Origin of the sequence: Roseibium sp. (assembly GCF_039982295.1) — a bacterium.
Classification (GTDB): domain Bacteria; phylum Pseudomonadota; class Alphaproteobacteria; order Rhizobiales; family Stappiaceae; genus Roseibium.
Genome location: NZ_JBDWYP010000003.1, coordinates 1 through 115,343, shown reverse-complemented (window position 1 = coordinate 115,343; position 115,343 = coordinate 1). Strand labels below are relative to the sequence as shown.

107 protein-coding genes are annotated in these 115,343 nt (G+C 57.6%); 40 read left to right on the top strand and 67 right to left on the bottom strand.

The genetic code is table 11. The features are described 5' to 3' along the window. The first annotated feature begins 87 nt into the window (after positions 1–87). The 7 genes from motA to ABJZ52_RS00615 all read left to right on the top strand — a co-directional run bounded on the left by motA (position 88) and on the right by ABJZ52_RS00615 (position 5,559). A complete protein-coding gene (gene motA / locus ABJZ52_RS00645; protein ID WP_192109476.1) occupies positions 88–990 on the top strand; it encodes a flagellar motor stator protein MotA in 903 nt (300 codons plus the stop codon). Between the two features lie 4 nt (positions 991–994). Then, on the top strand, positions 995–1,948 hold the full coding sequence (locus tag ABJZ52_RS00640) for a FliM/FliN family flagellar motor switch protein (RefSeq protein ID WP_192109475.1): 954 nt from the start codon (positions 995–997) through the stop codon (positions 1,946–1,948). Further along, entirely contained in the window at positions 1,929–2,513 is a 585-nt protein-coding gene (locus tag ABJZ52_RS00635; RefSeq protein WP_348187286.1) for a hypothetical protein, read from the top strand. The genes ABJZ52_RS00640 and ABJZ52_RS00635 overlap by 20 nt, the downstream gene beginning before the upstream one ends. A gap of 131 nt (positions 2,514–2,644) precedes the next feature. After that, positions 2,645–2,920, top strand: a complete 276-nt coding sequence (gene fliN, locus ABJZ52_RS00630; protein ID WP_209004141.1) for a flagellar motor switch protein FliN — start codon at positions 2,645–2,647, stop codon at positions 2,918–2,920. Between the two features lie 15 nt (positions 2,921–2,935). Then, entirely contained in the window at positions 2,936–3,970 is a 1,035-nt protein-coding gene (locus tag ABJZ52_RS00625) for a flagellar motor switch protein FliG (protein ID WP_348187284.1), read from the top strand. A gap of 37 nt (positions 3,971–4,007) precedes the next feature. Further along, a complete protein-coding gene (gene flhB, locus ABJZ52_RS00620) occupies positions 4,008–5,084 on the top strand; it encodes a flagellar biosynthesis protein FlhB (RefSeq protein ID WP_348187282.1) in 1,077 nt (358 codons plus the stop codon). A 25-nt stretch (positions 5,085–5,109) separates the two neighbouring features. After that, positions 5,110–5,559: a hypothetical protein gene (locus tag ABJZ52_RS00615; RefSeq protein ID WP_348187280.1), complete on the top strand. Its 450-nt coding sequence runs from the start codon at positions 5,110–5,112 to the stop codon at positions 5,557–5,559. Positions 5,560–5,709: 150 nt separating this feature from the next. Here ABJZ52_RS00615 and ABJZ52_RS00610 read toward each other — a convergent pair whose 3' ends face one another. The 30 genes from ABJZ52_RS00610 to flgB all read right to left on the bottom strand — a co-directional run bounded on the left by ABJZ52_RS00610 (position 5,710) and on the right by flgB (position 29,932). Next, complete coding sequence (locus ABJZ52_RS00610; protein ID WP_348187278.1) at positions 5,710–6,168, bottom strand: hypothetical protein; 459 nt, start codon at positions 6,166–6,168, stop codon at positions 5,710–5,712. Further along, complete coding sequence (locus ABJZ52_RS00605) at positions 6,161–6,574, bottom strand: hypothetical protein (RefSeq protein WP_348187276.1); 414 nt, start codon at positions 6,572–6,574, stop codon at positions 6,161–6,163. The genes ABJZ52_RS00610 and ABJZ52_RS00605 overlap by 8 nt, the downstream gene beginning before the upstream one ends. After that, the gene (locus ABJZ52_RS00600; protein ID WP_348187274.1) at positions 6,571–6,996 is read right to left on the bottom strand and encodes a rod-binding protein; all 426 of its coding nucleotides are present in this window, start codon (positions 6,994–6,996) and stop codon (positions 6,571–6,573) included. Before ABJZ52_RS00600 ends, ABJZ52_RS00605 begins: the two co-directional genes overlap by 4 nt. A gap of 78 nt (positions 6,997–7,074) precedes the next feature. Further along, positions 7,075–7,503, bottom strand: a complete 429-nt coding sequence (locus ABJZ52_RS00595) for a flagellar biosynthesis protein R (protein ID WP_348187272.1) — start codon at positions 7,501–7,503, stop codon at positions 7,075–7,077. A gap of 4 nt (positions 7,504–7,507) precedes the next feature. Continuing rightward, on the bottom strand, positions 7,508–8,281 hold the full coding sequence (gene fliR / locus ABJZ52_RS00590; protein ID WP_348187270.1) for a flagellar biosynthesis protein FliR: 774 nt from the start codon (positions 8,279–8,281) through the stop codon (positions 7,508–7,510). Then, entirely contained in the window at positions 8,281–10,371 is a 2,091-nt protein-coding gene (flhA, locus tag ABJZ52_RS00585; protein WP_348187268.1) for a flagellar biosynthesis protein FlhA, read from the bottom strand. Before flhA ends, fliR begins: the two co-directional genes overlap by 1 nt. A gap of 90 nt (positions 10,372–10,461) precedes the next feature. Continuing rightward, positions 10,462–10,728: a flagellar biosynthetic protein FliQ gene (locus ABJZ52_RS00580; RefSeq protein ID WP_153772079.1), complete on the bottom strand. Its 267-nt coding sequence runs from the start codon at positions 10,726–10,728 to the stop codon at positions 10,462–10,464. Between the two features lie 3 nt (positions 10,729–10,731). Next, on the bottom strand, positions 10,732–11,130 hold the full coding sequence (flgD, locus tag ABJZ52_RS00575; protein WP_348187266.1) for a flagellar hook assembly protein FlgD: 399 nt from the start codon (positions 11,128–11,130) through the stop codon (positions 10,732–10,734). A gap of 13 nt (positions 11,131–11,143) precedes the next feature. Then, positions 11,144–11,566 carry a flagellar biosynthesis repressor FlbT gene (flbT, locus tag ABJZ52_RS00570; protein ID WP_348187264.1) on the bottom strand — a complete coding sequence of 141 codons (423 nt, stop codon included), beginning with the start codon at positions 11,564–11,566 and terminating at the stop codon, positions 11,144–11,146. After that, complete coding sequence (gene flaF / locus ABJZ52_RS00565) at positions 11,563–11,922, bottom strand: flagellar biosynthesis regulator FlaF (protein ID WP_348187262.1); 360 nt, start codon at positions 11,920–11,922, stop codon at positions 11,563–11,565. The genes flbT and flaF overlap by 4 nt, the downstream gene beginning before the upstream one ends. A 55-nt stretch (positions 11,923–11,977) precedes the next feature. After that, complete coding sequence (locus ABJZ52_RS00560; protein ID WP_348187260.1) at positions 11,978–13,024, bottom strand: flagellar hook-associated family protein; 1,047 nt, start codon at positions 13,022–13,024, stop codon at positions 11,978–11,980. A gap of 5 nt (positions 13,025–13,029) precedes the next feature. Then, entirely contained in the window at positions 13,030–14,520 is a 1,491-nt protein-coding gene (gene flgK, locus ABJZ52_RS00555) for a flagellar hook-associated protein FlgK (RefSeq protein WP_348187258.1), read from the bottom strand. A gap of 28 nt (positions 14,521–14,548) precedes the next feature. Next, a complete protein-coding gene (locus ABJZ52_RS00550) occupies positions 14,549–15,823 on the bottom strand; it encodes a flagellar hook protein FlgE (protein WP_348187256.1) in 1,275 nt (424 codons plus the stop codon). A gap of 161 nt (positions 15,824–15,984) precedes the next feature. Next, the gene (locus ABJZ52_RS00545; protein WP_348207987.1) at positions 15,985–16,560 is read right to left on the bottom strand and encodes a transglycosylase SLT domain-containing protein; all 576 of its coding nucleotides are present in this window, start codon (positions 16,558–16,560) and stop codon (positions 15,985–15,987) included. Then, on the bottom strand, positions 16,514–17,773 hold the full coding sequence (locus ABJZ52_RS00540; protein ID WP_348200065.1) for a flagellar hook-length control protein FliK: 1,260 nt from the start codon (positions 17,771–17,773) through the stop codon (positions 16,514–16,516). Before ABJZ52_RS00540 ends, ABJZ52_RS00545 begins: the two co-directional genes overlap by 47 nt. Before the next feature lie 4 nt (positions 17,774–17,777). Beyond that, positions 17,778–18,986, bottom strand: a complete 1,209-nt coding sequence (locus ABJZ52_RS00535) for a chemotaxis protein (RefSeq protein WP_348184429.1) — start codon at positions 18,984–18,986, stop codon at positions 17,778–17,780. Continuing rightward, the gene (locus ABJZ52_RS00530) at positions 18,986–20,293 is read right to left on the bottom strand and encodes a MotB family protein (RefSeq protein ID WP_348184428.1); all 1,308 of its coding nucleotides are present in this window, start codon (positions 20,291–20,293) and stop codon (positions 18,986–18,988) included. The genes ABJZ52_RS00535 and ABJZ52_RS00530 overlap by 1 nt, the downstream gene beginning before the upstream one ends. Beyond that, positions 20,290–20,919, bottom strand: a complete 630-nt coding sequence (locus ABJZ52_RS00525; RefSeq protein WP_348184427.1) for a hypothetical protein — start codon at positions 20,917–20,919, stop codon at positions 20,290–20,292. The genes ABJZ52_RS00530 and ABJZ52_RS00525 overlap by 4 nt, the downstream gene beginning before the upstream one ends. After that, positions 20,919–22,568, bottom strand: a complete 1,650-nt coding sequence (gene fliF / locus ABJZ52_RS00520; RefSeq protein ID WP_348184426.1) for a flagellar basal-body MS-ring/collar protein FliF — start codon at positions 22,566–22,568, stop codon at positions 20,919–20,921. Before fliF ends, ABJZ52_RS00525 begins: the two co-directional genes overlap by 1 nt. 147 nt (positions 22,569–22,715) lie before the next feature. Next, the gene (locus ABJZ52_RS00515) at positions 22,716–23,633 is read right to left on the bottom strand and encodes a flagellin (protein ID WP_348184425.1); all 918 of its coding nucleotides are present in this window, start codon (positions 23,631–23,633) and stop codon (positions 22,716–22,718) included. Between the two features lie 166 nt (positions 23,634–23,799). Further along, positions 23,800–24,540 carry a flagellar type III secretion system pore protein FliP gene (fliP, locus tag ABJZ52_RS00510; protein ID WP_348184424.1) on the bottom strand — a complete coding sequence of 247 codons (741 nt, stop codon included), beginning with the start codon at positions 24,538–24,540 and terminating at the stop codon, positions 23,800–23,802. Further along, on the bottom strand, positions 24,540–25,046 hold the full coding sequence (locus ABJZ52_RS00505) for a flagellar basal body-associated FliL family protein (RefSeq protein ID WP_348184423.1): 507 nt from the start codon (positions 25,044–25,046) through the stop codon (positions 24,540–24,542). Before ABJZ52_RS00505 ends, fliP begins: the two co-directional genes overlap by 1 nt. 18 nt (positions 25,047–25,064) lie before the next feature. Next, positions 25,065–25,769 (bottom strand): flagellar basal body L-ring protein FlgH, encoded by a 705-nt coding sequence (gene flgH, locus ABJZ52_RS00500; protein WP_348184422.1) that lies wholly within the window; start codon positions 25,767–25,769, stop codon positions 25,065–25,067. Next, positions 25,769–26,305 carry a MotE family protein gene (locus ABJZ52_RS00495; RefSeq protein WP_348184421.1) on the bottom strand — a complete coding sequence of 179 codons (537 nt, stop codon included), beginning with the start codon at positions 26,303–26,305 and terminating at the stop codon, positions 25,769–25,771. Before ABJZ52_RS00495 ends, flgH begins: the two co-directional genes overlap by 1 nt. A gap of 76 nt (positions 26,306–26,381) precedes the next feature. Then, the gene (gene flgI / locus ABJZ52_RS00490) at positions 26,382–27,482 is read right to left on the bottom strand and encodes a flagellar basal body P-ring protein FlgI (protein WP_348184420.1); all 1,101 of its coding nucleotides are present in this window, start codon (positions 27,480–27,482) and stop codon (positions 26,382–26,384) included. A 4-nt stretch (positions 27,483–27,486) separates the two neighbouring features. Further along, the gene (flgA, locus tag ABJZ52_RS00485; protein WP_348184419.1) at positions 27,487–27,951 is read right to left on the bottom strand and encodes a flagellar basal body P-ring formation chaperone FlgA; all 465 of its coding nucleotides are present in this window, start codon (positions 27,949–27,951) and stop codon (positions 27,487–27,489) included. A 21-nt stretch (positions 27,952–27,972) separates the two neighbouring features. Further along, positions 27,973–28,761, bottom strand: a complete 789-nt coding sequence (flgG, locus tag ABJZ52_RS00480; protein WP_348184418.1) for a flagellar basal-body rod protein FlgG — start codon at positions 28,759–28,761, stop codon at positions 27,973–27,975. A gap of 37 nt (positions 28,762–28,798) precedes the next feature. Continuing rightward, entirely contained in the window at positions 28,799–29,131 is a 333-nt protein-coding gene (locus tag ABJZ52_RS00475) for a flagellar hook-basal body complex protein FliE (protein WP_192109446.1), read from the bottom strand. 4 nt (positions 29,132–29,135) lie between these two features. Beyond that, positions 29,136–29,552, bottom strand: a complete 417-nt coding sequence (flgC, locus tag ABJZ52_RS00470) for a flagellar basal body rod protein FlgC (RefSeq protein ID WP_348184417.1) — start codon at positions 29,550–29,552, stop codon at positions 29,136–29,138. Between the two features lie 2 nt (positions 29,553–29,554). Then, positions 29,555–29,932, bottom strand: a complete 378-nt coding sequence (flgB, locus tag ABJZ52_RS00465; protein ID WP_348184416.1) for a flagellar basal body rod protein FlgB — start codon at positions 29,930–29,932, stop codon at positions 29,555–29,557. 254 nt (positions 29,933–30,186) lie between these two features. On the opposite strand from flgB, the gene ABJZ52_RS00460 reads away from it, so the two are divergent. Genes ABJZ52_RS00460 through ABJZ52_RS00450 form a run of 3 tightly spaced genes read left to right on the top strand, consistent with a single transcriptional unit; the run spans position 30,187 to position 35,104 of the window. Then, positions 30,187–31,179 (top strand): HlyD family efflux transporter periplasmic adaptor subunit, encoded by a 993-nt coding sequence (locus tag ABJZ52_RS00460; RefSeq protein ID WP_348184415.1) that lies wholly within the window; start codon positions 30,187–30,189, stop codon positions 31,177–31,179. Between the two features lie 27 nt (positions 31,180–31,206). Beyond that, on the top strand, positions 31,207–33,978 hold the full coding sequence (gene rbbA, locus ABJZ52_RS00455; RefSeq protein WP_348184414.1) for a ribosome-associated ATPase/putative transporter RbbA: 2,772 nt from the start codon (positions 31,207–31,209) through the stop codon (positions 33,976–33,978). Between the two features lies 1 nt (position 33,979). Further along, the gene (locus ABJZ52_RS00450; protein ID WP_348184413.1) at positions 33,980–35,104 is read left to right on the top strand and encodes an ABC transporter permease; all 1,125 of its coding nucleotides are present in this window, start codon (positions 33,980–33,982) and stop codon (positions 35,102–35,104) included. Between the two features lie 36 nt (positions 35,105–35,140). On the opposite strand, the gene ABJZ52_RS00445 is transcribed toward ABJZ52_RS00450, so the two are convergent. From ABJZ52_RS00445 to ABJZ52_RS00410, 8 genes are all read right to left on the bottom strand, one after another. Beyond that, a complete protein-coding gene (locus ABJZ52_RS00445) occupies positions 35,141–35,911 on the bottom strand; it encodes an ABC transporter ATP-binding protein (RefSeq protein ID WP_348184433.1) in 771 nt (256 codons plus the stop codon). Between the two features lie 31 nt (positions 35,912–35,942). Then, a complete protein-coding gene (locus tag ABJZ52_RS00440) occupies positions 35,943–36,809 on the bottom strand; it encodes an ABC transporter ATP-binding protein (protein WP_348184412.1) in 867 nt (288 codons plus the stop codon). 10 nt (positions 36,810–36,819) lie between these two features. Further along, positions 36,820–37,743 (bottom strand): ABC transporter permease, encoded by a 924-nt coding sequence (locus ABJZ52_RS00435; RefSeq protein ID WP_348184411.1) that lies wholly within the window; start codon positions 37,741–37,743, stop codon positions 36,820–36,822. A 1-nt stretch (position 37,744) separates the two neighbouring features. Next, positions 37,745–38,812 carry an ABC transporter permease gene (locus ABJZ52_RS00430; protein ID WP_348184410.1) on the bottom strand — a complete coding sequence of 356 codons (1,068 nt, stop codon included), beginning with the start codon at positions 38,810–38,812 and terminating at the stop codon, positions 37,745–37,747. A 16-nt stretch (positions 38,813–38,828) separates the two neighbouring features. Further along, the gene (locus tag ABJZ52_RS00425) at positions 38,829–40,439 is read right to left on the bottom strand and encodes an ABC transporter substrate-binding protein (protein WP_348184409.1); all 1,611 of its coding nucleotides are present in this window, start codon (positions 40,437–40,439) and stop codon (positions 38,829–38,831) included. A gap of 401 nt (positions 40,440–40,840) precedes the next feature. After that, on the bottom strand, positions 40,841–41,851 hold the full coding sequence (locus ABJZ52_RS00420; protein ID WP_348184408.1) for an NAD-dependent epimerase/dehydratase family protein: 1,011 nt from the start codon (positions 41,849–41,851) through the stop codon (positions 40,841–40,843). A gap of 121 nt (positions 41,852–41,972) precedes the next feature. Further along, the gene (locus ABJZ52_RS00415) at positions 41,973–42,881 is read right to left on the bottom strand and encodes a sugar kinase (protein ID WP_348184407.1); all 909 of its coding nucleotides are present in this window, start codon (positions 42,879–42,881) and stop codon (positions 41,973–41,975) included. Next, positions 42,878–43,582 (bottom strand): GntR family transcriptional regulator, encoded by a 705-nt coding sequence (locus tag ABJZ52_RS00410; RefSeq protein WP_348184406.1) that lies wholly within the window; start codon positions 43,580–43,582, stop codon positions 42,878–42,880. Before ABJZ52_RS00410 ends, ABJZ52_RS00415 begins: the two co-directional genes overlap by 4 nt. A gap of 97 nt (positions 43,583–43,679) precedes the next feature. On the opposite strand from ABJZ52_RS00410, the gene uxaC reads away from it, so the two are divergent. The 18 genes from uxaC to ABJZ52_RS00320 all read left to right on the top strand — a co-directional run bounded on the left by uxaC (position 43,680) and on the right by ABJZ52_RS00320 (position 67,251). After that, positions 43,680–45,086 (top strand): glucuronate isomerase, encoded by a 1,407-nt coding sequence (gene uxaC / locus ABJZ52_RS00405; protein WP_348184405.1) that lies wholly within the window; start codon positions 43,680–43,682, stop codon positions 45,084–45,086. Positions 45,087–45,203: 117 nt separating this feature from the next. Next, a complete protein-coding gene (locus ABJZ52_RS00400) occupies positions 45,204–45,521 on the top strand; it encodes a cupin domain-containing protein (protein WP_348184404.1) in 318 nt (105 codons plus the stop codon). Between the two features lie 24 nt (positions 45,522–45,545). After that, positions 45,546–46,370 carry a 5-dehydro-4-deoxy-D-glucuronate isomerase gene (kduI, locus tag ABJZ52_RS00395; RefSeq protein WP_348184403.1) on the top strand — a complete coding sequence of 275 codons (825 nt, stop codon included), beginning with the start codon at positions 45,546–45,548 and terminating at the stop codon, positions 46,368–46,370. Beyond that, positions 46,367–47,095, top strand: coding sequence for a 2-dehydro-3-deoxy-D-gluconate 5-dehydrogenase KduD (gene kduD, locus ABJZ52_RS00390; RefSeq protein WP_348184402.1), 729 nt, complete (start codon positions 46,367–46,369; stop codon positions 47,093–47,095). The genes kduI and kduD overlap by 4 nt, the downstream gene beginning before the upstream one ends. After that, a complete protein-coding gene (locus ABJZ52_RS00385; RefSeq protein WP_348184401.1) occupies positions 47,085–48,530 on the top strand; it encodes a mannitol dehydrogenase family protein in 1,446 nt (481 codons plus the stop codon). The genes kduD and ABJZ52_RS00385 overlap by 11 nt, the downstream gene beginning before the upstream one ends. Positions 48,531–48,926: 396 nt before the next feature. Next, positions 48,927–49,883, top strand: a complete 957-nt coding sequence (locus tag ABJZ52_RS00380; RefSeq protein WP_348184431.1) for a BMP family protein — start codon at positions 48,927–48,929, stop codon at positions 49,881–49,883. A 102-nt stretch (positions 49,884–49,985) separates the two neighbouring features. Next, positions 49,986–51,533 carry an ABC transporter ATP-binding protein gene (locus ABJZ52_RS00375; RefSeq protein ID WP_348184400.1) on the top strand — a complete coding sequence of 516 codons (1,548 nt, stop codon included), beginning with the start codon at positions 49,986–49,988 and terminating at the stop codon, positions 51,531–51,533. Further along, positions 51,530–52,612 carry an ABC transporter permease gene (locus ABJZ52_RS00370; RefSeq protein ID WP_348184399.1) on the top strand — a complete coding sequence of 361 codons (1,083 nt, stop codon included), beginning with the start codon at positions 51,530–51,532 and terminating at the stop codon, positions 52,610–52,612. Before ABJZ52_RS00375 ends, ABJZ52_RS00370 begins: the two co-directional genes overlap by 4 nt. Next, on the top strand, positions 52,609–53,553 hold the full coding sequence (locus tag ABJZ52_RS00365; RefSeq protein WP_348184398.1) for an ABC transporter permease: 945 nt from the start codon (positions 52,609–52,611) through the stop codon (positions 53,551–53,553). The genes ABJZ52_RS00370 and ABJZ52_RS00365 overlap by 4 nt, the downstream gene beginning before the upstream one ends. Before the next feature lie 33 nt (positions 53,554–53,586). Beyond that, positions 53,587–54,873, top strand: a complete 1,287-nt coding sequence (locus ABJZ52_RS00360) for an amidohydrolase family protein (protein ID WP_348184397.1) — start codon at positions 53,587–53,589, stop codon at positions 54,871–54,873. 324 nt (positions 54,874–55,197) lie between these two features. Next, positions 55,198–56,403: an MFS transporter gene (locus tag ABJZ52_RS00355; RefSeq protein ID WP_348184396.1), complete on the top strand. Its 1,206-nt coding sequence runs from the start codon at positions 55,198–55,200 to the stop codon at positions 56,401–56,403. Then, positions 56,400–57,755, top strand: coding sequence for a SidA/IucD/PvdA family monooxygenase (locus ABJZ52_RS00350; RefSeq protein ID WP_348184395.1), 1,356 nt, complete (start codon positions 56,400–56,402; stop codon positions 57,753–57,755). Before ABJZ52_RS00355 ends, ABJZ52_RS00350 begins: the two co-directional genes overlap by 4 nt. A 26-nt stretch (positions 57,756–57,781) precedes the next feature. Continuing rightward, the gene (locus ABJZ52_RS00345) at positions 57,782–59,590 is read left to right on the top strand and encodes an IucA/IucC family protein (protein ID WP_348184394.1); all 1,809 of its coding nucleotides are present in this window, start codon (positions 57,782–57,784) and stop codon (positions 59,588–59,590) included. After that, positions 59,587–60,642 (top strand): GNAT family N-acetyltransferase, encoded by a 1,056-nt coding sequence (locus ABJZ52_RS00340; protein WP_348184393.1) that lies wholly within the window; start codon positions 59,587–59,589, stop codon positions 60,640–60,642. The genes ABJZ52_RS00345 and ABJZ52_RS00340 overlap by 4 nt, the downstream gene beginning before the upstream one ends. Continuing rightward, entirely contained in the window at positions 60,639–62,423 is a 1,785-nt protein-coding gene (locus tag ABJZ52_RS00335) for an IucA/IucC family protein (RefSeq protein WP_348184392.1), read from the top strand. Before ABJZ52_RS00340 ends, ABJZ52_RS00335 begins: the two co-directional genes overlap by 4 nt. Before the next feature lie 321 nt (positions 62,424–62,744). Next, positions 62,745–64,784, top strand: coding sequence for a TonB-dependent receptor (locus tag ABJZ52_RS00330; RefSeq protein ID WP_348184391.1), 2,040 nt, complete (start codon positions 62,745–62,747; stop codon positions 64,782–64,784). 86 nt (positions 64,785–64,870) lie between these two features. Then, positions 64,871–66,175: an MFS transporter gene (locus ABJZ52_RS00325; protein ID WP_348184390.1), complete on the top strand. Its 1,305-nt coding sequence runs from the start codon at positions 64,871–64,873 to the stop codon at positions 66,173–66,175. After that, positions 66,172–67,251, top strand: a complete 1,080-nt coding sequence (locus tag ABJZ52_RS00320; RefSeq protein ID WP_348184389.1) for a siderophore-interacting protein — start codon at positions 66,172–66,174, stop codon at positions 67,249–67,251. The genes ABJZ52_RS00325 and ABJZ52_RS00320 overlap by 4 nt, the downstream gene beginning before the upstream one ends. 10 nt (positions 67,252–67,261) lie before the next feature. On the opposite strand, the gene ABJZ52_RS00315 is transcribed toward ABJZ52_RS00320, so the two are convergent. The 6 genes from ABJZ52_RS00315 to ABJZ52_RS00290 form a co-directional block, all read right to left on the bottom strand. After that, positions 67,262–67,543 (bottom strand): DUF2160 domain-containing protein, encoded by a 282-nt coding sequence (locus ABJZ52_RS00315; protein WP_348184388.1) that lies wholly within the window; start codon positions 67,541–67,543, stop codon positions 67,262–67,264. Between the two features lie 13 nt (positions 67,544–67,556). After that, positions 67,557–68,357 (bottom strand): carbohydrate ABC transporter permease, encoded by an 801-nt coding sequence (locus ABJZ52_RS00310; RefSeq protein ID WP_153772029.1) that lies wholly within the window; start codon positions 68,355–68,357, stop codon positions 67,557–67,559. Continuing rightward, entirely contained in the window at positions 68,357–69,220 is an 864-nt protein-coding gene (locus ABJZ52_RS00305) for a sugar ABC transporter permease (RefSeq protein WP_153772028.1), read from the bottom strand. The genes ABJZ52_RS00310 and ABJZ52_RS00305 overlap by 1 nt, the downstream gene beginning before the upstream one ends. A gap of 10 nt (positions 69,221–69,230) precedes the next feature. Then, positions 69,231–70,295, bottom strand: a complete 1,065-nt coding sequence (locus ABJZ52_RS00300) for an ABC transporter ATP-binding protein (RefSeq protein ID WP_348184387.1) — start codon at positions 70,293–70,295, stop codon at positions 69,231–69,233. 33 nt (positions 70,296–70,328) lie between these two features. Continuing rightward, positions 70,329–71,396: an ABC transporter ATP-binding protein gene (locus tag ABJZ52_RS00295; RefSeq protein WP_348184386.1), complete on the bottom strand. Its 1,068-nt coding sequence runs from the start codon at positions 71,394–71,396 to the stop codon at positions 70,329–70,331. Between the two features lie 90 nt (positions 71,397–71,486). Next, positions 71,487–73,223, bottom strand: a complete 1,737-nt coding sequence (locus ABJZ52_RS00290) for an ABC transporter substrate-binding protein (RefSeq protein WP_348184385.1) — start codon at positions 73,221–73,223, stop codon at positions 71,487–71,489. Between the two features lie 367 nt (positions 73,224–73,590). Here ABJZ52_RS00290 and fhuF point away from each other — a divergent pair, with 367 nt between their 5' ends. Further along, entirely contained in the window at positions 73,591–74,496 is a 906-nt protein-coding gene (gene fhuF / locus ABJZ52_RS00285) for a siderophore-iron reductase FhuF (protein WP_348184384.1), read from the top strand. A gap of 11 nt (positions 74,497–74,507) precedes the next feature. Here fhuF and ABJZ52_RS00280 read toward each other — a convergent pair whose 3' ends face one another. From ABJZ52_RS00280 to ABJZ52_RS00240, 9 genes are all read right to left on the bottom strand, one after another. After that, the gene (locus ABJZ52_RS00280) at positions 74,508–75,329 is read right to left on the bottom strand and encodes a carbohydrate ABC transporter permease (RefSeq protein ID WP_348184383.1); all 822 of its coding nucleotides are present in this window, start codon (positions 75,327–75,329) and stop codon (positions 74,508–74,510) included. Continuing rightward, positions 75,326–76,210 carry a sugar ABC transporter permease gene (locus ABJZ52_RS00275; RefSeq protein WP_348184382.1) on the bottom strand — a complete coding sequence of 295 codons (885 nt, stop codon included), beginning with the start codon at positions 76,208–76,210 and terminating at the stop codon, positions 75,326–75,328. The genes ABJZ52_RS00280 and ABJZ52_RS00275 overlap by 4 nt, the downstream gene beginning before the upstream one ends. A gap of 69 nt (positions 76,211–76,279) precedes the next feature. After that, positions 76,280–77,563 (bottom strand): ABC transporter substrate-binding protein, encoded by a 1,284-nt coding sequence (locus ABJZ52_RS00270; RefSeq protein ID WP_348184381.1) that lies wholly within the window; start codon positions 77,561–77,563, stop codon positions 76,280–76,282. A gap of 63 nt (positions 77,564–77,626) precedes the next feature. After that, the gene (locus tag ABJZ52_RS00265) at positions 77,627–78,706 is read right to left on the bottom strand and encodes an ABC transporter ATP-binding protein (protein WP_348184380.1); all 1,080 of its coding nucleotides are present in this window, start codon (positions 78,704–78,706) and stop codon (positions 77,627–77,629) included. After that, complete coding sequence (locus ABJZ52_RS00260) at positions 78,706–79,494, bottom strand: DeoR/GlpR family DNA-binding transcription regulator (RefSeq protein ID WP_348184379.1); 789 nt, start codon at positions 79,492–79,494, stop codon at positions 78,706–78,708. Before ABJZ52_RS00260 ends, ABJZ52_RS00265 begins: the two co-directional genes overlap by 1 nt. Before the next feature lie 427 nt (positions 79,495–79,921). After that, the gene (ugpC, locus tag ABJZ52_RS00255) at positions 79,922–81,013 is read right to left on the bottom strand and encodes a sn-glycerol-3-phosphate ABC transporter ATP-binding protein UgpC (protein WP_348200027.1); all 1,092 of its coding nucleotides are present in this window, start codon (positions 81,011–81,013) and stop codon (positions 79,922–79,924) included. Between the two features lie 45 nt (positions 81,014–81,058). Then, on the bottom strand, positions 81,059–82,192 hold the full coding sequence (locus tag ABJZ52_RS00250; RefSeq protein WP_348185053.1) for a carbohydrate ABC transporter permease: 1,134 nt from the start codon (positions 82,190–82,192) through the stop codon (positions 81,059–81,061). 10 nt (positions 82,193–82,202) lie between these two features. After that, positions 82,203–83,192, bottom strand: coding sequence for a sugar ABC transporter permease (locus ABJZ52_RS00245; RefSeq protein ID WP_348185055.1), 990 nt, complete (start codon positions 83,190–83,192; stop codon positions 82,203–82,205). Positions 83,193–83,267: 75 nt separating this feature from the next. Beyond that, positions 83,268–84,626, bottom strand: a complete 1,359-nt coding sequence (locus ABJZ52_RS00240) for an ABC transporter substrate-binding protein (RefSeq protein WP_348185057.1) — start codon at positions 84,624–84,626, stop codon at positions 83,268–83,270. 233 nt (positions 84,627–84,859) lie between these two features. On the opposite strand from ABJZ52_RS00240, the gene ABJZ52_RS00235 reads away from it, so the two are divergent. Beyond that, a complete protein-coding gene (locus tag ABJZ52_RS00235; protein WP_348185059.1) occupies positions 84,860–85,882 on the top strand; it encodes a substrate-binding domain-containing protein in 1,023 nt (340 codons plus the stop codon). 52 nt (positions 85,883–85,934) lie between these two features. Here the strand turns inward: ABJZ52_RS00235 and fumC are convergent, their stop codons facing one another. Both fumC and ABJZ52_RS00225 read right to left on the bottom strand, forming a co-directional pair. Beyond that, entirely contained in the window at positions 85,935–87,320 is a 1,386-nt protein-coding gene (gene fumC, locus ABJZ52_RS00230; RefSeq protein WP_348185061.1) for a class II fumarate hydratase, read from the bottom strand. Between the two features lie 185 nt (positions 87,321–87,505). Beyond that, complete coding sequence (locus tag ABJZ52_RS00225) at positions 87,506–88,177, bottom strand: GntR family transcriptional regulator (protein WP_348185063.1); 672 nt, start codon at positions 88,175–88,177, stop codon at positions 87,506–87,508. A gap of 447 nt (positions 88,178–88,624) precedes the next feature. Between ABJZ52_RS00225 and ABJZ52_RS00220 the strand changes: the two genes are divergently transcribed. After that, positions 88,625–90,724, top strand: a complete 2,100-nt coding sequence (locus tag ABJZ52_RS00220) for an EAL domain-containing protein (protein ID WP_348185065.1) — start codon at positions 88,625–88,627, stop codon at positions 90,722–90,724. Positions 90,725–90,802: 78 nt separating this feature from the next. Here ABJZ52_RS00220 and ABJZ52_RS00215 read toward each other — a convergent pair whose 3' ends face one another. From ABJZ52_RS00215 to ABJZ52_RS00205, 3 genes are all read right to left on the bottom strand, one after another. Continuing rightward, on the bottom strand, positions 90,803–91,834 hold the full coding sequence (locus ABJZ52_RS00215) for a glycine betaine/L-proline ABC transporter ATP-binding protein (protein ID WP_348185067.1): 1,032 nt from the start codon (positions 91,832–91,834) through the stop codon (positions 90,803–90,805). Beyond that, positions 91,827–92,711: a proline/glycine betaine ABC transporter permease gene (locus ABJZ52_RS00210; protein ID WP_348185069.1), complete on the bottom strand. Its 885-nt coding sequence runs from the start codon at positions 92,709–92,711 to the stop codon at positions 91,827–91,829. Before ABJZ52_RS00210 ends, ABJZ52_RS00215 begins: the two co-directional genes overlap by 8 nt. Before the next feature lie 94 nt (positions 92,712–92,805). Then, on the bottom strand, positions 92,806–93,801 hold the full coding sequence (locus tag ABJZ52_RS00205; protein ID WP_348185071.1) for an ABC transporter substrate-binding protein: 996 nt from the start codon (positions 93,799–93,801) through the stop codon (positions 92,806–92,808). A 672-nt stretch (positions 93,802–94,473) separates the two neighbouring features. Here ABJZ52_RS00205 and ABJZ52_RS00200 point away from each other — a divergent pair. The 3 genes from ABJZ52_RS00200 (at position 94,474) to ABJZ52_RS00190 (ending at position 96,775) form a co-directional block, all read left to right on the top strand. Then, positions 94,474–94,887, top strand: coding sequence for a VOC family protein (locus ABJZ52_RS00200; RefSeq protein WP_348185073.1), 414 nt, complete (start codon positions 94,474–94,476; stop codon positions 94,885–94,887). Further along, the gene (locus ABJZ52_RS00195; RefSeq protein ID WP_348185075.1) at positions 94,884–95,846 is read left to right on the top strand and encodes a glyoxylate/hydroxypyruvate reductase A; all 963 of its coding nucleotides are present in this window, start codon (positions 94,884–94,886) and stop codon (positions 95,844–95,846) included. Before ABJZ52_RS00200 ends, ABJZ52_RS00195 begins: the two co-directional genes overlap by 4 nt. A gap of 110 nt (positions 95,847–95,956) precedes the next feature. Further along, positions 95,957–96,775, top strand: coding sequence for a sugar phosphate isomerase/epimerase family protein (locus tag ABJZ52_RS00190; RefSeq protein ID WP_348185077.1), 819 nt, complete (start codon positions 95,957–95,959; stop codon positions 96,773–96,775). Between the two features lie 79 nt (positions 96,776–96,854). Here ABJZ52_RS00190 and ABJZ52_RS00185 read toward each other — a convergent pair whose 3' ends face one another. Next, complete coding sequence (locus tag ABJZ52_RS00185) at positions 96,855–97,817, bottom strand: MYG1 family protein (RefSeq protein ID WP_348185079.1); 963 nt, start codon at positions 97,815–97,817, stop codon at positions 96,855–96,857. Positions 97,818–98,090: 273 nt separating this feature from the next. After that, positions 98,091–99,524, bottom strand: a complete 1,434-nt coding sequence (gene gndA, locus ABJZ52_RS00180) for an NADP-dependent phosphogluconate dehydrogenase (RefSeq protein WP_348185081.1) — start codon at positions 99,522–99,524, stop codon at positions 98,091–98,093. Between the two features lie 348 nt (positions 99,525–99,872). Here gndA and ABJZ52_RS00175 point away from each other — a divergent pair, with 348 nt between their 5' ends. Beyond that, a complete protein-coding gene (locus ABJZ52_RS00175; protein ID WP_348185105.1) occupies positions 99,873–100,826 on the top strand; it encodes an ABC transporter substrate-binding protein in 954 nt (317 codons plus the stop codon). A 179-nt stretch (positions 100,827–101,005) separates the two neighbouring features. Then, on the top strand, positions 101,006–102,706 hold the full coding sequence (locus tag ABJZ52_RS00170; protein WP_348185083.1) for an iron ABC transporter permease: 1,701 nt from the start codon (positions 101,006–101,008) through the stop codon (positions 102,704–102,706). A 7-nt stretch (positions 102,707–102,713) separates the two neighbouring features. Here the strand turns inward: ABJZ52_RS00170 and ABJZ52_RS00165 are convergent, their stop codons facing one another. After that, on the bottom strand, positions 102,714–103,760 hold the full coding sequence (locus ABJZ52_RS00165; RefSeq protein ID WP_348185085.1) for an ABC transporter ATP-binding protein: 1,047 nt from the start codon (positions 103,758–103,760) through the stop codon (positions 102,714–102,716). A 72-nt stretch (positions 103,761–103,832) separates the two neighbouring features. Beyond that, the gene (locus tag ABJZ52_RS00160) at positions 103,833–104,744 is read right to left on the bottom strand and encodes a LysR family transcriptional regulator (protein ID WP_348185087.1); all 912 of its coding nucleotides are present in this window, start codon (positions 104,742–104,744) and stop codon (positions 103,833–103,835) included. A gap of 158 nt (positions 104,745–104,902) precedes the next feature. On the opposite strand from ABJZ52_RS00160, the gene ABJZ52_RS00155 reads away from it, so the two are divergent. Then, positions 104,903–105,028 (top strand): hypothetical protein, encoded by a 126-nt coding sequence (locus ABJZ52_RS00155; RefSeq protein WP_274611774.1) that lies wholly within the window; start codon positions 104,903–104,905, stop codon positions 105,026–105,028. A gap of 6 nt (positions 105,029–105,034) precedes the next feature. Here ABJZ52_RS00155 and ABJZ52_RS00150 read toward each other — a convergent pair whose 3' ends face one another. The 3 genes from ABJZ52_RS00150 to ABJZ52_RS00140 form a co-directional block, all read right to left on the bottom strand. Continuing rightward, the gene (locus ABJZ52_RS00150) at positions 105,035–105,868 is read right to left on the bottom strand and encodes a PhnD/SsuA/transferrin family substrate-binding protein (RefSeq protein WP_348185089.1); all 834 of its coding nucleotides are present in this window, start codon (positions 105,866–105,868) and stop codon (positions 105,035–105,037) included. A 4-nt stretch (positions 105,869–105,872) separates the two neighbouring features. Next, entirely contained in the window at positions 105,873–106,805 is a 933-nt protein-coding gene (locus tag ABJZ52_RS00145) for a fatty acid desaturase (RefSeq protein ID WP_348185091.1), read from the bottom strand. Between the two features lie 248 nt (positions 106,806–107,053). Beyond that, on the bottom strand, positions 107,054–109,510 hold the full coding sequence (locus tag ABJZ52_RS00140; protein WP_348185093.1) for a Tex family protein: 2,457 nt from the start codon (positions 109,508–109,510) through the stop codon (positions 107,054–107,056). A 221-nt stretch (positions 109,511–109,731) separates the two neighbouring features. Between ABJZ52_RS00140 and ABJZ52_RS00135 the strand changes: the two genes are divergently transcribed. From ABJZ52_RS00135 to ABJZ52_RS00125, 3 genes are all read left to right on the top strand, one after another. Then, positions 109,732–110,817 (top strand): hypothetical protein, encoded by a 1,086-nt coding sequence (locus ABJZ52_RS00135; protein WP_348185095.1) that lies wholly within the window; start codon positions 109,732–109,734, stop codon positions 110,815–110,817. Positions 110,818–110,927: 110 nt separating this feature from the next. Next, complete coding sequence (locus tag ABJZ52_RS00130) at positions 110,928–111,872, top strand: glutathione S-transferase family protein (protein ID WP_348208333.1); 945 nt, start codon at positions 110,928–110,930, stop codon at positions 111,870–111,872. A gap of 247 nt (positions 111,873–112,119) precedes the next feature. Further along, complete coding sequence (locus ABJZ52_RS00125) at positions 112,120–112,908, top strand: methyltransferase domain-containing protein (protein ID WP_348185099.1); 789 nt, start codon at positions 112,120–112,122, stop codon at positions 112,906–112,908. An 81-nt stretch (positions 112,909–112,989) separates the two neighbouring features. On the opposite strand, the gene ABJZ52_RS00120 is transcribed toward ABJZ52_RS00125, so the two are convergent. Together ABJZ52_RS00120 and ABJZ52_RS00115 are read right to left on the bottom strand one after the other, a co-directional pair. Next, a complete protein-coding gene (locus tag ABJZ52_RS00120) occupies positions 112,990–113,349 on the bottom strand; it encodes a VOC family protein (RefSeq protein WP_348185101.1) in 360 nt (119 codons plus the stop codon). A gap of 145 nt (positions 113,350–113,494) precedes the next feature. After that, entirely contained in the window at positions 113,495–114,616 is a 1,122-nt protein-coding gene (locus ABJZ52_RS00115) for an ATP-dependent RecD-like DNA helicase (protein WP_348185103.1), read from the bottom strand. Positions 114,617–115,343: the final 727 nt, after the last annotated feature.

Genomic DNA, 115,343 nt, shown 5'->3' with positions numbered 1-115,343 from the left:
CTCACATCGACAAGAAAGCTTCAGGCAAGTCTCGCCACCTAGCTTCGCCTCATCGAATTCAGACACGCACCAAATGGGGGCTGCCAGGTGACTATCGTTCTCGGCCTGATTATCGCAGGCGTTTCTCTTCTCGGCGGGTTTGCCGCACTCGGCGGCAAGGTTTCCGTTCTATGGCAGCCTTGGGAAGTTGTGATCATTGTTGGCGTCGCCATTGGCACCTTCGTTGTCGCCAACCCTCTCAAGGCCATCGTCGACACGCTGACCGCAAGCAGCGATGCACTCCGAAATGCAGTGCCCCGCAAGCGTGACTACCTCGACGTCCTCGCACTGCTTTACGGTTTGATGCGGGAGCTGCGCGCCAAAGGCCGCAATGAGATCGAGCCTCATATCGAGGATCCTCAGAACTCATCGATCTTCCAGAACTTTCCTGCAGTCCTGGGCAATCAGAAACTGACGACATTCGTCTGCGACTATTTCCGCCTGATCATTGTGGGCAACGCTCGTGCCCACGAGATTGAGGCACTCGTTGATGAAGAGCTTCACACGATCCATCGGGATCAGATGAAGCCTTATCATGCCCTTTCGTCCATGGCTGAAGCGCTTCCCGCGATCGGCATCGTTGCCGCCGTACTCGGCGTCATCAAGGCGATGGGTGCGATCGATCAGTCACCTCAGCTGCTTGGCTCTCTGATCGGAGCCGCCCTGGTTGGAACCTTCCTGGGCATTTTCCTCTCCTATGCGCTGGTCGGACCGGTCGCTGCCAAAATCAAGGCTGTGCGCGAGGCCCGTCTGCGCCCCTACATCGTGGTCAAGCAAACACTGCTGGCGTTTATCAACGGCGCCGCTCCGCAGATCGCACTGGAGCATGGTCGCAAGACCATCTCGGAATACGACCGGCCCACAATTGACGAAGTCGAAAGCGAGACAATGAACACAAGCGCACCGGCTGCGGACAACGTTTCGGAAATGCGTCAGAAGGGAGCTGCGTAACCTGATGATGGACGCCGCAACGACCGCCCCCGCCCCTGGCTCCGAACGGGCAATGATCACCGACCGGCTGCTAGATGCCGCTGGTATTTCCGTCGACCGCCTGCCGATGCTTCCGGTTGTCTTTGACCGCATGGCTCGCGTCCTCGCAGATGCAATGCGTCAGAAGTCGGCTTCTCCGTCCTACGTGTCGGTCAGCTGTGTTGAGAACGACCGGATCGGCGACGTCCTGGACGAGTTTGAATCCAACGCTTTGGTCGCAGTGCTCTATTCACCCGAATGGGATGCCCGCGTCCTCGTTGGCTTCGACCGCGATTTCATTTTCACCATGGTCGATGTCCTATTTGGCGCGGACGGCACCGAGCCGCCGATTGATGAGGAACGATCCTTTTCAAATATTGAAACGAGGATCGCCCGGACAGTCTTCGAGGTTGCCGCCAAGGCCCTTGAAGATTCCTTTGAACCAATTGCGAAGACCAAACTGAAGCTCGAGCGGATCGAAAGCCGCATGGATTTCGCAGTCGTTGGACGCAGAAACAACCCCGCGGTCGTCGCGCGGTTGCTGCTTCAGGCCATAGGCCGGGGTGGTGAAGTCTTCGTCGTCATGCCGCATGCAACATTGAACCCGCTGCGCCAACGCCTTTCGCAAGTTCTCGCTGGCGAAATGTCGACCCGCGACAAGCAGTGGACGCAGCACTTCCACAATGAAATTCAGCGCACCGAGGTGAAGCTCGAGGCAATTCTGGAAGAACGGGAAATGAGCCTTGGCGACATCAGCAGTCTCCGGGTCGGTCAAACGATCGAGCTTCAGGCCACCGCACACAGTCCTGTGACGCTCTCCTGCAATCAGCAACCGGTTTTCAACTGTCAGCTAGGCCAACTCAACGGGTCTTACACGCTGCAGATCGAAGACCTGATCCATGAAGAAAAGGATCTGATCGATGATCTCCGCTCTAGTTGACGGCGTTCTGCTACTCGCACTCGCCGTAACCACCTTCAAGATGGTTCACATGTACCGCGAGCTGAAACGGCTTGGTTCCTATCACAACGAGTACCAGCGCATTTTTGATCAGACCGCGTTGGCGCTCGACGGGATTGAAGTGTCAATTCAGGAACTCAATGTGCGCGGTGCTCAAGTTCTCAACGCGCTCGGCTCTCGCATGGATGATGCGCGTGAGCTCATCGCCGAGATTGACGGTTTGACGCGAGAAGCAAAGCGTCAGCAATCGGTGTTGAAATCCGAACTGAAAGAGCTCTCTAAAGAAACAGCTCTTCGGGAAAAAGCTGCGCGACTTGATCCGTCACTCCACGACGACCTCGACCTGTTCCAGGCGCCATCGGCTCCAGCCGAAGTCCTGGAAGACAGCCCTGGCAGCAATCGCAAGAACAGGTTTCTCAAAGACCGGCCCGTCGAAACGACTTCCTCGGAACAGCCTGGGCCCACGCCCACGCGCATCCACCGTATCGACAACACCTTGGGCAGTCCCTTTCGCTCGATTTCCATGCATCAGAAGGATGAACTGTGATGAACAACGACGACACAATTATCGACCACGTACCTCAGGATGCCGAACCAAAGGTCAACCCGGCAAGTGCTGCGACATTCGCCAAGGTCGAGAGCCCTGACAACGGCGATAAGGATCATGGCGCAGACCTTATGGGTGACGACCGCAATCTGGATACGATCCTCGGCATTCCGGTCAACATTCAGGTCGTTCTCGGTTCAGCAACGATGCTGGTCTCGAACCTGCTCAAGCTTGGTCGAGGCGCTGTTATTCCGCTCAACCACCGCGTCGGCGAGCCCATCGACATTGTCGTCAATGGCCGCGTGATTGCCCGCGGTGAAGTCGTGGTTGTTGAAGATGACAACTCGCGCTTTGGCGTTTCCCTGACCGAAATCATCAGCGCCCAGACCGGGGCTTTGGAAGCTTGAGGGTAATCCCCCGACATGAATGCGACCGTACAAATGACGACGAACCTGCCGGCAAAACCTCTCAACGGGGTGGAGAAGGTCGCAGCACTGCTGCTGTCACTCGGCAAGACGAACTCTGCGAAGTTGCTGCAACACTTCGATCAGGAGGAAATCCGCCTGATCACCGTGACGGCAGCGCAGCTCGGCAGCGTGCCGTCGGCGGAAATCGACAAGCTTGCTGATGAATTCATCAAGCAGTTCTCTGATGGCGCGAACCTTTATGGTTCCGCTGGAGAAGTCGAGAAAATGCTCGAGGGCGTTCTGCCGGAAGAGCAGCTCGCCGACATCATGTCCGACGTTCTGGGCAACTCCAATCGATCGATCTGGGATCGGTTGGCCACAGTCTCGGAAACCGTGTTTGCGAATTACCTCCTAAAGGAACATCCGCAAACCGCAGCTCTGATCCTGACCAAGATCAAACCCAGCGCAGCCGCAAAGGTTCTCGGCCAAATCAACCCTCAACTCAGAAATCAACTTGTGCGCCGCATGCTGTCGATCAAGGCCGTCGTGCCGGAAATCATGCGGGAAATCGAGAAAACCATGCATGAAGACTTCATGCTCAATCTCTCGGGCACCCTGGAGGCAGATTCCTACGCGAGAATGGCGGACATCCTCAACAAGATGGACCGCGATCACATGGAGGATGCCCTCGAGAACCTCAACGACGTTCGGCCGAAGACCGCCGAATTGTTGAAAGGCCTCCTCTTCACCTTCGACGACATCGTCAACCTCAATGCACGCACAAGGATGGCGATCTTCGACCAGATTCCGACAGACCGGATTGTCATGGCACTCAAGGGCACCGATGCGACGTTCCGGGAGGTCATCCTGTCCTCGCTGACCTCGCGTGCACGTCGCATTGCCGAGCATGAACTTGCCGGCGGTGAACCCGCAGCACAGAGAGATGTGCTGGAAGCCCGCAGCGCGATCACCAACCTGGCGCTCGAAATGGCGAGCCGTGGTGAGGTCGAGCTCAATCCGAAGCAAGACGAAGGCGCGTTCTTCAACTAGATCGGCCGCACAGCCGATCTATTAGCCGGATAAATATATGTCTGACGATCAGGATAAAGATTCAAAAACAGAGGAGCCGACCGAGAAAAAAATCCAGGACGCGATCGAGAAGGGCAACACACCAACTTCCAAGGAAGCCCCGGTCTTCGCATCTTTCCTGGCGATCTTGCTTATAGGAAGTTTTGTTCTTTCCTCCAGCGTCTCGAGCCTTGCGGCCCAACTGATGCAGATGATCGACAAGGCCGGAGGTTACAAACTAGGAATTGGCGCTGATGCACTTCTCTTGTCCCACGCGATCTCGTTGGAGGTCGGGCGTTTTCTTGCGCCGATTGTCGCAGTCATTGCTCTTGCCGGCCTCACCTCTGCATTTATGCAGAACAAGCCGCAGCTGGTGCTGCACCGGATCAAGCCAGACGGATCACGGCTCTCCCCGATCAAAGGCTGGAACCGTATATTCGGCGCACAAGGTTTCGTCGAGTTTCTCAAAGCGGTCTTCAAGTTTTCGACTGTCAGCGTTGTTGCGTTTCTGCAATTCCAGGCAAGCCAGTCAGGTCTGGTGAGCGCCATGTTCAGCGATCCCAGCACGCTCCCCGAACTGATCTTGCAGATCTCGATGAAGCTCGTCTCCGGCGTTTGCATCGTGACAATTGTGCTTGTGGCCGTGGACATCGCCTGGTCCAGAAGTCATTGGCGCAAGAACCTGCGCATGAGCAAGCAGGACATAAAAGACGAGCATAAACAGGCCGAGGGTGACCCGATCGTCAAGGCGCGTCAGCGATCTCTCGCCAGGGATCGCGCCCGTAACCGCATGATGTCTGCCGTTCCGGAGGCAACCTTGGTCGTGGCCAACCCGACGCACTTTGCCGTTGCGCTTCGATATGAAAGCGACACCATGGCCGCTCCTGTCGTTGTCGCGAAAGGACAGGATCTCATCGCACTCAAGATCCGGCAGATCGCTGAGGAAAATGAGATACCTGTGATTGAAGATCGAGAGCTTGCAAGGTCGCTTTTCGCAAGTGCCGAAATAGATCGTATGATTCCAGCCCAGTTTTATAGGGTGGTTGCAGAAATCATCTGTTATGTGTACTCACGCCGGGTCGACGCTGTTGTATAACTTGGCGTATCACGAGAGTGAAAGTATGCAGGGATCATCAGAAGATCGCGGTGAGCCGCTAAATTCGGAAAACGCTGACCGCATCCGGAAAGAGGCGATTGCCGTTGCGCTTGCGCCGTTCACCGCTGAAATGAAGCTGGTGGACGTGATCGATCTCGTTGCCTACGTTCGAACCGAAAAACATGCCAATATCTCCGACTTGATCAAGTCGTCTGCGGAGCTGTTCTTCAAGGAAGGCACCATACGCTACGGTATGGGTGCGAACGTCGAGCTTGACTGGGATACGAAACCCACCATCGGCCTGGACCTGGAGTTCTTCAACATGGGTGTATGGGTCTACCTGACCCTCATTCTGAGCTCCCCGGACAATGCCCTTAATGTGGCATATATCGAGTTCACCGGCTCTAGCCCAGATGATGAAGAAGAAGACAATACGCAGCGCCTTCTGACTGCTCTTCAGGACTCTCGGCTCTGAAAGAACGCTTCCACCAGGCGCCGAATGTCTGCTCCTCGGCATTACCGGTTTTGAAAACAGATCAAACGAACCGGACAAAAAAGACCGCGAAGGATGCGATCCCTCCGCGGTCAAATAGTATGCGACAGCTCATGAATCCACTGGGTGGCGTCAGTGCGTGATCACGACATCCTTGTCGAAGTAATTGAACTCCTCCACCAGCACGTCCTGAATCACATCAGATCCGATCCTCTGGTTCGCAATATCTTTTAGATGGCTCGTCAGTGCGTCCAGGTCGTAGCGCTCGAGCCTTTTGAAGTCGAGCGCCTCGTCCGCGTAGATGCGGCGGAAAGCTTCATCAATGAGGAACGGATGTGGCGGTACCGGAAGCTCCCTCAACGCATCAGCGTCAGCGGTAAAGACGAGCTTGGCAACCACATAGCCCTGCAATGCTCCGTCGGACAGGATCGGCACATTGACAGGGCGTATTGTCTCGTAATCCAGACCACCAAGACCGGCCGTCTCCCCCTCGGAAGCGGCCATCTTGTCGTTCATCCAGTAAACGGTGGCATAACTCGACCCCAATGCGGCAATTGGCATCCAGAGGCCGACAACAAGCATCTTAATCATGCGCAACACCTGGAGATAATCGGCTGTAGGTCCCGTCGGAATCTGCTTCGAGCATCGATCTTGCCAGAAGTTCGGTGATCTCCTTCATCGCCTTCATGTGATGAGACAGGAGTTCCATGTTTTCAGAAAGATCCTGTTTCAGTTCCTGCAAGAGATCCGTCACCTCCTGATCGTGCAGAACCGTAGGCAGAGATGCACGCGCACGAGCAAGATCCAGCAAGGCCTGGCTCTTGCGATGTTCGAACGTTCTCAAGCTTCTGTTCTCGCCATTTCGCAGCGCCTGTGTTTCAGCCCGAACGGCCGAAATCGAGCGTTTGATAGCTGTCGTAAACGCGGCGAATGCAGCCTGTGGCAGAACAGCAGCGGAAGGAGGAGCGGCAGGCTCCAGGGCTTGATCAGACGTCATGCGTTGTCCTTGAGTGTAGTGCTGAGAAGGTGTGCGATACCGACACCGCCACTGGCGGCGATCTGATTGCCGACTTGTTCAGCCAGCATCGATTTCCAGATCTCGCCGGTCGCGCCCTCACCAAACACTTGGCCGGCGTCATCGGGCAGCATCGTTTCCACAAACTGATGCAGGACCAGAGCCTCGAATTTCTCGGCAGGCGACTGAGATGCAGATCGGACGACGCTGGAGGTATCTCGTGTCGACGATGTTGATGCAAAACTCGGGAACTGACCCGGTCCCATCGCCTCGGCGAAGGACAGTCCTCCCGCTCCCGATGATCGTGACAAACGGCTGAGCTTTGTCGTGGCCTCCCTGAGTTCAAGGGGATCCGCGGCCCGAGACACCTCGAGTATGAGGTCTGAGGGTGGAGAGATAGCCATTAGAGAAAACTCCAACTGCATGTTTGAAGGAACTTGAGCGAGGACACCGCGGCCAAGAACTCGACCTGCAACCGCTCGCTAGCCTTTGAAATCTATGCTCCGCAACTTGCGGGAAGCTTGTGTTCGCCGCCCAAGCTGCTGCGACAAGAGTTCGGACAGCCGGTTGTCTTCCTCGACCCTTCGATCGGAAGCGCGCATCCGCGCCAGACGTTGCTCGATGACTTGCAGCATCATGCGCTGGCGCGTGTATTCGCATTCGACCTTCGCCCGCGCAACGGTCAACTCCCCCTGCTCCTCGGCGATCGTTTTCAGCCGCTGAGCAGCATTCCGAATAAACCGTTCCTGCTGTGCCAGATCGCCCTTCGCCAAGGCATCAAGAACCCTTTCTTCGCGCTCAACCAGTTCTTCTGCCTGTGCGTCCAGTTTTTGAAGCAGCCAGGAAGACAGAAGACACAGCTGCTGCTGCAGTTTCAGCATCCGAGCAATTTCGTGAGTATTTTTTTTCATCAGGTCAGCCCAGTTGTAGCCAGGTAAAATAACCGTCCAGGAAAAGCGTGATGGCTTCAGCCGAGACGAGGAAGAGGAGATACATGCCGCCCGCAATGACGAAGGGCATGGAGATGAAGTAGACGGGGATCTGGGGAGTGAGCTTGTTGACCATCCCGATCGCGAGGTTGACGACGATCGTGTAGACGACGAAGGGACTACAGATGCGCAGGGCCAGCACAAAGGTGGCAGAAAGCTGATCCGCGAAACGCTCCAGACCAGAGACGACATCAATTTCGCCGCCAGGCGGCAACGTCTCATAGGAAGCAGCAAGCCCCTTGAGCACCTCCCAGTGCTGATTGGTGATAAAGATCATCGCCGTCGCGGTCAGTGTCATCAAACTGGCCAACGGAGGCAGCGCCTCGCTGCCCTCGATCGACATTCCCGGCATGTTTGACAGCCCGATCGCCATGGAAACCAGGGTCGCCAGTGTCTCCATGGCAACGAAGAAAATGCGCCCGAGAAAGCCGATCAGAAAGCCCGTGAAGAGCTCACTGACAATAAGCCCACCGACGGTCACGAGAGATTGGTCAGGCAAGGCAGCCTGCATGGTCGGCAGCAACATGGGCGAGAGCGCAAGCGTGACAGACAAGGCGATGAACAGCCGGATCCGCATTGCGACCCTGTCGCTTGAGAACCCTGGAATGATCATCAAACACGCACCTATCCTGCAGAACAGCAGGAAGGTCGCCAACAAAACCGTGGTTCCGAAGCTGCCAAGCAGCGCCCCGGCCAGCATCAGGAAACGCTGCCGAGGGCATGAACGTCAACGCCTCGAGCAATCTCCAGATGGGAAAGAACAGGAAGCGTCGGGAACATGCGCTCCACGATCATGCGGACATAGGGACGTGCATCTGGCGCCGCAACAACAGCAAAACGCTTGCCATCATTCATGTGCTTCTTCACGGCCTCGGACATCTGAGAGCCAAATTCTTCCACCAGCTGAGGCTCGATATCGAACTCGGTAACCTCACCCTTTGCGTCTCGCTTCAGGCTCTGATGGAACACCAGATCCCAGCGGTTGCCGAGCCGGAGAATGTTGAGCGGCCCGCCCTCGGCAAGGTCGCCACATATCTGCTGAGCGACACGCATGCGCACATGCTCGACTACCTGTTCGGATCGTCTGACATGCGGCACGATTTCCGCCACGGCTTCAAGGATCAGATGAAGGTTGCGGATCGAGACCCTTTCCGCCAGCAGAAGCTTGAGAACTGCCTGCAGGCCTGAATAGGAGGTATGTGCAGGACAGATGTCGTCAAGCAGCTTGCGGTACTCCGGATCCAGTCGATCGAAGAGGTTGCGCATGTCTTTGTAGGAGAGCAACTGCGGCAGGTTGTTACGAATGACTTCGCTGAGATGGGTTAGGATAACCGTGTTGTTTTCCGCGGGCGTCAAGCCGCCCCTGACGATTTCTTCACGATAGGCCGCTGGCACCCAGAAGGCCGGCATGCCAAACGCCGGTTCCCGGGTCGGGTCGCCAGGAACAGGGAGCTTCTCGTCATTTGAAGAAATCACGAGAAGCTCACCCACCTTCAGCTGCTGCATGACGACGACAGTGCCATGGATCTTGATCTGGTAGCTTTTGGGATCAAGCGTCAAACTGTCGGTCACCCGAATATCGGGAACGACAAATCCGTATTGCTCGGCAAACTTTCTCCGCATCTTTCCGACGCGCCGCGACAGCTCGCCATGCTTTGCAAGCAACTGGCCGGCAACCTGCTTGCCAAGGCAAAGTTCGATCTCGGCGGTCTTGAGAGACTCCTTGACCGATTCCCGGGACTCTTCTTTTTTGATAGCGGCAGCCGCCGCCGCTTTCTCTTCTTCCACAAGCTTGCGGGCCGCCAGACGCTTGGGGATTGCATATCCGGTGAAGCCCATCACAGCGGCAAGCATGGCAAAGGGCAAAAACGGCAGGCCAGGCATAATGGCAAAGATAGCCATCAAGATACCCGCCACGAAGAGCGCACGAGGATAGCCGCCCAATTGCCCCAGAACGGCTTTGTCCGTCGTTCCGCGCGTGCCCCCTTTGGACACAAGCAGACCTGCTGCAAGTGAGACGACAAGTGCGGGAATTTGGGAGACCAGACCGTCGCCAACCGATAGCTTGGTGAAAACGTCGGCGGCATCGCCTGGGCTCATGTCATAGCGCGTTATGCCGATAATCATTCCGCCAAGAATATTGACCGCAGTAATGATCAGACCCGCAATCGCATCGCCGCGAACGAACTTGGACGCACCATCCATCGCGCCGAAGAATGAACTTTCTTCTTCAAGCTCACTGCGCCGACGCTGGGCTTCCTTGTCATTGATGAGGCCGGCCGACAAATCGGCGTCAATGGCCATTTGCTTGCCCGGGATCGAGTCGAGTGTGAAGCGCGCGCCAACCTCGGCGATACGTGTTGCACCCTTGGTGATCACCAGAAAATTGACGGTGATCAGGATCGCAAACACGATCAGGCCGATCACAAAATCCCCACTCATCACGAACTGGGAAAAGCCGTTGATCACGTAGCCGGCGGCATCCAGACCTTCATGGCCATCAGCGAGGATAACGCGGGTGGTTGCAATATTGAGCGACAGCCGCAGCATCGTCGCAATCAAAAGCACCGTCGGGAAGGAAGAAAACTCGAGCGGCTTGCCGATCCACAGTGCCACCATCAGGATCAGCACTGAAAGAGCGATGGAAAATGCCAAGCCAACATCGATCAGAAACGTCGGAATTGGAAGAAACAGAACCGCCAGGATCATGACGATTCCGATTGCAAAGCCGACATCGCGTCGACTTTCTGATGAGGTAGAGGCGGGCGAAGACAGGGCGGTGTCGGACATCTATTCTCTCGGTGAGCCTGGAACTTTCGAGAGAATGCAAGTCGAAGCTTGCGCGAGCATGGAGCGCGGTGTCCAGTTCAGCAAACTGCCCTAAAAACCATTCTCGATCCGGCCGTAAACCAGCACGGTCAAATAGTGGATCTGGCCTCCAATGAACGGCCCCGCAACGACAATCATCACCAGGATCGCCAGAATCTTGGGAATGAAGGTCAAGGTGACTTCCTGAACCTGCGTCAGCGCCTGAAGCAGTGCAATGCCGATCCCGACCACCATTGCAGGAATGATGGCCGGGGCGGAGCCGACAATAATCGTCCAGATTGCCGCCCTGACCATATCAAGTGCATCGATTTCATTCATGGCTCAGGAAATCTTCACGCCACCGCCGAGAAGAATGCCCTCGCCCGTATCGAGACCAAGCACGGTGCCGTCATCGTAGATCTCGACCGACTCGACCGTTCCCGTCGTGCCATTCGCATCGGTGACAGTACGCCCGAGAAGATCATCAACCTGGCCGAAAGACATATTGGCCAGCAGGGTTTCCAGCTTTGAATTTGTCTCGATGGCCTGCTCAACCTGCGAGAAGCTCGCCAGCTGGGCCAGCTGCTCGGAAGAATCCACTGGGTCTGTCGGATCCTGATTTTGCATCTGCGCCATCATCAACTGCAAAAAGGCCTCATAGTCGACAGTCAGCTGTTCCTGCGCAGAACTTGCGGCCGACGTGGTAGTGGTCGTGGTCGCACTTACGGCATCAACACTCATGAATTCATCCTTCTCAAACCGCTGCAAGGATTCTTGCGGCAACTTTTCTGTTGTGTGTGGGGGACATCAGATCGTCTTCGATCGGATAGAGGTTTCTTACGAGTTTCATTGCCTCGAACCAGCGGCCATCGCCGGCGAGTGCGGCAACTTCATCCAGACCGTCGAGAACCTCCTCATCCGAAAACCCTCGACGAACAGACAGAAGCACCATTTCAAAGAGATCTCTCATCATCGGCGCCGAAGTCGGATCCATCACCATGGACTGGAGAATGAAATAGATCTGACGCAACGGGGTTGTCGCTTCATTCTGTTGCAGGATGTGTCCTTCGAGCAAAAAGACCGCATCGTTCATCAACTCAAGCTGTGTCTTGCGTTCGGCGCGGATCACCGCACCATTGAGAAAGAGCCTTTCTCCTGCCTTTAGGCCAATCTTCATGAGGAAGCTCCTTGAAGGCTGTCGCGGATGATTGAGTTGATCTGGATAAGTCCGTCGAAGGTCTGCACCTCGTTCTTGCGAATTTTCTCGATTTCCTTCAGCACCCAGATTCCGACTGAAATAAGATCCGCACGCAAGGCCGTCGGCAGTGCGTTCGCATCATCACTCAAGCTTTCCATGAAGTAGGTCCAAAGACGGCGGGTGTTGAAGATCGCCTCTACTGCCTCACGAGATTGAGTGCCCTTTTCGCGTGCGACTTCCAGCATGCCGATCACGATATCCATCGCCTCGGCCTCGTTCATTCGGTCGTCAGAGCAGATCTCATCCATCGTCTCGGCATAGGACAGATTGTACATGGCGCCTCTCTTGGTTTCCTGTCATTGCAATGCGGCTTCACACCGCTTGAAAATCTCAGAGGTAGTTGATGATGCTCAGCTGCTGGATCCTGGCGCTGATCGCGTAGGTCGTTTCAAGCTGCGTGATCGCAGTATTCAATCGGACCGAGGTCTCTTCGAGATCGACATTCTCGAGTGCATTGACGCGTTCATTGAGAATGTCGGTTTGGATCGAGAGACGGCCGCTGGCTTGAGAGACACGCTCCTGTGCAACGCCAATCTCGCCCTGCAGGCTGGTCACGCTGGCAATCGCTGATCCCAGCATGCTGATCGCCTTATCAACCACCGTCTTGAAGACTTCGGAATCGAGGTTCACGTTCCCCAGGTCGGACATCATCGTATAGACTTGGGCCAATTCGCGGAAAGCATCTTCATTCGCACTGACGGACGTACTCAGAACCTCACTGGTCGAAATCCGGCTCTCGACTTCCAGGTCTGAGGCCGTTGACCAATTGGTTCCCCACGCCGGATCGGCGAACATGTTCGCAAAGTTGCCGGTCAGGTAAGTGTCCATCTGAGCAACGGTGATACCGGCAACTGCCGGGTCGTCTTGGGCGAAACCAAATTCTGCGAGAAAAGCTGCGTCGGCAGCCACTTTGTTGGACGACGCAACATCGGTGTAATCGGCAACCGGAACCTCATCCGTATTGAGGCCCGCAAACAGGTAACTACCATTCAACTGGGTATTGAGACGCGAGATCAGCAATTGCATGCCGCCCTCGGCCTCGGCCTGCGTGACCGACGCGGCTCCATCGCTATCGCGCACTGCAACGAGCGAAGCTAGAAACTCCTCGGAATTGGTTCTGATATCGCTCAAGGCAGCCTGGCTGATATCAAGCCGCGACGCCGTCAGTGCATTCGTGTCAATGATGGAATGCAGATAGTAGAACTCAGAGCGAAGGGTCACCGCCTCGCCTGTACGGCTGCCAAGATCAAGACCGACGTCTGCCTTGCGGCCGGACGACAGCTCGATCTGGAGCGTATTCACGGTATTCGCCTGCTTCATCATCTGAGTCCGGGCAGAGTCAGACATCGAAATGGTAGAGATATAGGTGGTTTTCATCGCACTTAACTCGCACTGGCCAGGAGATCGTCGAGCATATTGTCGACTGCGGAAATCAGTTTGGCGGCTGCGGCATAGGCCCGCTCGATATCAAGGAGAAGCGTCATCTCCTCATCGATGTTGACACCCGTAGTGTTCGCGAGGCTTTCCGCTGTGCGGCTGACAATGACAGATTGGACTTCCAGATCGCTGGTGGCGCTCTGCCGGTTGCTCTCAAGCCAGCCAACGGACGAGCTCGCAAATCCGGTCAGCGTATCGGTCGGATCGAGTTCCACGCCGGCATCGAAGACCCGAGGCTCATCAAGCGCATCAAGAAAATCCTGATAGCGTCCGGTATATCCGGCGAGATCGGTCGGGTTGTAGTCATAGTCCGGGTCGAGCGGGTCGGAGATACCTCCATCGCGGAGGAGGTCCAGATTGCCGCCCTGATCCGGATCGGCGTTAGCGTTGATCTGGATATCAGCCGCGAGCCCGGAAGACAGAGTGCTTGTCGCCGGCACGGCTGGAGCACCAGACCATGTAAAGAGGCCTGCTTGATCCGATCCGGCGCCACCGCTTTGGTCGGCCTCGGCGAAGCTTTCGATGAGGCCGCGCGCGATTTCGTCCAGCTGGCTTTGATAGGTTGGGGCAATCTCATCACGCAGTTCGGTCAAGCCATACAATCGACCGCTCGTGGTCGGCATGATCGCGTCAACGCCGGCCACCGGCACACCATCGACATAAACCGAATTGCCCGTTGTTGTGGCGAAGAATGTATTGGTCGGCTCGAAGCTGACCTCGCGCGCCGTCGTTTCAAAAAGAGTTACACCACCATCTGTGTAGACCACGACATCCCCATCCGTGCGGGTCAGCGTGGTGATGCCGATTTCCTCAGAGAGCGCCAGCAGAACCTGATCTCGCGAGTCCAGGGCATCTGTGATGTCATTCCCACTCTGGTTGCCGCGAACAATGATCGTATTCAGGTCCTCAAGCTGGCCAAGCAATTCGTTGATACTGTCGACTGAGTCCGCAATGTCGGCGTCCGCATCGGCCCGAACGTCCTGCACCGCCTCGGAAGATTCGTTCAACGACGTCACCAGGTCGCTCGCAGTCGAAAGGAGGTCCTGGGCCAGGATGGTGTCATTAGGGTCGGCGGCCGCATTCTGCAGTGCCGTCTTAAGGTCTCCAAGAAGCGCCGAAGGCGACATCTCCAACTCTGTGTCGCCAATCGTTTCGGCCAGTACTTCGAGCCCCTCCAGGATTGCCTCTTGAGACGTTCCAACAGCGGTAGACTGAAGCAGGGATGCGTATAGAGCATCGTCGGTCACCCGACCGATGCCCTCGACTTGAAGGCCACTTGTCTGACCGCTTTCAGAGATAACGGTGCTGAGTAAAACGGACTTGCGGGAATATCCTGCATCTTGCGCGCCGGCGATGTTGCGCGACACCGTAGATGTTTCGGTCTGCCGGGCGGCAAGCGCCGACTGTGCGACCTGAAGGGCGACTGAGAGGCTCATTTTTCAACTGCTCTGTTAGAACGGAACACTAGCGAACAAGGTTGACCAGCTCTTCGAGGAGGTCCGAGCCCGCCTTGAAGACTTTGGAGTTGGCCGTGTAGCTGCGCTGGGATTCGATCATGGAGGTCAGTTCTGAGGCGAGATCGACATTCGACCCCTCAAGTGCACCGACTGCCAGATCGCCAAGACCACCCTCACCGGGGAAACCGACGCGAACATCACCACTTTCAGTCGAAACCTGATAGATGTTGCCTGAAAGCGGCGTCAGCTTGTCAGGACTTGCCACATCCGCCAGCGGGATTTGATAGATCGCGCGGCGGTCGCCGTTTGCATAGATCGCATAAAGAACACCGTCGTCGTCAAACTCGACGGAGTCCACCGCGCTCGGCGCGTTCCCGTTGGCCTCTACCTCGGTTACGGTGAAATCGGCAGCCAGATAGGTGGAACCGGACAGATCGATATCGAATGTGCCGCCATTGGGTACAGTGATATTGATGTCGGTCGGACTTGCACCCGTCAGCTCGCCTGTCGTCATGTCAAACGTCAGGGTCTGCGTCGACAGTGCAGCTGAGCCATACGGGAACCCGCCACCTGCGGCCGCATCTTCAGAATTGAAGATCGCGACTTCCCATTCACTGTCCGCAGCCGTCTCGGTCGTCTTGCTGTAGTAGACATCAAGGGTCAGTTCGTTGCCAAGGTTGTCGTAAACGACCACTGAGGTCTTGGCCGAATAGGTCGACGTCGCAACGTTGGCCGAAGGAAGATCCGCCGGGGCCACGATCGTTGCGCTCTCTGGCACGTTGGTCCAGAGTTTCGCACTGTCGGTCGCGGTCGCATCAAGCTGGTTCTGCGAGATATTGACCGACTCAAGACCGCCGAGGCCGTTGGCAATGGTTGTCGGCGTGGCACCATCGGCGATGGGGTACCCCTGAAGGTAATAGCCTGCGGTGTTGAGAAGATAGCCTTCCCCGTCGGGAACGAAGGAACCAGCCCGGGTCAGAACCGGTGTGCCATCACCATCGGCAACAACAAAGAAACCGTTCCCATCAATGCCAAGGTCAAGCTTCGAGGTCGTAAAGCTCATCGAGCCCTGATCCGAGATCGAATAGACCGTGTGCGCTTGAACACCACCGGAGTTATAACTGCCGCTGCTCTGCGCCAGGACCATGGAAGAGAACTCAGACTCGGCCTTCTTGTAGCCAGTCGTATTTGAGTTCGCGATGTTGTCAGCCACCGTTCCCAGCTTGCTCGACTGAGCATTCATGCCAGAAACACCTGTGCGCATTACGCCATAAAGACCCATGGATCGTCTCCCGTATCCGAATTTCCTGGAGACAATTCAACAACGGCAAACTTGCGTGAGGCTGTAAACGAGAGCCACATCAAAAATATTTTAAACTATAGATTTTATTATAATTTTAGATATCAGAGAAAAATCCGAAATATACCGAAAAGAAGACTTTTCTAGCGGCAGAAATTTCGTGATTTTTCAGTCCACTGACCGAAACCAGAAGCAACCATATTAGTTATAACGCGGCAAACGTATCTCTTCTGGGCAGGGTTGTTGTTTGGCCCAGCGTGATATCTTGCGACCGCCATTGTCCAGGAGCCTTGCCGTTTTCGCAAATCATTTAAAAACCGGGCGGCATATTGCACGTTGGCTCGTGGTTCCAACATGTGCTCGACCGACCGAAACTCATCACCATGATAGTAGTGATTGATCTGCATGCAGCCGACATCAATCAGCTTTTTACCGCTCTTGCGAGCCTGACGAAAGTCCTTCAGCGCAGCAGCGGCGCTCGGTGGAAATTTCGACTTGCCTTCAATGTTCAGAGCAAACGGATAGAGCGAATTGCGCCGTCCCGTTTCCGTCAGTCCCACGGCATAGAGAACCCCAAGCGGCACTTTGTAGGTGCGCGCCGCAGAAATCATTTCGCTTTCACAAACGTTCTGGACTTCCGCGTGAAGCGGATCGATGCCAGGAAGTGAAAGGCTAGAGATAAATGTCGCCGTTGCGACGGTCAGAAGCATCGTCTTCATCACGCACACCTCCTGAATTTGGATCTATAGGAACAGCTTCGCCATCTCCCGAAGAAGAACCAGACGACCGTTGTTCATTTTCACTGTCGCGACCCGAGGCACCATCAAATGCTTGGCCACCTGAGGAAGGTTCACCCTGATTGCTGCCCCCGGCCTGCTGGCTCGGCTGCGGTGAAGTGACAGGCCGATCATCTGCAGCTGCCTGGATCGTGATGGCGTCGGGCTTGTAACCTGTCGCGCGCAGCATCTGATCGAGCATCTGCCGATCCTGTTTCAAAAGCTCTGCAGTTTGCGGATTGCTTGTCTTCACCGTCACTTCAACGCTTTCGCCAACAAGGCGAAGCGACACTTTGACGGTTCCAAGCTCGATCGGTGTCAGCTGAATGTCCAGGGTCTTCAAAACCGGGCCTTCAGTCTTGACCGCAGCCGCCCGTGCACCGATGCCGCCAGCTTCTGCCGCCTCCCCCAGGCTGAAGATCAAACGTTCACCGACTTGCTGTATCGGCGAGAGCCGTTGCGTCGGCGCGAAATGCGTTTCCTGGCGCAGAATCTTCACTGAACCGGCAGGTAAGGAAGCTCCCTCGGCGCCACTCTTGCCGGTATTGCTGATCCGTTCTGCAAGCCCTTCGACGGCTCCCTTGTTCGCAGCGGCCTCCTCTGGAACGGCAAATTGCGAAAACAGCCGGTCAGCGTTCTGAGACTTCGGCGCGTTTGAGCTCGACGGCATCGCTACCGTCGAGGCAGCATTGGCAACGGCTGAAGCAGCTCCCGATACCGCTGCGCCAGTATGAGGTCTTTGGCCAGTATTGGACTGACCTGGTGGTGTCATCGCCGTTGCAGACGGCTCGCTACCTTGTCGTGGAACCGCAAGAGATTCCCGCGTATTTGGCGCAACTGAACCGATCACCTTGGCGAGATCATTCGCGAAGGACTGCGCTGCAGTTCCGGCTTCTTGTGCCGTTGCGCCATCAACGGAGTGTGTGGCCACCAAAACATCCTCCGGCGAAAGGTTGCCAGCGTCTGCCGCTCCTGTGTCAGACGAAGCAGCGTGTTGGCTGGCCATACCACCGCCGTTCTTCATCGACTGCAAGAGGTCGAGAAAAGCATTGTCACCATCACCGCTCTTGGCGTCATTGCCTTCCGGCTCCTGTCGGCCCTCAGGCTTCGCCGTAGACTTCAAGTTCTGGATCAACATAGCTGTTCCGATGGTCATGACTTCAGCTCCCAATCTTCGCCAGCAGTTCATCGGTTGATGAAATCAGGTCGTCAGCACGGCTCATCACCGGCAGAACCCACCTCTCATCTGACGGCGGCGCCATCTTCTCATAGACGCTGAACTCGCCGATGATGCCTTCAGGCGGGGCGGGCCAGCTGCGAACCGAATTCAGCACACGATACACCGCTGCCATTAGATCTTTTTCTTCACGCGAGAGATCGTTCTCATCGATCGACCAAAGCAGATTGCGGGTCTGTTTGATGTCCTCAAGCTCGACCAATGCGCCGGCACGATAGAGTTTGAACAGTGCTTCTTCGTGCGATCCAGACATTGCCAAGGACATGGCTCTATCCGTGGCTTTTTCGACGATGTCCCTCTGCCCGCTAAGAACAGCGGTACGGGCCAGGCGCAAATACAAAGACCGCCGCGTGTCCTCGTCGAACTCCGCCAGAAGGCTCTCCAAAAGGGCAAACTTGCCTTCGCTCTCGCCGAAACCGAGACTGTCGAGCGCAAGCGAGAACCGACGCTGGAAATCTCCTGCGTAGATGGATCCTCTGAATCGGCGCAAATAGCGAAGGGAAAGAGACTGAAACCGTTCAATGTCACCGAGCTTGCCAGCGACGAAAACCTCGCGCCGAAGTGCAGCCTCCTCGATCAAGGTGCCTGGCATGAGGAGACGCGCGACCGAAAGGAACTCCATGGCCTCGGCCGGTTGCTCCTTGACCAAGACGGCTGCCTTGATGAGGGCAACGTGACCACCCAGCGCAGATGGCAGATCCATCGGATCAATGTCGCCAAGATGCACCACGACATCCTCTTCGCGCCCTTCGACATAGGCCAAGGCCCCTTCCATCAATGCGGCGTCGACCGCAGGCTGGGGATCAAAAGCCCTCAAGCGATAGACGATCTTTGGATGTCCTCCGCTTAACACGTGAACAATGGCAGCCCGTGCGTTGCGCGGCTCTTGCCAGGTCTCCGCGGGCAAACCTTGAAAATACTCATCCATTTCAAGCAGCAAGGCCCGCTGCGTCTTCAAGGCGTGACTGTTGCCTTCAGCGACCTTGGCCTGGAGGGACTGAAGCGTGCGTACCATCTCATATGGTTGTTTTGGCATAGGTTCGCTGGCGTGCCCCATCGCCGGAAACAGCAAGGCGAGCAAAACCGCGAGCACGATTGCAAAACTGAGCGCATGGCATTGGCTGGAGTGCATCAGTCTGTCTCCCTGATCAGGATTTCAACGCGCCTGTTTGCGGCGGCTTTAGGGGCGGCAGGTAACTTGAGATCACGGTCCGCATATCCTTCCACCCGCTCGAAGCGCGAAGTCGAGACACCACCGCGTGCCAGCATGTAGAGCGCCATATGGGCTCGTGCCGACGAGAGCCGCCAGTTGTCATATGCCTTCGTGCGGTAGGGTCGCGCGTCCGTATGCCCCTTGATGACGATCGCACCATCTGCACCTGCCAGTTCCTTGCCGATACGGCCTAGGAGAGCTACCAGCTCCGGACGCGGTTCCGCAGAACCTATGGCAAACATGCCAAATGCCTGGTCATCCGTGAGGGAGATCAGAAGGCCTTCATCAGACCGCGAGACACTGACGTGGTCCACTGTTGCTCCAAGACCGGACTCTGCGGCCTGGTCAAGAACAGCCTCCACACGCGACGCAACGGCCGTCATGCTGTCCTCAAGCGCCTCTTCGGAAATTTCATACAGTTCATTCGTTTCGCCCGCGGCAACAAACTCGGTCTCTTCAAACTCGCCTTCACCACCGTCGAAGTGGGCGAGAATCTCCGGGACAGAACCCTCGTCGATTTCGATCGCGGAGTTGTCGTGGCGCTGCCGATCAAATGACGGGTCAGCTGCCGGCGTCGGCGTCAACCCACCGATCACACGCGGCTGTGTCGATTGCTCGCCCCCGGTCCGCTCCGAACCGAGATCCCGGTTCGGCAGGAACTGCCAATAGAGCGGATCGAACGGATCCCGAAAGGCATCTCCGCCCTGGGCACCTGCTTCCCGCGCCTGCCCTGCTCCGATGGCAGTGGGCATATCCACATCACCAAGATCGACTGCCACCGTTTGAGCAAGCGTATCGAGAACCGCATACGGATCATTGAAAAGCCGTTCTTCCGAATGGCTCGCAGCAAACCGTCCTGCCGAGACTTCGGCACCCTGTGCCCCGTTAGCCTCGGAACCACCTTCCGGGGCTCCGCCCGCACCAAGGTCGCCCTCCGGCTGATCCGCTCCATTTTCATTCGTGTCCCCCGCCACATTCGGGTCATTCAGACCTTTCTGGTTGGGAGCTGTAGAGGCGAGCTTCACCGGATTGAAGTACTGTGCAACGCCACGTCTGACGCTGTCGTCGGTGACATTGATCAGCCACATCACCAGAAAGAAAGCCATCATCGCCGTCATAAAATCGGCATAGGCAATCTTCCATACCCCGTGCTGTCCACCCTCTTCTTCCCAGGCAGCTTTCCGGCGGACGATGACGATTTCATTTGGCTGGTTATCTGGCGTCATTTTTCGGTTGCTCCTGCCTCTGAGATCATGGACAGCCAATTCGACAGCTGGCTTTCGACAAGCGTGTCGTTCAGCACCACTCGCAGATCGCCGGTCGCTGCTTCTTCCGTTTCGATGCGCGAGGCCTCTGGTCCAAGCTGTTCGACGAGCCGTTCAAGCAAGGAAGCGGGACCTTGCACCTTTATGCGCAGCGCCTGCTCACGATCCCAAAGGTTCTTAAGAGTGCTGGCAAATGAGCCCACCACGATCTCGCTCAGGCGCTCTTCGACCAGAGGTCCAAGCAGACTTGCTAGGGACGCAGCCAGGCGCTGTTCGAGGCCGACGAACTCCTTTTGAAGCCCTTCGGCCATCATCTCGGCATAGTGTCGATCGGTCGTATCGCGAAGCTCTTGAAGCTGCGCCTGATGCTCTTCTTGCAACGCCTTGAGCTGCGTTGCGATGCTTTCTTCGGCAAGCCGCGTTCCCTCATCAAGCCCGCGTCGATAGGCCGTTTCCGTGAGGTCTTCCTGACCGGTGTTTTCCGGCTCTGGGGCATGCACCACATCAACGAGCATGGCCGATGCATTCTCGAAGGACTTAAGCGAGGCTTCGGAAATGACGGGAATATGAGCTGCGATCGACGTCATCACGCGTTCTCCCCGTCATAAAGCCACTGGCGAAGGATCGCAGCTGACTGCTCTTCGTTGTACTCGAGCAAGGACTCTAGCTTCTTGAGCGGAGACTGGTTCATCTTGCTGGTCAGATCCTGCAGCATGTCGGAGTGATCCGGCGGCACCAGGTAGGCCTGCTCGGCATATTCGCCTGTTGCGGTCTGCTCTTCACCCTCGGCCGGAAGCATCGCAAGCTCTGCAATCTCCGTTTCCGATTTGGTGATTTGCGGGACCAAAACAGCGACTGCGGGACGCAAGCCAAACCAGACCACCAGCGCCGCGACTGCGAGGATAGCGACGGCATTGATGATGTTGCCGGACTGCCGCAGAAGATATTCGGAAACCGAAAGCGGTGGGATTGGCTCGAGATCGCGGCCTCCATTGACGAAGTCAACTAGTGAGACTTTCACATGGTCGCCGCGCGCATCGTCGACACCGGCCGAGGATGCCGCCAACTCGCTGATTTCTATAAGCTGTGCCTGCACCTGTTCTTCTGTCGGATCGCCTCCGAGCGAAGCATGTAGCCTTGCGCGATCTACAAGGACGGCGATCGAAAGGCGTTCAACCTTGTAGCCATCCTGCGAGGTCTCGATCCGTTTGGAGGAGATCTCGTAGTTGACGGTCTCCTCACGGCGCTGGTTTTCCTCGGAGGATCGCTCGCCATTGTCGGCATCGACCGTTTCCTCCGGAAGGTTCTGTTCCACCGTCGTCGGCGCTTCGACGCTGGAGTTCTGAGCGTTCTCGCTTTCGCGAACCGAACGCACCGAGCGCTCGGTGCGCGAATCCGGATCGAAAATCGTTTCAGCGATGTGCCGGCGATCCATATTCAAATCGGCGGCAACGCTGACCTCGAAATTCTCAAGGCCAAGATAGGGCGTGAGCGTCTTTCGAATGCTCTCCTGGATACGGTTGCTAACTGCGGTTTCCAGACTGGCCAGCTGGCCTGCCGACGCCTTCGCGGGGTCCTGCCCAGCCGCAAGGATACCGCCGGATGTGTCGAGGACCGTCACCTTGTCAGCTTTCATCCCAGGCACGCCAGCGGCAACCAAGTGGCGAATGGCGTCCGCAGTGCGTATGTCGTCGGGTATATCAGACCGGATTACCACGGAAGCGGATGGCGGTTGCTGATCACGCCGAAAGGAGCCTTTTTCCGGAAGCACGATGTGAACCCGCGCGGCGCGGACGCCCTGCATCAGCTGAATCGTACGGGCAAGCTCGCCTTCAAGCGCACGAACTCTGGTCACTTCCTGCATGAAGGACGTCAGTCCGAGCGATCCCAGCTCATCGAAGAGTTCGTAGCCGGCATCTGCACCACGTGGCAGGCCTTTTTCGGCAAGCAACATACGCGCTTTGGCCGTGGATCCATGGTTGACCATGACCGCCGTACCATCGGAACTGACATCATAATCGATGCCGGCATCCTGCAGGGCTGATCCGATACGGGTCACGTCCTCGCCCTCAAGACCGGTATAAAGCACCGCCTGTTCGGGTCGGCTGAGGTAATAGGCACCGACCCCGACCGTCAGGATCGTCGCCAGCCCGATAAGCGCAAGCGCCATCAGCCGCTTGGCGCCGAGTTCTTGTAAGTTAGCCCAGAGTTTTTCTGCGTGTTCACGGCCTGGCATTCCACACCCCTAAAGTGAGACGTCCGATATTGAAGGCGAGTATTGGCGGGCGACCTTGTGCGAGGGTTGCGCAAGACAAGACCATGTTGAAAACAAAAAAAGCCGCGCCCGAAGGCGCGGCTTTCAGCCATCCGAAGGTCGAATGGATTACTGGAACAGCGACAGAATGTTCTGGCTGTTGGAGTTAGCAATCGACAGAGCCTGAATACCGAGCTGCTGCTGAACCTGCAGAGCCTGGAGGCGGGTCGATTCTTCGTTCATGTCAGCGTCAACCAGCTGACCAACACCACGGTCAATCGCATCCGTCAGTTCGGACACGAAGTCCATCTGAAGGTCAACACGGCTCTTGACGGAACCGAGCAGGGTCGCTGCATCGGTGATGTCTTCGAGAGCGGCGTCAATACCGGCAACGAGAGTGTCGATGCTGGCAGCGTCAGCGTCGGTCAGTGCGGAGATGTCGAAATCCGCAATGCCGTCACCTGAAATGCCTGCAAGAGCAGCAAAGCCGCGGTCCTGATCCAGGATACCAGTGGTACCACCGGCGGAATCATAGAGCTGGACAGCGGTCAGATCGACGGAAGTCGTCTGAATGTCGACCGAACCACCTGCACGGGTGAACGAGGACACGATTTCAGCAGACGTCACGGTCGTGACATCGGAAGACAGCCAGTTCTCACCGTTGAACACAGAAGACTCGCCAATGGTCTGCAGCTGGTTCTGAAGTTCAGTGATGTCTGACTGGATCTTCGCGCGGTCAACACCTTCCGAGCTGGCTGCAACCACTTTTGCCTTGATTTCGTTCATGACATCAACGGTCGATTCCATTGATGTGTACATGACGTCGATCGTAGCAGCACCGAGACCAAGAGCATCTTCAACAGCGGACAATGCCATGTTGTCAGAGCGCATGGTGGTCGCGATGGACCAGTAAGCCGCGTTGTCTTCGGCGCCGTTCACACGGTAACCGGTAGAAATACGGCTCTGAACTTCCGACATGGATTTGTTGGTGGAGTTCAGGGTCTGCAAAGCGGTCATTGCAGAAGCGTTTGTCATAAGGCTAGACATGATGTGTCCCTTTCAAGTTTTAAGTTGGAAGAATGGGACATGCCGGGTTCTCACCGGCACGGCAGGGCGGCTTCATGCCTTTGAGCCTTGGTTAGGTTCGGCTCAACCTGTCGTGATTTCAACCTAGCAAGCGATGCTTGTGCGAAGCTTGCCAGGTGAACTGAGGTCAGAAGAAAGATCTGACAAGACTGCCAACCAGAAGATTCCAGCCGTCAATCAGAACGAAAAACAGCGCCTTGAACGGTAGCGAAATCACCGTTGGCGGCAACATCATCATACCCATGGACATGGTGATGGTCGCAACGATCATGTCGATGACCAGAAAGGGCAGCGCGATGAGAAAGCCAATCTCGAACCCGCGTCGAAGTTCCGAAACCATGAAGGCCGGAATAAGCACACGCAGCTCGACGTCCTCTGCCGAGGCCGCCTCTTCATCCGTCACACGACCCAGCGCCAGATCGTCGAACAGAACCAGGTCCTCTTCGCGCACCTGGGTCAGCATGAACTCCCGGAACGGTTCCGTGATCTCTTCATACGCCTGCGCCTCGGTAATCTCGTTGTTCATCAGGGGCGTTACCCCCCTTGTCCAGGCCGCGTCGAAAGTGGGGGCCATGACGTAGAATGTCATGAACAGAGACAAGGAGATCAGGATCAGGTTGCCCGGCGTGGTTTGCAGGCCGATGCCGCTGCGCAGAAACGAAAAAGCGATCGCGAAGCGTGTGAAACTGGTCACCATGATCAAGATGCCCGGCGCGACCGACAAGACAGTCATCAAGGCAATGATCTGAACGATCCGACCGCTGGCACTACCCTCGCCTTCCGGCAGCAGTGTCGAGAGATCGGGAACCTGGGCAGCAGCCGTACCGGCTGTGACCAGAAGAAGCAAAGCGGCTATGCCAATACGCATTACTGGATCACCAGGGATTCAAGGATGATTTCGCGGACGGCACCTTTTGATCGGGCCACGGCCCGCTCGTTCAGATCTTCCCGAAGGTGTTGCAGACCGACAGCTCCCTCGATGTGAGAGATCGTAAGCGTTCTGAGATAGGCCAGCATGTCTTCTTCGATATGACCTGTCAGAATGCCGATATCATCGATGGGCTGCTCGGAAAGAACCACCGAGGCTTGAAGACGGATCCAGGCATCGCGTGGTGCCGCCAGATTGGTGACCAGCGGATTCAAGGTACGCAATCTCGCATTTTGGACATTCAAGGAAACACCCGCGGCATCATCCTCCAGGTTCAGGAATTCTTGCTGAACGCTGGTGCGCGTGAAATCCACCAAATGCGCGGCAAGCATTGCGCCCGTTCCTGCCGAGATCATGGTCAACACGACGAAACCTATCCAGAAGGATGCCCGCGCCTCGTTTGCCCCGTAACGCTCATGCCCGGAGGGCGCTGAAAGAAGCTTCATGAAATCTGACCTTCCAGCTTAGAACGGCGTGACAACATCATAGATCTGCTGGCCCCAGCCAGGCTGTTGCACCTCGGTAAGGCGCCCGCGGCCGCCGTAGGAAACACGGGCCTCTGCGATCTTGTCATAGGGAATGGTATTGTTGCTTTGAATGTCGCGCGGCCGCACGATCCCAGCGATGTTGAGCACCCGCATTTCGTAGTTGACGCGGATCTCCTGGGAGCCTGCAATGACCAGATTTCCGTTGGGCAGACGATCCGTGACCACTGCGGCAACCGAGAATTCAATCTCTTCGGAGCGGTCAATCGACCCCTTTCCGGCAGACGACGAGCCGGTATCAAGACCGAGATCAGCGTCACCTCCCACGGAACTGCCATCCCATCCCGCAGACAAGTCCCCACCGATCCCCAGCGAGGAGGTGCGGCTGCGGTCTGACGTATTGTCCAGAGTTGCCTTGTCGTTGATTGCGATCTTGACGGTCACGACATCACCGACCCGGCGTGCACGCGGGTCTGAGAAAAAATCTTCCCTGTCGCTGACCCAAAGCGAATTGTAGTCCTTGACCGCGCCTGGAGTGAACGTGTTGAGCGGATAGGCCGCACGCGGTTGAGCCGCGAGCCCATAGCCGACGGGTGACATGTTGGGAGCCTTTCCCACGTCCTGAAGCTGGCCGGCACAGGCCGCCAGACCTAGACTGAGGCAGATTGGAACAATCAAACGCATCAAAAACCTCCGGCGCCTTCTGGGTCGGCAAATCCGACCATGGCCTGGGTGAGTTGGGCGGCACGAGCCGGATCCATTTCATCGAGAATGCTGCTCGCAACGCGGGCCTTGAGCTTCAGCAGAACGCCCATCGCAGTTTCTTCATCGGAGGTCGCCAGCTGCGCTGCGGCAGTTTCAGGTCGCATCCGCGAAACAATGGAGACGACATGGCCTTCAACCTCGGAAAGTAGCCGCTCGCGTCGTTCGACCCAGGCTTCGAACTCATGCTGTTTGCGCTCGAGTTTTTCGACCTGCTGGCGAACCTTCGCCTCAAGGGAAACCAACTGCCACGTCTGCCAGGACAGGCGCGCCTCTTCTGCCGAGGCTGCGATATTCTTGCAGTAAAGCTCTGCATCGCTCCGCTGCTCTTCCTCCACAACCAGAACCGGCTTGGACACTGGCTGTGCCGACAATGGCAGGACAGAAAGAGAGATCGCAAAACAACAGGCGAAAAGGTGAGTTTGCACCGAACCGTAACCTGCATTGTTTATGGCCATGGACTGTCGTCCTTTCTGGGAATTTCTTTGAAAAGACTATTTCGCAGGATGCTTGTGCGGGGCTGACGGTTGAGGCTTATTGGATTATCAAGTCCGCCTGAAGCGCACCCGCAGTCTTGATCGCCTGCAAAATCGCGATGATGCCGGTCGGTTTGAGCCCGATACGATTCAAGCCGCGCACAAGCGTGGGAAGATCTGTGCCACCGACAAAAGCCAGCTGCCCGCCCTCCTGCTGCGCATCGACATAGGTCCGCGGCACCGTGACGGTCTCGCCATTTTGCGAGAATGGAGAAGGCTGGGAGACCTCCGGCGTTTCTGTGATCCGGACAGTCAAATTGCCATGGGTGATCGCGACCGTTGAAATCTGAACCTCTCGGCCGATCACCACCGTTCCCGTTCGCTCATCGATGACAACCTTCGCCGACTGATCAGGCTGCACCCTGAGCGCCTCGATCTCGGCAACAAACCGCGTCAGACTGATTTTGCCCGGAGGAGTAAGATCGACGGTACGATAATCCCGCTCCTTGGCGACCGCCTTTCCATACCTCTGCCGCGCATGGCGATTGATCGCATCTGTAATCCGCACGGCTGTGCGAAAATCAGGATTGTTCAGCTCCAGGACCAGGTTCGGGATATTCGCAAAGCGAGCAGGTATATTCTGTTCGATCAGCGCGCCATTGGGCACACGGCCCGCAGTCGGAATACCCTGTGTCAGGCTCTCGGCCTGCCCCGCTTCCGCAAATCCGGAGACAGCCACAGCGCCTTGCGCCACCGCATAGATTCGACCGTCTGCACCAAGAAGCGGAGTGGCAATCAACGTGCCGCCGGCAAGAGACGTCGCGTCTCCAAGTGACGCCACACTGACATCGACCCGCGAGCCCTTGCCGATAAACGCAGGCATTTCAGCCGTCACCACGACAGCCGCCACGTTACGTGTTCGCAGCCTTGAATCGCGAACATTGACGCCAAGGCTGTCGAGCATCGACTGAAGGGATTGCTCCGTAAACGGCGAGTTTCTGAGACTGTCGCCCGAACCCTTTAGCCCGAGCACAAGACCATAACCAACAAGCTGGTTGTCTCGGACACCCTGCAGGGAAGCGATATCCTTGATCCGCACCATCGCATGTGACGGCGCAGCAGCCAGCACCACCAGAAGAAAAATCAGAAGTCGGCGCATGCATTTAATTCCCTGCTCGAATGGATCCGTCGGACTGCACGGTGCCAATCACCACAACGCCGCTATCAATGTTGCGAACCCTGACCGTCGCGCCTGAACTGCCGGACTGCAGAGCTTCCACCTGCATCACGATCCGCAAGCCCTGTTCGCGAAAGACCAGCTTGGCCGCATCCCCTCGCTTCACCAGAAGCTGCTCGGTGATCGCATTGATCGGTACGGGCTTGCCCGGCAGCAGCGTCCGCCGCGCGACCATGCCAATCAACTCATTGCGGTGGGACACCACCGCGAACTGTTGGGTCGTTCGCTCGGGGAAACGTCGTTCGACGATATTCTGCCCCGACAACTGATCGCCTGGATGGATCGTCACGCGCGGCACGGGCAACTGGACGCCAGCCGCATAAAGCTGTGCGGGAACAAGCGCCCCTGCAGCAAAGAGAAAAAGCCGGGCAAATTTGGATTTCCGGAGCATCCGGTGTCTCCCGTTAAAGGTCTAGCGGATGCCGTTGGTCACGGTGCCAGCCATCTCGTCAGCTGCCTTGATGACCTTGGAATTCATTTCATAGCCACGTTGAGCAGATATCAGCGCAGTGATCTCTTTCACCGGATCGACATTGGATTCCTCCTGATAGCCCTGACGGATCAGACCGAAGCCAGGATCGCCAGCAACGCCCGCAACGGGGACACCAGATGCCGGCGTTTCCCTGAACAGGTTGCCGCCGATGGCCTCAAGGCCAACATCATTGGCGAAATTCGCCAGTGTGAGCTGACCAAGCTCCTGAGGTTCCAGCTCTCCGTCGACCTGCGCATAGACCTGGCCAGACTCGTTGATGACGATGGAAATCGTATCCTCTGGGAAGACAATGGCCGGCTCGACAGCGTAGCCATCGATGGTCACAAGACGCCCGTCTGCGTTTTTGTTGAACGATCCGGCACGAGTGTAGAGCGTTTCATCGTCGGGACCTGTCACTTCGAACCAACCGCGGCCGTCGAGCGCCACATCGAGCTGGTTACCGGTGTTGGCGAGCGTGCCTTGAGCATGCAGCTTGCGTATGCCGGATGTCTTGACTCCCAGCCCGAGTTGCGCGCCTTCGGGAACAGGATCTTCACCGCCCCGGTTTGGCACGCCCTGCAGGCGTTCTGCCTGATAAAGCAGGTCGGAGAACTCGGCCTGCGCCCGTTTGAATGCTGTCGTGTTCATGTTCGCGATGTTGTTCGCGATCACTTCGACATTGAGCTGCTGCGCGCTCATGCCGGTCGCTGCGATGGCCAGAGCCTTCATGTCTGTCTCCTGAGGTTTAAAGCGCCGAAATCGATCGTCAGATCGTCATCCGGCTGATTTCCTGATAGGCGGTTACGACTTTGTCCCGAATGGCGATGGCCGTCTGCAGACTGGACTCCGCGGCCATCACCGCCTCAACCACCTGCTGCACGGATGCCTGCCCGTCGACACCGGCGATCGAGGCCGCCTCTCCTGCCTTGATCCGGTCAACAGCCTCCTGCGAAACATTTGCAAGCGTGTCTGTGAAGCTGACCTGTTCAACGCCGCCAACGCCATCAATGCCGTTCGGGGTAGTGACATAACGGGTCTCGGAAACCGACTTCATGATCCCGTCGGTTGCGGAACTCAGTCCGGAAAGCTGTTCAATCATGGCTTTAGTCCCTCAACAAACCGATGTGACGCATGACCATTTCGCGGGCCTGCGTCATGACTTTCAAATTGGCTTCATACGACCGGTTGGTCTCGCGCATGTCCGCCAGTTCCAGGAGGACATTCACGTTCGGCATTTTCACGTAACCGTTCTCGTCTGCCGCCGGATGCCCCGGCTCGTACTCGACGAGGAAAGGCGCGTTGTCCGTGCCGATATCCTTGACCTTCACAAGCGAAGCCGCCTGGGCGCGGTCGAACTCGCTCTCGAATGTGATGGTCTTGCGCGAATAGGGGTCGGAGCCAGCGGCATCGCCGGTCGAGCGCGCATTGGCGAGGTTCTCGGAGACAACCCGCAGTCGTTCCGATTGCGCCTGAAGGCCGGAGGACGCGATGTGCATGGTGGCTGAAAGGGGATCGGACATGATTACTTCACACTGGCTAGGTACATGCGATGGAATGACTTGGCGACGCTCGCATTCAGGGAGTGCGCCCGGGCGACTTCGCCGGTCTTGACGAGTTCCTGCTCAATGCTGACCGAGTTGCCGGAGTGGGTCACAAGCCAGCTGTCCGACTTGCGAACCTTCGAGGTTTCCGGCATGTCTGAGTTCGTCCCCATGTGGTTGCCATGGGTTGCCGTCATCGCCAGCCGTGTCTTGTCTATGACAGAGACAAAGGGCTCGACGTCCTTGGCCTTGAAGCCAGGCGTATTGGCATTGGCGATATTTTCCGCGATCGTGGCCTGGCGTGTAGACAGCCAGCCATTGCTCTGCGAAATGAGCTTCGTGAGATAGACCGGTTCCACGAGGATCCTCCAAACGACACGTTATGTTCGATTGAAGGGATAAGCGGTCTAGCTTGTCCGAGGCTGGCGGCACCATCTGGCGCATATGTCCGTCAACTCGATTGACCTGCGTCAATACAATTTGCGCTGGATGTGTCCATATTGGTCAGGGTCGCGATGTGCTGCGCATTGCAAAAGAATCTGCCCCTGACTGCCTCAATTGACGGGCGAGCAGCGCCAGTCATCTATCCCGCTGCCCGCCCAAGGAAAACAACATGCGCATTCGAAACATCTTGGTTGGACTGGTCGTCGTCGTCCTTCTGGCGGGCGGCAGTGCCGCGTACTGGTGGACACAGACGCGATCCGACCTGCCGGCTGAAATCGCGTCCGGCAACGGCAGAATTGAAGCGGAGACTGTTCAGGTTGCAACCAAGTCTGGCGGACGTGTTCTGGAAGTCCTTGTACAGGAAGGGGACTACGTCACCTCCGGACAGGTCTTGGCCCGGATCGACACAAACGAACTCACCGCGTCCCTGGCCGGCGCCGAGGCGAATGTAGCCGCTGCGAAGGACACGGTTGCATCCGCCACTGCGTTGATCGCCCAACGTCAGAGCGAACTCAAATACGCCGAGCAGGAACTCGAGAGAGCAAAAACGCTTGTGGCCAAGGGGCACATCTCACAACAAGAAGCCGATCAGCGACAGACATCCAAGGAAACAGCAGAAGCTGCACTGGCCGCCGCAAAGGCACAGCTCGCAAATGCCGAGAGTTCGGTTGATGCAGCAAGAGCTGAAGTCCGCAGAATTGGCACCCTGATCGAGGAAGCGGAACTGACTGCTCCGATCGCCGGTCGCGTACAGTATCGCCTGGCGGAGCCGGGTGAAGTGCTGTCCGCAGGTGGACGCGCGATCACGCTTATCGATCTGTCGGACGTTTATATGACGATATTCCTCCCGACAGCAGACGTCGGGCGCATTTTCATCGGCGCTGAAGCCAGGATCATTATCGACGCAGCCCCGGAATATGTAATTCCGGCCAGCGTGTCCTTCGTTTCCGCCGATGCCCAGTTCACACCGAGAGAGGTGGAAACCCGCACAGAGCGGGAAAAGCTGATGTTTCGTGTGAAGATCAAGATACCGGCCGATCTGTTGCGCGAGCATATCGAGAAGGTACGCACCGGACTGCCTGGAGAAGCCTACGTCATGATGGCACCAGGCACCGCATGGCCGGAACGCTTGACCGTCAATCTGCCACCGGTCGCGGAATGATCCAGATTGACAGTCAGGAGCGCAAAGATGACGACGCGCCATGCTGAGCAAGACAGAAATCCGACCGTAGCCCGCGTTGCTGGCGTCAGTCATGCGTATGGCAAGACGAAAGCCCTGGCGGATATCTCTCTCGATATTCCAACAGGTCTGATCACCGGCTTCATCGGGCCTGATGGCGTTGGAAAGTCCACCCTGCTCGGACTGTTATCAGGTGCCCGGAAACTGCAGTCTGGGTCCGTGCGTGTTCTTCAGGGTGACATGTCGGACAAGAGCCACCGGTCCAGTCTGCTGCCGCGCATTGCCTATATGCCTCAGGGATTGGGCAAGAACCTCTACATGGATCTGACTGTCCATGAAAACCTTGAGTTCTTTGGCCGATTGTTCAACCAGGCTCGTGCAGAGCGCGAGGCGCGCATCGAGGACCTGACCCGTAGCACGGGCCTCTTTGGCTTTCTCGACCGACCGGCAGGAAAGCTCTCCGGCGGTATGAAGCAGAAACTCGGATTGTGCTGCGCACTCATTCACGATCCCGACCTGCTTATTCTCGATGAGCCGACCACCGGCGTCGACCCTCTGTCGAGACGCCAGTTCTGGTCACTCATTGATCGTATCCGCGAGACCCGGCCAGGCATGAGTGTTTTGGTGGCGACGGCCTATATGGACGAGGCTGAAGGCTTCGACTGGCTCGTTGCCATGAATGACGGCGCAGTCCTTGCCCAAGGAACCCCCGCTCACATCAAGGCAAGTGGTCACGCCAAAAGCCTGGAGGACGCCTTCGTCAACCTCCTGCCCGGCAATGACGGCAAATCGCATGAAGCTCTGACGGTTCCACCCAGACCAGACAGCGCGGATGGAACGGCGATAGAGGCCCATGGTCTTGTCCAGAAGTTCGGAAATTTCACCGCGGTCGACCATGTCAGTTTCGAGATTGAAAAAGGCGAAATATTCGGCTTCCTCGGATCGAATGGCTGCGGCAAGACCACCACCATGAAGATGCTGACCGGATTGCTCGAGCCGACGGAAGGTGAGGCATGGATGTTCGGCGAAAAGATCGACGGCAAGCGCCTCGAAAGCCGCGAACGCGTCGGCTACATGTCCCAGTCGTTCTCCTTGTACACAGAACTCACCGTTGCGCAGAACCTTGTTCTTCACGCACAGCTGTTTCAAATGCCCGCCGGGGATATTCCTCGTCGCGTCGAAGAATTGACACGACGTTTTGGTCTCGAAAACTACGTCGACGACCTGCCAACAAAACTGCCTCTGGGTGTACGCCAGCGCCTGTCTCTCGCGGTCGCCATTGTCCATCGTCCTGAGGTTCTGATCCTGGATGAGCCGACATCAGGCGTTGATCCGATCGCCCGGGACGAATTCTGGGAGCTTTTGATTGATCTCTCGCGCAATCAGGGCGTGACCATCTTCATCAGCACACATTTTATGAACGAAGGCGCTCGCTGCGATCGCATTTCCCTCATGCACGCAGGCAAGGTCCTTGCTTGCGCCGCGCCGCAGGAGCTGATCAAGGAAATTGGCGCAAGCACCCTTGAAGAGGCCTTCATCACCTACCTGGAAAGTGCGACCGGAGAACATGAAGAGCAAGCCGAGCCTCCGCAACGCGCACTTGCCGCTGAAACGGCCGACGTCGCAGAGGCTCAACATGCTGCCGCGCAGACGCGCTTTTCCCTGCGCAGACTGAAGGCCTATTCCATTCGGGAAGCCAAGGAGCTCTTGCGGGATCCGGTCCGTCTCGCAGTCGCGCTCGCCGGAACCATGGTCTTGATGCTTGTCTTCGGCTTCGGCATCACCACGGACGTCGAGAACCTGACCTATGCGGTCCTCGACAATGATCGCTCCGTCGAAAGCCGACAATATGTCGAAAGCCTTGCTGGCTCTCGGTACTTTAGTGAAGAACCTGCTCTTGAAGACCAGGCCGACCTGCAGACAAGGCTGAGAAGCGGCGACATTGCGCTTGCGGTCGAACTACCGCCCGACTTTGGCAAGGATCTGATCAAGGGCTCTGTGCCGGAGGTGGCAGTGACGATTGACGGGGCAATGCCGTACCGTGCCGAGACCATCTCCGGTTATGTCGACGGACTGCATGAAACCTACATTCTGGAGCAATACGCGAGGGTCTATGGGGAGCAGCCCGACCTGCTGTCTGTCGATATCGAGCCGCGCTTTCGGTACAATCAGGATTTCAAGAGCGTCTACGCCATGGTGCCATCTGTTCTGGCCCTGCTGCTCCTGTTCATTCCGGCGATTCTGACCGCTGTCAGTGTCGTTCGTGAGAAAGAACTGGGCTCGATCACAAACCTCTATGTGACACCGATCAGCCGCTTTGAGTTTCTCGTCGGCAAGCAGCTACCCTACATCGGCATTGGTTTGGTCAACTTCACTCTCATGGCCTTAATGGCGGTGTTCGTCTTTGATGTCCCGATCAAGGGAAGCCTGCCAACACTCTTGCTCGGCACAGTGATCTACATATTTACAACCACTGCTTTCGGCCTCTTCTTCTCGACCTTTACCCGGACCCAGGTGGCCGCCATCGCGGGCACGGCGATCGGAACCATGCTGCCGGCTGTCCAGTTCTCGGGACTCATGCAGCCTGTCTCATCGTTGGAGGGAGTTGGCGCGTTCATCGGCGCAACATATCCGACATCGCATTTTTTGCTCATCAGCGTCGGCACCTTCACCAAGGGCCTCGGCCTGATGGATCTGTCAGCCAGCTTTCTAGCGCTGGTTCCAGCTGGTCCGCTTCTTCTGGCAGCCAGCGTTCTGCTTTTGGCGAAACAGGAGCAGTAAGATGAGGCAGCTGAGAAACATTCTGCGCCTGGGCTTCAAGGAGCTCTACAGCCTACGTCGCGACGTCGTGCTGCTCATCCTCATCGGGTGGGCCTTCAGCGTCGGCATCTATGCCGCAGCCTCCGGCTTTTCGGTTGACCTCAGAAATGCAGCCATTGCCATCGTCGATGAAGATCGCTCCCAGCTGACGATCCGCATCCGAGAGGCGCTACTCCCCCCTGAATTCAAGGAACCCGTACTGATTTCCTTCCCGGAGATCGACCCAGGCATGGACACCGGGACCTATTCCTTTGTTCTGGTCTTTCCAGACGGGTTTGAGCAGGACGTCCTGGCAGGCAATCAGCCGGAAGTTCAGGTCAATATCGATGCAACAGCGACCATGCAGGCCGGGATCGGGGCAAATTACATTGCCAACATCATCTCTCAGGAGATTACCCGCTTTTCCGCCGAACTGGGTGAAACCACGAGCCTGCCTCTCGAGCTGGTCACACGCTTTGCGTTCAACCCCAACCTCACCAGCAGCTGGTTCAGCTCCGTCATGGAGCTGATCAACAACGTCACCATGCTGACGGTCGTCCTCACCGGCGCAGCGTTTATTCGCGAGCGAGAGCACGGAACCCTTGAGCATCTCATGGTGATGCCGGTCAGCCCTTTCGAGATCATGATGGCAAAGGTCTGGGCAAATGGCCTGGTGATCGTGGTGGCCGTGGCCTTTGCGCTCTGGGTGGTCATCGAAACAATGCTCAAGGTGCCGGTCGCCGGGTCTATCCCTTTGTTTTTGCTCGGCACCACGCTCTATCTTTTCTTTGCCTCTGCGCTGGGAATCCTTCTTGGAACCATCGCCCGGTCCATGCCCCAATTCGGCCTGTTGTTCATCTTGATCGTGCTTCCGATGAACCTCTTGTCTGGTGGCGAGACGCCGCTGGAAAGCCAGCCGATGCTGCTTCAAAGCTTCATGCGGCTCGTTCCGTCGACACAGTTCGTCAGCTTCGCGCAGGCGATCCTTTACCGGGGGGCCGGGTTCGACATCGTCTGGTTCGAGTTTCTGACAGTGACCCTGGTCGGTCTTGCGCTGTTCGCCCTGGCGGCCCATCGTTTCAGAAGCAGTATTTCAAGCGGAAAATGATCCGCGCGGCCCACGCCAACAGGTCCAGCTTTCACGCTAGACCGCTTCACCTGCGAAGAACTCGGGGTCATAGCCCTTGCTGGCCATGAGAAGCTCGCGCGTATAAGCCTCTTTCGGCTCCGAGCGACGCATCTGGTCGACGCTCAGCACCTCAACAACCTTGCCGTGGCTCATGACCGCAATCTCCTCACACATGTGAGCAACGACCGCGAGATCATGGGTCACCATCAGATAAGTCAGGTTCCGTTCAGCCCTGAGATCCGAAAGAAGGTTCAGGACTTCCGCCTGAACGGAGACATCGAGAGCCGATGTCGGTTCATCCAGCAACAGAATTTGCGGTTCCAACATCAGTGCCCTGGCGACTGCAACACGTTGACGTTGCCCACCGGAAAGCTGGTGCGGATAGCGAAAGCGAAAAGCCTTGCCGAGCCCCACATCGTCGAGCGCCTTGAGAACCCTGGTTTCAACATCGCCAATGCCATGCAGGCCCAGAGGCTCTGAGAGGATCCGGTCAACCGTATGGCGAGGATGCAGCGATGCATAGGGATCCTGGAACACCATCTGCATCTTCCGGTAAAACGCTTTGCCCCGCTTCGGAGCAAGCACCTTGCCTTCGACACAAATCCGGCCATCCCAATCGGCAATCAATCCGCTGATCGCCCGCAGCACGGTCGACTTCCCGGAGCCGCTCTCACCAACGAGGCCATAGCTGCCGCCCTTCTTGACCTTGAAGGAGACACTGTTCACAGCCTGAAAGAAGTCATCACCTTCACCGAAGTAGACATTCAGATCTGCTACTTCCAGCATCGGTTGGTCCATCCGTCCCGCTCCTGCATCATCAGTCATAGGCCACAACACTTTCCTGATCTCGCCACGCCGGATCCCGGTCAAGCACCTCAAGTTTTGCCTTCGGCTCATCGATTTGCGGCAAGGCCGCAAGAAGACCACGTGTATAGGGATGTTGGGCGTTGTGAAGCTCGCTGGCCTTGCAAGTTTCGACGATCTTGCCGCCATACATGATGATCACGCGATCGCAGAAAGAGGACACCAGTTGGAGATCATGGCTGATGAAAATCAGGCCCATGCCGCGGTCCTTCACCAGCTTGTCCATGATCGCAAGAACACGCATCTGAACGGTAACGTCCAAAGCTGATGTCGGCTCATCCGCGATCAGCAGGTCAGGATCGGGGATCAGCATCATTGCAATCATGATGCGCTGTCCCATACCTCCGGAAACCTCATGGGGATAGCTGTTGTAGACACGCTCCGGCTCGCGGATTTGCACCGCCTCCAGCATTTCAATCGCCTTACGCTTGGCAGCGCCACGAGATGCGCCGCTGTGCAGTCGATAGGCTTCCGAGATCTGCTTTCCGACCGTCATCACCGGGTTCAGCGAGAACTTCGGGTCCTGCATGACCATCGAGATTTTGTGTCCGCGCACATCGCGCATCTGTCGCTCGGAATAGTCTAGGAGATTATCGCCCTTGAAGTTGATCTCCTTGGCAGTCATCTGACCCGGAGACCGGACAAGACGCAAGATCGATCGACCCGTCATGGACTTGCCTGAACCACTCTCGCCGACGATGCCGACACGCTCCCGGCCGACAGCAAATGAAATTCCGCGGACAGCCTCGACAATCCCGTTTCTGGTTGGAAAGCGGACCCACAGGTCTTCAACGCGCAAAAGGGTTTCTTGTTCGTTCATTGCCCCGACCTCACGACTTCGATTTCTTTGGGTCGAGAATGTCCCGAAGGCCATCACCCAGGAGGTTGAAGCCAAGCGAGACGATAAAAATCGCAAGGCCTGGCATGGTCGCAACCCACCACTGATCAAGAATGAACTTCCTGCCAGCTGAAATCATCGCACCCCATTCCGGCATGGGCGGCTGCGCGCCCAGGCCAAGAAATCCAAGGCCGGCAGCTGTCAGAATGATACCTGCCATGTCGAGTGTCATACGAACGATGATCGAAGAAAGGCAGAGCGGCCAAATATGCCTGACGATGATATGCAAGGTCCCCGCACCCTGAAGACGGACAGCGGAAATGAAATCCGAATTACGGATCGTCAGCGTCTCCGCGCGCGCAATACGCGCATATGCAGGCCATGCAGTGATGGAAATCGCAAGGATCGCGTTTTCAATGCCTGCTCCAAGAGCCGCCACAAAGGCCAATGCCAAGACAAGTTTTGGGAACGCCAGAAAAATATCTGTGACGCGCATGAGCACTTCATCAATCCAGCCGCCGAGATAGCCAGCGAAGGTCCCGACCAGGAGCCCGAACACCGGCGCGGTCACCGCCACCAGAGTCACAATGAAAAGCGTAATGCGTGATCCGTAAATAATCCGACTGAGAATATCCCGCCCGAGTTCATCTGATCCGAGCAGATATCCATTCACTCCGGGCGGCGACAGCCGCTTGGCCAGATCCTGTGTCAGAGGGTCGACGGGGGCCAGGAATGGCGCGAACATCGCACAAAACACCAGCACCAGGAGAATGAGGAAACCCAGGAATGCAAGAGGGTTGGAAACAAGCTTCAGCCAACCAAGGTAGAATTGGATGGACTTCGCCTGAAACCTTGACGCGGGAACATCAGTCGAAAGCCAGGCTTTCAGGCCAGAGAGTTCTGTCTGTTCGCTCATGTCAGCGTGCCCTCGGGTCGACGAACTTGTAGAGAATATCGGACAGGAGATTGAGGCCGACAAAGACGAGACCAACGATGACAGTGCCGCCAAGCACCGCGTTCATGTCGGCCGAGAGGAGAGCATTCGTGATGTAGTTACCCAGACCAGGCCAGGCGAAAATCACCTCCGTCAGCACCGAGCCCTCAAGCAGCGTCGCGTAGCTCAGAACGATGACGGTAATCAAGGGGATCATGACGTTCCCAAGTGCATGTCGCCAGATCACCTTGGTTTCGGAAAGGCCCTTTACCCGCGCCGTCGTGATGTACTCCTGGCCAAGCTGCTCAAGCATGAACGACCGCGTCATTCGACTGATATAGGCCAGCGAATAGTACCCGAGGATTGAGGCCGGCAGGATGATGTGACTAACCGCGTTCCAGAAGATGGTCCAATCGCGCACAATCAGACTGTCGATCAGGATCATGCCTGTCACTGAGGGAACGATGTCCACGTAGTAGATGTCCAGGCGGCCAGGCCCGCCGACCCATCCAAGCTTTCCATAGAAAATCAGCAATCCGATCAGACCAATCCAGAAGATTGGCATCGAATAGCCAAACAGGCCGATAAAGCGAAGGATCTGGTCTTGCCAACGGCCTTCATTGACTGCTGCAATTACGCCCGCGGGAATTCCCAGAACAACACCGATGATGGTTGCCAGCGTTGCAAGTTCCAGCGTCGCCGGGAAGACCCTTGCGATGTCCTGAAGGACAGGCCGCGCAGTCAGCGTCGACATGCCAAAGTCGCCCGTGATCACGTCCCAGACGTAATAAAAGAACTGAACGACAAGCGGCTTGTCGAGGCCGAGCTGTTTGTAGGCAGCTTCATAAATCTCGTTGGATGCCCGTTCGCCGACAACAGCCAGAACGGGATCGATCGGCATCACTCGCGCTATAAGAAACGTGACGAACAGCAGTCCGAACAACGTCGCCAAGATCGAAAAAAGGACAACGCCAAGGCGCTTGATCCGTCGAACGAAAGGCGAGGCGGCCTTACGCCGCCTCGCCTCCGGAGTGATGTCGACACTCGTCATATTGTGCTTGCCGTTCTTACTTCGTTACTTTGCCGTAGTAAGAGCCGGTGATTGCCGCGCCCATGGAAAAGCCTTCCACAGAAGCACCCAAACCGTTCTGTTCGGTTTTCTGGAACATGATCGCAAATGGAGCTTCCTTCTGGAAATCCTCCTGCAGCTGAACGTACATTTCAGCACGCTTGGCGGTGTCACTTTCCTGAACCGCAGCTTCGGTCCGCTCGGTGAAGCCTTCAGCTGCCCAGGCATTCCGCCATGCCAGCTTACCAGTCAACTTGGCTTCGATGCTGTTGTCGGGGTTGTGCGTAAAGGTATCCGCGTTGGTCTGCGGATCCGGGTAGTCCGGGCCCCAGGCACCGACATAAATCTGGAAATCACGCGCGCGGTACTTGCCCAGGGTTTCCTTGCCAGTTCCCTGCACGATCGACGCATTGATGCCAACCTGGGCAAAGTTGTTCTGCAAAGCCTGAGCGATATCCAGACGGTCCTGTTCGGTCCGGACGATGAACTCAACGTCGAAGCCGTCGGCATAACCAGCTTCTGCAAGAAGCGCCTTGGCCTTTTCGATATCCAACTTGAACGGCTTGTCTTTCAGCTCGCCCAGATAGGAGAGCGGCAGGAAGGCCTGATGAACGACATACTGACCCTTGAGGAAGGAATTCGCCATTCCTTCATAGTCGATCAGGTACTTGACCGCTTCCACAACCTTCGGATTGGAAAGAATTTCATCGCTCTGGTTCATGGAGATGTACATGATCCGACCGCGCATGTCGGTCGCAATCTTGACATCTTCATTGCCACTGAGACCAGCAACGTCCTCAGGTGTCAGGTTCCGGGCAATGTCCACGTCGCCCTTTTCAAGAAGCAGACGCTGCGAAGCCGATTCCGGAATATGGCGGATGATGACCCGTTTCATCGCGGGAACACCCTCGGAGAAATTCGGGTTCGCTTCGATGGTAAGGGATTCGTTGGGCTTCCAGCTCGTCAGTTTGAAGGCGCCAGAACCAGCGGAGTTTGTCTTCAGCCAGGCGTTACCAAGGTCACCATCAACCTCATTCTCCATCACAAGCTTGCTGTCAACAATGCTCGCGATCGCGGAAGTCATGCAGTTCAAGACGAAGGACGGCGCATACTTCTTGTCACTGACCAGAACGAACGTGCTGTCGTCCTTAGCAACAAGGGTCTCGTCCAGGTTCTCTTCGGTAAAGCCGAACTGGGTGAGGATGAAAGACGGGGTCTTTTTCAAGAGGATTGCGCGACGCAGTGAAAATTCCACATCCTTCGCCGTAACCGGATTTCCGGAGGCGAACTTGAGGCCTTCAGCGATCTTGAACGTGTAGGTCTTGCCGTCTTCAGAAATTTCCCAGCTGGAAGCGATCGAAGGGCCGAACCCCTTGGAAAAATCCAAATCGTCATAATCAACAAGGGTCTGATAGACGCTGTTGGCATAATCGGTTCCGGAGAATTCAAACATCTCCTGAGGATCAAGGGAGATCAGGTCGTCGATGCGATGCGCGACGACAAGCATGTTCGGCGGCGTTTCAGCATAGGCAGCCGGGATGGCGCCGATCATCGGCATGACAAGTGCGGTTGTCAGCGAAAGCGCTGCAATTGTTTTTCCAAAAAGCATCTGGTGCTCCCCTTGATTATATAGATCGCGAAGGTGGAAGGGCATTGACTCGCGAGAAACGACAGTCTGCCCTTCAGCCTACTAAAGTTGCAAGGGCAAGAATTTGTGCAATTTTCACAAGGACATGGAGACACAGGCAAACGCACGGAACGCTCAAACCTGCATTTCCGCAACGTGGGCGGGAACAATCGCACGCACCAACCAATCAGCTGGTAGACTGGCGTCTTTCTAGGCGTTTACTGCCGCCATGTTCGGCATGGTTATAATCCGATCAAAAAAGCTCCAGCCGCGATGAATTGCGTTCGTAGCGAGCCCGATTGGTGTGCCCGGCATTCAGCGTTGGAGCCTCACAGGACCCACAATCCCGATGCCTTTGCCTGGCGACCGTTTCATTGCTGCAGTCAGATTCCGTAGTAGGTTCGATACCAATCAACGAAGTGTTTGACGCCGGTTTCGACATCGGTCTTCGGCCGATAGCCGGTCAGCTCTTGAAGCAAATCGGCATTGGCCCAGGTTGCGGGCACATCGCCCGGCTGCATCGGCATCAAATTGCGCTCGGCAGTGCGCCCGGTCGCCTTTTCGATTGCTGCGATGAAGTCAGTCAGCTGAACTGCATTCGAATTACCAATGTTCACGACCCGCCAGGGCGCAACTGGTGAAAGACTGTCCCCCTCGGGGACAACCCCGTCGACCGGACGAACCGGCGCTGCATCGATCAAAAGCCGTATGCCCTCAACCAGGTCTTCGACATAGGTGAAGTCGCGTTTCATGTCGCCGAAGTTATAGACGTCGATAGGTTTGCCTTCGAGGATGGCCTTGGTGAATTTGAACAGCGCCATATCCGGGCGGCCCCACGGGCCATAGACCGTGAAGAACCGGAACATGGTAATGGGCAACTCGAACAGATGCGCATAGGAATGAGCCATGTTCTCGTTTGCCTTCTTTGTCGCTGCATAGAACGACATCTGGTGATCGGCCTTGTCTGTCTCAGTGTATGGCATATGCGTATTGGCGCCATATGCCGACGAGGTTGACGCCAGAAGCATGTGTTCGGGCGGATGAGCACGCGCCGCCTCCAGCAATTCAAAAGTGCCGTTTATGTTGCTTTCCAGATAAGATCGCGGGTTCTCAATTGAGTAGCGAACCCCGGCCTGCGCCGCGAGATGAACCACCACATCCGGGGTTTCTCGAGAGAACAGTTCCATGAGCAGATCCGGGGTTTCAATCCGGTCGTTCAGAGCAGTGAAATGCTCATTTTGCAGCAACATCTGCTGCCTGCGCTGCTTGAGCTTGACGTCGTAATAGTCCGTCATCGCATCAAGCCCGATGACGCGGAAACCGTCATCCAGAAGCCGCGTACAAAGGAAGTAGCCGATGAAGCCGGCCGATCCGGTAACCAAAGCAGTGCGCATGCAGCTCAAAACCAATATAGACTAAGGACGCGCTTCCTTAACCCGGCGCCCTTGATTTTACAATTCAAGTTCCTGCTCGCTGAACGCAGCGTTCAGCGAGCAGCCAAGACACTTGAGAACGTCACACGTACTCGACAACATCCACCAACGCGCCCCGTTGTCCGATGACAGCGCTGGCCAGCCTGTTTCCTGCCTCGACACACTGGGCCAGCGACTGGCCCTGCAGATGCGCAGAGAGAAATCCCGCGTTGAAACTGTCGCCCGCTGCAGTTGTGTCAATGATGCTCCCGACGGCATTCGCTGGCATCGTCGTCATCTCTCCGTCTTGCAGGCAGATCACGTCGCCAGGGCCGTTCTTGACAATCACCAGCCCCGCTCCTTCAGCCGCATACCGCCGCGCCGTTGCCTCACAGGAGCCATCACCGAAATGAGATGCCTCATCTTCAAATGAGGGCAGCACGATGTCGCTGAAACGCGCCGCCTCCGAAATAGCGGCACACATGTCTTCCTCGCTGGCCCAGAGCCTTGGACGCAGATTGGGATCAAAGGCGACGGTAGAGCCATTGGATCGTGCTATACCGACAGCATTCAAAAACCGGCTTCGATCCGTATCCGACAAAATTCCGAGCGTTATGCCCGAAAAGTAGATCAGCCCGGCCTGATCAAGCTTTGCCTCCAGGGCCTCGACGTTTGCCGCGAGACAACGCGCGGCCGACTCCGAGCGCCAGTAGGCAAAGCTTCGCTCGCCTTCACTAAGCTGAATCATGTAGAGGCCAACGGTTCTGTCAGCCCGGCGTTCGATCAGGCTCGTATCGATCCCGGCACTGTCCAGGAAATGAACCATGTTGTCGGATAGGGCATCCTCGCCGACAGCTGTGAGATAGGATACGTCCCAGCTCTCAGGCAGCAGTTTACGCGTATACCACGCGGTATTGAGTGTATCTCCGGCAAAGCCCATGGCGTATGTGCCGTCACTGGTGGGCGCCATTTCAACCATGCACTCACCGATGGAGAGAAAACGATTTGTCACTGCTCAGACTCTCCGGCAAAGAACTCGGAATAATTGGCACGGATACGTGGGATTTGCTCCTTGATCCGCGATAGGTGAAGGTGCATCAGTGCGGCTGCACTGGCGCTGTCGCGTGTCTTGATCGCCTCGAGAATATCGACGTGATCGTCAAAGGCAGCTTGCGATGCAAACGACAGGGAGAGAAAACGAACGCGGTCCATATGAGCCTTGTTCTCCCGAATAATTTCCCAGGCAAAGGCGAGACCGGTTCGCTCGCATATTTCCCGGTGGAACTGATCATCGTAGGCATGAAACCCCACAACGTCCCGGGCTTCGACCGCCTTGCGCTGCAGCTCGATAAGATCGTCCAGCGCCTCGTGATCTTCCGCAGTCAATTTCTCGCAAGCAGCGCGAACGGTTTCGGCCTCGATGGCACTGCGAACAAACCGCGCCTGAAAGACTGCCCGCTCTGAAATTTCTGAAACAATCGTCGCCCGCTGGGGCCGAATTGACAGGAAACCAAGCTTGGACAGCCGATAAAACGCGTCGCGCACCGGTTGCCGCGAAACTCCAAGGGCCTTGGCGACTTCAGCTTCCGACATCTTCATGCCAGGAGGCAGTTCAAGAGAGAGAATCTGCTGATGCAACTCATCGAAGACAGTATCGGCGATCGACGGTCTGTTGAGTGGCTCCAGGGCCCTGAACGGGCTCGATCGCGACATGTTTTCCCTCCGTTGACTCACTCTGCGTACTAGCATATTACCAAACTAGTTACATTAAAAGCCCTTGCTTTCCAAGGCTTCCAATAGGAGCGCGCACGTGAGTCAGTTGAACCCGGACAGGCTTTTCCCCTTGGAAGAAAAAACGCGGCAGGTGGCCCGCGAACTCTACCAAACCGTGAAAGATCTGCCGATCATCAGTCCTCACGGACATACCGATCCGCGCTGGTTCGCCGAGAACGAAGCCTTTCCTGATCCCGCTCAGCTTTTCATCACGCCCGACCACTATGTCTTTCGCATGCTCTGCTCCCAGGGCATTGCTCTGGAAAGCCTCGGCATCCCGCGTGCAGATGGCGGCTGGACGGAAACCGACGGCAGAAAGATCTGGCGGATCTTTGCCGAGAACTATCATCTGTTCCGCGCCACGCCGTCGCGCATGTGGCTCGATCATGCTTTCGAGGAAGTCTTTGGCTGGACCGAACGTATAAGCGCCAAAACGGCAGATGCCTCCTATGACCACATTGCGGACTGCCTTGCGAAGCCCGAGTTCCGTCCCCGTGCACTCTTCGAACGTTTCAAGATCGAGGCCATCGCCACGACCGAAGGCGCACTTGATGATCTCAAGTGGCATCGGCAGATCCGAGAAAGCGGTTGGGCAGGCAAGGTCATCACGGCGTATCGTCCGGACGCGGTGGTTGACCCTGAGTTCGACGGTTTTGCCGGCAACGTCGAGGCGCTCGGCGAGCTGACCGGAGAAGACACCTCAACCTGGGAGGGCTATCTCCAGGCACACCGGATCCGTCGCGCCTACTTCAAGGAATTCGGCGCAACTTCGTCTGACCACGGGCACCCGACTGCACGCACAGAGAACCTTCCCGCAGCTGATGCCGCAGCACTCTTTGCCAAGGCCCTGAAGGGCAGCTGTTCTCCGGAAGAAGCCGATGCATTCCGCGGTCACATGCTGACTGAAATGGCCCGGATGAGTCTCGAGGACGGGCTCGTGTTGCAGATCCATTCCGGCAGTTTCCGCAACCACTCCGCCCCTACGATGGGCACGTTCGGCCGCGACAAGGGCTTCGATATCCCCACGCGCACCGAATATGTGCATGCGCTGAAACCGCTTCTCGATGCGGTCGGCATGGAGCCCGATTTGACGATCATTCTTTTCACCCTGGACGAGACCACCTGTGCCCGGGAGCTCGCACCACTTGCGGGCGCTTATCCGGCGCTCAAGCTTGGCCCCGCCTGGTGGTTCTATGACAGTCCGGAAGGCATGCGCCGTTTCCGGGAAACAACGACCGAAACCGCGGGTTTTTACAACACCGTCGGCTTCAACGATGACACGCGCGCTTTCTGCTCGATTCCCGCGCGCCATGACGTGGCACGCCGGGTGGATTGCGCCTATCTCGCAACGCTCGTCGCAACTGGGAGGTTAGCGGGGGACGAGGCGTATGAGGCTGCACAAGACCTCAGCTACCGGCTTGCCAAGCAAGCCTATCGGCTCTGAAAAGCCAGTCATGATGGGAGGAGCAACATGAACATCGGAAAGACCCCGGCTTCGTCCTTGCAGGCGAGCACGGCCGCCTCATCCTGGCTGCCGTCACTCTTCCAATAGGAGATGCTCATGTCACAACAGCCTTTCCCTGAAGTTCCGGCGGATCCTGGTATTACCCGCCAGGTCCTGTCCGAAAACCCGGACCTCATGCTGGTTGCATTCCGCTTCAAGGAAGAAGGTGCGGAAGGCAAGCTGCACAATCACCCTCACGTTCAGTCGACCTATGTCGAAAGCGGGCGTTTCAGGTTCACAGTGGCCGGCGAGACCTTTGACGTGGGGCCCGGAGACAGCTTCGTCATTCCGTCCGATGCCCGCCACGGCTGCCTCTGTCTTCAGCCCGGCACACTGATCGATTGCTTCACGCCACGCCGTGACGATTTCCTCTGATTTTATCCCAAAAGGATTGTTTCCATGCTCACAGTTGAGAACCGCTACGCCATAGACCCGCAGACGGCAAAAGGTCTGGACACACAAGGCCTGCGATCACATTTCCATGCCGACGGCCTCTTTGCCGAAGGCGAAATCCGGCTGATCTACACTCACTATGATCGCTTGATCCTGGGCGGCGCCGTGCCAGGGGCCGGCACGCTCACTCTCGACCATGTCGCCGAAACCGGCACGTCTTCCGTGCTTGATCGCCGCGAAATGGGGATCCTGAACGTCGGTGAAGCCGGCCAGGTTTCAGCCGACGGTACGGATTACACCGTCAACAATGGAGAGGTGCTTTACATTGGCATGGGTTCGGGTCCGGTGACATTTTCCGGCAAGGGACGCTTCTACATTTTGTCCGCCCCGGCCCACCGCAGCTGCCCGACAAGACTGATCCGGATTGAGGACGCCCGTCGTGTCGAACTCGGCGCATCGGAAACCTGCAATGAACGTGTTATCCTGCAGTTCCTTCATCCTGAGGTGGCCGAGAGCTGCCAGCTTCTGATGGGCTACACCCAATTTGCGCCAGGTTCCGTATGGAACACGATGCCGGCCCACGTTCATGATCGTCGCATGGAAGCCTATCTCTACTTCGACCTGGCTGATGACCAGCGTGTTTTCCACTTCATGGGCCAGCCGGAAGAAACACGGCACATCGTCATTGGAAATGAAGAAGCGGTTATTTCACCGCCCTGGTCGATCCACTGCGGCGCCGGAACTGGCGCCTACACATTTTGCTGGGCAATGGCTGGCGACAATGTCGACTTTACCGACATGGACATGGTGGCCATGGGAGACCTTCGATGAACCCATTTTCCCTTGAAGGCAAACGCGCACTGGTCACCGGCGCGAACACCGGGATCGGTCAGGCCATCGCCATCGCGATGGGAACGGCAGGCGCTGAGGTACTTTGTGCCGCCCGCCGCGATTGCGATGAAACACTGAGCCAGATCGAAAAGGGCAAGGCGATTCCCCTCGACTTTGCCGATCCCATGGCCGCACGTGATCTTTTTGAAGAAGAGCACGTCGATATTCTCGTCAACAATGCTGGCATCATTCGCCGTGCAGACGCCGTGGATTTCACGGAAGCGGACTGGGACGACGTCATGGACGTCAACATGAAGGCGATTTTCTTCACGTGTCAGGCGTTCGGAAAAGCTCTGCTCAAGCGCAGTGGAACTGGCCAGATCGTCAACATTGCCTCGCTTCTTTCGTTTCAGGGCGGCATACGTGTGCCGTCATATACGGCGTCCAAACATGGTGTTGCCGGAATAACCAAGCTGCTTGCAAATGAGTGGGCTGCAAAGGGCATCAACGTGAATGCAATCGCGCCCGGCTACATCGCCACCAACAACACTGAAGCGCTGCGCAATGACGAGACACGCTGCCGACAGATTCTGGAGCGGATCCCTGCAGGACGTTGGGGAGAGGCCAAGGATATTGGCGAAACGGCAGTCTTCCTTGCCTCACCTGCAGCAAAATACATTCATGGCGCCGTAATCAATGTAGATGGAGGCTGGCTTGCCCGCTAACCCGCCGCGCCTGGGGCGCAAGAGTTCCAAAACGATCAAGCCAGGCATCGTCCACCTTGGACTGGGCGCCTTCTTTCGCGCACATGGTGCTGTCTACATCGAGGAGGCGGTCAACGCCTCTGGCGGCGACTGGGGCATCATCGGCGTCAGCCTGCAAAGCCCGCGCATGCGCGACCAGCTCGCCCCGCAGGACTTTGCCTACACGGCCCAGGAACTTGGCCCGACTGGCGAGACATTGCGGCAGGTTGAAATCGTTCAGGATGTGCTTGTTGCCCGGGAAGATCCCGAAGCGGTTCTTGCAGCCATGGCCAATGCCGATATCCGTATCGTGAGCCTTACTGTTACCGAAAAAGGCTACTGCCACGATCCGGCCACCGGAGCCCTGAACGTCTCACATGCGGACATCAAGCACGATCTCGAAAACGAGCTACCGGTCTCGGCTCCCGGCTTTCTGGTCCGCGCGCTCCAGCGGCGCAAAGCGTCAGGTTTGCCGCCCTTCACAGTCCTCACCTGCGACAATCTTCCGGAAAACGGCAAACTGGTAAGTCGTATCGTCCTGGATTTTGCACAAGAGCTGGACCCGGACCTTGCAAGCTGGATCGCTGAAGAGGGGCGCTTCCCTTCAACCATGGTCGATCGGATCGTCCCGGCTACCAAACAGGAAGATATCGACGCTCTGGCGGAAAAATCGGGCGTTTACGACGCGGCGCCGGTACAGCATGAACCCTTCCGGCAATGGGTCGTTGAAGACGATTTCGTTCCTGCTTATGGAGCCGGCGCGCGGCCGGATCTCGGAGCTGTTGGTGTCGAACTTGTCGAGGACGTCACTCCATATGAGCATATGAAGCTCAGGATGCTGAACGGCACCCACTCCTCTCTCGCCTATCTTGGTTATCTGGCAGGTTACGAGACGATTGCCGATACAGTCGCAGATTCCATGTTTGAGGCATTCGTGAAGGCGTTGTGGCGCAGGGAAATCATGCCTTCCTTCGAAGCACCTCCCGGCGTTGACCTGAGTGCCTATGCCGATGCGCTGTTTGCCCGCTACTCAAATCCTGCGATACGCCATCGAACCTGGCAGATCGCCATGGATGGCAGTCAAAAACTGCCGCAGCGCATTCTTGGCACAGTTCGCGACAATCTTGCTGTCGGCCGGCACTGTCAGGGCCTGGGCACGGCCATTGCAGCCTGGATGATCTATGTAGGCGGCATCGATCTCACTGGCGCCCCGATCGATGTGCGCGACCCTCTCGCAGAACAACTGAAAGCGCTTTCAGATGCCGGCGAAACACCAGGCGAGAAAGTGGCGGCGTTACTCTCGGTCAAGCAGGTCTTCGATCAGGACCTTGCCGCGGAGATCCGGCTGGAAGTCGAAGCGGCATACCTGCTCCTCATTGCCGACGGCGTACGGGTGGTATTGGAAGACCTTTCGTAAAGAAAGGTCAGCGCTTTTCTGCAAGATCGCCTTGAGCGAGGCCGCCATGACGGGCGCATGGCTGGCCTCGCGAAACTGCGGGGAGCAATTGCCTCTCTCAGCCAGGCAAAATGCGCTGCATAAGTCCATCGCCTCAAAGCGTTGAAACCCCATCGGCGCCGACGCAAGTCTCGCAGAGCAATCGACAAGATCGCCACCCTTGATTGAGACGCCTATATTTTTGCAAATTTTCTTGACCGAATGTTCAAAAAATGAGCAAGCCACATAGTGCGCCAATATTGTGGGCCTGCCCTTTTTGTGATCAACTCTCCGAGCTTATGACAATAATTTCAGGGGTTCTAAATGGCTCATTCGAAACCGATTTCATGGTCCCGCCGGGCCATTCTGACCGCCGCGATGGCGGTTGCGACGACCCTGTCGCTTGGCATGCCGGCTGCATTCGCCAAGGACAAGCCGATCAAGGTCGCTGCGATCTACACGGTCCCGGTTGAACAGCAGTGGGTTAGCCGCATCAACAAGGCGCTGAAAGCTGCCGAAGAGCGCGGCGACATCACCTACACATTCTCCGAAAACGTGGCCAACACCGACTATGAACGCGTCATGCGTGAATATGCGGAACAGGGGATGGATCTGGTCGTCGGCGAAGCCTTCGCCGTCGAACGGGCTGCGCGCAAGGTCGCTGCGGAATACCCGGACACAGCCTTTCTCATGGGCTCTTCCTTCGGTGCCGCCAAGCCGAACTTCGCGGTCTTTGACAACTGGATCCACGAGCCGTCCTACCTGACCGGCATGATTGCAGGTGCTACCACCAAGTCGAACATCATCGGCATGGTCGGCGGCTACGCCATTCCTGAAGTCAACCGCCTGATGAACGCCTTCATGGAAGGTGCATTGGCGACCAATCCGGACGTGAAGTTCCTCGTGACCTTCATCAACTCCTGGTACGATCCGCCCAAGGCCAAGGAATCTGCCTTCGCAATGATCGACAAGGGCGCGGACGTCCTTTACGCGGAGCGTTTCGGCGTTTCCGATGCAGCGAAGGAAAAGGGCATTCTGGCCATCGGCAACGTCATCGACACAGCCGGCGACTATCCAGGTACCATTCTTTCCTCAGCGCTTTGGCATATGGAACCGACCGTCGACAAAGCTATTGAAGCAGTCCTTTCCGACAGCTTCGAGCCTGCTGACTACGGCCCCTACAGCTTCATGTCCTACGGCGGCGGCAGCTTCGTTGTCGATGAAGCTCTGGCGCCCGCTGACGCAGTAGCGGCTGCCAAGGAAAAAGAGGAAGAAATCCTCGGTGGCATGTTCCGCGTCAACGTGAACGACAGCGAACCCAAGTCGACCATGTAACCAGCTCTTCGAGTGCGGGCGAGGCGATCTTCGCCCGCACTCACCTTCTGAGACCACGGCTCCCGTGATCAGGGACTCCAAGTTTTCGCCGAAAGACCCGCCATGACAAAGACCTCGCCAGATGCCACCGTCGTTCTGAAACTCGACGGCATCACAAAGAGGTTTGGAGCGTTGACCGCCAATGGCGACGTCTCTCTGACGCTCCACAAAGGCGAGATACTCGCACTGCTCGGCGAAAATGGCGCCGGCAAAACCACCCTGATGAACATTCTCTTCGGCCACTATGTTGCCGACGAAGGTACGGTGGAGGTCCTGACCGAAGGCGAAACCCTAAAAGAGCTTGAACCAGGCTCGCCACATGCCGCGCTTGAAGCTGGTATAGGCATGGTTCATCAGCATTTTACGCTTGCCGAAAACCTGACGGCGCTCGAGAACATTCTCCTGGGCACAGAACCCTTGCTTGCGCTCAAATCTCGCCGCGCACAGGCCCGCGAGAAACTCCTCGACCTGATGGATGGCTCGGGCCTCAGTGTGGATCTGGATGCGCGCATCTCAACCCTTTCGGTTGGAGAAAAGCAGCGCGTCGAAATCCTGAAGGCGCTTTATCGCAACGCCCGGGTGCTCGTGCTTGACGAACCGACGGCCGTCCTGACCCCACAAGAATCCGATACGCTCTTCGCAACACTCAAAAAGCTTGCTGCAGACGGCCTTGGCATCATATTCATTTCCCACAAGCTCGATGAAGTGATCGCCGCATCGCACCGTGTGGCTGTTCTGCGTGGTGGCCGCAAGGTCGCTGATCAACCGACCGAAGGCTGCGACAAGCGGCAATTGGCCGAGCTCATGGTTGGCAAGAGCGTTCCAGAAAGCACCCGCGACAGCCAAATTCCCGGAGCGCCTCGCCTCATCCTCTCGGACGTGACGACCGGATCCGGTCGCGACGCCCTTCATGCCGTCGATCTGGAATTGCTGTCGGGTGAAATCCTTGGAATTGCCGGTGTCTCGGGCAACGGACAGGGGACACTTGCAAAAGTCATCTCCGGCCTTCTGCCTCCAACGTCCGGTACAATCGCCCTGGACGGTGAAGTGCTTACGAGCGCAGATGCACGTCGGATGATCGACTCTGGCATCGCCCGCATACCTGAAGATCGCCACAAGGACGGCATTGTCGGTCCTATGTCTGTGGCGGAAAACCTTGCGATCGAAACCATCCGAAAGGCTGAAAACCAGCGTTTCGGCTTTCTACGTTTTGAAGCTATCGCACAGCGCGCGAAAGACGCGATCGTCGCCTACGACATTCGGTGCCAGGGGGACAAGGCGCCCGCACGGCTGCTTTCAGGCGGCAACATCCAGAAGATTGTTCTGGCCCGCACACTTGATGCCAGTCCCAGTGTCGTTTTGGCGGCACAGCCCTCCCGTGGTCTTGACGTCGGTGCAACGTCAGATGTGCATCGCCGCCTTCTGGAAGCCAGAGCACGTGGCGCGGGCGTCATTCTCATTTCAGAAGATCTGGACGAACTCTTGAGACTTTCGGACCGCATCGCCGTCATGCATCGAGGCAATCTTTCACAGCCTGACAAGACCGAGACGCTCGATCGAGCCACGCTGGGTCTGCGCATGGCCGGACAATCGAAGGAGCAAGCGGCATGATCCGCTTTGAACCGCGCGAACCTTCATCCCTTCCGCGCCTTATCCTGATACCAGTTGCCGCAGCAATCGTCGCACTGGCACTGGCGGCGATCCCGATGCTGTTCGCAGGCCTTCCCGTTTTCAATGCCTATGGCTTGATGATGACGGGTGCATTCGGCTCTGTTTTTGCCTTCACTGAAATGCTGACCCGCGCAGCACCTCTAATCCTGACCGGTCTTGCCGCCGCGCTCGCCTTTAGGGCGAAACTCTGGAACATCGGGGCAGAAGGACAGCTTTACGCTGGCGCACTGGCTGCAGTCGCAGTCGGCTCGGGCATGATCGACGCTCCGGGCATCATTCTGATCCCTCTGGTGGTGTTTTGCGGCGCTCTCGCCGGCGGTCTGATGATGCTCGGACCGACGCTTTTAAAGACAAGGCTCGGCGTGGATGAGGTTGTGACCACCCTGCTCCTGAATTTCATCATCCTGCTGTTCGTACAGATGATGCTGGAAGGTCCAATGAAGGATCCCATGGGCATGGGTTGGCCACAGTCGGAACCCATGCTCGATGAAGCAATGCTGCCGAAACTCATGGCTCGTATGCGCATCCATGGCGGGCTGATCATCGCGTTTATCGCTGCAATTGGCATTCACCTCCTGCTGAAACGCACCGTCTGGGGTTTCGAAATCCGGGCGGTCGGCGAAAATGCCAACGCCGCGCGGCACGCCGGCATTCCGGTTACCGCGACCTTCATTCGGGTCGGTCTCTTATCTGGCGCTCTGGCCGGCCTCGCAGGTGTTGGCGAGGTTGCAGGTCTGAAAGGCTACCTGACGGCTGACCTGTCGCCGGGCTTTGGCTACTCAGGCATCGTCGTTGCCATGCTCGCAGGCCTTTCGCCTCTTGGCGTGGTCATCGCCGCACTGTTCATCGCAAGCATCTTCGTCGGCGCCGACAGCATGTCACGAGCCACGGGTGTTTCAAACTATCTTGCCGATCTGATCGTTTCCATGGCGCTGATTTGCGTTCTGATTTCAGGCCTCTTCCTGAGGTTCAAGGTCCGCTTCGTCGGCGCGAAATCCACTGAAGGAGTTTCGAAATGAGCGACATTCTCGAAATTCTCCTGACCGCAAATTTCTGGGCAGCGGCTCTGCGCATCGCGACGCCGCTCATATTCGGAGTGATCGGCGCCCTCGTCTGTGAACGCGCCGGCGTTCTGAACCTCGGCATCGAGGGCATCTTCACCGCAGGTGCAATGGCAGGCTGGATGGCAGTCTGGCTTGGCACCGGGCTGTGGGGCGGCGTTCTCGTCGCTGCGCTTGCCGGCGGCTTCTTCGGATTAATTCATGCCATCCTGACCGTTCCGCTTGGCCTCTCCCAGCATGTTTCTGGTATCGGCGTGACCCTTTTTGCCACGTCGCTCAGCTATTTCATCTATCGAACGGCTTTGCCGGACGTCTCTTCGCCTCCGCGCATCGAGGCCTTCAAACCGCTCGATATTCCGGGCCTGTCGGATCTTCCCTTCATCGGCCCTGCCCTGTTCCAGCAAACCGCTCTGACCTTCCTCGCCCTTGCCGTTGTTGCAGTGACCGCCTTCGTTCTCTATCGCACGCCGCTCGGCCTCGCGATCCGCGCAGTCGGCGACAACCCCTCCGCCGTCGAATCCCAAGGTCTTTCCGTCTATGCGCTGCGTATGGGAACTGTTGTAGCTGGTTCGGCCCTCATGGCGCTTGGAGGGGCATTTCTCACGATGTCAGCCTTTGACGCGTTCTTCTTCGGCATGGTCAATGGTCGCGGCTGGATCTGCATCGCGCTCACGGTCTTCGCGTCATGGCGGCCGGGCAAGGCCCTGATCGGGGCTCTGCTCTTCGGCGCTTTTGACGCCTTCCAGGTGCGTCTGCAGACCGAAGTCGGTAGCTTCATTCCAGGTCAGGTTTTCCTGATGATGCCCTATATCCTGTCCATTGCTGCCCTTATTCTTGTTGCGCGCAAGGCAGACTATCCACGTGCCCTGCTGGTCCCCTATTTCCGCGGCCAGCGCTGACGCGAGAGCCACAAAGAAACGAAAGTTGCCGCAATGAGCTTTGATCTCCTCGTCAAGAACGCATCTTTGCCCGACGGCCAAACCGGCATCGACATCGCCTGCAAGGATGGACGCATTGCCGCGGTCGAGGCGGAGATTGCAGCGGACGCCGCGCAGGTGATTGACGCGAACGGACAACTTGTCTCGCCGCCCTTCGTGGACAGCCACTTCCACATGGACGCGACGCTCTCCCTCGGCCTACCGCGAATGAACGAAAGCGGCACCTTGCTGGAAGGTATTGCCCTGTGGGGAGAATTGAAGGAGATCCTCACCGTCGAGGCTGTTGTCGAGCGCGCCCTGCGCTACTGCGATCTCGCGGTTTCCCAGGGACTGCTCGCCATCCGCAGCCATGTCGATGTCTGCGATGACAGGCTCACCGGTGTGAAAGCGCTCCTGGAAGTGCGCGAAAAGGTCAAGGACTACATCGACCTGCAGCTTGTCGCCTTCCCGCAGGACGGGCTCTACCGTTCGCCGAATGCGGAAAAGAACCTGTTGAAAGCCCTCGACATGGGCGTCGATGTTGTTGGCGGCATTCCGCATTTTGAGCGCACCATGGAAGACGGCGCCAAGTCCGTTCGTCGCCTGTGCGAGATCGCTGCGGAGCGCGGCCTGATGGTCGATCTCCACTGCGACGAAAGCGACGATCCGTTGTCTCGTCATATCGAAACACTCGCTTTCGAAACACAGCGCCTCGGCCTTCAGGGACGCACGGCCGGCTCCCACCTGACGTCCATGCATTCCATGGACAACTACTACGTATCCAAGCTTCTTCCTCTGATCGCGGAGGCGGGCGTCCAAGCAATTGCAAATCCGCTGATCAACATCACGCTTCAGGGCCGTCATGACACCTATCCGAAACGCCGTGGCCAGACCCGCGTCCCGGAAATGCGCTCTTACGGCATCAACGTTTCCTTTGGCCACGACTGCGTCATGGATCCCTGGTATTCGCAGGGCTCCGGAGACATGCTTGAGGTCGCCAGCATGGGCTTTCATGTTGCCCAGATGACAAGCCGCGACGACATCCGCTACGCCTTTGACTGTGTGACCAGGCATCCCGCCAAGGCACTTGGCCTGGAAGGCTACGGCATCGAGAAAGGTTGCAAGGCCAACTTTGTACTGCTGCAGGCCAAGGACACGATCGAAGCCATACGGCTGAAGGCAACACGCCTCGCCGTCGTCCGGGCTGGCAAGATCATCGCAAAAACGCCGCCCCGCGTAGCGCATCTGGCGCTCAAGGGCCGACCTGCATCTGTGGACCCCTCGTCCTACGCGCCTGCCTGAAAACATTTTTTAATCACTGAATGACGCCTGGACGATGTTCATCGTCCGGGCGTGATGCCGTTCGCCGAGGCGACTCATCACAAATATGTGCACCGCATCTAAATCATTGGTTGCATTATCATTCAGTCAGAAATTTACTCTCTTGCACTCGAAATTCGGGTCGCAATCAGCAGGCAACAGCATCCAAAAACTGCTTGAGACACGCCTTTCATAAGGTTGTCAGGCCGTAAAATACCAATCCAAATACAAGTCCGGACTATTTACCTGAGTAAAAGACTCATGTATTAACCGTGCATATCGAAGTGACGATGCAGCAAGGTCAAGATGCCTGAGAATTCAGCTATTAGATTGATATTGCTATCTAATTCCTTCCATCAAGCGACGCTTGTGGTGATGATCCCTGTGCTTCAGGAGGTTTACAACCTATCGCTTTCATCGCTGGGCACCATCATTGGCGGCGGCCTTCTGGTCTCGGCCTGCGCAATCCCGATATGGGGGCGCACCGCGACCAGGACCGGTCCGCGAAAAGCGTTGACGGGAAGTGCAATGGGCAGCCTCCTTGGCATACTTACCCTGTCTTGCTCCTTTGCTCTGGCACAGAATTCAACCAACCATACATACCTTGGGTTGCTGCTGCTTGTTGCAGCGCGATTGATCTACAGCGCATCCGCAGCAGCGGTCTTGCCGGTAGCCCAGGCCATCAGATCCAACCAAAGCGACAGCAGATCACTGCTCGGCGCGATCGGATCATTAAACGCCATGACCGGTATTGGCAGGGTCGCCGGCAACGCCATGGTGGCGCCTCTGCTCTTTGTCGGTTCAGCGATGCCAATCCTGATTGTCATACCCGCATACCTTTATGCGCTGACTTGCATCGCGCGGGAACCACGAGACCTTTCAAAGACAACCTCTTTGAGTGAGCACAAGACACGATCTGGTCTCGGCAGTCCCCCGATATTCGCAATGGCAATTGCCGCGACGGTTCAGGTCTCAATCGGCGCGGCCTACGTGCTCCTCGCACCACTTATCCTTGAAAGGCTTTCGGCCGACGCCACCGAGGCGACAGCAGCAGCAGGCGTCGCCCTGACCTTTGCGCTCCTTTGTGGCATCTGCACACAACTTGTCCTGACGCGACTGTTTTCCGGCAGATTGCACCTCGCGCTCGCAAGCGGGATCTTCATTCTGTTTCTTGGCCTTCTGGGTCTGGCAGAGGCATCGACTCAATTTCAGTTGTCATTCGCAGCCTGTGGCCTCGCCGTTGGAACGGCCCTGGCCCTCAGTGCCAATCTGGCGGCACGGCTCAAGCAAACATCCAAGGTTGACAGGCCACAGACATCAACCTGGCTCGCCAGCTCACAAATGCTGGGCCTTGCGTGCGGAACCAGTTTGTTTGCCTACCTCGGTGACATCGACCTGACGCTTGCCCTTCAACTGGCCGCGGTCATGACCTTTCTGCTTTTTATCGCTGTTCTCATCAGCCGAGCACTACCCGTCCAGCCCATCAGCCCGCGCAAAGGAACTTCTGAATGACCACCTTGGCCCCAGTTGGATCCCCCAATGCTCCCGATGCGATCAAGGACCTGATCGGCATCGGCATCGGTCCCTTCAATCTCAGCATTGCCGCTCTGCTCGACAGCATGCCGAAGATGAATGCCGTCTTTTTTGACCAGAAGCCCGAGTTTGTCTGGCACGCAGGTCTGATGTTTCCCGGCAGCATCTTGCAAACCTCATTTCTGAAGGACCTGGTGACACCTGTTCTGCCGACAAGTTCCCACTCCTTTGTCAACTACCTCGTCGAGCAGAAACGTTTTTACGACTTCATGGCGGGGCGCTTCACCGGCGTTAGTCGCACCGAATTTTCGTCCTACATGGCCTGGGTCGCGCATCGGCTTCCAAGCACCCGATGGGACAGCGGAGTGCGCGAAGTGGGCTTTGATGGAGAAGCTTTCCTTGTCGAACTTGACAATGGCCTAAAAAACAGAGCACGGAACCTGTCAGTCGCGACCGGTATGAAGCCGAACAAGCCTGATTGGGCCGCCCCCCACATCGGCCCCACGTGCTTTCATGCCAGCGACTATCTCCATCGTGCAGCCTCTTTCAGCGGCAAGCGCGTTTCTGTTATCGGTGGCGGTCAAACAGGCGCCGAGATCGTACTTGATCTCTTGACCGCGCCGGGCCGCGAGCCGGCACAAGTATCCTGGATTAGCAATCTGCCCCGTTTTTCCCCGTTGGAAGAAGGAGGCTTCGTCGATCAGGTTTTTACTCCGGGCTATGTCTCGACTTACCAGACGCTCCCCCAATTGGGAAAACGCAGCGAGATCGCAGGGCAAAAACTCGCCAGCGATGGCCTCACGCCAGCCACCATCGACGCCCTCTATGAGGAAATCTACCGCAGGAAACATCTGGCAAAGGCCCCGGACACCGTCGCCCTTCTTCCAGGTCGCAACGTTTTTGCACTCGACCGGGATGCAGTCGGTTATCGCATCCATACGGACATGACCGCCTGCCAGGCAACCGAAGCAATTGGCGCTGATGTCATCATCCTGGCGATTGGCGCAAAACCGAGCCTGCCCGAGTTCATGGCTCCCCTTAGCGATCGCATCGACTGCGACCCTTCCGGTGTCCCTAATCTTTCAAAAGATTACCGGATGACCTTCGACGGGCCAGCTGGGAACAGCATCTTCGGCCTCAACATGGGCCTCGCGTCCCACGGGATTGTTGACCCGCAAATGAGCCTCATGGCTTGGCGCGCCGGCGTCATCATCAATGCCCTCGCGGGCAGCCAGGTTTTCAATGTGGAGCCTGGTGCCGACATTATCAATTGGCCGCGATTGGACCACCCCGTCGCAACGTCTCTGGAACACGCAGCCGCTACCGGCTGAGCCCCTCGCAACAGGAACACATCCTCATGAACGAGATGTCTGCCAAAGGCTTTGCCGACGCTGTCCAAACTGCGGCACACAAAGCCGACCATGCAACGGCGGCCGCCTTCTTGAACGCGCTCTTGCGGGAATGGGATGGTTGGTCTCTGCTCCCGCAAGAGATTACGGAACAATTTGACATGCCCGGCACCTACGCCTGTCTGCCTCTCGCGCAAGGCGATGAAGCGCTGCTCATTGAGGTGCTGCATGTCGGTCGCTTCAGGCGAAAGATCTCGCTGCCGTTCCTTCGCTGGGACAAAAAAAAGCCACCGCGTGACATCGCCCTCGCCGAAGCGCTGACACTTCTTGTCCTTGATCCTCAGGCAAGCCCCGGGGACGCCGCATTTCAACTCAAACTCTTGCAGCGGATCCTGGACAGCAGGCTGACGATTGAGCGCGCCTATGCGTCAAACAGAAACAAAAAAACGGCCGACCTTTGGTCGTTCCAGGACGCCGAACAGGCTCTCATGTCCGGACACCCAACACACCCGAACCCGCGCAGCAAAGACGAGGTTGATGACGCCAGCACAGCCCTCTATAGCCCTGAGCTAGGAGGCAAATTCCCGCTTTTCTGGGTCCTTGCGGAACGTTCGATCCTTGTGCTGAAGGACGCCGGCAAGCACTCGGCGGAAGACTTCTGTCGCGACCTTGCCAGGGCAGACACCACATTACCTGAAGCCTTGAAGGCTGAAATTCCGCACGGCTTTGTTCCGGTGCCCTGGCACCCCTGGCAAGCGCAGCGGCTATTGGCGGACCAGCACGTGACTGGCTGGATCGGCGAAGGAAAACTAATTCTGGTCGGCAGCAAAGGACAGCCCTTCGCAGCGACAGCGTCTATGCGCGGCGTTCATGCTTATCACGCGCCGTTCATGCTGAAATTCTCTCTCAGCATGCGTCTTACCAATTCCAAACGGGTGCTTTCTCGCAAAGAGGTCGAACGCGGAATTCAGATGTGTCGCCTGCTTGATAGCCCGGTGGGCGCTCAGATAAGGCATCAGGAACCCCGACTTCACATTTTGCGCGAGCCGGCCTATGCAGCGCTCAAGGCGCAAGATGGCGGCGCACTTGAAGAAAGCTTCGTGGTTTTTCGCGAAAACCCCTTCCGTGACCCGGCATCAGACGGCCCCGTTATGCTGGCAAGCCTATGTGAGGAACAGCTAGATGGGCGCTCACCGCTCGGAATGCTGATTGACCAACGCGTCACGCAGACCGGCAAGGCTCCTGCGGCTTGCGCAAGCGAGTGGCTGGCCGCGTTCGTAGACGTCGCAATTGCTCCCCTCGCAAGGGTGCGATCCCGGCACGGCCTCCTGTTCGGTTCACATCAACAGAACATGATGATCTCGTTGAAAGACTGCTTGCCGTCCGCAGTCTGGGTTCGCGATTGCCAGGGCACGGGCCATCTGACCACACATCATGATGCCCTCGAGCGTCATGTTTCTGACATCGGTCTTTACAGCGAAAATGTTGCCCCCCCAGCGCTCGGCGACGGACTGCTTTGCTACTACGTGATCGTCAACAACCTCATGAACGTTGTCTCAATTCTGGCGATCGACGGTTTACTGGCTGAAGATGCAGCCTACACGATCTTGCGCGAAAAGCTGATCGCATTACGCGCAGCCTGCGAAACCGATACGGCTTTCTACGACATGCTTCTCGAAGCGCCGACGCTTTGCAGCAAGGGCAACTATCGCACCAGTCTCAGTGGCGTGAACGAAGCTTCCGGCGACGCTAGCGGGCAACTCGCCAGTTTTCTCGAAATTTCAAATCCCTTGTCCGATCCGGAGGCGATCACATGAACATTCACGCATCTGTCCAGAAGGACGCTGACAGCGCGCTTCTGCCCAGCCTTGTTCGCCCTAACCTGTCTGGCGCATTGCCGGTCCTGGCGCGCCTGGTCTCGGATACCCAAGCCGAGATCTTCCTTGAAGCCGAAGCTATTGCATCGGCGGAACTGCAAGGTGACGCAGGGCTGCACCTTTGCTTCACCTGGAAACAGGACCTCGACGAGGAAACAACCATCGCTGCCGTACTGGTCGCCCTGGAGTGTTTTTTCGCAGCAAGCGAGACAGTCGACAGGCTGGTGCTAACCCTCGAAGAAACGAGTTTTCGACTGCGCAACCTGCCATTTGTTTATCGCGACGGCTCTGGTCTGGCCGTCTCGCGATCCGGGTTTTACCAAGCACCGCAGATGTGGCTCGGACACCCTCAAGTCAACCGGACCCTTGCCGGACTTGTCGATGGCCCAGACGGGCGCGATCATCCCCTGCGCGCGCCCCATCCAGAAGGCCTTGTGTATCAGCGCTTTGATCCGGTGGCCGGGGTGACTGTCTCGTTCCGCGCCGTGGACATCGACAAGGACCTCGATCTCTTTCATCGCTGGATGAACGACGGGCGGGTCGCTTTTTTTTGGGAGTTAGCTCTCCCGAAGGAAGAGCTGCGCGCTTACCTGGAACAACTCATCGCAAAACCGCACACCTACCCGTTGATTGGCGCCTTCAACGGTCAGGACGCCGGGTACTTCGAAACCTATTGGGTGCGCGAAGACCGTCTCGGCCCCTTCTATGACAGCGGCCCATGGGATCGAGGCTGGCATGGGCTCATTGGAGAGCGCCGCCATCTAGGAAGGGTCAAGACCGGCGCTTGGCTGCGCGGCCTCGCCCACTATCTTTTTCTTGACTGTCCAATGACCGAAAACATCATGGGAGAACCACGGGTCGATAACGCCAAACTTCTCACCTACGCAGATGCGCTGGCATACGAAAAGGTCAAGGAATTCGATTTCCCGCACAAGCGCTCAGCCCTGATGCGCTGCTGCCGCGACCGCTTTTTCAGTGAGGTTCGTCTGTGAACGTCGCCGCAAGACCTGAGACGATCCAAACGGTTTCGAATTGGGAAACCGTATGCCGTGAAAACCTTGCGAAGCTTCTGAGCGAGCTGAGTTACGAAGAGGTTTTCGCGCCCGATGCCCAGGGCAATGATCGCTTTGTTCTGAAGCTGAAATCAGGAACCGCCTACAGCTTCACGGCAAAGCTCGGAGCATGGGACAATCTGCTGGTCCATCCGGAGAGTATTGGGCGAGAGCCTGAACCAGAAGCCTTCCTGTCTCCGCTGCAATTCGTCGTTGATGCCCGCTCGGAAATGGCCATGACGCCAGACACCGAGGCGACATTCCTTCGTGAACTTTCGAACACGCTCAGGCAAGATCTTGTTCTTCTGGAAAAGAACCAAGCGGCCCGAGGAGAAGAACTGGTCGAAGCGCCTTCTCATGTGCGTCATGCGCTTTTGGAAGGTCACCCGAAGGCAGTTGCCAACAAGGGCCGCCTCGGCTGGAGCGAGGATGACCTCAAGCGCTTTTCTCCTGAACATCAGCAAGACTTTGAAATCGTCTGGCTCGCCGCCGATCGCGCTCACTGTCGAATTGGGGACAGTTCCGGCATCGACGAGCGCGCATTCCTGCGGAAATGCCTGGGCCAGGAAGAAGAGCACAGGCTGTTCGGAGCGCTGGAAGCCCAGGGGCTCTCGCTCGCGACGCATACGTTGATCCCGGCGCATCCCTGGCAATGGGATCATGTGCTGCAACAGGCCTATGTTGGTGAACTGATGGAAAGACGTCTCGTCTTCCTCGGTGCCTTTGGAGGCCGCTATGTCGCTGGCCCAAGCCTCAGGACACTTACAAGCATCGATCGCCCAGGCTCACCTGACATCAAACTTGCCCTGATGATCCTGAACACCTCTGCATGGCGTGGCATTCCCGGGCAGTATATCGCGCTCGGCAGTGCCATCTCGGACTGGCTCGAGAGCCTGGTCGAAGACGACGAGCTCCTGACTGCCAACGTCACGATTCTCAGGGAACAGCGCGGCATCTGGTATCGTCACCCGATCTATGATCAGGTGACGAACGCCCCTTATCAGCACCTGGAAACGCTCGGCGCGATCTGGCGCGAGAACGCCAAAAGCCGGATTTCAACGAAACAGGATGCTTGCCTCTACGCCGCACTGCTTCACGTGGCGGGAGATGGAGATCCACTTGCTGTCCATCATGCCAATCGTGCCGAGCTGCCGATATCAGAATGGCTCTCCGAGCTCTTCCGAACCACCGTCGTGCCACTCTATCACTTTCTTGCAAAGTATGGCGTCGGCTTCATTGCACACGGTCAGAACATCACCGTCCTCCTTGAAAACCATCGGCCAGTCGGCCTCGCGATCAAGGACCTTCAGGGAGATGTGGACATCGTCAATCAGACTTTCACCGAACATTTTGGCCTGCCTGACGAAATTCGCTCGATCCTGCCGAACAAACCGCCAGAGTACATCGTACATGATATTCAGACGGCGCATTTCGTCACCGTCTTGCGTTTCTTCTCAGCGCGGCTGGAAGCGGCGGGCGTACTCCGCGAAAGAGAATTCTACCACCTCCTGTCCAGAACGCTAACGGCCTATATGTCAGAGCGTCCCGAGTTGACGGAACGCTTCAAGACCTTCGACCTGTTTCACCCAACTCTTCCCCGCGTTTGCATCAACAAAGTCCGGTTTGAAATTGGCTATGGCGACGCCGCCGAGCGCCCTCTTCCGGCACTTGGAACGGATTTGCGGAACCCGCTGGTTCGCTTTGCAGACGACAATCTCTGAGACACATCGATCTGGTGCTTTCCGATGTGTCTGATCCGCAACACCACAACCAAACCGCACAAATCACAATGTCAAAACTTGAATATAAAATTCAACTATGATTGTTGTGAAATTAACGGGAAGCCAGACAGCAACCGCTATCGAGCCACCCAATCCCTTAAAAATAAAACCTTAATGGGTGGGCATTCCATGAAAATAAGATCCTGCATACTGTGGGCGAGCACGGCGTTGTGCACGCTACCGGCGCATGCTCAAGACAACTCTGGCGAGAGCATCTTTCTTGATCAGATTGTTGTGACAGCAAACCGTAGTGAAGGCTCCGTGGGAACAGTCGCACAGTCGGTTGAAATCATTTCTGAAGAGCAGATCGAGGAAACGAAGATCCTTGCCACAGACACCTCCGACCTCGTGTCTCGGCTTGTGCCAGGATACGCGCCAAGCAATCAGACCATCTCGGGCGCATCGGAGAGCTTCCGCGGCCGCAGCGTTCTCATCATGGTTGATGGCGTTCCACGCAACACCCCTCTAAGGAACAATTCACGCATCCTGTCGCTGATCAACATGGACAACATTGCCCGCATGGAGGTGGTCAATGGCGCCTCCAGCCTCTACGGCGCAGGCGCGACGGGCGGCACGATCAACATCATTACCAAGCGCGGCGTCGAAGACGGTGTCAATGTCACAGCGACTGTCGGAGCTACCGCCTTCACAGCAAACCTGCCGGAATCAATTGCGCCCAACGCAAATGTCTCCGTCGAGGGGCGCAACGGCAAATTCGACTATTTCTTCTCTCTATCTGGCGACTTCAGCAGACGCACCTACGACGGAGCCGGAAACGAGCTCCCATCCGATGGCATGCTCGGCCAGGGCGGTGCAGACCGAATTGGCGAGGGTGAAGCATTCGGCGTGATTGGCTATGAGACAGACGCCAAGCGTTTCGAGATAAGCGCCGATCTCAGCTACGCCCGACAGGATCCTGACTGGTACACGGACTACTCCACCGGCACAGCCGTACCCGACTACTCCAATCCGTATGACGGTGAGTCACTGGAAGAGAACTCACAGTATTTTACCGCTCGCTACACGGATGCAGATTTTTCCCTGGGCAGTCTGGAAGTCAAGGCCTTCTACAATCACATCGAGAAGCGGTCGCTTATGACCGAGCTCTCGAGCGTCAACACCTTTGTCTATACATCGGACAATCAGACGGTTCTCTACGGCGACCGCGCCGGCGCGACGGCGTCCGTCAACAGCGCTCTGGATTTCCTGACGGAAGGCTCGAACGTCACCTGGGGCGTCGATTATACCTTCGATCGGACCACGCAGGAAACCATCGGTGGCGCAGATGTCATCGCACCCATGACGCAAAACCAGATAGCAGGCTTCGCACAGGCTGAAATTCCGGTCATCGATCGGTTTCGCCTGCAGGCTGGTGCCCGGTTCGACCAGTTCTTCCTGAGCGTCGATGACTTCACCCGCCCGGAATCGCAAACCAACCTTCTGGCAAGTCGAGGCTTGTCAGTCGCGACCATTGGCGCGGTCGATGTGACTGGAGGTGATTTCAGTTACAATCAGTGGACCTTCAACATCGGTGGTGTTTTTGACGTCACCGAGGACATGCAGGCCTACGGCAATTTCTCTCAAGGCTATGCTTTGGCAGACGTCGGCGCGTTTACACGCCGCGCGGGCGCTAACACCACCGCGGAACTTTGTTCGATCTCCGGCATCTCGGGTGTTTGTACCGGCAGCGGCACCACGAGCTTTGCGGACATCTCCCCCGAGCCCCAGCTCGTCAACACTTATGAAATCGGCCTGCGTGGAGATTGGGACAGGTTCCGCGCGAACCTCAGCGCGTACTTCTCGACATCTGACAAGGGCACCACTTTTGACGCCTCCACCAACAGCATTTCCCAGCAGAAAGAGCGTCTCTGGGGCGTCGAATTCAACGGTGAGGCAAATGTGCTAGATTGGATGAGCGTCGGCACTGTGCTCGGCTATTCGGAAGGCCAATACGACACCGATGACGATGGCGAATTCGACAGTTATCTGCCGAACAACCGCATTCCGACCACGTTCAAGGGTCTTTTGTACAGCAACATGAACTTCGAGCACGACATCACGGCCCGCGCTGAAGTCGAGTTCTTCTCGGGCAGATCTCGCGATATTGACAACAAGATTGATGGCGCCGTTCTGTTGAACGCCGCTGTCGCAAAGACCTTCGAGAACAACGGCAGGCTCTCCCTAGGCATCCGCAACATTCTCGACACCGACTATATCAACCCGACCGCCACTGCCACGCGCGGCATCAATGTAGCCGGCCTCGGCCGAACCATCGCCCTGTCTTACCAGGTCAAGTTCTAGGTCAGCAAAATCGGCCGCAGGCGTTTGCACCTGCGGCTTTTTCTTTGTGAGGGCATGCCCTCGACACTCTTGAAAATGAGCCAGCCATGCGTCTGTCGAGAGCCAAGCTCAGGGGCACAGATCCCTCCGGAAACGCCGAACGTTACCGCCTGTTTGCAACGCTTGGCGGCCTCTATCTGGCACAGGGCATTCCCACCTACCTCATTGCAGCTGCCCTTCCTCCGGTCCTGCGTGAGGCAGGTGTTTCCCGAAGCGCAATCGGCTTTTTCTCCCTGCTCATGTTGCCCCTGGTGCTCAAGTTCCTCTGGGCTCCCTTCATAGACCGTTTCAGCTTTCTCAAGATTGGGCATCGGCGTGGCTGGATCGTCCCGATGCAGGTGGTCACAGCCTCCGGCATCGCGGTCCTGGCGTTCATCGAACCAACGAATGTGACCGGCCTCTTTGTGGTTTGTCTGACAATGGCACTGGCCATGTCGGCACAGGATATTGCGACGGATGGCTACGCGACCAACAGTCTTTCGGAAAAGGACAGGGGTATCGGCAACGCCTTTCAAGGTGGTGCGGTCGCCCTCGGCGTCGTGGTCGGCGGCACACTGTCCCTTATTCTGTTCGAGACCTATGGCTGGACACCGACACTTCTTTTTGTCGCCGCCCTGTCTCTGTTGCCGCTGCTCGTTACGCCTCTGATGCGAGAACGTGTATCTGGGCCTCCGTCAGCTGAGACCGAAGAGAAGACAATTTCAAAGCCATCCCTGCGCGCGTTTTTCATGCGCCCCGAAGCGGTGCAGATCTTTGTCATTGCACTGATCTTTCGGGCAAGTGAAGGCCTCGTCAAGGCAATGGAAGGCCCCTATCTCGTCGACGTTGGCCTGTCACTTTCCTGGATCGGCTACCTGTCCGGAGTGTCGGCTGCCACGGCCGGCATCATCGGGTCAGTCATCGCTGTAGGCCTAATCAAATGGCAGGGAGCCAGCCGATCACTGATCATTCTTGGTCTTCTGCGCACCATCTGCTTCACCGCCTTCGCCCTGCATGCTTTGGGGATCTACGAGCCGCTTTGGACGGTGATGTCTGCAGCCGCGTTCCAGACTTTCATTCGCTACATGGAAATTGTTATTCTGTACTCTCTTTTCATGAGCGTCGCGTCCAGATCACAGCCGGGCACAGACTTCACGCTGTTGGCCTGCGCCCAGCTGATTGTCTATCTCATCGGCTCCATGACGTCCGGGTTTATCGCCGACCAGTTTGGATACGACGGCCTATTCGTGCTGGCCGCCGTACTGTCGGGTCTTGCTGTTCTGGCTACCGTCAAGCTTTTGTCGAGGTCTTCAAGGATGTCAGCTCCCCACAAAACGGCCCAAACAGCGGCCCAGAATGGGCCCGTTTCATGAGTCTAGAAGCCCAAACCACTGTTGTTGTTACCGATCCCGGATCTGTGCTCGACGCGCTTTTGGAGCATCTCAAGAGCCACGATCTGAACCACATTGATCAGGGTGACGGCAGTGTCCTGATCCCGATCGATGCGGACAGTACGATCCTTGTTTCCAAGGCACCTGAAACACTGACCTTCGCGGTCTCGGCGCCCAGCCCAAACAAGCTTTTCGTTTTCAAGGAGGGCGTGGTGCGGCATCTGGAGGAACTCACACCGCAAGCAGCCGCATCGATCCGCTGGAGCGACGATCTTCAAAGTGAACGCGCAAGCGACAATATCAGGCCGCCGAACTTTCATCTGTTGCACCTATCCGGGAAGAGTGAAATTTTCCCCGGCCTGCTGCGCCTGACCCTTGACTGCAAGACTGCCAACTTGCTGCAAAAAGACGGCATTCACGTCAAGCTCATGCTGCCGTCAGATGCGACCCGCGCCCCTCAATGGCCTCATGTCGCTTCCAATGGCGCGACGCTTTGGCCGAAGGGCGAAGACGAGCTTCACGTGCGCTACTACACACTGAAAGACGTTCGCGCAGACGTATCTGAGGTCGATATCGACATCGTTCGCCACAAGGGCGGGATGATCGCCGATTGGGCCGAAAGAGCGGTCGCTGGAGACACCATTGGCCTAATGGGCCCGGGTGGCGGCGAAACGGCACCGCAAGAGTGCCTATCTGTCTTGCTGGCCGCTGACGAGACCGCACTACCTGCCCTGGCTCACCTTCTGGCAGCCCTGCCCAGGACCTGTACCGGACACGTGGTCGCGGCCCTGCCAGCAGAGAGTCTCAATTACCTTCCTGAAACCGGCCTTACAATCACCTGCCTGGCTTCGAAGGACTTCCCGGCAGCGGTCGAAGACAGCTTGAAAGCTCTTGCAGGTGACTGCGCGCCGGACTTCTGCTGGTTTGCAGGCGAGCACGACAACGCCCAGTCACTGCGCAAAGTCTTCAAGCAGGACTTCGGGCTTGGGAAGGGGCGGCAATACGCGATTTCATATTGGAAACGTGGCCGCTCAGGCGATGCCAAAGGCACCGCCTAAAGCTATCGCCTCAGACCCAGCGGAACACCGCCAGGCCATAGGCGATGGCAATCGCCAGCGGCGCCCACAGCGGGGTCCCCATCAATCCGAGCCACGACAGGAAGATGAAGGCGCTGCCCAGCAGGGAGATGAACAGACGGTCTCCCCGCGTGGTGTGAAGTCCGAGAATGCCATCGCGAGGTCCGCCGCCCGGCGAGAAATACTCCCAAACGCCCATCGTCGCGATTGCCACTGCGACAAAGCAGAAGAATGCAGCCGTCGGCCAGGTCCAGGCCATCCATGAAAGACCCATGGTATTATCCTCCTCAGACCCTGCCGAGGGCAAAGCCCCGGGCGATATAGTTGCGAACGAAATAGATCACGAAGGCGCCAGGAATGATTGTCAGCGTTCCCGCCGCAGCCAGAAGCCCCAACTCATAACCTGATGTGCTCGCCGTCCGTGTCATGACCGCCGCAATGGGTTTCGCGGCAACAGACGTAAGTGTCTTGGCCAGCAACAGCTCCACCCAGGAGAACATGAAACAGAAGAACGCGGCAACACCGATCCCCGCTGCAATCGTGGGAATGAAGATCTTCACGAAAAAGCGCGGGAAGGAATACCCATCCACATAGGCTGTCTCATCCAGCTCCTTCGGCACGCCCGACATGAACCCCTCCAGGATCCAGACCGCCAGCGGAATGTTGAACAGCGTGTGCGCAAGAGCCACAGCCCAATAAGTGTCGAACAGACCGACCGCCGAATAGAGCTGAAAGAACGGCAGGGCGAAGACAGCCGGCGGGGCCATCCGGTTGGTCAAAAGCCAGAAGAACAGGTGCTTGTCACCCAGGAACCGATACCGCGAAAAGGCATAGGCTGCCGGAAGCGCGACCGACACTGACAAAACGGTGTTCAGCGAGACATAGGCCAGTGAGTTCACATAGCCCATATACCAGGTCGGATCGGTGAAGATCGCGACGTAGTTCTCGGTCGTAAACTCTCTTGGCCAGAGCGAGAACGAGCCAAGAATCTCGTTGGTCGTCTTGAACGACATGTTGATGAGCCAATAGATCGGCAGCATCAGGAAGAAGATGTAGAGGGCCGGAACGAAGCGGCTTGGATTTTTCATCAGTTGGCCTCGTTTCGCATCATGAGAGTGTAGAAGACCCAGCTCAAAAGCAGAATGATGAGGAAGTAGATCAGCGACATGGCCGCAGCTGGACCCAGATCGAACTGACCGAGCGCGATCTTCACAAGATCGATCGACAGAAGGGTCGTGGAGTTGCCCGGCCCACCGCCCGTCAGAACGAACGGCTCGGTGTAGATCATGAAGCTGTCCATGAAACGCAAGAGGACTGCGATGGTCAGCACCCGCTTCATTTTCGGCAGCTGGATATAGCGGAAGATCGCAAACGACTTGGCGCCATCGATCTTCGCTGCCTGGTAGTAGGCATCAGGGATAGACACCAACCCGGCATAGGCCAGGAGCACAACCAGAGACGTCCAGTGCCACACGTCCATCAGGATCAGGGTGAACCATGCATCTCCCGGCTGACGCGTGAAATTATAGTCGAAGCCCAGCGCGTTCAGTCCGTAGCCCAGAAGACCGATATCCGGCAGGGCAAAGATATTCCACATCGCGCCGACCACGTTGTAGGGGATCAGCAACGGCAGGGCCATAAGCACCAGGCACACCGGAACCCACGGGCCTTTGCGCGGCAAGGTCAACGCGATCAGCACACCCAGCGGAATTTCGATGGCCAGGATCGAGAACGTGAAGATCATCTGCCGGCCAAGGGATGCATGGAAGCGATCCGAATTCAGCACGTCCTGAAACCAGATCACTCCGGCCCAGAAGAACGTATTGTCGCCGAAGGTTTCCTGAACCGAATAGTTCACGACGGTCATCAGGGGGATGACCGCGTTGAACGCGACCAGCAGGACCACCGGAAGGACGAAGAGCCAGGCTTTCTGGTTTTCTGTCTTGTTCATGACTCTGTCCTCAACTCACCAGCCAACCGTCGCGGTAGACCTGCGTGTGGTCTTGCGCGAACTGCAGGAATGCATTTCCTTCCGGAATTTCACCGCCTTCAGGCACCAGCAGTTTGATGCTCTGATCTCCCTTGCGGGTATCGACGATCCGGAACCGGCCGGCATCGGAAACCTTGGCAACCTCGACGGGGACGCCAGTGGGGCCGAATTCGACAAACTCGGGCCGGACACCGAGCTCCAGACCCGAGGCGACATTGCAGGATGCCGCATTCCAGCTGGAAATTTCCGTATCCTGGTAGAAAGCTTTTCCGCCGCGAACTTCGCATGGCAGCACATTCATGCCCGGCGACCCGATGAAGTGGCCGACGAAGGTATGCTGCGGTCTCTCGAAGAGTTCCACGGGCGTTCCGATCTGCACCACCTGACCGTCCTTCATGACCACGACCTTGTCTGCAAACGTCAGCGCCTCGGTCTGGTCATGGGTCACATAGATCATCGTTGTGCGGACCCGCTGGTGAAGCTCCTTGAGCTTGGAGCGGAGCTGCCACTTCAGGTGAGGATCGATCACGGTCAAAGGTTCGTCGAACATGATGACATTGACGTCCGTCCGAACGAGGCCCCGGCCCAGGGAGATCTTCTGCTTGCCATCGGCCGTCAGCCCGGAGGCCCGATTGTCCAGCGTCGCGGTCAGGTCGATCATCTCCGCGATCTCGCGAACGCGCTTGTCGACCTCGGCTTCGGGAACACCGCGGTTGCGCAACGGGAACGCAAGGTTGTCGTAAACAGTCATCGTGTCGTAGACGACCGGGAACTGGAACACCTGCGCGATATGCCTCTGGTCCGGCGGCAGCTGGGTCACGTCCTCGTCGCCGAAAATCACCTGACCATGGCTCGGTGTCAGAAGGCCGGAAATGATGTTGAGCAGTGTGGTCTTGCCGCAGCCAGACGGTCCGAGAAGTGCATAGGCACCGCCATCTTCCCAGTCCACATCGAGCTGTTGCAACGCATAGTCCGCATCCTCCTGCGGATCCGGCTTGTAACTGTGGCGCAAGCCCTTGAGCGTGATTTTTGCCATGAAGGCAGTCTCCCAATTCGTTTCGCTTGCGCGTCAGCCAGCGATCAATGCGCCGGAAGCATCGAAGTAAAAGGCCTGAGACACATCTGCGTAGAGTGTCGCCTGCTCTCCGACTTCAAACGGATGTATGCCGTGGGACTGGGACACCCAGGTCCGTCCACCCAAATGAAAGTGCACCACGCTCTCGGAACCGCTGAGTTCAGTCACCATGACGTTGCCATCGACCTGGACCGGCTGACTTCCCGATTGAACGGGTGTCACGTGGTGCGGCCGAAGACCGAGGGTGTAGGTACCATCCGGCAAAGCCGCAGCCTTGCCGGTCGCAGACCAGCTCGCACCACTCACCAGCGTCAGCATCGCCCCCTTTTTGATCACCTGCGCATGGTTGATCGGCGGCTCGGAAAACACTTCGGCGCTGACCAGATCTTGCGGCTTGCGGTAGACATCGCTTGTCGGCCCGAACTGGGTCACGCGCCCCTCGTGCAGGGTCGCGGTCTGCCCGCCAAACAACAGGGCCTCAACAGGTTCGGTCGTGGCGTAAACCACCACGCACTCACGGTTCGCGAACAATCGTGGCAGCTCGTCACGCAATTCCTCGCGGAGCTTGAAGTCCAGATTGGCGAGCGGCTCGTCCAGGAGAACCAGATCTGCGTCCTTGACCAGGGCGCGCGCCATCGCTGTGCGCTGCTGCTGGCCACCGGAAAGTTCTGATGGCCGCCGGTCGAGCATTCCCGACAACTTGAGCAATTCGGCCATTTCGCCAACGCGGCGCTTGATCTCGCCCTCGGCCATGCGGGCCACCCGCAAAGGCGAGGCAATGTTCTCGAAAACGCTGAAATTCGGGTAGTTGATGAACTGCTGGTAGACCATGGACACATTGCGTTTCTGCACGGCGGTCCGGGTCACATCCTCACCATTGAAGCGGATCGAACCGGTCGTGAGCTTGTCCAGCCCGGCCATCAGCTGCATCAAGGTGGTCTTGCCCGACAACGTGGTGCCGAGAAGGACATTCATCCCGCCGGCTTCCAGCTTCAGGTCGGTCGGATAGATATGTTGCTCAACGCCGACGCGCTTCGAAACATCGATGAGTTCAAGAGACATGGGGTATTCGCACTTTTTCGTCCGCCAAACGCGGGCCAAAGGTTCCCGGGGCACTGCTGCCCCGGGATGTCGTCTCGACAGGCAGAACGCTTAGTTAGCGTTCCACTGTGCGATCAACTCGTCATAGGCAATGGTTTCGCCCTGTGGCTTCTCGTTGTCGAGCTTGGCTTTTGCGCCGCCCTTTCCGAGCCACTCTGACGGATCCTTCTCCTCATTGAGGCGAGGGCCGCAACCGCCATAGGTGTTGTTGGCTTCATCCGCACGCTGCATGCGAGCCATAACCTGGTCCATCTCGCTAGCAAGACGGTCCATGGCTTCCTGAGGCGTAAAGGCACCGGAGTTCACATCACCGATCTGCTGCCACCACAGCTGGGCCAGCTTCGGATAATCCGGCACGTTGACACCGGTCGGCGACCAGCGAACACGATCCGGCGAGCGATAGAACTCGACCACGCCGCCAAGCTTTGGCGCACGTTCGGTGAAGCTTTCGTGGCGCACCGTACTGTCACGGGTGAAGGTCAACCCAACATGGCTCTTCTTCGCATCAACCGTCTTGGAGGTCACGAACTGAGCGTAGAGCCAGGCTGCCTTGGCGCGGTCGGTCGGTGTGGACTTGAGGATCGTCCAGGACCCAACGTCCTGATAACCGACCTTCTGACCTTCTTGCCAGTAAGGACCGTGAGGCGACGGAGCCATGCGCCACAGAGGCATGCCGGCATCGTCAACCGTGTTGTTGCCTTCGGACTTCGGCTTCACCATGTCTGCAAGGAATGCAGTGTACCAGAAGATCTGCTGCGCAACATTGCCTTGGCTCAGTGCAGGCAGAGACTGATAGAAGTCGTAGTCGGCAGCGCCTGGAGGCGCATAGTTGCGAAGCCACTCGTCCCACTTGCGGATCGCGTATACAGCCGCCGGGCCGTTGGTGCCACCGCCGCGTGAAACGCTTGCGCCCGCAGGGTTACAGGAGTCCGCTTCCATGCGGATGCCCCACTCATCGATCGGACGACCGTTGGGCTCACCCGGCGAACCGGCACCTGCCATGGAAAGCCAGGCATCGGTCATGCGCCAGCCAAGATCCGGTGCGCGCTTGCCGTAATCCATATGGCCGTAGATCGTGACGCCGTCGATTTCCTTGACGTCCTTGGAGAAGAACTCGGCAATGTCCTCATAGGCAGACCAGTTGACCGGAACACCGAGGTCGTAGCCGTATTTTTCCTTGAACGCTTTCTGGAAATCCTCGCGATCGAACCAGTCCTTGCGGAACCAGTAGAGGTTCGCGAACTGCTGATCAGGCAGCTGGTAGAGGTCACCATCCGGACCCGTTGTGAAGCTCACGCCCATGAAATCTTCAAGGTCGAGCGTCGGAGACGTGACGTCCTTGGCTTCACCCGCCATCCAGTCGGTCAGGTTGACCGCCAGCTGAAGACGCGAATGGGTGCCGATGAGATCGGAATCGTTGACATAGGCGTCATAGAGGTTCCGGTTCGTCTGCATCTGCGTCTGAACGGCCTGAACCACTTCACCTTCGCCGAGGATCTGGTGGTTGACCTTGATACCGGTGATTTCCTCGAAGGCCTTCGTCAGGGTCTTGGATTCATATTCGTGGGTCGGAATACCTTCCGACAGCACATTGATTTCCATTCCCTGGAACGGGGTGGCTGCGTTTACAAACCACTCCATCTCGGCCATCTGCTCGTCTTGCGACAGAACGGACGGCTGAAATTCATTCTCCACCCATGTTTTTGCTTCATCCATGCCGGCAAAAGCCTGACCGGCACAGGAGAGCACTGCCGCGGCGGCCACCGCGGACAAGAATCTCTGCTTCATAATTTCCTCCCAAAACGACCCGCAAGTGCAGGTAAAACGAATATCAATCGAAAGAAAATGAAGGTCAATGGAAAATTGGTCCGATCTATAGCAATTGCTTCGAAGATCGACAGGGAAAGACGCACGAGAGAAAAAATACCTTTGCGGAATCAACAAGATCATTAAAAACGACAGAAGCACTGCCCCAACGAACGTAGAACAATGCGGCTCTCAGCCCCTTTTGACAGGCCCGAACACACCTCGTCCGCAGGCAAACGTACGACTTCACCGCGAAGCGCAAGCTCTTGAGGGAAATGGAACTCAAGCGAAAAATCGAGCTTAAAACTCAAGTTTCCTTTGCCCTCAAGTGATCAGCAAGGTTATTTGTGTGGGCAACACAGCCGGTCCGGCCGGACACGGCGACCCGCAGACAGCTGTCAAGCCAAGCGGCGCAGAGCCAGGTCAGGAACCTGACAGCAAGCGCCGACCAGAGAGCCACGGAATTTCGCAAATGCCAGGCGCAGAGCCCTGCCCCGATGACCAGATTGATCTGCGCGACTATATCGACGGCCTGTTTCACGGCAACACCGCGCATCTAGGCGAGCAGTTTTCAATCGCGCCCGGTTCTGACAACGGCCGCAGCTGCTCTGATCTCACTGATCCCGCGGGCCTCAAGCAGCTTCTCGACTTTTATGCGGAAACCGGCTTTCCCGGCGATGACGCGAGATCATGCGTTTCCTACTGGTCCCAATGGTACTTCGGCCTTCTTCTGCCACCACTGATACTCCTGGCCGGAGCTGCGGGGTCCAAGGTGCCCGCGTCTCTTGCAAATCTACGCGTTGTGCTGGATGCCTCAGGCCAACCGCAAAGGTTTGAACTGACCGATCCCAATGCCGAGCCCGCTTTGAATACAGACACACCATTTGACCGGCTCGCGCCCCTGATCGATGGTCACCTGTCGCCGCTTGTCTTCTCGCTGTCGGCCCGAAGTGGCGTATCGGCCAAAGTGTTCTGGATGAATGCAGCTGTCGTCATCGACTACACCCATGAGGTTCTGTGGAGCGGCAATCAGGATATCGACCTGAAAGCGATCACTGGCAATCCGAAAAAGCCGGACGGCAATCGCAATCCGCTGTTCAGCCCCTATCGCCCCTCTGGCTCCGAAGCCACCAGAACGCGGCGCGTTTGCTGTCTGAGATACGGCCTTGAGGGGGTTGCTCGCTGTCAGGACTGCTCCTTGAAGCCAACTTACGGCAACGATCGCAGACCCTTGGTGCTGGGCGCAAGCAAGTGATGTCGAAAGCGCTACTTGATACCTGCGCGCATGAAACTTTGAACGAATTGCCGCTGGAACAGCAGGAAGGCGACAAGCAGTGGCCCGCTGGTCATCAGCGTGGCCGCATTGATCACCGACCATTCAACACCGCTGTCGATTGCCGAGAAGACGCTCAGGCCGACAGTCACCGGGCGTGTATCGACTGAATTGGTCACGATCAGCGGCCAGAGAAAATTGTTCCAGTGGTGGCTGACTGAAACAAGGCCATAGGCAAGATAGGTCGGCTTGGCGAGCGGGATATAGACCCGCCAGAGCACACCCAGGAATGAAGCACCTTCCATCCGCGCCGCCTCATCCAGCTCCTTGGGGATGGTCATGAATGTCTGCCGCAACAGGAAGATGCCGAACCCGCTTGCCAGATACGGCAATGCGATCGCCGGTATCGTATCGACAAGATCAAGCAGCCGCATGGTCCTGTAGTTCTCGACGATCAGAATGTCAGGCATCACCAGAAGCTGCAGCAACACGAGCGAAAACAGCAACGAGCGCCCCGGAAATTCGAAGCGCGCGAAGGCATAGGCCGCCAGCGTGCACAGGAAAAACTGGCCTGCAAGAATAAGACTGACAAGAACAAACGTGTTCAGGAAATAGCGCGCAAATGGCGCGGCAGACCAGGCCTTCGCGAAATTGTCCAGCGTCAGCGGCGCCGTCAGAACAAACCGCGCCTCGTAGGCCGCCGGATGAAACGCGGTCCAGATCGCATAGGCAAGCGGCAGGATCCACAACAGCGCCAGGGCCCAGGCAGCCGCTGTGTTCAGGACACGATCGAGGGTGGGAGCGGACCAACTCATTTGTAGTGCACCTTGCGATCGAAGAAGAAGAACTGCCCAATCGCAAGCGCCGACAACAGCACCAGCAAGGCGACGGTCAAGGTTGCCGCATAGCCGGTCTCCCAGAACCGGAACGCCACCTCGTATATGTAAAACAGCAAAAGCGATGAGGCGTTGTCCGGACCGCCATCTGTCAGAATGAAAATATGATCGACCAGCCGGAACGAATTGATCACTGCGTTGATCGAGACGAATAGCGTTGTCGGCATCAAAAGCGGGAATGTGATCCGCCAGAAAATCGTCCAGCGGCTTGCGCCTTCGATCCTCGCTGCCTCGACGAGCGAAACAGGGATCGCCTGCAAGGCCGCGAGATAGAAGATCATGAAGAAGCCGGCCTCTTTCCAGACTGTCACCACGATGACGGCATTCAGCGCCGTCGCCGGATCACCAAGCCAGTTGGTGCTGGACCAGCCAAAAAGAGCACCGAAGACCTGATCGAAAAGGCCAAAGCCCGGCGTGTAGAAAAACAGCCAGATGTTGGCGACTGCGATCAGGGGCAGGACCGTGGGAGTGAAGTAGGCCATGCGCACCAGGCTTCGTCCGGCGAGCTTGTCATTCACCCAAAGTGCCATGGCAATCGAGAGCGCAATCGAAAGCGGGATGGTGCCCAGCGCGAACCAGAGGTTATTGAACATAACCTTCCAGAACACAGGGTCGTCCCAAAACCGCTCGTAGTTCTCCAGCCCGATGAATTTGGCGGGCTTGCGACCGCGCGGCGTTGAATAGAAGCTGTTGATGAAGGTCGTGACCGCCGGGATGTGGGTAAAGGCAAAGAGGAACACCATCGCCGGCAGCAACAGCAGCCACCCATGTATCCAGTCCCGTTTGAATGTCACCCGCATGGCAAGTTCCGTCAGCTCACGTCTTGAGACAAAGACCGGGCAGCAAGCGCCACCCGGTCTTCATGAGATTTAGCGGTACTCGGAGAGGATGCCGTCGGCCTGAGCCTGGGCTTCCTTGAGAGCAGTCGCTGCGTCCTTCTTGCCGGTGATCACAGAGGCCAGTGCATCGTTGAAGATGCCGGTGACGCGCTGGTTCTGGTAGGTCGAAAGTTCAGCCTTCGCGAACTCGAGCTGGTCACGGGCGATCAGGGCCGGAGCGAAATCAGCTGTGTAAGCCTTCATCGTTTCGCTTTCCCAAGTCTCTGCGCGCGGGGCAACATATCCGGTTGCGATCGTCCATTTCGCAGACTGGGCAGGAGCCGTGATCCACTGAACGAATTCGACAGCCGCCTTGTTCTGCTCGTCGGATGCGCCCTTGAACAGATAGAAGTTGCCGCCACCGGTCGGCGCGCCGCGTGTCGCCTTGGACGGCAGCATGGCAACGCCGAAGTCGAACGGTGCGTTGTCACGAACGTTGGTCAGGTTGCCAGTGGAGGTCCACATCATGGCCGTCTGACCTTCGAAGAATGCCTTCGGAGTTGCGCCCCACTCGATGATGCCCGGAGCCATCACTTCGTGCTTGGTGCTCAGGTCGACGAGGTACTGAAGCGCTTCAACGACCTTCGGGTCGTCAAAGTTGGTCTTGTTGCCTTCAGCATTGGCAAGGGTCGCGCCGTTTTCGATCGCAAGCCCCTGAAACAGCCAGTAAGGGAAGCCGGAAGACGGGATACGAACGCCCCACTGGGAAACCTTGCCGTCTGCGTCTTTCTTGGTCAGCTTCTTGCCGAATTCGACCATTTCGTCCCAGGTCGCCGGTGCGACTTCAGGATCAAGACCGGCTTCCTTGAAAGCTTCCTTGTTCCAGTAGAGAACCGGCGTCGAACGCTGAAAAGGAATGCCGTAGGTCTTGCCACCGGTCTGGCTGTTTTCCATGAACGCAGGATAGAAGCCCTCAACCCAGGCCTTGTCCTCATCTGACGTCAGATAGTTGTCAAACGGCTGGATCAGGTCTTCATCGATCAGCGTGAACATGTCGACCGACAGGATCACGGACAGCTGAGGCGGGTTACCGCCACGCGAAGCGGTGATCGCCTTGGCAACCGTGTCCTGATAGGAACCGGCGTAGACAGCGTCGATCTTCACGTCAGGATTGGCCGCGACATATTCATCGGTCAGAGCCTGAATGGTATCGGCAGCCTTTCCGCCAACTGCAACCGGGAAATAGAACTGCAGGTCAACCGCATGGGCAGATGCCCACGTGCTGACAGAAAGAGCCGTTGCAGCAACGGCCTTAAGGAATGTGGACTTAATCATCTCAAAACTTCCTTGGTTTGAGCTTTCACGCTTGAAGCGCGTCGCCTGCGCCCGACAGCACAGCTATTGGGATCGCAATCGCGATCCGATTTCTGGGATCAGGTCGTCCCGGCGTCCGCCGGAAAGCTGATCGAAAACATGGAGATCCGCAGTCGATGCGGTGAAGCGCAAAGCCTCGCCCGTCGCGACAGACCGCGACCCGGGCAGGCGAACCTGAAACACCGAGCCTGAAACGTCACAATCAGCCAGGGTGTCAGCGCCCAGATATTCCACGGAGCGCACGGTGCCCGTCAGGCCGCCGTCAGCTGCCAGGCACAGCGCTTCGGGACGAACACCGAGCAGGAGCCCGGTCGGCATGTCCTGAAGCGGCTCGATCGCTGACATGGGAATGAGGTTCATGGGCGGCGTGCCGATGAAACGTGCAGCAAAAGGCGTTGCAGGCCGCTCATAGAGATCGCGCGGCGTTGCGGCTTGCTCGACCCGGCCGCCATTCAACAGCACCACCTGATCCGCCATCGTGATCGCTTCGACCTGATCATGAGTGACGTACACCATCGTGAAGCCCAGGCGTTGTTGAAGAGCCCGCAACTCCACGCGCATCTCGTGACGCAGCTTGGCGTCCAGATTGGACAGCGGCTCATCCATCAAGCAGACCGGCTTTTCACCGATGATTGCACGCCCCAGTGCCACGCGCTGCTGCTGGCCGCCGGAGAGTTGCGCCGGCTTGCGCTCCAAAAGCTCGCTCAGACCCAGAAGGTCCGCAACACGCGTCAGTTTCTCTTTGCGTTCTCTCGCATCGACCTTGCGCACCTTGAGTCCGAAAACGATGTTCTCGGCAACGCTCAGATGCGGAAAAAGCGCATAGGACTGGAAGACCATGGAGATGTCGCGCTTGGACGACGTCTTGCCCGTGACATCATCTCCGCCAATGAAAATCCTGCCTTCGTCAATGCCTTCCAGGCCTGCGATCATACGCAGCGTCGTCGACTTGCCGCAGCCCGACGGCCCCAGAAGAACCGTGAAGGAACCAGCAGGAATGTCGATCGAGACGTCACCCACAGCCCGGCTGTCACCGAAGAGTTTGCAGACGTTTTCCAGCCGGATCGCCTTGCCTGCGTGGGTTCTCGCCAGCGGATCGGACATCACACGCCCTCCAGCTCGTTGCCCGTGATGATCCGGGTTGAAGAACCAGACAGGGCTTTCTCGATCTCCGCAGGAACCGGTTGATCGCTGAAGACATGCGAGACCTCGGAGACGTGACCACCGCGCACATGCGCGGTCCGGCCAAACTTCGTATGATCGAGAACGAGGAACGACTGGCGACAATTGGCAAGGATCGACTGCCTGGCTGCGACTTCATCTTCATGAAAGTCGAGTAGCGTGCCGTCGTCATCCACACCGGCAACACCAAAGACGCCGATATCGACCTTGTAGTTCGAGAAGAAGTCCTGCGCGGCGGTGCCCAGAATATCCCGGTCGCCGTGGCGCAGCCTGCCGCCCGCAATCGTAACCTGGAAACTCGGATTGACGGATGCCGTGAAAGCGACGTTCAGATTGTTGGTGAAGACACACAGCCCTTCATGGGCAGTCAGCGCCTGCATGACGATTTCCGGTGTCGTGCCAATTGAAAAGGCGAGCGACATTCCATTGTCGATGGCGCTCGCCACCAGGTCGGCTATCTGCTTTTTCTGGGAAAGATTGAGGATTTTCCGCGTGCTGTAGTGGCTGTTGCCTGACGGCGCGGGGGCCTCCACGCCGCCATGGGTCCGTCTGAGAAGCCCCTGCTCACACAGGCCGTTGACATCACGGCGGATGGTCTGGGTCGTCACATCGAAACGGACAGCCAGTTCTTCAACAGACGCAAAGCCGCCCTTTTGAACCAGGTCAGCAATTTCTGCTTGCCGCTCAGTGATATCAATCTGACCCAACATCGCGTTTTCGTTCCCTTCAAATTTTCCGCTTGTGTCCAGCAAAACCTTGGAACAGAATCTCCGCACAGGTTCACAGCTCCTTTCCGGAACGATGCCCTTCTGCGAATGTGCTGGAGAGATAAAATGTTCATATGAACGTATCTCGACGCTCACATGAACATGAGATGACATTTTCAGCCGCCCCGACCCGCACATAGCCATTCATGCGAGAGCGCTCGTGTCCGGCATCGCGCGGAAGCGCGTTGCTTGTCGCGAGGATTGAGTTTGAAATGCTGAAATCACGCAGCAGGTTGCTGCCGGTACAAACCGTGCTTGCAGCGATTAAAATGCCGAAGGCTGATCAGCCAGGAGCACCACACACCTTGCCGCTCAGCTCGCAGCAACCGTCAGGTAACGCGCTTGCTCAGCTCTGCAAATAGGTGGGCATCTACCGATAGTGGAAGGACACACCTTCGGCATCAAAGAGATGAAGTTTGTCCGGCGCAGCCGTCAACCGCACCTTCGTGCCTTTGCCGATGGACTGGATCCCCGGCAGCTTGGCCATCAGCCCGACCTCGCCGTCCTTGCCCTCGAAATAGAGCACAGTCGTCTCGCCAAGCGCCTCCACGATCGCAACTGTTCCCTCGAGAAGAAAGTCATCTCCCTCGGTCAGCACGAGGTCCTCGGGACGGACGCCCAGCTGCACCAGCAAGCTCTGGTCTGCAGGCTTCGATGGCACCTGCACCGTTGCAGTCGCTCCCTTGCGGATCTGAACGGTCGTGGACGCCCCCGTCTCTGTCACCTGAGCTGCCACCAGGTTCATGGCCGGAGAACCGATAAACTGGGCCACAAAGACGTTCGCCGGCCTTTCGTAAAGCTCAAGTGGCGCGCCAACCTGCTCGATGTTACCGCCATGCAGAACCACGATACGGCTGGCAAGCGTCATCGCCTCCACCTGATCATGGGTCACATAGATCATCGTGCTGTCGGGCATGCTTTCCTTCAACTGGGCGATCTCGATCCTCGTCGCCACCCGCAGCGCCGCATCCAGGTTCGACAGAGGCTCGTCGAACAGAAACACCTTGGGATCGCGCACAATGGCCCGGCCAATCGCGACCCTCTGGCGCTGGCCACCGGAGAGCGCCTTGGGCAGCCGGTCCAGATAGGGCTCGAGCTGCAGAATGCGCGCTGCATTGTCGACCGCTGCTTCGATCTCCGATTTCGGTTTTTTGGCAATCTGCATGCCGAACGCCATGTTGTCTCGGACGCTCATATGCGGGTAAAGCGCATAGGTCTGGAAGACCATGGCGATGCCTCGTTGCGCGGGAGGTGTTTCGTTCATCCGCTCGCCATCGATCTGCAGATCGCCGCCCGTAATCGTCTCAAGGCCGGCGATCATCCGCAAGAGCGTGGACTTGCCACAGCCGGACGGCCCGACGAAGACAACAAGCTCACCTTTTTCAATATCCAGATCGATGTTCCGAAGAACTTCGACCGAACCATAGGACTTGCTGACGCCCCTGAGGGAAACGGAAGTCATGCCGAGAGCTCCATGCCATATGTCTTGTTGTCGTGTCTGCTCATGTCATTTCACCGAGCCTGCGAGAAGCCCGCGCACCAGGTAACGCTGCAGCGAGAAGAAAACGAGAAGCGGAACGGCAATCGAAACAAAGGCCGATGCCGTCAGGATCTCCCAGTTACCGCCGCGCGATCCCAGCAGTTCCCGAAGCCGCCCGGTCATGACCAGTTGATCCTCGTTGTTGCCAAGGAACACGGTCGCGACCAGAAGGTCGTTCCAGGTCCACAGAAACTGGAAAATGGCGAAAGAGGCGAGCGCGGGAAACGACAGGGGCAGGACGATCTTGATAAAGATCTCGAAATCGGACGCCCCGTCCACCTTGGCACTTTCGATGATTTCCTTTGGCAAACCCTTGATGTAGTTGCGCAGCAGGTAGATCGCCAGCGGCAGGCCAAAGCCGGTGTGTGCGAGCCAGATGCCGATATAACTCTTGCCGATACCCACATCTGTATAGAGCCTCAGAAGCGGGATCAGAGACATCTGCAACGGCACGACAAGCAAACCGACAACGACGGCCAGCAACAAGGCCCGGCCAGGGAACTGCATCCACGCCAGGGCATAGGCGGCAAACGCTGCGATCAGGATCGGGATGATGGTTGCCGGGATGGTCACCGTCAGCGTGTTGATGAAGGAACGGCCAATGCCTTCGGAAAACAGCACATTCCGGTAGTTTTCCAGGGTGAAGCGCGGCGGGTCGATGGAGGTGTAGAAGATCCGCGTGCCGCGTTTGCCCTTCATTTCCTCCGGCGAGGCAATGCGAAAATCACCGTTCGGGGCAACCTCAAGCGCCTTCCCGCGTCTCATTTCGGCTGTCTGCCCGGGAGCAAAGGCGGCAGGTGCCTTGCTGGAAAACCCGAAAGCGGTCACTTCCCCCTCGGCTTGGCCTTCAAACACATTCCCCGAAATCACCCATTGGTCACCGTCCTTAACCTGGGCGGCGGGGGCCGGGGCACGGAAAATGATGTTGCGTTCGGTTGCCGTCAAGGCAGTCCACCAGCCCGAAACCGACAGCTGATCACCATCCCGGAAAGAAGACACAAGAAGACCAAAGGTCGGGATCGTCCAGAGCAGCACAAGCGCTGCCACAGACAGATGAACGACCCAGATCAAAAGCGGGCGCTGCCCTGCGATACCCTGCATGCGCCTCTCCTCAACCCTCTTTCCGCGCTTCGCGGATGTTCCAGATCATGATCGGAATGACCATCACCATGATCACGATGGCAATCGTCGCGGAGCGGCCGAAGTCCAGCCCGCGGAACATCCAGTCGAACATGTAGTTGGCCAGAACCTGGCTGCCCCACTGACCGTTGGTCATGGCCAGCACGATGTCGAAAACCTTGAGCACCAGAATGGTGATCGTCGTCCACACCACCGCGATCGTGCCCCAGATCTGCGGCACCTTGATCTTCATGAAGATCTGCAAGGGATTGGCACCGTCGAGAACCGCGGCCTCGACTGTCTCTTCCGGAATGCCCCGCAGAGCAGCGGACAGGATCACCATGGCAAAGCCCGTCTGGATCCAGATCAGGATGACCATCAGGAAGACGTTGTTCCAGAAAGGCAGCGTGATCCAGGCCTGCGGCTCACCGCCCAGGGCAACGACAATGGCATTCAGCAACCCGATCTGTTCGATGTTTTCGCCGCGGATGTCATAGACGAATTTCCAGATCACCGACGCTCCGACAAACGAGATTGCCATGGGCATGAAGATCAGCGACTTGGCGATGTTGCCCCAGGAAATCCGGTCCGTCAGAGCCGCTGCAATCAGGCCAAAGAAGGTGGAGGCCGCCGGCACAACGAAGAGCCAAAGCAGATTGTTGCGCAAGCTTTCACGGAAGCCCGCATCGGAAACGAGCCAGCTATAGTTCGCCGTTCCGACGTAGCTCTGACCGGACGGCCCATAGAAGGACAGGATGACCGAGTTGATCACCGGGTAGATCAGATAGAGCGTCAGGAGCGCAATGGCGGGACCAAGAAACAGCCAGGGCCTGATGCTGTTGGCGCGCAAGATGTTGCGCCCCGCATTCGGCCCTCTGGCCGGGAAGACCCCGTCCAGAATTTTGTTTGTTCCCCAGAAGTACAACACACAGGCACCAACACCTGCCGCCATGGACACGAGCGCCAGCAACAGCTGCTCCATGGGATCCCTCCCTAAAGGTCCCGAAAGGTTCGGGGCGGCCGCCCTTTTGGCTCGCGGCCGCCCCGCCTTTTCATCTTACTTGATTGCGTCCCAGCTCGCCTGGATTTCCGTACCAACCTTATCGGCAGGCTTGCCGCCGACAAAATCGACCATCCCCGTCCAGAATGAGCCGGCACCGACAGCACCAGGCATCAGATCGGATCCGTCGAAGCGGAAGGTCGTCGCGCCAAGCAGGATCTCACCAAGACCTTTCAACGTGTCATCCGCATAGGCATCCACATTGACGCCCTTGTGCGGCGTCAGGAAACCCGACTGTGCCATCCAGACTTCGTGGGCAATTGGCGACTTCAAGAACTCGATCAGCGCGCGGCCTTCCGGCGTATCGTTGGTCAGGGCAAAGACAGTACCTGCCCCAAGGACCGGAGCTCCCAGATCCTTGCCTTCATAGGCAGGGAAGTAGAAGAAGTCCGCATCGACGCCCATTTCCGTGCCTTCCGGGAAGAAGGACGGAATGAACGACGCCTGACGATGCATGTAGCAGGCGGGCGGCGACGTGAAGAGGCCTTTCGGGCTGTCGCGGAAATCCGATGCTGCAACGGCGCCCGGCGTATCGACGAACTTTTCGTTGTTCGCAAACCAGCCGAACTCCTCGATCGCGCCGACAACCTTCGGGTCGTTGAACGGGATCTCATTGCGGACCCACTGGTCATAGACTTCCGGCGGCTGGGTGCGAAGCATCATGTCCTCGACCCAATCGGTCCCCGGCCAGCCGGTCGCTCCGCCAGATCCTAGCCCGATGCACCATGGCGTACCGCCATCTGCAACAATCTGCTCTGTCAGTGCCTTCAGCTCTTCCATGGTCTGCGGCACGTCATAGCCCGCATCCTCGAAGTTGTCCGGGCTGTACCAGACCAGTGACTTCACATCGACCTTGTAGAAGAAGCCAAAGAGCTCTTCCTTGCCGTCTTGTCCCTTGAAGGTACCCAGGTCGACCCAGGACTGACCCGCCGCATAATTGTCGCGCACCCAGTCTGCCGTTTCGGAACCAAGCGGCGCCAGAAATCCTTTGCCTGCCAGATCGGAGGCAAGACCCGGCTGCGGAAAAATCGAAACATCGGGAGCAGACCCGGCCTGCGTATCAATCACGATCTGCTGTTCGAAACTGTCCGAGCCGGAGTATTGCACGTCGATCCCGGTGGCCTCTTCGAAATAGGCCATCGTGTTTTCGACAAGCTCCTTGTCCGGCCCAAGCCAGGGACCGAACACGGTCACGGTCTTGCCGGAAAGATCATTGGCCTTCAGCGCCTCATAGCTCTCCCAGTTGAAGCGCGGGTCTTCACCCGGCTTGAACAAAAGATCCGCCTGCGCCGACATGCTTGTCAGTCCGACTGCCAGCGCGGCCGCAGCCGTATAAGTTCCAAAACGCAAAATCATCATGATCCTCCCAGATCCAGACAGGCACGCCTCCGCACGCCTAAAACGTCAGGCAGCTTTAAATGGTTGCATCTCCACCCAGCACACCCATCCAAACCGCTTTGAATTACACCCCAACATGTCTCGACACCACGTTCTTGTCAAGAAAGCCATTGCGGCACAAACTTGACATTTCAACTCGCATCCCAACATGTCAAAAGAAACCAAAGCGATTTGGATTTGGAGCAAGCCGGTTGAACTTGAAGGAATTGTCCCAGGCACTGGAGTTGTCCCAGACGACAGTCAGCCGCGCCTTGAACGGCTATCCGGAAGTGAGCGCCGAGACACGCAGCCGTGTTGAGGAAATGGCCCGCAAGCTTGGCTACGCGCCCAATCAGCAAGCCCGGCGTCTGGCCACCGGGCGCTCCATGTCCATTGGCCACGTCATCCCACGCTCCCTGCATGAGATGATGAACCCGGTATTTATGGAGTTCATCGCCGGAGCCGGCGAAACCTACTCCCGTCATGGTTACGACATGATCATCTCGGTCGTCGAGGATCAGAACGTCGAAGCCGCCTACCGCGAGATCGCGTCCAGGAAAAAGGCCGATGCCGTCATGGTGCACGGCCCGCGTTCAAGGGACGGGCGGCCTGCCATCCTGAAGGAGCTCGGCCTGCCCTTTCTGATCCACGGCCGCGTACCCGGCCTGGAAAATGAAACATCCTGGATCGACGTCAACAACGGGCGTGCATTCGAACGGGCGACCAATCTGTTGCTCGATCTGGGCCATCGGCGGATTGCCCTTTTGAACGGCCTTGAGGACATGGACTTTGCCGCGCGTCGCCGTGCAGGCTTCGAAAAGGCCCACAGCGACCGGGATCTTCAGACAATCCCCGAACTTTTGCGCGCAGCCGACATGACTGAGCCCTATGGCGCAGACAGCGCGCTTGAGATGCTCAAATCCCCCGAACCACCAACCGCCTTTATGGTTTCAAGCATGATCACGGCGATTGGCGTCGCGCGCGCAATCGGTCTTTGCCGCCTGAAGATCGGCCGTGACATCTCCGTCATTACACATGACGACGCCCTGTCGTTTCTGCCCAACTGCGGCGACGTCCCGATTTTCACCTGCACACGCTCATCAGTCCGGGACGCAGGCAGCCGCGCCGCCCAGCTCCTGATCGAAAAGATTCTGCCCAACCCGGACACCATCGTCAGCGAACACCTGGAGGCAGAGCTGATCATCGGTCAGTCGACCGGCCCCTTGACGATGTAGGTCCGCTGCCCCTCTCTCCTGAACGCCCCACTCTGGAGCATCAGGATCGGGACTAGAGGCTTGACGACACCATCTTGGCCGGATCCACGACAGTATCGAACTCTTCTGCAGTGACATAGCCAAGTTCGAGACAGACCTCCTTGAGGGTCTTGTTCTGCTCGAACGCCAGATGCGCCACTTCGCTTGCCTTGTCGTAGCCGATAACCGGGCTGAGCGCTGTTACCAGCATCAGTGAGCGTTCCAGATAGGCGGCGAGCTGGTCTTCATTTGCCGCCATGTCCTCAACAAGGAAGTCGGCAAAATTGCGGGCACCGTCGGCCATGATCCGGCCAGACTGCAGAACCGCATTGATCATCACCGGTTTGTAGACGTTCATCTCCAGATGCCCGCCGCTGCTGGCGAGCCCGACCGTAACATCATTGCCCATGACCTGGATCGCCAGCATGGCCAATGCCTCGCATTGGGTCGGATTCACCTTGCCTGGCATGATGGACGACCCCGGCTCATTGGCTGGCAGTGTCAGCTCATTCAGGCCGCAGCGAGGCCCGCAGGCCAACAGCCGAATGTCGTTCGCAATCTTGTAGAGGGAGCTTGCCAGCGGCTTCATCGCGCCAGACAGCATGACAAGCGCATTGTGCGCGCCCTGCACCGCAAACTTGTTCGGCGCAGTCACGAATGGAAGGCCCGTTAACCGCGCGATTTCGGCTGCTGCCTTTTCCGCGAACTCGGGATGGGTGTTGATACCTGTGCCCACAGCCGTGCCGCCAAGCGCCAGTTTGAAAACATCACCCAGCGCAAACTCGAGGCGCGCCATATCCTCGTCGAGCATGTGCACATAGCCGGAAAACTCCTGACCAAGCGTCAGGGGTGTCGCATCCTGCAAATGGGTTCTGCCAATCTTTATGATGTGGCTCCATGCGTCCGCCTTTGCCTGCAATTTTTCCCGTAGATAGCGGACATCGGGCAAAAGCCGTTGCGACGTCAGGATCGCGGCCGACATGTGCATGGCTGTCGGATAGGTGTCGTTGGAGGACTGGGACATATTGACGTGGTCATTCGGATGCACCGGGGTCTTGGATCCCAGCACGCCACCCGCCAGCTCGATCCCTCTGTTTGAGATCACTTCGTTAACGTTCATGTTCGTCTGGGTACCACTGCCCGTCATCCAGACATGCAATGGAAAGTGATCGTCGAGATCCCCCTTCGAAATCTCGTCGGCAACCGTGCTGATGAGACTGGCAAGCTCCGGGTCGAGCAGGCCCAGGTCGCGATTGGTCAGAGCCGCGGCTTTCTTCAAGACCCCATAGGCATGAACAAGCTCGATCGGCACAACATCTGTACCGATCGAAAAATACTTCAGGGACCTCTGGGTCTGGGCACCCCAGTAACGATCATCAGCGACTTCAATCGGGCCGATACCATCAGTTTCAAGACGCATGAACCGCTCCACTCTTCAACTCATGTCTCCACGGCCTGTGCAGAAGACACAACCGCAAGGCCCGGACGACGAACTTCATCATCCGGTTCAAATACGCTGACATAAATAAGAGGCTTTGCAAGGGCAGTCAGATAGGAAGCAGGAGACCTTTCATTGGATTTCCCGCTCCCTCAGACCCCGATGGCTCAGACCTGGGACAAACGGCAACTGGCAAAGACGTTCTCCAGCGCCTGCTTTGCCGCAATGCGATGCCGCCGCGCAAGATCCGCTGCGGCCGCGCCATCTCCGACAAGAATGGCAGCCAGAACATCACGATGCTGCTGGACATTGCCGATAGGCGCTTTCAACATGCGCAACAGCACCATCCGGCCGCGATGCACCTGATCAAGAAGGCATCCGGTGAAATGTGCCAGACGCTGATTTCCGCTCAAACTGAGCAGCTTGCGATGAAACCGGTCATCGGCTTCCACCCAGGCATCGAGATCTTGCGCGCGCTGCGCACCTTCCATCTCGCCAATCAGAGCCTCCAGCTCCTCAAGCGCCTCAGCATCGATCTTTTCACTGGTCAGATTGGCAAGCGCGCAGGGCTCGAGCGCGATCAGAAGGTCGTAAATTTCCGAAAGGTCCTCAAGGGACAGCGCCAGAACCTTTGCGCCTCGCCGCGGGACGAGTTCGACCAAGCCATCGGCCTCAAGGCGGATCAGCGCCTCTCGAACAGGCGTCCGGCTCATCTCCAAACGCTCGGCAATGTCGGGTTCGGGGGCCTGGAAACCTGGCGGCAGTCCACTGGAAAGAATATCTTCCTTCAGGCGATCATAAGCCCTGTCGACTCGTGTCGATTTCGATTTGACTGCCATGGGCAATGCGGTCCCGGTATTTTTCTACAACAACGAATATCTCGCTAGGTTAGATGGACAAACAGACCCTTTTGAGGCGATCTATACTTAACCATGCAAGAGCCAATTGTTTTGACGGCAATTTGGTTAGTCATTGTTAAAAATATCAATCAGATTTTACACAAGATACAAATTTACGTTAGGAATTCCCGTTATTGTCGACAAAAACGGCTGTTGATCAGATCTTCTCTCAGAAATTTAGGTCAAGAAGTTGCTCGACATTCCAAATCCGCCCAATTGAAATTCCGCGCCCTGACTCTGTCATTGAATGTCGGAAAATAAAATCAATGTAACTTATAAATTCCACTACGTAACTTTTACGTCTAAATAACTAAAAAAGACGCCGTATTATCTCGTTATTATTGTGTTTGGTTTTTTGCCTGAAAGTGATCTTTCCAGGAGAAAGTCATGCTTAGCGTCTTGTCCAGCATAGCGACCGAGTATCATGTCCTGTCGCTGGCTGCGGCGAGTTTGCTCGGCTTCGCAGGCTGCCTTTTCACGATCAAGCTGTATGGCCACGTCAACAGCGAGACCGGGACCCGGCGTCATCTGTGTCTGTTCCTCGCCAGCATAACCTGCGCCAGCGCCATTTGGGGCACACATTTCATTACCATGATCGGACACGAGCATGCGGTTGAGCATGTCCTCAACGCCAGGCTCACAATTCTCTCGTTCATTGTCGCATTCCTGATGTCCGGCTTCGGATTTTTTTTGTCGACCTTGCGCAGCATACCGATGTTCATCGAGCTGGGTGGCCTGGTCGTCGGGCTTGGAATTGCCGCGATGCATTACATTGGCATGGCAGCGATCATCATGCCGGGCGTCAAGTCCTGGGATGCGGGTCTGGTTGTATCTTCCGTCGCTCTCGGGGGCCTGCTTGGCGCCCTTGCCTTGAACAGGTTTGCACGACCCGGCTCTCGCTTCTTCAATATCGCAGCAAGCTTCTGCCTGTTGGCCGCAATCCTGTGCGTTCATTTCATCGGCATGGCAGCGGTTACCGTCATTCCAGTCAGCGGCATGGAACAGGAACGCGCCGTATTGGACAAGCAAACGCTGCTGGCCACGGTCGCTCTCGCAATTGGCGTGTTGATGCTCGTTGTTGCTGCCGGTCATGCAATCGATACGCAGGGAACGCGGGCCGCGGCAGAAAAATATCGCTACTTTGCCCTGCATGACCCGATAACGGGCCTGCCCAACCGCCAGTATCTAAGCCAAATGATCGCCGCGCGCCTCGAGGAAAAGGAAGCAGGCGGCAACCGCGCCGCTGTTCTGTTCATAAGCCTTGATCAGTTCAAGGCGATCAACGATTTGCATGGCTATGGCGCTGGAGACGAGATCCTGTCTGCCGTCTCGGCGAATATTCTTGGTGACCTGGCAGAGGACGAACTCCTTGCCCGGTTCAACGGTGATGAATTCGTGGCTTTCAAGGGCGATGTGCCAAACCTCAACGCGGCCATGCTGTTCGCCTACAAGATCCGCGACATCATCATGCAACCCATCCACTGGAACAATTACACTCTCAACCTTCATGCCAGCATTGGCATCGCCATGTTCCCCGATGACAGCACCGATCTCGACACGCTGGTTCTGAGAGCAGCCCTTGCTGCCAAGCGTGCCAAGCGAATCGGAGGCCATCAGATCAAGACCTATGTCGATGGCATGGAAGAAGCCAATCGCCGGCAGGTCGTCATCGCCACAGACCTCAAGTCCGTGATCTCGGACGATCAGCTCCGGCTCTTCGTCCAGCCTCAAAATGACGCCCGCACACTGGAACTCACCGGCTATGAGGCGCTTTTACGCTGGGAACATCCCGAAAAGGGCCTCATCGGCGCGGCGGACTTTATCCCTATCGCCGAGCGCACAGGCCAGATCCTGGACATCGGGCAGTGGGTTCTGGAGGCAGCCTGTCAGCACGCCGTCACCTGGGATCTCGCCATACCGGTGTCGGTCAATGCTTCGCCGCTGCAACTGTCGCGCAGCAATTACCCGGCAGTGGTGTCCCAGATCCTGATCGAAACCGGCCTACCGGCAGGGCGTCTCGAGATCGAGCTGACGGAAAGCAGCATCATTGAGGACCATGATCGAGTGCTGCATGCGATCAAGGCTCTCAGGGATATGGGCGTTCGGGTCGCCATGGACGACTTCGGCACCGGGTACTCGTCGCTCAACACGCTGCAGAACTTCCCCTTCGACAAGATCAAGGTGGACCGTGTCTTTACCCAGTCCATTGAAACCGACCCCAGATCACGCGCCATCATCCGCTCTGCAGTCCTCCTCGGCCACAGCTTCAAGATTCCGGTTCTCGCAGAAGGTGTCGAAAACAAAATTCAGCTCGACTTCCTGACCCACGCCGGCTGCGCTCAGGTTCAGGGGTTTCTCTTCGGACATCCCCTGCCCGCGAGCGACGTGCCGTCCAGTGTCGAACAAGCGCGACTGACCGAAAAGCTGAAAGCCAGTCTTGCAGGATCACACCAATCCGGGCGAGAAAAGCAAAAGGTCGCCTCCTAGGTCCGTTGTCCAGGTTTCTGGCAAACAAAAAAGGGCTCCGCACTGCGAAGCCCTTTTCAATGACGAAGCAGACAGCCCTTAGTGCGAGGCTGGTGTCACCATGGCGGTAATGGTGTCCTGAACCGTCAGAAGGCCAACCGGCATTCCCGACGTGTCCACCACGTTCGCCTTGCTCTCTCCGGAATCGGCAAAGCTCTTGGCTGCCTCTTCCAACATGACGCCGGCCGGTATGGTCAGTCCGCCTTCAATCTTGCTGGCACGGTCCATGACGGTGTCGACGATGATGACCCGACCCCGGTTCACTTCCTTGACGAAGCTCGAGATGTATTCATCCGCCGGATTCAGGACGATGTCCTGGCCGGTGCCCTGCTGGATGACCGCGCCGTCGCGCAGGATCGCGATCCTGTCTCCCAAGCGCAGTGCTTCATCCAGATCGTGGGTGATGAAGACGATCGTCTTGTGCAGCTCTTCCTGAAGGTCGAGCAGAACCGACTGCATGTCCATGCGGATCAATGGGTCAAGCGCGGAGAACGCCTCATCCATCAACAGAATGTCCGCATCGTTCGTCAGGGCTCGCGCAAGACCAACACGCTGCTGCATGCCGCCGGACAGCTGGTTCGGATAGTAGTCCTCGAAACCCTCCAGTCCGACCCTGGCGATCCAGCGTGACGCGCGCGCTTCCGCTTCCTTGGCACCCACACCCTGGATCTCGAGACCATAGACCGTGTTCTTCATCACCGTCCGGTGCGGCAGAAGCGCGAACTTCTGGAACACCATCGCGGTCTTGTGACGGCGGAACTGGCGCAGTTCGCCTGAAGACATCTTGCAGACGTCCTCTTCACCGTAGAGCACCTCGCCGGCCGTCGGGTCGATCAGACGGTTGATGTGTCGGATCAAGGTCGACTTTCCCGACCCCGAAAGACCCATCACCACCTGAATCTTGCCGCCGGGCATGGAGATGTTGATGTTGTTCAGACCAAGAACGTGATTGAACTCCTCGTTCAGCTCCGTCTTGGACATGCCCGCCTTGACCTTCTCGACCATCGACGCTCCGTCGGGTCCGAAGATCTTGTAAAGGTTGCGGATCTCAATGCCGGTTGCCTCAGCCATGAACGACCTCCGAGTGTTTCTGAAGGCGTTTGCCATAAGCTTGGGTCGCACGGTCAAAGATGATCGCAATGGCAACGATGGCCAGTCCGTTCATGACACCCATGGTGAAGTACTGGTTGTTAATCGCCTGAAGGACCGGTTGACCCAGACCTTTCACGCCGATCATGGAGGCAACCACGACCATGGCGAGCGACATCATGATGCACTGGTTGATCCCGGCCATGATCGTCGGCAAGGCCAGTGGCAACTGGACATTCGTCAGCTTCTGCCAGGCAGAAGACCCGAAAGCGTCGGCCGCTTCCAGAACATCCGTATCAACAAGGCGGATACCCAGATTGGTCAGTCGGATCATCGGTGGGATCGCATAGATCACAACGGCGATAACGCCGGGGACCTTGCCCAGACCGAAGATCATCACAACAGGGATCAGATAGACGAAGCTCGGCATGGTCTGCATCAGGTCGAGGACCGGATTGATCAGAGCCTGAACACGATCGGAGCGCGCCATCAAGATGCCGATGGGAATGCCGCACACAATCGCAACCAGTGTACAGACAGCAACCATGGCAATGGTGCGCATGGTATCTTCCCACATGCCGAAGTATCCGATCAGCAGAAGCGCGATCATCGACCCGACAGTGATCTTGACGCTGCGGCTCATCACAAAGACGATCGCCAGCAGGGCAAGCAGGACAAGCGGCCAGGGCGAGGTGATCAGCAGGCTTTCAAGCGCGACCAGAAAGGTCTTGAGTGGCTCGAAGATGCTTTCCAGCGTTTCGCCATAGGCACGTGTGAATTCTTTGAAACTACCATCCACGGCCAATCGCAAGTCGCGAAGGTCGCGGCGGCCAAGGGATGGAAACTCGACCCAGTCCATGTTCGTTTTCCTGGTATCCTGGAGGTTCCTGATGGGAGCCCGCGCGGAACGCGGGCTCCGGGCTATTTGAAGAGCATATTTTCAAAATAGCTTCTTAGAGAGCAGACTTGACCTTCTCTGCAACTTCAGGAGACACCCACTTTTCCCAAACGTCGGAGTGGTTTTCCAGGAAGTAGAAAGCACCATCTTCGTTGGTTGCCTGGTTGTCGGTCATCCATGCCAGAACCTTGCCCGCGGTGCGGTTGTCCCAGCTGCGGCCCTTGACGTAATCCATGGCAACACCGGCCTTTTCTGCAAAGTCGTCAGTGACGACCGTGTAGACTTCCGAGGCAACCCAGGAGTTCTTCTTCGGCTCGGCACATTCGGTAAGAACCGTGCAGCTGTCCCATTCGGCCTTGTCGTGCGGCACTTCGAAATCGAGCAGCGTCATGTCGTACTTGCCCAGGATCGCGGTAGGCGCCCAGTAGTACCCGAGCCAGCCTTCCTTGCGCTCGAATGCACGAGCGATGGAACCGTCGAGACCAGCAGCAGAACCTGTATCAACAAGCTCGAAGCCGGCGTCTTCACCGCCAAAGGCCTTGAACAGGTTGCCGGTCGTGATCTGGCAGTTCCAGCCTGACGGGCAGTTGAAGAATGCGCCTTTGCTGTCGTCTTCAGCGCCCGGGAACAGCTCGGGATGCTTCAGAGCTTCGGCCACTGTCGTGATGCCATGCTCTTCTGCAATGTAGGTCGGAACCCACCAGCCTTCGACACCACCTTCATTCAGGATTTCACCGCCGATGATCAGGTCACCAGCCGCAACAGCCTTGTCGAGCGGCTCACGTACGGCGTTGATCCAGAGCTCCGGTGCCATGTCAGGCTCGGACTTCTCGTTCATGGAGGTGAAGGTCGGCATGGTGTCACCGCTGACCAGCTCAACTTCGCAGCCGTAACCTTCTTCAAGAATGATCTTGTCGATGTGTGCGATGGCACCGGCAGACGCCCAGTTCATTTCAGCGACGGTTACGGTACCGCATTCTTCAGCAGCCATTGCTGAAGACGCGCCCATGCAAAGGGTCGCGGCAGCGACCGATACAAACAACTTCTTCATGTGATTACTCCACTGCAGTCTGTCTGTTAGATGATGGAAGAAAAGACGAGACGAAAACACTCGGAGAGTAGTTTTCAGCGTCAGAAATCATTTTCGCAGATTTGGTAATAAAGCGGGCAGTCACGCGGAGATCCACAAACTGTTTTCGATATTCAGTTTTGGATACAATTCGACGCATTATTCCACTTATATCTGACACTAATCCTGCGCATCCCTGTAGGCGCAGCCCAAGGAACGGAGAAATATTTTCTCACTTCAAACAGGATCTGATCGAGAGCTACTTTACACTATGAACCCCGAGACACAACAGTTGGAAGTCATATTCAAGCTCTCTTGCAAGGATCATTCAATTGACGGCGCATTTGCGACAGGTTCCTGCGCGAACGCGTCATTTCTATGCCGTTAATTTGTCGGACGGTGATTCTCGCGATGGCAAATCAGAAATATTTTCACGAGTAATATCGCAAATTCGACAAGCCTCCCATCAGGGTCGGCCTGCAGCCTGCGCGCGCTCCCTGGGTCAGGCACAGATTTTCCAGGCGACACCGGGAAGGTTTTCCTGAACATTCGCGCTCAATGGGTATAAGTGCGAAGCAGAAATGTCCTTCCTTCCCCGCACTGCTCCTTCCGCTTCCCTTCCTTTCCCCTCCCCCCCCAAGAAAACGAGACCCGATGCCTTCCTGCTTTCACCTTGCCTATCACGTCACCGATCTGGCCCAGGCCCGCGCGTTCTATGGCGATCTTCTGGGTTGCAAGGAGGGGCGAAGCACCGAAACCTGGGTTGACTTCGACTTCTTTGGGCACCAGCTTTCTCTTCATCTTGGCGAGCCATTCAAAACCGCCAACACGGGCAAGGTCGGGGACCACATGGTTCCCATGCCCCACCTCGGTGTGGTGCTGGACATGCCAACCTGGAAAAAGCTTGCGGACAAGCTGACCGCGGCGAAACTGGATTTCATCCTCGAACCGACGGTCCGCTTTCAGGGCCAGCCCGGCGAGCAAAGCACCATGTTCTTCCACGACCTCTCCGGCAACCCGATTGAGGTCAAGGGCTTCGCCGACACCAGCGGGATTTTCGCAGCATGAGTACCCGGAAACCGCATCGCATCCTGCCACTCGTCGCCAGAGCACCGGCCGAAGAACTGCAGGGCTGGCTCGAGACGCTGAACAAAGCCCTCGCCTCTGACGCGCAGGTCAAACTGCTTGGCGACCTTACGCCTGAAGAAAGAAAGGCCGCCGAAGTCGCAATTGTCGCCAATCCGGATCCTGCAGAACTGTTGAAGCTTCCCAATCTCAAATGGGTTCACAGTCTTTGGGCTGGTGTCGAGCGTTTGAGCAGCGAACTCCCCAAAGATGGCCCAGAAATTGTCCGCCTCGTCGACCCGCAGATGGCAGCAACAATGTCCGAGGCCGTCCTCGCCTGGACGCTGTATCTCCACCGGGACATGCCACGTTATGCACGGCAGCAGATCCAGAAGACCTGGCAGGAGCACACACTCAAGCTACCGTCGGAACGTACAGTCACGATCCTGGGCCTCGGCAATCTGGGCAAGACTGCCGCGCTGCGCCTTAAGGCCAACGGGTTCAACGTCTGCGGCTGGAGCAGAAGCGCGAAACAGATCGACGGCATCGAGACACATTCCGGCGCCGACGGCTTCAAGACAGCCCTCTCCAAGGCCGACATCACTGTACTGCTGATGCCCCTGACACCGGACACAAAAGGAATGTTGGATGCAAAGGCGCTGGCATCAATGCCCGCTGGTGCGAGCCTGATCAACTTTGCCCGAGGCCCGATTATTGACGACAACGCCTTGCTCGAGGCCTTGGACGAAGGGCATATCGATCATGCAGTGCTTGATGTCTTTGCGAGCGAGCCTCTGCCCGACGTCCACCGTTACTGGGACCATCCCTCCGTCACCGTCCTGCCGCACATTTCAGCCCCGACCACACAATCAACAGCGTCAAGGATCGTGGCCGGAAACATCGCGGAATACATGAAGAACGGCACGATCCCCGAAAGCGTTGACCGCAGCCGGGGATACTGAGCAGAAACAAGCAAGCCGGAGCCGCCAGTGTCGCGGCTCTGTCAAACAGTCTGTCTATGACATCGCCGAGGCCGCGATTACGCGGCCACCTTCACTGACAGGCTGACATAATGACCGATCTTCCCATTCTCGGCGCCGCGCTGAACCTGACCTCTTTCCAGACCCTTCGCGATGTGATGCTGGAAAAGCCGCGCGATCTGGAGCTGCAGGACTTTGTTGACGCGAATGTCTTGAACAGTGACTGGGCTTCGATCGTTGAGCGAGCCAGGACGGTTCTTGACGGCCATGAAGGCCGCCTTGGCATTCATGGGCCATTCTGGGGCTTCAAGGTCGACGCGGCGGATCCCGATGTGCGGGAAATCGTCAAGCGCCGGCTCGCCCAGGGCCTGGATGTCTGCGAAGCACTTGGCGCAACCCACATGGTCGTGCACAGCCCCTTCTCGACCTGGGATTACAACAACCTCGACAACTACGACGGCGGCCGCGATCGCATGACAGAACTTTGCCATCTGTCCATGGCCGACGCCGTAAAGCGTGCTGAAGACATTGGCTGCGAGCTGGTCATCGAGAATATCGAGGACAAGGATCCTCATGCCCGGGTGAAACTCGCCGACAGCTTCAACTCCAGGGCCGTCGCCGTTTCGATCGACACAGGCCATGCCCATTACGCCCATGGCAGCACCGGCGCACCGCCCGTCGACTATTACGTCAAGGCTGCCGGTAACCGCCTCCGTCACATTCACCTGCAGGATGCGGACGGTTACGCCGATCGGCACTGGACGCTGGGCGAAGGCACCATCCGCTGGCCCGCCGTCTTCGCAGCGCTTGGCAAACTCGACAGCCAGCCCCGGCTGATCATCGAACTGCGCGACCATTCCGGCCTCCCGGCCTCCATTGCGAATATGAAGGCAATGGGCCTGGGGCAGTAAGACCGGAGTTGTTGGACCTGGCTTGGCTCCCGGGCACGGAATGAAGCGCCCGGGGGACCGAGACTTTCTTAATCGGCGATCAGCTGTTCGGCCCGGCAACGCTCGACAGGCTGTCGCTTGAGGCTTGCTGAACTTCCTTCACCGCAAGCTCGGCCATCTTGAGGATCGCGTCGCGGGAGTCGGCGACCGCGATGAAGCGGGCGTTGTGGCAGAACTTCGCGCCCTTGACGCCGCATGCTTCTTCCAAAGCTGCATCTGTCAGACCCGCCCATGCAGCAGGCAGGTCCGCCCGCTGATCAAAGGTGTCGCTCGACAGTTTGATGCCGTTGAGCGCCCAGTCATCACCGCGCGGATTGACCATGAAGAGAATGTGGTCGGCCTCCGCCTTATCCAGCGCGGAGCGAAATGGCATGCCCATGGGCAGCTCGAGGATCGGTGACGCACCGGCCTTTGCAATCGCATCCAGCACAATGGTCTGGGCACGATACTTTGCAGCAAGGTTGCCGATAAAGGCCTCAACAAAACTGCGTGCAATTGGCAGAGCTGCGAAGAACCCGTCATCATCCGCGGTGGGCGACGCATCATCAAAGACAGGTTTCAGGCTGCCCAGAAGAGACGGCAAAGTGAGGGCCGACAGCGGCCCCGCTACCGACGGATCCATCGCGCCATTGTCGAGAAGATCGATCGGCAGCACGAATTTTTCATCAAACGAGCCATGAATGTCCTCAATATCCTGCTCGGGCACATCCATCGCCGCCAGATAGGCGCGACCATAGTGTTTCCAGATCAAGCCGAAGGAACTGAAGGGCTGCTCATCTTCGCGCAGCGGGCCAGGCCTCTGGTGATGGTCAAAGATCTGCGCTTCCCCGTCATAGGCACCGCCGACATCATAGATGATCTTGTCCGCCGCAGGCGTGATCCACTGACGGTCCCGCGTCCGCGTCAGCTTCGCATCGGGAAAGAGCCTTGTCAGCACGACAGAGGACAGCATTTCGTCCGCATGGAAGCCGCCCGAATGGGTGACAAGGTGAGAGATGGTCATGTGGCGCGGCTCCGGGCGGGCTGTCAGGTCAAAAGGCGATCATGCAGTCGTTTGCGTAAGAATTCACGGGCCTTTTCACAGCGAATGGTCCACAGATCAACATCTCAGTTCAAGTTAAGTTAAGTCCAACGCCGTTTGACCGTTTTTTAAACGCGAAAAGGCCGGATCGCTCCGGCCTTTCCTTTTGAGTTTGTTCATTGCGACCGATGCCAGCTTGGCTGGCATTCTTGGGACCCGGCCAGCTGAGCTGGCGTTCATGGCCCCCTAGCCAGCTCAGCTGGCGTTCATGGCCCATGGCCCGTGGTAGCCGGATCCGTCCTTGTCGGTGCGCTCAAAACCGTGAGCGCCGAAGAAGTCGCGCTGGCCCTGGAGCATGTTCGCAGTCGAGCGTTCCGTGCGCATGATGTCGAAGTAGGACAGTGCAGCGGAAAGCGCCGGAACCGGCAGGCCTTTCAGTGCGCCCTCGGCGACGACCTTGCGCAGAGCGTCATGGGTCTCGCCCAGCTTGGCCGAGAAGAAAGGTGCAAGCATCAGGTTGCGGGACGGATCTTCCGCCAACGCATCGGCCATATCGTTCAACATGGCTGAGCGGATGATGCAGCCTTCACGCCAGATCTTGGCGATTTCCGGCAAAGGCATGGCCCAACCATATTGCTTGGCCGCTTCGAGGATCAGGCCGAAGCCCTGCGCGTAGCAAATGATCTTGCCGGCCACGAGCGCGGCTTCCAGCATCTGGGTTGCGATCACGGCCTTGTCGGAAGCCTGAGGCGCGGCGCCAAACACCGCCTCGCCCTTTTTACGTTCTTCCAGACGAGCGGACAGATTGCGCGCGGCAACAGCTGCCTCGATGGCGCTTGCCGGTGTGCCCAGCATCAAAGCTTCAATCGCCGTCCAGCGGCCCGTGCCCTTCTGGCCGGCCTTGTCGAGAATGATGTCCAGCATCGGACGGCCCGTCTCCGGATCTGTCGCGCGGGCAACCTTGCCGGAAATTTCGATCAGGTAGGACTGCAGAATGCCACCATTCCAGTCTTCGAAGACTTCCGCGATCTCGGCAGACGTCATGCCGAAACCATCGCGCATGACGCCATAGACTTCCGCGATCATCTGCATGTCGGCATATTCGATGCCGTTGTGAACGGTCTTGACCAGGTGGCCTGCGCCAGCTTCGCCCAGATGCGCGGCACAGGGCACATCGCCATGCTTTGCGGAGATTGCCTCAAGCACATGACCGACCTGGTCCCAGCCATCAGCCGGGCCACCGGCCATGATCGACGGGCCGAAGCGAGCGCCTTCTTCACCACCGGAGACACCAATGCCCATGAAGCGAGCGCCAGCCGCTTTTGCTTCTTCGTCCCGACGATTGGTGTCGTGATAGTTGGCGTTGCCTGCGTCGATGATCAGGTCCTGCGGATCCAGCAGCGGACGCAGGGCAGCAATCTGTGCATCCACGGCATCACCGGCCGGGACCATCAGGATGATCGCACGCGGGCTCTTGATGGCTGCGACGAAGTCTTTCAGCGTCTTTGTCGGAACAATCTTGTCGGCAAGAGCACCGGCAGAGGCATGAAAGCTGTCGACCTTGTCCGCCGTGCGGTTGAAGACGGCAATTGAAAAGCCGTTTTCCGCAATGTTCAGCGCCAGGTTGCCACCCATCGTGCCCAGCCCGATCAATCCGATTTCGGCTGAGCCCGTAACTGCTTCGGCCATGGGTGCTTCCTTTCACTATAGTTTCGTTTGGGAATTTATTGGTTGCGGAGTGATAGCCCATGCGACCGCATTCCGGCAATTGCCTAATCCAAACTTGGGCGTTCTTTTGCGTTTTCCAGGGCCAGTCGTCAGTCACACTGTCGAATATCGACCGAAAATGACACACGTCAAACTTCAACCAGAGACTGAACTTGGAAGGTTAGCCAGCTTATTTTAACGCCAGGATCCGAGGACGCCTTACTTAAACTGTCATGAAAGCCTGCTAGAGCGCCTCCCAGTCGCATCCCCCCCTGCGACACGTATTCTACGAGGATCCTCATCATGAAAAAGCTTCTCATTGCAGCCACGATGCTTGCAGCTGCCACCGGCCATTCCTTCGCAGCCGACGTCTCCGGCAAGCTGGTGCTCTACACCTCCCAGCCGAACAAGGACGCGCAGGCGACCGTCGATGCATTTTCCGCCGCAAACCCGGGCGTTGAAGTCGAGTGGGTCCGTGACGGCACCACCAAGATCATGGCAAAGCTGCGCGCTGAATTCGAAGCTGGCGCTCCCAAGCCTGACCTTCTCCTCATCGCCGACATGGTCACCATGGAAGGCCTGAAGGCAGAAGGCCGCCTGATGGCGCATGAAGGTGCTGACGTTTCCGCCTATGACCCTGCGATCATGGACGACGACAAGACCTATTTCTCCACGAAGCTGATCACCACCGGCATCGTTTACAACACCAATGCGCCGATCAAGCCGACCTCCTACAAGGATCTGCTGGAAGCCGACGCAAAGGGCAAGATCGCCATGCCGTCGCCGCTGACATCCGGTGCTGCGACGATCCACATGGCCGCTTTGACGTCCAACCCGGACCTCGGCTGGGCATACTACGAAGGCCTGGCTGACCAGGGCGCCAACCCGAAGGGTGGCAACGGCGGCACCTACAAGGCTGTTGCCGGCGGTGAGAAGCTCTACGGCTTCGTCGTTGACTTCCTGCCGATCCGCAACAAGCTGGAAGGCGCTCCGGTTGAGTTCGTGTTCCCCGAAGAAGGTGTTTCCGCCGTCACCGAGCCAGTCGCGATCCTTTCCACCGCCCAGAACCCGGACGCTGCCAAGGCTTTCGTTGACTTCCTGATCTCCGAAGAAGGCCAGAAGCTGGCCTCGTCCCAGGGTTACCTCCCGGCACACCCGGCTGTTGCTGGTCCTGAAGGCTTCCCGGCACGTGAAGACATCAAGTTGATGGACTTTGATCCCGCTGCAGCGCTGGAATCCGACACAGCCAACAAGATGAAGTTCACCGAGATCTTCGGCGGCTAATCGGCCCTTCAAACCTTGAGCCGGCGGCGCGGGACAAATCCTGCGCCGCTGTCCGTTTTCTGAGGCCTGGCTTGGGAAACCTGGATGCAAAGTGCCATAACCGGCTGCTGACCCTGGTTCGCCGACCCCAAAGACGCCCCTGACCAAACCTCGTCACCCACGCTTCTGATCGCCGTTTCATGCTCGCCATCTTCCGCACAGACCGCCTGACCCTCGTGTTTCTCGTCCTCGCGATCACGGCGATCTGCGGCCTGCCCCTGTTGCTCCTGTTCAAGATCGGCCTGACGACAGAAGGCAATTTGAACATTGCGCCCCTTCTCGAGGCCCTGCAGAGCCGGTCCGTCCTCCGAGCGCTCTGGCATTCACTGGAAAGCAGTGCCCTATCGGCGCTCTTCGCGACCATTCTCGGCACCGCGCTGGCCCTCGTTATCGGCCTTACAGATGTTCGCGCCAAAGGGCTTCTGGTCTTTTTGATCCTGTTACCGATGATGATCCCGCCCCATGTGACGGCCATCGCCTGGATCCAGGCACTTGGTCCGGCAAGCCCTGTGCTGCGCTGGCTCTCCATCGCACCGGAGCTCGGTTCCGATCACCCGCTTTATTCCAGAGAGGGCCTGGTTCTGCTCCTGACCCTGCAGCACAGTCCGCTGGTGTTTCTTCTGGTGCGCGCTGCGCTCAGATCCTTCCCGCGCGAGCTGTCCGACGCTGCGCGTGTCAGCGGTTCGGGCGGCACGCGCATGCTGATCAAGATCACGCTGCCGTTGCTGTCTCCCGCGCTGATGGCAGGCTTTGCCCTCGCCTTTGTGGCCGCACTCGGCAACTTCGGCATCAACGCCCTCATCGGCATTCCCGCCCGCTACACAACGCTGCCGGTGCTGGTCTGGCGGCGGCTCGCAAGTTTCGGTCCGGACGTTCTTCCCAATGTGGCGATCATCTCTGTCATCCTCGCACTGGTCGCCCTGGTCGCCATCATCATCCAGACGGTCCTGCAAAAGCGCATGCGCTCGGCCCTGGTTGGTCTACCCCAGGCACCGCTCGACATTGCCCTTGGCAAGCACCGCCTCCCAGTCGAAGCAATGCTCTGGCTGTTTGTTGCCTCGGTGCTGTTGTTGCCGGCGGCCTCCCTGCTGGCCACCTCGCTGGTCAAAACCTACGGTTTGGATCTGTCGCTCGAAACACTGACCTTGAGCAACTTCGCCGAAGTCCTGTGGCGCCAATCGGTAACACTTCGGGCCTTCGCCAATTCCACGGGCATTGCCACACTTGCCGCAGTGGTGATTGCCGGTCTTTCGATTCTTCTTGGCTACTTTCTCGTCAGCCGCAAGGCAGGGCAGCGGGCGCTGGCAGGGATCGCCGGATCGCAGGCAGAGATCGCTTTCGCCGTCCCCGGTCTGGTGATGTCGATCGCTTTTATCCTGGCGTTCATCAGGCCCTTGCCGATCATCAACATCTCTCTTTACGGCACGCTTTGGATCATCCTGATCGCCTATGTCTCCTGCTTTGTCGCCGTAGGCCTCAAGCCGGTCGTCGCCGCCTTCCTGCAGATGGACATGAGCCTTGAAGATGCAGCCAGGGTCTCGGGTGCGGGTTTCGGCCGTCGGATACGCAAGATCTTCGCACCGCTCGTCGCCCCCGCCGCAGCATCGGGCGGGATCCTCGTTTTCCTGACCGCCTACAATGAGGTCACTGTCTCGGCCCTCTTGTGGTCGACCGGAAACGAGACCATCGGCACCACCATCTTCAACTACGAAGACGGCGGCTACACCACGCTGGCAGCTGCCATGTCGGTCGTGGTCGTCCTGGCAACCATCGTCATCATGGTGGCGATGAACGCACTGACCAAGAAAGTCCCGACCGGAACCATCCCCTGGCGCAGCTAGGAGAGCATCATCCTGGCAGCACCCAGCCGCCGTCTATGGAAATCGCCAGACTGTCGCCAACTGCTGCCTTGTGCGGGAGATTGACCAGAACCGCCTGTTCCTGTCCGTCGAGCCGCACATTGGCTTCCCAGAAGCCACCGCGATAGGTGACGCGGTCAACGACCGTTTCCAGCTCCCGGTCTTCACCTGTCGTGCGCACGTGTTCCGGCCGGACGATGATCCGGGCCATGCCGATTTCCGTGTCCGGCGGGCAGGGAATTTCAACCGCGTGACCCGCCAGGGAAACCAGCGCACGTTCGCCGCGTACGGCGAGAATTTCGCCGGACAGGATCGTGCTGCGGCCAATGAAGCCCGCCACCCGTTCGTTCACCGGCCGGTCATAAAGCCCCTCGGGCGTGTCTGCCTGAAGCACCTTGCCATCCCACATCAGCGCGACCTTGTCGGCAAGCGCCATGGCTTCGCGCTGATCATGGGTGATGAACAGGGTCGTTGACCCGCTCTTCTTGTGAAACTCGGCCAGCTCCTCTTCCATGGCACTGCGCAGATGCGGGTCGAGGTTCGCCAGTGGCTCATCCATAAGCACGGTCTTCGCGCCCTGCGCCAGACAACGGGCCAGCGCCACACGCTGCCGCTGCCCACCGGAAAGATCCGCCGGTTTGCGATCCGCGAAGGCCGTCAGCTCGACCGTCTCGAGGCAATTGTTCGTCCGGGCCGTCACATAAGTCCCGGCGCGCTTAGCCGTTTCCAGCGGAAAGGCGACGTTCTGGCGCACACTCATATGCGGCCATAGTGCATAGGACTGAAACACCACGCCCACATTGCGTGCTTCGGGAGGCTGATGCAGCCCCTTGCCCGCCACCTGCGTGCCGGCCAGGTGAATGTCGCCACTGTCGATCGGCTCAAGCCCGGCAATCGCGCGCAGAAGCGTCGATTTTCCGCAGCCGGACGGACCGAGAACGACGAAGAAATCGCCGGTATCGATCTCAAGGGACACATCATCAAGGGCGGCGTGGGATCCGAAGGTTTTCCGGACGGAAGAAAGGCGCATTGTCATGACGGCGCTTTACGCCGCAACTGTGACAGGCGAATTACGCTCCCGGGCCCAGCCGACACTTTGTGCTCCTCATCACGCAGCCTGCCCGCTCATGCCATGCGACATCTCGCGGAAACACTCGATGACGTGCTCGGCGAAGGCGCGGGTCGCCTTGCCCGCTCTCGGGCGCCGCTGCATGATAATGTGGTAGTTGCCGATCTCCGGAAGATCATGGCGTTCGTCCAGAACCTGCAAGGGGTGCTCGACCACGCTTGCCGGAAACGGCGCAATGGCAAGATCCGCAAGCAGGGCTGCTTCCTGCCCCGCGCTGTGAACGCTGGTGTAGGAAATCCGGTACGGTTTTTCCACGCTGTCCAACGCAATTCGGGCCGCCCGCCGCCATGGACAGCCTGATGTCGCCACCGCCAGAGGCAGGGGATCGCGCTCGTAGGCAACACCATTTTCAAGGCCGGCCCAGACCAGTGGTTCGGTGAAGACGATCTCGCCGCCCTTGGCAAACTCGCTGTCCGGCCGCGCGGTGAAAAGGACGAGGTCCAGATCGCCACTCTTCAGCTCCCTGTTCAGATCCGGGCTGCCGTCCAGATGCACATCCACATTGACGCCGGGGTGGGTACGGGCAAAGCGCGAAAGGAATGTCGGCAGGAACCGCGTTCCGAAATCCGACGGCGCGCCGAAGCGCACCTCCCCCTCGACGTTCGGCGAGAGGAACAGGCCCACGGCTTCCTCGTTCAGCATCATGATCCGGCGGGCATAACCGAGGAGCGCCTCGCCCTCCATGCTCAGCCGCACGCTGCGGCCTTCTCGAACGAAGACCGAAACCCCAAGAATTCCCTCGAGTTTCTTGATCTGCATCGACACGGCGGACGGAGTCCGGCCGACCAGTTCGGCAGCTTTGGTGAAGCTCGACGTCTCCGCGATCACCAGAAACGTCCTGTAAAGCTCCATGTCGATCAGTGTTGTGCCCGGGTTGGGTGTCGCTTCCATCAAGTCGCCCCTGCGTTCAGTTCAATTTTATTGAACCAATATATAAAAACAATTCGTTTGATTGAAACCCCTTCAAGGCGCATATGAGGCTCAAGCGGCCCGGCAACATCGTGATCGAGGACCGCGTTGTAAAAAACCAACTTGGGATTGGAAATGCCATGACATATCTGACTCAGATCCTCGGCACGACCCTGATGGGCGTTGTCTCCGGCCACTCCGCAGCTCAGCTCGGTCAAATGAACCAGACACTGCGCGCTGGCCAGGCTCGTAAAGGCCGCAAGTAATCCCGGCTAGACAAGCTCCGGATATCCGAGACCTTCGGCTTCCAGCCGCATCTCGATCAGGGGCCGATAATCAGCAGCCGACAAGACACTAAAGCCGCGAATGCCAAGGCGTTTGCGGCTTTTTTGCGTCTCGCGCCCCTCGAAGACAGACACAGCGGCTGCGCGGATGCTCTCAATCACGCTGCAAGAATGACCTGCTGCTGTCACCAGCGGCAAGCCCGGAACCTGCCGACTACGGCCAATGGCCTTGAGCGAGCTGAAGAGTTCCGGCCGGACACGGCGCACCAGATCCAGACACACAGCGTCGGTGCAACAGACATCCGCATTCCCGGCAGCGACGGCCTCCATCGATTTCAGATGCCCCCCGGTCTCCAGGGTCTGACCGAAAAAGACCTTGCCGCCGGCGATCTGCGCGACGCAATGGCGAAAGGCATTGTAACCGGACTGGCTGTCCCGGCTGTTGAAGGCTGCGCGCTTGCCCGCAAGATCCTCGAGCCGGTCAAATCCACTATCGGCCCACACCAGGATATGACTGCTGTACAATGGCCCGTCGCAGCCCTCGGCATCGTAATGCGGGGTCAACACAGGTTCGACCTTGCCTTCAAGGAACGTCACCAGCGGATAGCCGCAAGTCTGGGAGAGCAAGAGGCCAGGATTGCCCCAGCGCGTTGGCAATTCGTCCTGATCCGGACGCCAGTTCCAGATATCGGCCGGGCGGATGTCCAGCGTCCTGAAGATCGCACGACTCAATTCACATTCAAGAACCTCAGTCTCCGTTCGGACTTCCGGCCAGTCATACATCGGCAAGGCGATTGGCTTGTATCGCGGCTGATCCAGCATCAATTCATGCGTCCCTGTTCACAGCCTTGCTGTCGGCATCCTGAACACCGATCAGTGGATGCGGCACCGGCTCCTTGGGTGTCAGAAAATACTGACGCACAAGCGCAAGGTAGCTGGGGTAGACGTAGCCGTCATTGCGTTTTTGCCATTCCTCGCGCCGGCTGCGGTAAAGCGTCGGCAACTGGTACCACGACACCCGGGGATGAGCGTGATGCACCAGGTGAAGATTGTTGTTGAGGAAGAGCAGCGAGAACACCGGGCAGAACTCGACAATCACCGAGCGGCCTTCCGGGGCCTCGTGTGCCCTGTGCTCGGCAAAGGTTCGCAGCATCAAGAGGCTCATCGCCGGATAGGCGACCACAAGCGCGTAGACCCAGAAATCAAGACCGCCCACCTGCGTCACCAGCACAATCACCGGAACAAGTCCGATCAAATGATGTCCCCAGGCATTGCGAACGCCCGGTTCATTGGCGAGAAGTCCCTTCGCCTCCGAGCCCCAAAAGCCAACCATGGACACCAGTGGTCCGATGGTCAGGCGCCCGAGCAACGTATTGTTGACCGACAGGATCCATCGCAAAGATCTCGGCAGACCCTGCCAATCCGACCAGGCATAGTAAAAGCTCTCCGGGTCATCATAGGGATCTGTCAGCCGGTCATTGTTGTGATGGCGCAGGTGCAATGTCTTGAAACGGCGATAGGGGACGAACACGCCCAGCGGCAGATACACCAGCGCCTCGTTGATCCAGGCATTGCGGGTCGGGTGCCCATGCAACACTTCATGCTGCAGCGAGCTGTGAAGGGTCACCATGACCGCCGCGATGGCGAGGCTCACAGCCAGTCCCAATCCGGTCTCAAGCGACAGAACAGTCAGCCAGACCCCATGGACCACAATAATCAACGCAAGCGTCGGCCACTCGCAAACCCTCGACTGCAGCACCCCATCTCCTTGGAAAGTCTAAAAAATCAGCTTCCAGGCGATGAGGTGCCAGATCGCTCTGCGCAAGACAACGAGAGACTTATGAACAAATCTGACATAAGGTGATTTTTATCATCAACTGCGGACAAATATCCCCACAGCTGCAATAAGGCGCTATTTGATCACCAAAAACGCCTCAGTGTCATGGCCGTCAGCCCCGGAAATCTGTGTCTATCCCGGGGCTGCACAGCCATGCCTCATTTGAACGTCTATTTCTTGCCCTTATTCATCGCGGCAGCCAACGCTGCGGCCATGGCGTTGTTACCACCAGCACCGTCTCCGCGTGGAGCGCCACCGCCCCCTGAACGGTTGCCGCCAGGCCCCCGGCCTCCCGGCTTGCCGCCACCCGGACGCGGGCCACGTCCTTGACCGCCGCCCCGGTCATCCCGACCTCGATCGGCCTGACGCTCTTTCTGGCCCTGATAGTCTGCGGCCGATTTCATTGTCATGGAGATGCGCTTGCGCTTCACATCCACTTCAAGGACCGTCACCTTCACGATGTCGCCAGCCTTGACGATCTTGTGCGGGTCATCGACGAACTTGTCTGCCAACTGCGAGACATGCACCAGCCCGTCCTGATGCACCCCGACATCAACGAACGCACCAAAGTTGGTGACATTGGTCACCGTGCCTTCCAGCTTCATGCCCGGCTTCAGATCGGAAATCTCCTCGACGCCATCCTGGAGAGCAGCGGTCTTGAACTCCGGACGCGGATCACGACCCGGCTTCTCCAGCTCCGACAGGATATCGCGCACCGTCGGCAGACCGAAGCGCTCGTCCGTGAAGTCCTTCGGATCGAGCCCCTGCAAAAGCCCGCTGTTGCCCATGATCTCATGGAGATCGCGACCACACGCCTTCACGATGCGCTTGGCAAGCGGATAGGCTTCCGGGTGAACCGATGAGGCATCCAGCGGATCGGCTCCGCCGGTAATGCGCAAGAACCCGGCGCACAGCTCGAACGCCTTGGCGCCAAGCCGCGGCACATCTTTCAGCTGCTTGCGGCTGGTAAACTTACCGATGCTGTCACGGTGATCCACCACCGCCCGAGCCAGACTGTCCGACAGACCCGAAATCCGGGTCAGCAGGGCGGGCGACGCTGTGTTGAGATCCACGCCCACCGCATTCACCGCATCCTCGACCACCGCATCAAGCGCACGAGCCAGTTTGGTCTGGTTGACGTCGTGTTGGTACTGGCCGACGCCAATTGACTTGGGTTCGATCTTCACCAGCTCCGCAAGCGGATCCTGCAGGCGGCGACCGATGGAGGCCGCACCACGCAGGCTGACATCCACATCTGGCATTTCCTTTGCCGCCAGTTCAGATGCCGAATAGACCGAGGCCCCCGCCTCGTTCACGATCACTTTGACCGGTCGGCTGGCTGGCGGGATATCGCCCAGAACATCCGCCGTCAGCCGGTCTGTTTCCCGGCTCGCCGTGCCGTTGCCGATGGCGATAAGGCCGACCTTGTGCTTGGCGATCAACGCCATCAGCGTTGCCCGTGAACCGGAGACATCATTGCGCGGCTGGAATGGATAGATCGTCGCCGTGTCGATCAGCTTGCCCGTCTCGTCGACAACCGCAACCTTGACGCCGGTGCGGATGCCCGGATCGAGCGCCAGCGTTGACTTTGCCCCGGCAGGTGCGGCCAGAAGAAGGTCCTTCAGGTTGCGGGCGAAGACCTGGATCGCCTCTTCCTCGGCCTTGTCGCGCAAGACGCCCATGAGATCGAGCTCCAGATGCAACGCCAGCTTCACCTTCCAGGCCCAGCGCGCCACATCCATCAGCCACTTGTCACCCGGTCGCCCCTGATCAGCGATCCCATAGGTGTTCGCAACCAGCTTCTCGGCCGGCTTGACCGGCGAGACATCGTCGGCATCCACGGTCAGATCAACCGACAGAATGCCTTCGTTTCGCCCTCTGAAGAGTGCGAGCGCCCGGTGGCTCGGGATCTTCGACAGGGGCTCGGAATAGTCGAAATAGTCGGCAAACTTCGCGCCTTTTTCGGCCTGACCGTCGATCAGCTTGGAGGTAACGACGCCCTTGTCGTTCATATGGCGCCGCAGCTGGCCAACAAGCCCGGCATTTTCGGCAAAGCGCTCCATCAAGATCTGGCGTGCCCCATCAAGGGCGGCTTTCACATCCGCAACCCCCTTGTCGTCATCGACATAGGAAACAGCTTCCGCTTCAGGGTTTTTCATCGGGTCATCGAGCAGCAGGTCTGCAAGCGGCTCAAGTCCCGCTTCCCGCGCGATCTGGGCCTTGGTCCGTCGCTTCTTCTTGAAGGGCAGATAAAGATCTTCCAGGGCAGACTTGGTCTCGGCAAGCGCGATGCCTTTCGCCAGGTCATCAGTCAGCTTGCCCTGTTCATCGATGGACTTGACGATGGCGGTGCGCCGATCTTCCAGTTCCCGCAGATAGATCAACCGCTCTTCGAGCTTCCGAAGCTGGGTGTCGTCCAGGCCGCCGGTCGCTTCCTTTCGGTAGCGCGCGATAAAGGGAACCGTTGACCCTTCGTCCAGCATGGCCACCGTGGCACTGACCTGATCCGGCTTGCAGGCGATTTCATCAGCAATGCGCCGGGCGATGCGGATCGCCACATCGGTCGGCAGACCGGCGGACTTCTTGCCATCGGCGGCAGACGGGGACAGATCAGGGAATTCGGACATATCGGTACTTTTCCATCACGCTTGAGGGCAAGCGAAGATAGAGCCCGAAGACGAAGCGATAAAGGGACCAAGACACGAGATCCCCAGAACAGGTGGTCGCCATCACATCATCGCTGGTGGGCCTACCGCCAACTTGCAACCGGCACTATTCTCTGCAAACGTGAGCCTGTCCTGCGCACTCGCAGAACGCGTCCTTCATTTTCGAGCTGCTGGGGAGCCTCATGGATACGAAGGTCTTGGACATTGCTGTCCAAAAGGGGATCATCGAGACTGCGCAGCGGGATGCAATCGCCGCATTGATACCGCCCCCCTCAACGGAAGAAACCGGCTTCAAGCTCGATTTCACGACAATACTCTGGGTCGGTGGGGCAGGTATCGTCATCATGGGCTTGGTCGCACTCTCCATGGAAGCGGCCGAGATCTCCGAGGCCCTACTCGCGACCCTATTTGCCATCTACGCCGTCGTATTCCTCGGGCTTTCACTCATTCTGGAAAAGCGCGAAAAGTCGAAGCTTCTGTGCGCAATCCTTGCGACCGGCTTCGCCCTCTGCCTGACACTCGCCTACATCACACTGCAAACCGGCAGTGACGATTACAAGTACTTCTTCGACTATTCCAGCGAGTACAAGGCACCCGAAGAGAACGTCGTTCCGCTGTACCAACAAGACCTGCTGACCTGGATCCTGGGATCCGCAGTCGCGCCCTCCCTCATTCTTCTGGCAAGCGGCCTGTTTGTCCTGCAGCGCTTCGCCTTTCTGCCCGCCTGGTGCCTTGTCATTCTCGCAATCATAGCGCTGACGCAGGAGATTGCGGTTCGAGCCTTCTATGATCCGCATGGTTTGCAGGTGATCTCTCAATGGCACCTGATTTCCTTCGGCCTTCTAATCTACCTTGCAGGCTGGTGGATGGATCTCAAGGCCCCGGCGAACCACGGTTTCTGGCTCAACAAATTGGGCATGCTGCCTCTGTCGGCTGGTCTCGGGATCCTGTTCAGCGAAGGCAGTGACCCGGTCAAGTGGATTTTCCTGGCCACATGCCTCCTCGCCATTGCACTGTCTGTCTTTCTCAGACGGCCCTCCGGGATCGGGTTCGGTGCAATGGGTATTTTGACAGTCATCATCTGGCGGTTCGATGTCCATGAAGACGATCTGACCTTGGCGCTCGTCCTCACAGCCATAGGTTTCGCCACCGTTGCTGCAGGTTACTACCTGCAAAAGCACATGGATCCGCTTGCATCCCGCATTCCAGAGCCACTTCTCAAATTCAGACCGGAGCAACGCGACGACCCGGTCACCTTCGGATACTGAAACATCCGGCGTGCTGCCCGCGCAGTTTCGAACCTTGAGCATCCTTTTTCGTATGACGTTTGCGTCCGGTCGCGGTACCAACACTGTGATCAAATTTCCCGGAGGATCCGATGACCGATCTCGCAAACGAAATCATTCTGCACAACTACCCGCAGTCACCCGTTGCCGAAAAGGTACGGGTCGGGCTGGGTATCAAGAAGCTGCCATGGGCCTCGGTCGAGATCCCTCGCCTGCCGCCCAAGCCAATGCTCATCAAGCTGACCGGCGGCTATCGACGCACCCCGGTGATGCAGATCGGCGCAGACATCTATTGTGACAGCCATGCCATCCTGCGCGAAATCGAGAACCGGCACCCTTCCCCGTCCTTCTTCCCGGCCAGTGATGCCGGGCTGATGTGGTCCCTGAGCCGCTGGACGGATGGCGCCTTGTTCGACCTCGTGGTCAAGATCGTGCTCGGGTCCGCAGGCGACGCCCTGCCAGCTGATTTTGCGCAAGACCGCGGAAGGCTTTATCTTGGCGCCGATTGGGCTGAAGGCCTGAAGGCTGCCAATGCAGACCTGCCGCATCTGGTCGCCCAAATGCGGGCCCAGCTGTCCTGGCTGAACGGCCAGCTGTCGGACGGACGGGCCTTCCTGACAGGCGATGCACCCGGCGCCATCGACGCACAGTTCTTCCACGTAATCTGGTTCCTGCGCGGCCGTTTTGCTGGCGGGCCTGCCGTTCTTGCAGAATTTCCGGATCTGGAACGCTGGGAGAAGAACGTGACAGACCTCGGTCACGGCACCATGGGCGAACTCTCCGCCGAAGAGGCCAATGAGCGCGCTAAAACCTCCACTCCCAAGGTAATCGATGCAGTGATCACCAACGACCCTCAGGGCCTCGAAAAGGGCATGGCCGTGGTGATTTCACCGGACGTGGATGGCGGCGAGCAGCCGGTCGAGGGCACCATTGTCGGCGCCAGCGCGGACACGGTCACAATCCATCGCACCGACCCCGAATGCGGTGATCTTCATGTCCACTTCCCGCGTCTGGGCTACCGGGTGACAGCCGTTTAAGGATCAGCTGGCTGGTTGAACCAGGTTTCGGGTGAGCCGTCGGGACGTGCGTTGTCTCGTTCTCGTGGCCACGCCATTCTCACCTGCAGCCAATGCATTTTCCGTCACAACTTCGAACCGCGAAGTTGTGGCGGAAAGGTCCTTCCAGCACCTGAAGACTGATCGAGGCATCCCGATATATTTTGGTGAAACTGCCTCCCGCAACTGGTAGCTCTCCACGTCCTTCTTTCTAAAAAAGGACGAAACCATGGATTCCACTGAAGTCGCCCGCTTTTGGGAGGGCAACGCCGAAACATGGACCAAACTGGCCCGTGCCGGGTACGACCATTACCGCGATGCCCTCAACACACCTGAATTCTTGAAAATATTACCACCCGTCGCCGGCCTGAAAGGGATCGATATCGGCTGTGGGGAAGGTGGCAACACAAGAAAACTGGCTGCACTGAACGCCAAAATGCACGGCGTTGACATAGCGCCAACATTCATCCGCTACGCCCAGCAAAGCGAAGACGCGGACCCTCTCGGCATCTCATATCGGATCGGTGACGCAACGTGTCTGGAAGAAGCTGGAGGTAGCTACGACTTCGCAACCGCCTTTATGAGCTTGATGGACGTGCCACAACCGGACAAGGCCATCACAGAGGCTTACCGGGTTCTGAAACCTGGTGGATTTCTTCAGTTCTCCATACTCCATCCCTGCTTTGTCCCTCCGCTGACAAAAACTCTGAGAGGAGAAGACGGCCTCGCTTACGGGCGCATGGTTGGTGATTACTTTCGCGAAACAAACGGTGACGTGGAGACCTGGAAGTTTGGTTCGGCGCCCGAAGACATTCAAGGCAAGGACGAGTTCTTTCATGTGCCTCGGTTTCATCGAGCACTGTCTAGCTGGATCAACGACCTGTGCCAGGCCGGCTTCCACATTGAAGAAATGAACGAGCCGTCTGCAGACAGCGAAACTGCGGCACGTTTCCCCAACGTTGAGGATACCAGAAGCGTTCCGATCTTCCTCCAGATCCGGGCGCGCAAACCGCAGTAAACAAACGACTGGCGGTATGGCGGACAGATCGACGGCCATACCGTCCGTGATCCTTGCCCTGATTTGTCTGCCTGCGCGCACCTACCGTTTGCGAAAGGCTCGGCTGGAAACCGAAATGGAATTCTTGTCCGGGTCTTTAGCATTGGCAAAGACATAGCCTTCCCCCTTGTGCAGTGAACCAAAACTGAGCCCCGCATTCGCCCGGGCATCGCAAAAGGCGGGGACGTCTTCGACATCGAAGACCAGCTTCACCAGCACTTGCCCCATCTTCTGGGACTTGGCCGCCGGGTGCAGCATCAAGCTGGCTCCGCCGTCCGGATGTGTCAGTTCAACGATCCGGTCGCCCTCTTCATGCAAGACCTCAAAGCCGAAGTGCCTGGCGTAAAACCGTGCGCTTTCTTCAACGTCTCGTACATAAAGCGTTATTCGGTTCAGCGGCATTAAACGTCCCCTTCGGTGTCAGGCTGGCCAGACGATATTGCCGGACTGCCGGGTCGCTTGCACCCGAAAAACCACGCCGGCTTTCTGTTTGACAGGCGGCATGGCTGATGTGGCCCGTGACGGCCCGCATCAATATAATCGCAGTTTAACGCACAACTGTGATGCGTTCGGCGGCACGGGTCACCGCCGTGTAAAGCCAGCGGTCCTTGTGCTCGCGGAAAGCCCAGCTTTCATCAAAGAGCACCACGTCGTCCCACTGTGAGCCCTGCGCCTTGTGCACGGTCAGTGCGTAGCCATAGTCGAACTCATCCGCCTTGCGCCGAATTGCATAGGGAATGGCTTCCGCGCCATCTTCAAACATGGCCGGAAGCACGCGCACCTTGACGGTTGTCTTTCCCGCTTCGTCTTCAGGCACCACGTCAAAGCGAAGGGTGTTGCCACGTGGCGGGCGCAAACGCTTGACCGACCACAGTCCGCCGTTGAGCAGCCCCTTGGTCTTGTCGTTGCGCAAGCAGACAAGCTTGTCGCCAACTGCCGGCATCGGCGTCGAGAATTCCTTCAATTCGCGGATCCGGCCGTTGTAAAGCCGCCGCGTCTTGTTGGTGCCAACCAGAACCTGATCCGCGCCCAAGATTTGTTCCTTGTCGATGTCCCGTCTGTGAATGACGCGGCTTTCGCCATACTCGCCATAGTCCAGCTTTCCACCCTCGCGAATATCCATGGACATGCGCACAATGGGGTTGTCCTGCGCCTGTCGATGCACTTCGGTCAGCATCACGTCAGGTTCGGCTTCAGTGAAATAGCCACCGCCCTTGACCGGCGGCAGCTGCGCCGGATCGCCCAGCACCAGAACCGGCGTTCCAAAGGACAGGAGGTCCTTGCCTAGGTCCTCGTCCACCATGGAACACTCATCGATGACAATCAGCTTGGCACTCGCCGCCGCACTGTCCCGCTTGATCGCAAACTGCGGCCCCACGTCATCCGTATCATCGTCCGTCTCTTCTTCCTCTTTCGAGGAGCGCGGCCGGTAGATCATGGAATGGAGGGTGCCTGCGTCCTCGCAGCCCTTTTGCCGAAGCACATGCGCCGCCTTGCCAGTGAAAGCGCCGAAGCAAACGTCCCCGTCAATGCCCTCCGCCAAATGCCGCGCAAGCGTCGTCTTGCCCGTACCGGCAAAACCGAACAGACGGAAAACCTGCCGGTCCCCGCGCTTCAGCCAGGCAGCTGTTTCACTCAACGCCTTTTCCTGTTCCGGCGACCAGGCCATGCAGTGTTTCCCGTTTCGTTCTGATGATCCCGTGCATAACGTGATTTGCCACAAGTGGCTACGGCGAATACGCATCCGCGTTTACTGGCTCCCTACCTGCGCAAGGAAGGCCGGGCGAGTGATGTAGCCATGCCCTACCCACACCCGATATGACGCAGCCGCCAAAGGAGAGCCCCTCATCCCCTCCGTCATGCCATGGCTCGACCATGGCATCCATGCCGTGACCATGCCACGCAGAACCACTTCGATTTGGGGAGCTGGAACGGCATGGATTGCAGGATCAGGCCCTGCAATGACGGCAGTGGGTGCGGCGGGCCGGAGTGAACAACAGGCTGTCCACGATACATCTCTCGAACCACCGATGGTCATCCCCGCCCTGTGCGGGGATCCAATCCACTTGACCATCAGTTGAGTGCTTGTGAGTGAGCTGGAAATCGCCGCGTTCTCTGCTTTGATCTCAGCGTTTCGGGCACCAATGGATCCCCGCACAGGGCGGGGATGACGGTCGAGAGTTTGGCGCGACCGGGTCGCGTTCGCCGCGTCTTCCAGGACGCGCGCTGGGAAGGCAGGGCGTGCGTGCCAAGACCTTATCCCACATCCGGATGGGGACAGGCCCCTCTCAAGGCATTGAAAACACAGCCACAGCCTATGACTAGCCGAAACTTATCCTCACCCTCGGAACCTGTCGTATCATCCATGGTGTTCCTGCCATCACGGGGCCGAGTTC

Excerpts from the sequence above, each read along its gene's own strand:
- flgH (WP_348184422.1), bottom strand. The coding sequence starts at position 25,769 with ATGCGTTTGATTGTTCCAATCTGCCTCAGTCTAGGTCTGGCGGCCTGT.
- ABJZ52_RS00155 (WP_274611774.1), top strand. The coding sequence starts at position 104,903 with ATGACATATCTGACTCAGATCCTCGGCACGACCCTGATGGGCGTTGTC.
- ABJZ52_RS00375 (WP_348184400.1), top strand. The coding sequence starts at position 49,986 with ATGACAAAGACCTCGCCAGATGCCACCGTCGTTCTGAAACTCGACGGC.
- ABJZ52_RS00350 (WP_348184395.1), top strand. The coding sequence starts at position 56,400 with ATGACCACCTTGGCCCCAGTTGGATCCCCCAATGCTCCCGATGCGATC.
- ABJZ52_RS00445 (WP_348184433.1), bottom strand. The coding sequence starts at position 35,911 with ATGCTGGAAGTAGCAGATCTGAATGTCTACTTCGGTGAAGGTGATGAC.
- kduD (WP_348184402.1), top strand. The coding sequence starts at position 46,367 with ATGAACCCATTTTCCCTTGAAGGCAAACGCGCACTGGTCACCGGCGCG.
- ABJZ52_RS00450 (WP_348184413.1), top strand. The coding sequence starts at position 33,980 with ATGAGGCAGCTGAGAAACATTCTGCGCCTGGGCTTCAAGGAGCTCTAC.
- ABJZ52_RS00265 (WP_348184380.1), bottom strand. The coding sequence starts at position 78,706 with ATGTCCGATCCGCTGGCGAGAACCCACGCAGGCAAGGCGATCCGGCTG.
- fliP (WP_348184424.1), bottom strand. The coding sequence starts at position 24,540 with ATGCGTATTGGCATAGCCGCTTTGCTTCTTCTGGTCACAGCCGGTACG.
- ABJZ52_RS00275 (WP_348184382.1), bottom strand. The coding sequence starts at position 76,210 with ATGCGGGTGACATTCAAACGGGACTGGATACATGGGTGGCTGCTGTTG.
- ABJZ52_RS00530 (WP_348184428.1), bottom strand. The coding sequence starts at position 20,293 with ATGACGCCAGATAACCAGCCAAATGAAATCGTCATCGTCCGCCGGAAA.
- ABJZ52_RS00160 (WP_348185087.1), bottom strand. The coding sequence starts at position 104,744 with ATGGAAGCGACACCCAACCCGGGCACAACACTGATCGACATGGAGCTT.
- ABJZ52_RS00245 (WP_348185055.1), bottom strand. The coding sequence starts at position 83,192 with ATGGAGCAGCTGTTGCTGGCGCTCGTGTCCATGGCGGCAGGTGTTGGT.
- ABJZ52_RS00140 (WP_348185093.1), bottom strand. The coding sequence starts at position 109,510 with ATGTCCGAATTCCCTGATCTGTCCCCGTCTGCCGCCGATGGCAAGAAG.
- rbbA (WP_348184414.1), top strand. The coding sequence starts at position 31,207 with ATGACGACGCGCCATGCTGAGCAAGACAGAAATCCGACCGTAGCCCGC.
- ABJZ52_RS00580 (WP_153772079.1), bottom strand. The coding sequence starts at position 10,728 with ATGAATGAAATCGATGCACTTGATATGGTCAGGGCGGCAATCTGGACG.
- ABJZ52_RS00125 (WP_348185099.1), top strand. The coding sequence starts at position 112,120 with ATGGATTCCACTGAAGTCGCCCGCTTTTGGGAGGGCAACGCCGAAACA.
- ABJZ52_RS00190 (WP_348185077.1), top strand. The coding sequence starts at position 95,957 with ATGACCGATCTTCCCATTCTCGGCGCCGCGCTGAACCTGACCTCTTTC.
- flgK (WP_348187258.1), bottom strand. The coding sequence starts at position 14,520 with ATGAGCCTCTCAGTCGCCCTTCAGGTCGCACAGTCGGCGCTTGCCGCC.
- fliF (WP_348184426.1), bottom strand. The coding sequence starts at position 22,568 with ATGCCAGGCCGTGAACACGCAGAAAAACTCTGGGCTAACTTACAAGAA.
- ABJZ52_RS00640 (WP_192109475.1), top strand. The coding sequence starts at position 995 with ATGATGGACGCCGCAACGACCGCCCCCGCCCCTGGCTCCGAACGGGCA.
- ABJZ52_RS00290 (WP_348184385.1), bottom strand. The coding sequence starts at position 73,223 with ATGAAGCAGAGATTCTTGTCCGCGGTGGCCGCCGCGGCAGTGCTCTCC.
- ABJZ52_RS00560 (WP_348187260.1), bottom strand. The coding sequence starts at position 13,024 with ATGAAAACCACCTATATCTCTACCATTTCGATGTCTGACTCTGCCCGG.
- flgG (WP_348184418.1), bottom strand. The coding sequence starts at position 28,761 with ATGAAGGCTCTGGCCATCGCAGCGACCGGCATGAGCGCGCAGCAGCTC.
- ABJZ52_RS00625 (WP_348187284.1), top strand. The coding sequence starts at position 2,936 with ATGAATGCGACCGTACAAATGACGACGAACCTGCCGGCAAAACCTCTC.
- ABJZ52_RS00380 (WP_348184431.1), top strand. The coding sequence starts at position 48,927 with ATGGCGGTTGCGACGACCCTGTCGCTTGGCATGCCGGCTGCATTCGCC.
- ABJZ52_RS00295 (WP_348184386.1), bottom strand. The coding sequence starts at position 71,396 with ATGTCTCTTGAACTCATCGATGTTTCGAAGCGCGTCGGCGTTGAGCAA.
- ABJZ52_RS00250 (WP_348185053.1), bottom strand. The coding sequence starts at position 82,192 with ATGCAGGGTATCGCAGGGCAGCGCCCGCTTTTGATCTGGGTCGTTCAT.
- ABJZ52_RS00420 (WP_348184408.1), bottom strand. The coding sequence starts at position 41,851 with ATGCGCACTGCTTTGGTTACCGGATCGGCCGGCTTCATCGGCTACTTC.
- flbT (WP_348187264.1), bottom strand. The coding sequence starts at position 11,566 with ATGAAGATTGGCCTAAAGGCAGGAGAAAGGCTCTTTCTCAATGGTGCG.
- ABJZ52_RS00205 (WP_348185071.1), bottom strand. The coding sequence starts at position 93,801 with ATGAAGAAGTTGTTTGTATCGGTCGCTGCCGCGACCCTTTGCATGGGC.
- ABJZ52_RS00215 (WP_348185067.1), bottom strand. The coding sequence starts at position 91,834 with ATGGCTGAGGCAACCGGCATTGAGATCCGCAACCTTTACAAGATCTTC.
- fliN (WP_209004141.1), top strand. The coding sequence starts at position 2,645 with ATGGGTGACGACCGCAATCTGGATACGATCCTCGGCATTCCGGTCAAC.
- ABJZ52_RS00195 (WP_348185075.1), top strand. The coding sequence starts at position 94,884 with ATGAGTACCCGGAAACCGCATCGCATCCTGCCACTCGTCGCCAGAGCA.
- ABJZ52_RS00430 (WP_348184410.1), bottom strand. The coding sequence starts at position 38,812 with ATGACGAGTGTCGACATCACTCCGGAGGCGAGGCGGCGTAAGGCCGCC.
- flhA (WP_348187268.1), bottom strand. The coding sequence starts at position 10,371 with ATGTCCGACACCGCCCTGTCTTCGCCCGCCTCTACCTCATCAGAAAGT.
- ABJZ52_RS00320 (WP_348184389.1), top strand. The coding sequence starts at position 66,172 with ATGAGTCTAGAAGCCCAAACCACTGTTGTTGTTACCGATCCCGGATCT.
- flgD (WP_348187266.1), bottom strand. The coding sequence starts at position 11,130 with ATGAGTGTTGATGCCGTAAGTGCGACCACGACCACTACCACGTCGGCC.
- ABJZ52_RS00200 (WP_348185073.1), top strand. The coding sequence starts at position 94,474 with ATGCCTTCCTGCTTTCACCTTGCCTATCACGTCACCGATCTGGCCCAG.
- ABJZ52_RS00410 (WP_348184406.1), bottom strand. The coding sequence starts at position 43,582 with ATGTCGCGATCGAGCCCGTTCAGGGCCCTGGAGCCACTCAACAGACCG.
- ABJZ52_RS00345 (WP_348184394.1), top strand. The coding sequence starts at position 57,782 with ATGAACGAGATGTCTGCCAAAGGCTTTGCCGACGCTGTCCAAACTGCG.
- ABJZ52_RS00280 (WP_348184383.1), bottom strand. The coding sequence starts at position 75,329 with ATGAGTTGGTCCGCTCCCACCCTCGATCGTGTCCTGAACACAGCGGCT.
- flhB (WP_348187282.1), top strand. The coding sequence starts at position 4,008 with ATGTCTGACGATCAGGATAAAGATTCAAAAACAGAGGAGCCGACCGAG.
- ABJZ52_RS00355 (WP_348184396.1), top strand. The coding sequence starts at position 55,198 with ATGCCTGAGAATTCAGCTATTAGATTGATATTGCTATCTAATTCCTTC.
- ABJZ52_RS00240 (WP_348185057.1), bottom strand. The coding sequence starts at position 84,626 with ATGATTTTGCGTTTTGGAACTTATACGGCTGCGGCCGCGCTGGCAGTC.
- ABJZ52_RS00135 (WP_348185095.1), top strand. The coding sequence starts at position 109,732 with ATGGATACGAAGGTCTTGGACATTGCTGTCCAAAAGGGGATCATCGAG.
- ABJZ52_RS00425 (WP_348184409.1), bottom strand. The coding sequence starts at position 40,439 with ATGCTTTTTGGAAAAACAATTGCAGCGCTTTCGCTGACAACCGCACTT.
- ABJZ52_RS00220 (WP_348185065.1), top strand. The coding sequence starts at position 88,625 with ATGCTTAGCGTCTTGTCCAGCATAGCGACCGAGTATCATGTCCTGTCG.
- ABJZ52_RS00440 (WP_348184412.1), bottom strand. The coding sequence starts at position 36,809 with ATGAACGAACAAGAAACCCTTTTGCGCGTTGAAGACCTGTGGGTCCGC.
- ABJZ52_RS00225 (WP_348185063.1), bottom strand. The coding sequence starts at position 88,177 with ATGGCAGTCAAATCGAAATCGACACGAGTCGACAGGGCTTATGATCGC.
- kduI (WP_348184403.1), top strand. The coding sequence starts at position 45,546 with ATGCTCACAGTTGAGAACCGCTACGCCATAGACCCGCAGACGGCAAAA.
- ABJZ52_RS00605 (WP_348187276.1), bottom strand. The coding sequence starts at position 6,574 with ATGACGTCTGATCAAGCCCTGGAGCCTGCCGCTCCTCCTTCCGCTGCT.
- ABJZ52_RS00505 (WP_348184423.1), bottom strand. The coding sequence starts at position 25,046 with ATGAAGCTTCTTTCAGCGCCCTCCGGGCATGAGCGTTACGGGGCAAAC.
- ABJZ52_RS00495 (WP_348184421.1), bottom strand. The coding sequence starts at position 26,305 with ATGGCCATAAACAATGCAGGTTACGGTTCGGTGCAAACTCACCTTTTC.
- ABJZ52_RS00600 (WP_348187274.1), bottom strand. The coding sequence starts at position 6,996 with ATGGCTATCTCTCCACCCTCAGACCTCATACTCGAGGTGTCTCGGGCC.
- ABJZ52_RS00370 (WP_348184399.1), top strand. The coding sequence starts at position 51,530 with ATGATCCGCTTTGAACCGCGCGAACCTTCATCCCTTCCGCGCCTTATC.
- ABJZ52_RS00515 (WP_348184425.1), bottom strand. The coding sequence starts at position 23,633 with ATGTCTAGCCTTATGACAAACGCTTCTGCAATGACCGCTTTGCAGACC.
- ABJZ52_RS00540 (WP_348200065.1), bottom strand. The coding sequence starts at position 17,773 with ATGACCATCGGAACAGCTATGTTGATCCAGAACTTGAAGTCTACGGCG.
- ABJZ52_RS00475 (WP_192109446.1), bottom strand. The coding sequence starts at position 29,131 with ATGATTGAACAGCTTTCCGGACTGAGTTCCGCAACCGACGGGATCATG.
- ABJZ52_RS00260 (WP_348184379.1), bottom strand. The coding sequence starts at position 79,494 with ATGTTGGGTCAGATTGATATCACTGAGCGGCAAGCAGAAATTGCTGAC.
- ABJZ52_RS00535 (WP_348184429.1), bottom strand. The coding sequence starts at position 18,986 with ATGCACTCCAGCCAATGCCATGCGCTCAGTTTTGCAATCGTGCTCGCG.
- ABJZ52_RS00185 (WP_348185079.1), bottom strand. The coding sequence starts at position 97,817 with ATGACCATCTCTCACCTTGTCACCCATTCGGGCGGCTTCCATGCGGAC.
- ABJZ52_RS00610 (WP_348187278.1), bottom strand. The coding sequence starts at position 6,168 with ATGATTAAGATGCTTGTTGTCGGCCTCTGGATGCCAATTGCCGCATTG.
- ABJZ52_RS00120 (WP_348185101.1), bottom strand. The coding sequence starts at position 113,349 with ATGCCGCTGAACCGAATAACGCTTTATGTACGAGACGTTGAAGAAAGC.
- ABJZ52_RS00150 (WP_348185089.1), bottom strand. The coding sequence starts at position 105,868 with ATGCTGGATCAGCCGCGATACAAGCCAATCGCCTTGCCGATGTATGAC.
- ABJZ52_RS00165 (WP_348185085.1), bottom strand. The coding sequence starts at position 103,760 with ATGACAATGCGCCTTTCTTCCGTCCGGAAAACCTTCGGATCCCACGCC.
- ABJZ52_RS00305 (WP_153772028.1), bottom strand. The coding sequence starts at position 69,220 with ATGAACAAGACAGAAAACCAGAAAGCCTGGCTCTTCGTCCTTCCGGTG.
- ABJZ52_RS00360 (WP_348184397.1), top strand. The coding sequence starts at position 53,587 with ATGAGCTTTGATCTCCTCGTCAAGAACGCATCTTTGCCCGACGGCCAA.
- ABJZ52_RS00300 (WP_348184387.1), bottom strand. The coding sequence starts at position 70,295 with ATGGCAAAAATCACGCTCAAGGGCTTGCGCCACAGTTACAAGCCGGAT.
- ABJZ52_RS00435 (WP_348184411.1), bottom strand. The coding sequence starts at position 37,743 with ATGAGCGAACAGACAGAACTCTCTGGCCTGAAAGCCTGGCTTTCGACT.
- ABJZ52_RS00310 (WP_153772029.1), bottom strand. The coding sequence starts at position 68,357 with ATGAAAAATCCAAGCCGCTTCGTTCCGGCCCTCTACATCTTCTTCCTG.
- ABJZ52_RS00400 (WP_348184404.1), top strand. The coding sequence starts at position 45,204 with ATGTCACAACAGCCTTTCCCTGAAGTTCCGGCGGATCCTGGTATTACC.
- ABJZ52_RS00325 (WP_348184390.1), top strand. The coding sequence starts at position 64,871 with ATGCGTCTGTCGAGAGCCAAGCTCAGGGGCACAGATCCCTCCGGAAAC.
- ABJZ52_RS00315 (WP_348184388.1), bottom strand. The coding sequence starts at position 67,543 with ATGGGTCTTTCATGGATGGCCTGGACCTGGCCGACGGCTGCATTCTTC.
- ABJZ52_RS00115 (WP_348185103.1), bottom strand. The coding sequence starts at position 114,616 with ATGGCCTGGTCGCCGGAACAGGAAAAGGCGTTGAGTGAAACAGCTGCC.
- fumC (WP_348185061.1), bottom strand. The coding sequence starts at position 87,320 with ATGCGTCTTGAAACTGATGGTATCGGCCCGATTGAAGTCGCTGATGAT.
- ABJZ52_RS00130 (WP_348208333.1), top strand. The coding sequence starts at position 110,928 with ATGACCGATCTCGCAAACGAAATCATTCTGCACAACTACCCGCAGTCA.
- ABJZ52_RS00635 (WP_348187286.1), top strand. The coding sequence starts at position 1,929 with ATGATCTCCGCTCTAGTTGACGGCGTTCTGCTACTCGCACTCGCCGTA.
- ABJZ52_RS00210 (WP_348185069.1), bottom strand. The coding sequence starts at position 92,711 with ATGGACTGGGTCGAGTTTCCATCCCTTGGCCGCCGCGACCTTCGCGAC.
- flgC (WP_348184417.1), bottom strand. The coding sequence starts at position 29,552 with ATGTCCGATCCCCTTTCAGCCACCATGCACATCGCGTCCTCCGGCCTT.
- ABJZ52_RS00175 (WP_348185105.1), top strand. The coding sequence starts at position 99,873 with ATGCTTGCAGCTGCCACCGGCCATTCCTTCGCAGCCGACGTCTCCGGC.
- flgA (WP_348184419.1), bottom strand. The coding sequence starts at position 27,951 with ATGCTCCGGAAATCCAAATTTGCCCGGCTTTTTCTCTTTGCTGCAGGG.
- ABJZ52_RS00545 (WP_348207987.1), bottom strand. The coding sequence starts at position 16,560 with ATGAAGACGATGCTTCTGACCGTCGCAACGGCGACATTTATCTCTAGC.
- ugpC (WP_348200027.1), bottom strand. The coding sequence starts at position 81,013 with ATGACTTCCGTTTCCCTCAGGGGCGTCAGCAAGTCCTATGGTTCGGTC.
- flgI (WP_348184420.1), bottom strand. The coding sequence starts at position 27,482 with ATGCGCCGACTTCTGATTTTTCTTCTGGTGGTGCTGGCTGCTGCGCCG.
- flaF (WP_348187262.1), bottom strand. The coding sequence starts at position 11,922 with ATGTACAATCTGTCCTATGCCGAGACGATGGATGAGATCTGCTCTGAC.
- ABJZ52_RS00460 (WP_348184415.1), top strand. The coding sequence starts at position 30,187 with ATGCGCATTCGAAACATCTTGGTTGGACTGGTCGTCGTCGTCCTTCTG.
- ABJZ52_RS00615 (WP_348187280.1), top strand. The coding sequence starts at position 5,110 with ATGCAGGGATCATCAGAAGATCGCGGTGAGCCGCTAAATTCGGAAAAC.
- ABJZ52_RS00525 (WP_348184427.1), bottom strand. The coding sequence starts at position 20,919 with ATGACGTCGATCGCAGCTCATATTCCCGTCATTTCCGAAGCCTCGCTT.
- gndA (WP_348185081.1), bottom strand. The coding sequence starts at position 99,524 with ATGGCCGAAGCAGTTACGGGCTCAGCCGAAATCGGATTGATCGGGCTG.
- ABJZ52_RS00550 (WP_348187256.1), bottom strand. The coding sequence starts at position 15,823 with ATGGGTCTTTATGGCGTAATGCGCACAGGTGTTTCTGGCATGAATGCT.
- ABJZ52_RS00170 (WP_348185083.1), top strand. The coding sequence starts at position 101,006 with ATGCTCGCCATCTTCCGCACAGACCGCCTGACCCTCGTGTTTCTCGTC.
- fliR (WP_348187270.1), bottom strand. The coding sequence starts at position 8,281 with ATGCTGGCCGGGGCGCTGCTTGGCAGCTTCGGAACCACGGTTTTGTTG.
- ABJZ52_RS00340 (WP_348184393.1), top strand. The coding sequence starts at position 59,587 with ATGAACATTCACGCATCTGTCCAGAAGGACGCTGACAGCGCGCTTCTG.
- ABJZ52_RS00595 (WP_348187272.1), bottom strand. The coding sequence starts at position 7,503 with ATGAAAAAAAATACTCACGAAATTGCTCGGATGCTGAAACTGCAGCAG.
- ABJZ52_RS00270 (WP_348184381.1), bottom strand. The coding sequence starts at position 77,563 with ATGATTAAGTCCACATTCCTTAAGGCCGTTGCTGCAACGGCTCTTTCT.
- ABJZ52_RS00365 (WP_348184398.1), top strand. The coding sequence starts at position 52,609 with ATGAGCGACATTCTCGAAATTCTCCTGACCGCAAATTTCTGGGCAGCG.